The following is an 88,690-nucleotide window of genomic DNA, read 5'->3' on the forward strand; positions in this document are numbered from 1 at the left end:
TTTTCACAAAAATCGACACAAGATTGATACCACGGGTGATCTTTTAAGTAATCACGCTCATTCCTATCGCCACCTAAATGATGTGCATAATAGAAATTTTGAAACAAACCATGCTGATTAATTACCCAGGTAACTTCAGGTCGCACGTAAGGACGTAAAATAGCAGCTGCAAATTGAGAATGATTATGCGGCGCCAAATCGTCGCCTAAGTCGTGCACAAGCGCAGCTAAAATCATCTCATCATCCGCGCCATCTTCTTCTGCCCGCGTCGCCGATTGTAACGAGTGCTCTAAACGCGAAACCTGATAGCCAGAGAGTGTATTTTCTAATTGCTTTAACGCATTTAAAATTCTATCTGGCAGCCCTTTCGCAAATTCTGCTTCGTGCTTATCAAGAAATTGGAACTCTTCTTTTGTTCCTTCTTTCATTTGTTTAAATGCTACGGTTTCCATAGTGCCCCCTTTATTGCCCACGCATTTTTTGCTTTAACAACTTATAACGGCCTTTTGGTGCGTCGTAGTCGATATAAGCGCCGTGCAAATGACGTAATCCTTTATTCGGATCGAAACCCGTTCTTCCATGCAATACACGGGTGTTATGAAACATTTGCAGCTGCCCTGGCTGTAAACAAAACTTCCATTCATATTCTGGTGCGCTAAGTAGCTGACCTAGCCGTTTACGGGCATTGTGAAACGTAATTAAATCTTCATCGTTTAATAACGGCAAATTATCTAAACGGGGGCTATAAGCAATGCCAGTAACTTTACCCGTGGCGTCAGACTCGATAATGGTACGTCGTTCTACTAAGTCTACTTCACTATCAAAATGGCGAAAACGTACGGGTACTTCGCTAAGCATTTTGTAGCCTTCTGGCTGTTCTTTTTTTAGCTGTTCTAACACAGATAAACTGTCTACTAGCGTAGATAAACCTTCACCCGCTTGGTTTTGTAAGCAATGCAATAATTGAATGCCGGGCATGGGGTCGCGATACGGGTTATCTGTGTGCGGCCCTAGCGGCACTGAACGATAAGCAAGGTCGCTTGAGTTGGGTCGAGAATATACTTCAAAAGACTTACCAAAGTTGGTTTCTCTTACATGACCAAAAATTTCAGCTACCTCGATAGTGGCTTCAAGGTTTTGCGGTACGTTATCAACAATAATTACGCCATAGGTAAGAAACTTTTCAATACCCGCGATAAGCCCCTTGTCTGTATGCAGTGAATGATAGTCCACATGAAAAACAGACTTATCAATATCGCTTTTCCACGGACGCGGTGCAGGAGCACCATCAAGGTGATCAAAATCCGCATTAAATTCGCTAAGGTCGTATTCACCACTATAGCCATCGCTAAAGGTTAAATTAGCACGCATTGCACTCTTTTTTTCTACCCGAGTAAGCGCTAAATCTGTGTCTAGCTGATGCGGGTCGAACAGGCGATGTTTGGTTGTCTTATCTACATTTTCTGTATCTTGACAACGCTCCCTTAGCCATAGCGCAGGCAATGTAATTTCTTTGCCATCTATGGATGCAAGTACGCGAGCTTGTTGTTCATCTATGCGGTAATTGAGTGATTGCACCTGTTGCACTTTTTGATTTTTCCTCTGTGAAATGTCAGGCTGCGAGTATCAAGCAAAACCACATAGCACAACAGTAGCTATGACTTATGAGAAACATGCAAATTCATTATGAAGCAGCGCAACGAATCACCAACATTGAATAGTCTTCTTGCTTTTGATGCCACCGTTAAACTCGGCTCAATGACCCTTGCTGCCGAAGAATTAGGCATAAGTCAGCCCCTTGTATCTCAGCGAATACGCGCACTAGAAGAGGTGCTTGGCGGGGTATTAATTAATCGAGAGCATAAACCCACCTCACCTACCATGGCCGGCATGAAATACTATAATGAAATAGAAAAAGCACTGGCCACAATTCAGCGTGCCACAGACAGTGCAAAAAACGATTTTAACGATTTTCGAACACGTATTTCTATTAGCGCATACTTTGGGTTTGCGTTTCACTGGTTGATGCCGCGACTACAGCGCCTACAGCAAGCCTTTCCCGATTATTTATTCGAAATTCAGCCCACAAATAGCTTATCTGATCTTCTCGCATCACAAGCCGATATTGTGTTTCACTACTCGAATTTAGCGGGAAGATACGAATACGAGCACATGATGATTGAAGAAGAAGTGTTTCCCGTTTGCTCGCCTGAATTAGCAAAAAAGTTAGGCCTTAAAGCGGGGCAAGCGCTCACCGATTTAAACGACGTTCCGTTGCTTCACAAAGACGTAGACGACCCACGCTGGCCTAATTGGAAAAGCTGGTCGAAAGGCGTAAAAATAAAGCCATCAGAAAACCCTATTTTATTTCGCTACAACAACTTTCCGTTAATTGTAGAGGCAGCAGTGGCAGGGCAAGGCCTATGCCTTGGCTGGAAAGGCTTAATCACATCCTTCATTGATGAAGGCAAGCTTATTCCACTGGGCCCTAGCCTAAAGTCACCCGGTAGAGGCTATACCATTTGCTCTAACTACCATTCCACCTTCGCCATCGGCAATGTAATTAAATGGTTGGTTAATGAGGCGTAGTATGTAAGTAAAACGCATCGCTACTGGCTTATAAGCTTTAATCGCTGATTATTTAGTGTAGTTTTAAAACTCGGCTGTAGTTTCTGTGAATCCGCCTGCTGTATATCTCGATACCTTTAGCGTACCCCGGGAGTATTGACTGTCCAATTTCGCAGCGGTCATCGTTTGGGGATGATTTAAAGTTCATAAACACGCAGATTCGAACCGATGAAAAAGTCTACTTTAATAAGCATGTCAAAGCCGTTGAGTTCAGCGAGGCTATATTCGATGACTTATACGAAGAGGCTATTTTCTACTAGGTGTGTGCTTATATGATTCACGCCACCGTGATACGTTTACCCCAAAAGTACGTTTAAAAAGACGATTAAAATGGCCTGGGTCTTGATACCCTACGGCCCACGCTATCTCTTCAGCACTTTTATCGCTGTGCTTTAAGTATTCTTTCCCCTGTTCAATTCTCAATTGCTGAATGTAGCTAAGAGGCGTTTCGCCTGTCGCCTCTTTAAACCGACGTTTAAAAGTACGCTCTGTCATATTAATGCGCGCCGCCATTTCCCCAATAGTGATTTTTTCTGCAAAATGTATCTCTAGCCACTGCTGAATATTCAAAATATCGTCGTCTTGATGGTAAGTCTGGTGATTCAATGATGTGGTTTCTGCTGTTACACCTCTTCGAAAGTCCACAAGAAACGCTTGCTCTATCGCTGCTCCCACGGCTTTACACGATAAGCGGGATATTAGGAAAACTATAATTTCTAACGCTGCGTTTAGCCCGGCAGAACAATACAACTCTCCAGTAGCAGTAATAAATCTATCGGCCCTTAGGTTTACTTTCGGAAAAGCCCGCGCGAAGTGCCCTTGCTTATGCCAGTGCGTTGTTCCCATTCTGTCATTAAGTAAACCCGCCTGTGCTAAAAAGAAAGCACCAGTAGCCGCTGCCATAATAGGGACCCCCTTACTATGCCACTGTCTTAGCTTTGGGTATAAAGCAGCTTGCTGAGTAAGCAGTGGCTCCATGTCTCCCCAAACACTATGTAGAATAACGAGATCTGTTTCTTCGATATCAGCCAACGCACAATCTGGCGTAATAGCTAAACCACTAAACGTAGACGTGGGATTACCGTCTATGGTTACCAGCTTCACAGTTATTGGTCTTCCTAATATCCTATTTTGTAGGTCTGAAGCGAACTTAAGCACATCATGCGTTAACCCCATACTAAGCCCCATGGCGCTTTCACTCGCATACAATGTAACGTGGTTTAGCATTCCCTCTCCCTGTTTAATCTCGACACTTTGGCCCAAATGGCCAATCAAATGTCCCAACTCACACTGTTAACATTATTTTCACAAAATTACTATTGGATCAGTTGAAAATGTGTGGAGACAAAAATGCAATTTACCGAAGAGCACGATGCACTTAGAAAAACGGTTCACAATTTTGTTAATCAAGAAATGGACCCGTTTATTGACGAATGGGAGAGTGAGGGCATTGCGCCTCTGCATACGTTGTTTAAGAAAATGGGAAACTTGGGTTTACTGGGAATTCAAAAACCTGAAAAGCACGGTGGCGCAGGTTTAGACTATAGCTACAACCTTGTATTTGCCGAAGAAATAGGTAGAGCGTATGGAGGCTCTATCCCCATGGCTATTGGGGTACAAACCGATATGGCTACCCCTGCCCTGGCACGCTTTGGAAGTGAGGACTTAAAGCGCGAATTCTTAGCGCCGGCAATAGCGGGAGATATGGTTGCATGTATTGGTGTAAGTGAGCCTGGCGCCGGTTCAGATGTGGCTGGCCTTAAAACGACGGCCCGTTCAGATGGCGACGACTACGTTATAAACGGCACTAAAATGTGGATTACCAATGCGACCCAAGCTGACTGGGTGTGTTTGCTGGCAAACACCAGTGATGGACAAGTGCATGCCAACAAATCGCTAATTGTAGTTCCGCTTAATACTTCTGGGATCACTATTTCCAAGCCGCTTAATAAATTAGGCATGCGCGCCAGCGACACAGGCCAAATATTTTTTGATGATGTGCGCGTGCCAAAACGGTTTTTAATTGGTGAGGAAAATAAAGGTTTCAGCATGCAAATGATGCAGTTTCAAGAAGAGCGCATGTATGCTGCCGCGAGTGCATTAAAAGGCATGGAACGCATTATTAACGACACAATTGAGTGGGCAAAAGACCGCAACACCTTCGGCCAACCGGTAATTTCTAATCAAGCTGTTCACTTTAAGTTGGCTGAACTTCAAAGCGAAATTGAAGCACTTCGTGCCCTAACCTGGCAAGCCTGCCAAGACCATATTTCAGGTAAAGATGCCACCTATTTAGCGTCTATCGCAAAGCTTAAAAGCGGTCGTTTATGGCGGCAAGTCACCGACGGGTGTTTACAGTATTGGGGCGGAATGGGATTTATGTGGGACAACCCTGTTGCACGGGCTTACCGCGACACGCGCATACTGTCTATTGCTGGAGGTAGCGATGAAATGATGTTGGGTATTATCGCTAAATACATGGACATTTTCCCTAAACGAAGATAGCGCTGTAGCCACATTATGAAAAAAGTTGAAGAGTTACTTAATGAAAATATGAGGCTGCCCATTATTTGCGCCCCCATGTTTTTAGTCTCGAGCCCTAATTTAGTTATTAGCGCCTGTAAAAGTGGAATTGTGGGAAGCTTTCCAGCGTTTAACACACGTACTCAAGCTGCCTTAAATGAATGGTTAACAACTATTGCCAGCGCCCTTGAAGCTGAAAAGCGGGAAAACCCTGCAACCAAAGTTGCCCCCTTTGCTGTGAATATGGTTGTTCACTCATCGAATAAACGTCTCGCGGCAGACTTTGATGTAGTGAAAAAACACAAAGTGCCTTTTGTAATAACCAGTCAGGGCAATCCACAACCCATTGTTGATGAGGTACATCAGTGGGGAGGCATCGTGTTTCACGATGTTATTACGGTTGCGCATGCACGAAAAGCAATTGAAGCGGGTGTAGACGGGCTCATCTTGGTCGCCGCAGGTGCGGGGGGGCATGCTGGGGAAGTAAACCCGGTTGCTCTCGTTCGCGAAGTACGTGAGTTCTGGAAAGGCCCACTGGTATTGGCAGGTGCAATTAATGATGGCTATGGCGTAAGAGCCACGGAAGTACTCGGGGCAAATTATAGCTACATGGGCACCCGCTTTATCGCCACAAAGGAAGCAGAGGTAGACCCTGATTATAAATCAATGCTACTTGAATCTGATCTTCGCGACCTTGTACTTACCGATACCTTCACCGGGGTTAAGTGCAATTTTTTAAAACCATCGATAGCGAGAGCAGGCATAGATCTCGCCATGATTGACGGTAAAGAAAGCGTGGACCTAGATCTAGGGGGCAGTAATGCCTGGAAAGACATGTGGAGTGCGGGCCACGGCGTTAGTGGTATTCATTCTGTAGAGCCAATAAGCCACTTAATCGATCGACTTATTAACGAGTACAACCAAGCCGCGCAAACGCCCATTTTCACCCACGCGTCACCTATCAACTCAACGCGAACCGGAGGCTAAGTTATGGCAAGACTTCACTCTAGTATTGATCTCAAAAGTACATCCTTCATTGAAAATTCATCGGCGATGGAGCGTGCAGTTTCTGAGTTTCGTTCTATAGAGGAAAACGTTGTTCTTAAAGCCCAGGAAAAAGCCCCACGGTATGAAGAAAAAGGGCTACTTTCACCGAGAAATCGGCTTGCTTTGCTATTAGATACCAATACCCCTTTTCTTCCCTTATCTACGCTATGTGGTTATAAGCAAGAGGGAGACAAAGATGGGAGCGCTGCAGGTGGTGGAGTAATCGCTGGTATCGGTTATGTAGCCAATACGCGGTGCATAGTTATGGTAGATGATTACCTTACAAAAGGTGGCAGTATCACCGAACTTGGTAGTAAGAAGCGTCTTCGTTTATATCAAATAGCGCTTAAACAAAAGCTCCCCGTAATTGCATTATCGCAAAGTGGTGGCGGCGATCTTACCTCGTTAGGCGATTGGTTTGGATTCTCCGCAGCCGGTTTTGCCATGCAAGCTCGCTTATCTGCAGCAGGCATTCCGCAAATTACAGTGGTACACGGTAGTGCAACGGCAGGCGGTGCCTATCAACCGGGGTTATCTGACTACGTGATTATGATACGTAACCAATCTACTGTTTATCTAGCAGGCCCACCTTTACTAAAAGCGGCAACAGGTGAAATAGCCACCGATGAGGAAATTGGCGGTGCGGAGATGCACAGCGGGGTATCTGGCGTTGCCGATTTCTTAGCAGAAAACGACGCAGATAGTATTCGTATTGCCCGCGAAGTTACCCAAATGTTGAACTGGAATAAAGAGCAAGAAATAACTAAGCCGGTGCGGGCAGATTTACCGGCGTATTCTGCCGCTGAACTTCTAGGTGTAGTACCAAAAGACGCCAAAACCCCTTACGACGTACGTGAAGTTATCGCTCGCATTGCTGATAAGTCGGACTTTGTGGAGGTTAAGCCTGAGTTTGATGTTGGCACTGTGTGTGGATTCATATCTATTGAAGGCGCTTCATGCGGTGTAATAGGAAACAATGCCCCTATTACGGCAAACGGAGCGGCAAAAGCAGCGCAGTTTATACAAATGTGCGAGCAAGCTGGCACACCGCTTATATTTTTACACAACACCACCGGATTTTTGGTAGGAACCGATTCGGAGCGCGCAGGCATAATTAAGCACGGCGCTAAATTGATTCAGGCGGTTACCAATACGACTGTGCCTAAAATAAGCATAGTGCTCAGTGGCTCGTTTGGCGCAGGGAATTACGCCATGGCCGGTAGAGGTATTGAGCCCGACTTCATGTTTGCTTGGCCTCGGTCGGTGGTAGCGGTAATGGGCCCCGCGCAAGCAGGAAGCGTACTTCGCACCGTAGCGCAGGCAAAAATGGAGCGAAGCGGAGAGGTGGATGAGACAAAACTTAATGCGCTAGAGAAACATACCGTAGGTGTTATGGAAGCTAAGTCTCGCGCATTGGCCAACTCGGCTCGGCTGTGGGACGACGGCATCATAGACCCCCGAGACACCCGCCCTATCCTCGCATTTGTACTATCTATTTGTAAGGTCGCAAAAGTTAAAAAATTAAACCCTACTAGCTTTGGCGTTGGCCGTTTGTAGTGCATCTAACAGCTAATGGAGTACACCATGAATAACATAAACTCGACGGCCTTTAATGAAATTACCGTTCGCCATGAAAACGGCGTTCTATACATTCATTTTAATCGGCCGCAGAAAAAAAATGCGATGAACCTAAAGCTTGTTGAAGAGGTGATGCAATGCTTTCAACACACTGAAGAAATCACAGATTTGCGTGCGGTGGTTATTGCTGGAAGCGAAGGCAACTTCTGCTCGGGGGGCGATATTTCTGATATGCATTTATCCTCGTTAAGTGAGTCTGAAAAAGAGCAGGCCATTTGGCACTTCAACAGAAGCTTTGGCCATATGATAACCCAAGTTAAACATTCACCTACTCCGGTTATAGCGGTAGTTCAGGGCGCAGTGCTTGGCGGCGGGTTTGGCTTAGCATGTGTAGCCGATATTGCTATTGCATGTGAAACCGCGTTTTTTTCATTGCCAGAAACAGGGCTCGGCATCATTCCTGCGCAAATTGCCCCCTTTGTGGCAAGCCGTATTGGTGTAGATCAAACCAAACGCTTAGCGCTAACCGGGGAAAAAATAGACGCCCAACAAGCGCTTCAATTGGGCTTAGTTCATCGGGTTTGCCCGCCCAGCCAGCTAACGCAGCAACTAACCAGTGAAATTAAGCGCATTAAACGGTGTGCGCCCACTGCGAACAAAAACACCAAGCGTTTGCTACTAGGGCTAAACGAGACCCCACTTGAACAATTATTAGATAACGCGGCCGATGCGTTTGTTAATTCGCTTACCTGTGATGAAGGCGTGGAAGGTACCAAAGCTTTCATACAAAAGCGCAGCCCCTCTTGGTGCGAGTAAATATACTATGACGCAATCTATCCAAAAAATCCTAATCGCTAATCGCGGCGAAATCGCATGTCGTATAATTCGAACAGCCCACAAGTTAGGCTTCTTTACCGTGGCTATTTACAGCGACGCCGACCGTAATGCACTACACGTACAACAAGCGGATGAAGCCGTGTATGTGGGCGCTGCCGAAGCCACTGCCTCGTATCTTAATATTGAAAACGTTATTGAAGCTGCATTGCGCACCAACGCACACGCCATACACCCAGGGTATGGTTTCTTATCTGAAAATTCAGACTTTGCGAAAGCGTGTGAACAAGCGGGTGTAACTTTTATTGGCCCCAGCGCGCATGCTATTTCGCTAATGGGCAGTAAGCGCCTTTCAAAAGTTGCCATGCTTCAAGCCAACGTTCCCTGTATACCCGGTTACGAAGGCAGCGATCAAAGCGACGCTACGTTAATCGCCAAAGCAGAAGAGATAGGCTTCCCCATAATGGTGAAAGCCAGTGCCGGTGGTGGCGGAAAAGGTATGCGTTTAGTTGAAACAATAAAAGACCTACCTGCACAAATATCAACAGCGCGCTCAGAGGCCCGTAATGCGTTTGGCAGTGATGAGCTTATTTTAGAACGCGCCTTAATAGCCCCGCGACACATCGAAATCCAAATTTTTGCAGACCAATTCGGGAATACACTTTATCTAGGAGAGAGAGACTGCTCTATTCAACGCCGGCATCAAAAAGTGATTGAGGAAGCCCCTTCTCCTTTTGTGGATGATGCATTACGTCAGCATATGGGAGAAGCTGCCGTAGCGGCTGCAAAAGCATGTAACTATAGCGGTGCAGGTACGGTTGAGTTTTTGGTGGATAGCGACAAGCACTTCTACTTTTTAGAAATGAACACACGTTTACAGGTAGAGCACCCTGTAACCGAACTCGTGACCGGGCTAGATTTAGTGGAATGGCAGTTGCGAATTGCATGTGGTGAAGCGCTGCCTTTAACACAAAAAGACATTCACATTACCGGCCACGCCATTGAAGTACGCCTGTATGCGGAAGATCCCAGACACTATTTTATGCCGCAAACGGGGGAAATAAAGGTTTGGCACCCCCCTACTAATGCCAGAACCGACCATGGTATTCAACACAACATGGCCGTAAGCAGCCACTATGATCCTATGCTCGCGAAAATTATTGTAGGGGCGGAAAACCGAACTTCGGCGATACGCAAAATGGCGCGGGCACTGGGTGAAACCCAGCTATTAGGGGTAAATACCAACAAACAATTTCTACAGAATATTATTCAAAGCCCAGCATTTTCGTCAAACGATGTTACTACTGCGTTTATCTCTTTACACGCCGACAATGAAGCCGTGCTAGGTAGCGCTCGGCCCTCATTTTCTCAATTTGCAAAAGCCGCGCTGCTTTTTTCAATATTGAAGAATAAAGCGTGGCTAGCAAAAGAAGCTACTGAGACAAGATGGCAGCAGTCCACCCACTTCGCCTACCCAGTAATACTGGTTTGCGGCGAGATTAAAGCGTCACTTACCGTTACTGCGCAAAACGGCCAATATCGTATTTTCAATACCGCCACAAAAGAACAAACGTCTTTGAAATTAGTCTCGTTCGGCGGGCATATACTGGAAGTTGAAGAAAACCACCATCGAAAGAAAGTGGCATTTTCGGCGGCCGATGACACGCTATATATAGATGAAGGAGCAGGACATTTTACATTCACCTGTGTTACGCACACCAAAACGGCTGGCCAAAATAAACAACACTCAACTGAGATAAATACCGTTATGGATGGGGTTATCGTTGCCGTATTGGTAGAAGACGGCGCTACTGTTAACGCCGGCGATACGGTGGCCATTATGGAAGCGATGAAAATGGAGCATCCGTTAAAAGCAGCACTAACGGGAACCGTACAGCTTAACAGCATAGTTGCCGGCGATCAGGTTAAGTCGAAACAAACCATTGCCACTATATTGCCGGCTAGCGAGGTGACTCATGAGCAAGCGTAACATTCGTATTGGTGGCGCGTCAGCGTTTTATGGCGACAGTCAGCTTTCAGCCAGACAGCTGGTGGATAAAGGGAACCTAGACTACCTTATTTTTGATTACTTAGCCGAAGTAACAATGGCCATTCTTTCGCAAGCTAAAAATAAGAATGACAACCTGGGCTATGCCGCCGATTTTGTTACCGTTGCCATGAAAGACGTATTGCAAGATTGTGCACAGCAAGGAATAAAGATCGTTGCCAACGCAGGCGGAGTTAATGTTCCCGCCTGTATAGCTGCGTTAAAACAGCTGTGTTCTGAACTCGAAATCGATTTGAATGTAGTGGGAGTATTTGGCGACAACTTGCTCACCGATGCGCAAGAAAAGTTACGCGCCAATAGCAATACTAACGATATAGATACAGACAACAGCTTACCTGACACGCTCGCCTCGATGAATGCATATTTAGGTGCTAAACCTATTGCTGATGCATTAGACGCCGGGGCTGACATAGTGGTAACCGGAAGAGTAGTAGACAGCGCGCTTGTACTCGGCCCTTTAATGCATGAGTTTTCATGGGCAAATGACGATTACAACACCCTTGCGCAAGGCGCACTAGCAGGGCACCTCCTTGAATGCGGGGCACAATGCTGTGGGGGCAATTTCACCGACTGGGAACACGTGCCCGATTTTGCAAATATGAGCTACCCCATTGCAGAGGTAGAATCAACAGGTGCGTTCACTATTGAAATACCCCCTGATACCGGTGGTTTAGTCACCCCACATACCGTTGCCGAACAACTACTTTATGAAATAGGCGACCCTGCCAAATATCAGCTACCGGATGTATGTTGCGATTTTACGAGTGTTTCATTAACACAAACGCAAACTAACGTAGTAAAGGTAACAGGGGCAAAAGGTGCTGCGCCTGGCAACCACTATAAAGTGTGTGCCACATACATAGACGGCTACAAGCTCACAGGTACTTTTTTTATTGCTGGTTTCCATGCCAAGCAAAAAGCACTTACCAATATTGAAGCGTTAATCGCTCGAACCGAGCTAGCCCTTAGGAAAAAGGATATTGCGCCGTTTCGTAACACATGCATTGAAATTCTAGGCAGTGAAGCAACCTTTGGCCCGCACGCCAAAGCAGGAGGGGCACGGGAAGTCATCGCCAAATTTACGCTTCATCATAACAATATTAAAGCGCTCTACTTTTGTGCAAGTGAAATGGCATATTTAGCCACATCTGCCGCCCCTGGTATGGCCGCTTTTGGGGCAGGACGCCCTAAGCCGCAGCCGCTTATACGGGTTCATTCGTTTTTGATCGACAAGGCTAATGTGGTTGTTAGCGTGCAAAAGAATGACACGTTAGTAAAACGCGCGACCTACGAAACACAAGCACCACATTGCTTATCTACAGGCGCGATCTACACAAATATTGACGCTGGAAGCGCCTTTGAAAATGAAAACAAGATAACGCTTCCGCTAATAGAGTTAGCGTGTGCCCGAAGCGGTGACAAGGGAGATAATTTGAATATAGGCGTCGTTTCCCGTCACCCACAGTTAACGTCTTTTCTATACCACACCTTAACCGCTGAAGCGGTGAAAAACTTTTTTAATTACGCAGTAAAAGGCGACGTCTACCGATACGATTTACCGGGCATTGGCGGGTTCAATTTTTTGCTAAAACGGGCGTTAGGGGGCGGTGGAACTGCGTCGCTTCGTACCGATAGTCAAGGCAAATCGGCGGCACAAACGCTGTTAACTATGCCAATTGAGGTACCCGCATCTCTCATTTTGTTCACAAAACACAAAGGTGAGTAAATGCCTTATCAATCTACGCTAGCTCCGCATAGCTTTTCGGAACAAACCATAGTGGTTACCGGAGGAGGAAGCGGCATAGGACGTTGTACAGCACACGAACTAGCCGCGCTTGGCGCAAACGTTGTGTTAATAGGCAGAAGCGAAGAAAAGCTTATTAACACCGTAAACGAAATTAACAGCGATGGCGGTACCGCTAACTACCAATGCCTTGATATTCGTAATGAAGCCGACGTTTTAAAAACCATAGACGCTATTCTTCAGTTACATACGCGGGTACATGGTTTAGTTAACATGGCCGGCGGGCAATTTCGCGCCCCGCTAAGCCATATATCTCAAAACGGCTTTGAGCGTGTAGTACAAACTAACCTTATTGGCGGTTTCCTCATGGCCAAAACGTTGTTTAATAAACACTTTAAAGAGTTTGGCGGCAATATCGTTAACATTACCGCAGACAACAAAAACGGCATGCCAGGTATGGGCCATTCAGGCGCAGCAAGAGCCGGGGTTGAAAACTTAACAAAAACAGCCGCATGGGAATGGGGGCCTTTTGGTGTAAGAGTTAACGCTATCGCACCTGGCTGGGTTGCATCATCGGGCTTAGACGCCTACCCAGATGACATGAAACATGCCATTCGAAATTTAAAGCACGCTGTTCCCTTAGGAAGGATTGCCAGTGAAGCAGAAATAGCGTCTACCGTGTGCTTCTTACTAAGCAAAGGCGCAAACTTTGTAACGGGACAAACCCTATTTGTAGACGGAGGAGCAAGTATGGGCTCAGCCCCCGCACTCTACCCACTTAAACATACTCACCACCCAGCCACCGATACGTGGGATGGCTTCCACAGAAGCATCACCCCAAACGTTTTGCGTTAACCACAAGGATATAAGCATGAATACACAGCATTTAGAAAAAAACTTGGTAGAGCGCGTAGCCATTGGTGACTTGTTGAGACGGCGCGCCAGGGACAGCGGCGAGTTGCCAGCCTTGGTTGACTTTCACAACAATAGTCGCCGTGAAGTGACTTACCGTGAACTCAATCGCAAAGTGAATAAGCTAGCCAACGCGCTGATAAAAGAAGGCCTTGTTCAAGGCGACAAACTGGCGGTACTGGCCACAAACCAAATTGATGTAGTGGTTACCTATTTTGCTTGCTACAAACTAGGCGTAATTGTTGTGCCTATTAACTTTATGCAAAGCGTGGACGATGTTAAGTTTAATATTGAACACAGTGGTTCAAAAGTTATCGTGTACGACCCCCTGCTCTGCGACTTAGTACATGCAAGCGCTTCTAATAACCAGGCTATCAAATTTACTATTCAACTTGGCGAAGAGAAAGGCAAAGCTAACTACGCGTTTGAATCGTTCATTGAACAAGATGCCGTTACCGAAATTGAAGACCGAATTATATGCGACAGAGACACCGCGCATATGATTTACACCTCTGGAACCACATCTAAACCTAAGGCTGTAGAAACCTCCCACCTTTCACTTACCATAGCCGCACTTACTGCAGCAATAGAACTTGAACTAAGTGCACAGTGTAAAATGCTGCTCGTTTTGCCATTGTTTCATTGCACTGCGCTTTCTATTTTATATCCAACCCTATTACGTAGTGGCTGCTGCACGCTTCACGCGACATTCGACCCTATGCAAATAGCAGATAGCTTTGAAAAAGAAAAAATAGAAACCTCAGTGCTATTGCCAATGATGTGGAACGCCCTTATGGCTACCCCCAATTTTGATAAACGTGATTTAAGTCATTTCAAATTAGCTATATATGGCATGGCCCCTATGAGTGAACAAAACCGACAACACATTCGCGATACCTTTGGGTGCAAAATTCATTTAGGCAGTGGGCAGACAGAATTCAGCCCTGTGTCGAGTTTGTTTAAAGATGGCTGTGACACTGAGTTTGAAGAAGGAAATTATTGGGGAGTGCCACTTTGTTTTAACGAACAAGCCGTGATTAACGAGCAAGGACAAGAAGTAGCCCAGGGGGAAACCGGAGAAATAGTATGGCGGGGCCCACAAGTGATGAACGGCTATTACAAAAATGAACAAGCAAGCCAAGCAGCCTATAAATACGGGTGGCATCATACGGGTGATTTAGGCTTTATTGATAGTAAAGGCCAATTAATGTTCATAGATAGGGTAAAAGACACCATCAAATCTGGCGGTGAAAATGTGTCGTCTCAAAAAGTAGAGCAGACGCTTTGCATGATGAAAGAAGTGGACGCCGCTGCAGCCATAGGTGTTCCCCACCCTCACTGGGGTGAAGCGGTCTGCGTATGCATAGTAGGTGAGAATTTAAGTGAGGAAACATTACCGGCTATACAAACGTTTTGTAAACAAAGGTTGGGTAAATTTGAAGTTCCTAAGCACGTATTTATCTGCGATACCCTGCCGATGACCAGTACGGGAAAAATTCGAAAGGTTGAACTGCGCGAGCGATATAAAGACTTTTTTACGCAATAAAGTGCTGATTTAATAAAAATAACAGCGCCCCCGTAATGGGCTGTGAAGCAGTAAGATTAAAGCAGGCTGATGCAAAGAGTAATAGCAACATCGTAATGCCGCGTTATTAGCCTTTCAAGTTGTTATTGAAGGCGATGGTGCTACTACAGGTGTAGATCTTTACGTTGTGAAAGAATAGTTAACTGGCTATCCTCTTTCAACGAACATAAAAAGAGAATAGAAGAGAAAAAGATGCTTCGTATGATTAGAAAAATTGTAGCACTTATACTGATTCTCAACCCCAACCTTGTTTTCGCAGAAACTAAGGTTCTGTTTATAGGAAACAGCTTTACATTCGGCTATGGTTCGCCAGTTAAATACTATCGGGCGAAGTCAGTTACTGACCTAAATAATGAAGGAATCGGTGGCGTTCCTGCTCTTTTTAAATCTTTTACTGTGCAAGCGGGTCTAAATTACGATGTATATCTAGAAACGCATGGCGGTAGCGATTTTAATTACCACTTAAATAACGAATTGGATGTCATTGGCTCACAGTCTTGGGATCAAGTGCTCATGCACAGTTATAGTACGCTGGATAAAGAAAATCCTGGTGACCCTGAGTCATTAATTAAATCAACGGCGAACCTGTCAGAATTTTTGCATGGTTTAAATCCAGATATAGAAGTCTATATTACCGCAACTTGGTCTCGACCAGATTTAATCTATAAAGCTGACCGCCGATGGTCTGGTACGCCAATAGAAAAAATGGCACTCGACGTTAGAGCAGGCTATAACCTAGCAGCGCAGTCTCCTTATGTTACAGCAGTAAATGCTGTAGGCGAGGCTTGGACTCAAGCAATGAAATTAGGAATTGCCGATACGAACCCCTACGATGGCATTGAATTTGGTAAAGTTAGTTTGTGGACGTGGGACTATTACCATGCAAGTGCATACGGATATTATTTGCATGCTTTAATGGCGTTCGGAAACCTAACGGGTTTAGACCCACGCTCTCTAGGTGAAAATGAATGTTCAGGTTTTGAACTTGGCATGTCTCAACATCAAATTAAGATGTTGCAACAAGCCGCTTTCGAACAACTTATTAAAGACAAAAGACTAACGCCCTCCTCGCTTTCTAAACCTAAATTCTCACAACAGCCAAAACGTTGTTCAGCTATGTAAATACTGAGCGGAGCAATACTCTCTTCTATTTATTACCATTTTTTACTCAAAGGAATGTAGATTTAGAACAAAAGCTTTGAATATTCCTCAATCACTGGGCTATGAGTGGGTACAGCATCTCATCCAATCAAAAAGCTATAGCCCCCACTTAACGTATCTTAAATAGATACAAGAAGCTCTCGCAAATAAACAACTTCGAAAAACCTTCTGTTGTAATACTTAGCTGCCAACTCACGAATACCGGATTATCCGCCTTTACACATGAATAAAACCAATAATAAACTGCTTAAATACGCAATATTGTTGTTAAAAAGTAAATTAAATGCTTAAATTGAGTTAAATCTTTAATAGATACAGTGAGTGAGCTATGCAATTATTACGTGGGCTAGTTGTTGGCGTATTTTGTCTATCTGTTATTCAGTCGGTATTCGCAGGTGTAACAATAGAAGAAGTAGCAGGAGTCGATTCAAGTAATCAGGCAGGTTGGTGGATCCCTTTAGCGATACATGATGGCGATTCATATTTTTCTTTTAATTCTCCTGGCTCATCAAATAGCAAACATAAAGTAAAAGTAGCTAAACGAAATTCGTCAGGGGTTTGGGTATCGGGGTTCTTAAAAAATGCTGACGGTAGTATTTGGGAGCACAGTGATGACAACGGGCATGATCAACCTACGATAGCGGTAGATGGGGATGGGGACATCCACGTTTTTGCCGACCACCACAATGACAGTTGGCGATATTTTCGCTCATCAAGCCCTACTGATATTAATAATTTGCTAAGGCGCAATGACATAATTAATGTCGGTGGAATTTACACCTACCCTATTGCAGCTACATCTCCAAATGGCGATATATATATGATAGTGAGGGACACGAATGGGTCAGATGTAGGTAAAGGCCAGCTACTTTATTGGAATAACAATACTAATGAATGGAGTTTCATAGGAACGTTCGCTAGCCAAACTAATACTCGAGTTTACCCAGATGATTTGGTGGTTGATAGCAACGGGGATGTGCACATTATCTGGGAATGGGCTTACGGCCATCCTCGAGCAGATAGGCACTACGGAAGTTACCTAAAGTACGAGCCAAACACGGGTTTATTCAAAACGGTTGATGGCAACACAGTAAGTACTCCAGTAAGCCTATCAACACCCAATATTTTCTATCAAGGTTTAGAAAGTGGAGAGTCTTTCACTTCAGCAGACACAGGTAAGGGTATTCAGACCGCCAAATTAGCGTTGGGCAGCACTGGCCGCCCTAGTATCGTATATCGCTTCCGTACCGATGAAATTAGCAGTGGAGGGCGAGATTACGAGGTTTTTCGTATTCGCTGGAACGGTACAGGTTGGGTCGATAAAACAAGTATATACAGCGCGCAAGATACTATAGCTGCGTTGGGTCATACGATTGTTGGGGATCGCGTAAGAGCCTACTTTGTAAGCAACGACAAGCAATTGCATGTAGCAGAGAAAACTGGCGGTAGCGCTTGGGCGTCTTATATTTTGTCCCCAAACAAATCTATTGAACGGGTAAATGTTAAGGTAAAAGATACTAATGAAGATGTTGTTTACGCGTCAGCGCCTACTTCGGTGAATTCAAATTCGGGGAAGTTATATGCGTTGTTCGTTGATAGCGATCTAACTGATATCCCAGAGCCTGTTGTTCCTACTGTTTACGAAGCTGAGGACTTGTACTTTACTAACACGGCGACGGTGAGCATTCTTTCCGATGTAAGTGCTAGTGAGGGTAAGTACGTCATGTTGCAAGATAATACGGTAAATGACTGGGTCGAATTTACCTTGCCCAATGTCGAGGTTGGAACTTACACCGTCAAGTATAGTTATAAAACTCATAGCATTCGAGGCATAGCAAAATCTGGGTATGAGGGGACAGATTTTGCTACATCAGTGGATCAATACAACGCTGCAGTAAGCTGGCCTATGACGATACTAGGAACTATTAATGTCGCCACGGCGGGCGATAAATTATTAAGATTTACAGTGGAAGGTAAAAACCCCAGTAGTTCAGGGTATAAAATCTCCATAGATAAAATTGTGCTTGAATAGCATGCCTCTCGAAAACTTGGAAGTACCATCATCGCAGAATTAATAACCTACGATAAGTACGACAATAGTTCATTGAATATACGCTACAGTCGGCATATTTACGGCAATAAGTTGAAATGAGATGCCAAAAGAAACAAGTGAAAACATCCCCCTTTATTCTCGCTCAATTCCCGGTGCGAGAGAAGCTATTGATCAAGAGTCTATCGAATCGCAAGATGTTACCGGACGCTTTGTAATAAACGTCAGTCAACCACAATTAACTGCTTATTGGCCTAGTTCAAAAGTGCACAATGGCGGCGCGATAGTAATTTGTCCGGGTGGTGGTTATCGAGGCCTATCTGTAGACTTAGAAGGCCATGCTATTGCTGTGGAGTTGGTTAAATTGGGTATTAGTGCATTTGTTCTTAAATACCGAACGCCCTCCACTATTACTATGGACAACCCCAAGATGGGGCCTTTGCAAGATATACAACAGGCCCTGCACATTATTAATACCCAAGCGACTAATTGGCAAATTAATGCCGAGAAAATTGGAGTAATGGGGTTTTCTGCGGGCGGGCATTTAGCCTCAAGCGCTGCGGTACACTATAACCGACCAGTACCACGAAACACTGTCCCCAAGCTACTTAAGCCAGCATTTCAAATTTTGATATACCCCGTGATCAGCATGGATCCAGCTATTACGCATATACAATCTAAGACATTACTATTAGGCGAACAGGTTAGTGCGGCAGATATTCGGTATTTCTCAAACGACATGCAGGTAACCGAGGATTCTCCTCCAGCCTTCATTTTACATGCTAATGATGATAGCCACGTACCTGTTGAGAATTCTATAAGGTATTATCAAGCGCTAAGGAAATCACAGGTGCCTGTACAACTTTTGACACTCCCCCATGGAGGGCATGGCTTCGGTATGTACCACCAGTATACTTGGTTTGAGACATTAAAAATGTGGCTGAAGCTTTATGATTTTATACGTTAAGAATTGACGTAGTATTATTCAATTTCTTTGGCTTTATTTTTTAATAACGTAACTAATTCTTCTGTAGCTTCTTCTGGGATCCAACCAGAAAGCGCAATAGAACTGTGCATATTGCCTTTCACATTAACTGCTATAGTAACTGAATGATGTGGTAAGTGGGTTTTATAATGTGTTTGCATCTTCACATAACCTTGCTCGCGGAATTGTCTCAGTGAACTCAATAAACTTTCAATACCTTCTGGAAACCCCGGAATATCGCGATCTTGATATAAACCTCGCACTTCCTCTTCTTCGAGCTCTGACAATAAAGAGATACCCGTCCCGCATTCTGTTGCGGGGAAATACCCCAGGCGACCCAACGGACTTTCTTCCCCCATATCAGGTAGAGAGTGATAAAGATAAGTCACTTTATCGTGCCATAGCACGCCCATGGCCACTACTAACCCATATTTCTTTAGCTCTTCTAATGGCTTAATAGCTTTTGTGGTTACACCTGAAGCGCATAAACCTTGCGCAGCCAAAACCAACATCGCTGGGCCTGTGACATACTTACGGTCATTATTTTTTTGCACTAAGCCAATATAGTCTAACGTTCGCAGCAAGCGGTTTACTCGTGTTGTGTCCAGCTCCAAAAAGCGCGCTAATTCACGACATCCCACTGGACGTTCAAATGAAGCTAAGCCTTGTAAAACATTTATTCCCTCAATAAGACTATGGTTTAACTGGCTACCGTGTTTTTTGAGACTTGAACATGATCGACTTTTTACGTTTATTTTTGTTAAGGCCATTTTACATAAAAGAAAGCGAGACCGTACTAAAAATACGGTCACACTTTCATAGGATGGAAGCGGCTCTCTTCTGTTACATTAGTAGTTAACTGAAACAGACAATTTATATGTAGTTCCGAACTCAACATTACGTTGTATCGCTTCTTCATAAGCAGCATATTGCTTTTGTCTGGTATCCAGCAGATTAACAGCTTGAAAGTTTAGGCTAACATTGTCGTTAATTTTATAGTTCGCGGTAGCCGCTAAATCTTGATAACTCTTGTAAAATACGCCGTTATCTCCTGCCCCTAAATGACTTAAGTACTCATCTCGCCAGTTGTAAGCCAACCTCACACCAAAGGATTCAATTTCATAATAGAGCACCATATTGATGTTATTTTCTGACAAACCAGGGATAGGCAAACTATTCCCACGACCATCTTCAAATGGCGTCTCACTGTCTATATATGAGTAAGTTGCCATAATACCTGTGTTTTCAAAAAAACCTGGTAGTGAAGTAAACGCTTGCTGGTACAACACTTCTAAACCTTGGATGGTCCCGCTTTCACCATTGATTGGTTGTTCAACAAATACTTGCTGACTATAGTTGGGCAAGTCTCGGGGTTGAATTGTATTAACAATGAAAGACTCTACATCTTTATAAAATACACCGGTGGATAAAATACTACTTTCACCGAAATACCATTCAGCAGAAAAGTCTAGCTGATTGATAACAAAGGGATCTAACTCGGGGTTACCGCCGCTAGCTGTATAATCTCCCCTTACAAAAATACCGCTACTTAAATCGGACGTATTGGGAAAGGTTAGCGTACGCGCAGCCCCAAACCGTAATACAACATCATCAGTCAAATCCATTTTGAGCACCGCAGAAGGTAAAAGCTCTGAGTGTGAAACGTCGGTTGTAAATGGTGTTGCAGCGCCGGTAGCCACATCTTCAGAATGACCTTTAGATGTTAAATCTCTCTGCACATAGCGCACACCAAAATTACCAGTGATGTCATAGCCACCCCATTCACTTGAAAAGTTTGCTTGGGTATAAAAGGCCAATAGATCTTCAGCGATATCATAAGAAGGTGAAAGGTCATGTGTGGTTGCACATTCTGCAGTTTGTGCGGCGTCATAAAACTCGCTTAGTGTGGTACATCCCTGCCACTTACTTTTGTCCACTACCAAATATTGCTCGTTAACAGCCGGACCATCACCAGAGAAAAAGTTACTGTTGCTGTACATGGTGTAAATTTGGGGAAGCGCAGTTATCGCAAAATTGGGAGTCATTGCTCTGGCGACATAATCATGATCGGTTTCTAGCGAATTTGCCCGGGCACCAAACTCTACTGACGTGAAGAAATCACTATCGAAATATCGAGTGAAGTCTAACCTCACTGCTGTATCGGTGGTTTCATCATGAGCCGTATTATCATAAATAATGGCTAGATTAAGCCCTTCTGGCGAGGTTAAATCTGCCCCTCCAAAAATAATATCTGGCGCATCATCACCGGCTAACAGATTGAAATCCACTTCTGCTGCTTCTGCAGTTTGGAAACGCATGAAATCTTGTTGCGAATTAGACGTTGAATCTGTGTAAGCAAGCTCTCCATTAACCTCCCAATCGTCGCTATACCACTTAAAACCAATTGCGGTACTCGTAAACTCCGTAAAGGCGGGAGCAAATTCGGTATTAGTCTGTACCGGTCTATTTACACTGGCTGACGTTAGCACGCCATTATCGGAAATTTCGGTATTATCATAGCCACAACATGTCCAAAATCCTGTCCAGAATCGGTCACGATCTGAATCTACTTTGCTATAGAAGCTATCGATATATAAGTCTAATGTATCAGTGGGTTGCCATTGTATCATGGCATTCAAACCGGTCCTTTCTCGTTTATCATTGATTTCCCAATATCGAATATCATTAAAAACCAATGTTTCGTCATTCGGGTCGGCAGTTACCGAGGTATCATAACTATAACCAGAGAACGTATTAAGCCCTTCTTCTTGAAATACCAAACTGGCTTTTGAGGCAGCCACCTGTATACCTAAAGTATTTTCTAAAAAACTATTTGAATAATATATAGATGCTTCGGTACCGTTGTCCGAGGACAAATCATTATAGGAACCAGTAACGCTGGCAACGATTTTCTGGCCATCGTTGTCTAATGGGCGGCGAGTCTTAATATTGACAATCCCCCCCAACGCGCCTTCAATTTCTTTTGCGCCGGGTAGCTTAGATACCTCTAAGCTAGAAACTAAACTAGAGGGTATAAGGGATAACATACTGTATGACGAAGACTCCAACGTATCTGGCCCTTTATCGCCGCGCCCCCCTGCTGTAGTCACTTGGCGACCATTAACCAAAATTACATTTTGACTTAAGCCTCGAATGGAGATTGTGCTGCCTTCTCCAATTCCTCGCTCCAATTGTACGCCTGAAACCCTTTGTAGTGACTCAGCGACATTAGTATCTGGAAGTTTTCCCATATCATCTGCAGAAATTGCATCTACAAACTGGACGCTGTCTCGTTTAGTGGCGACGGCTTGAGTCAGCTGACTTCTTATGCCTGTTACCTGGATAAGCTCTACATCTTCATCGTTCTTTTCATCTTGTTGAGCGTGTGCGTAGCTCGACAATGTCAAAGCTACAGTACCCATAGTGATTATTGCTGTAGCTATGCTATTTCGCTTTAAATTGTGTCTTTTAAAATTGTTCATTGTGCCCCCTTGATTAATAAGACATCACACTTGCAAGAATAATCTTGGTCATTACGTGTGCCCGTATACCTAAAACACTTATAAATCTATTATAGACACATTACAAGACCTTTTGATTTTATTTATTTACATTTTAAACATTTTGTTAACGCTAGAGGGTTGTAATGAATAATATCCATATTGTCCGAGCGATTGTAATAACCAAGTGCAAAACAACAGGTTATTAAATAATACAAATTAACAACAAGTTCACATTGACATGTTTCTATTAGTGATACATTATTCATCCTAATTGAGTGGTATCAATACAATTATGATTAACCACAATATATCGTTATGCCGCGAAGGTTAAACTGTTAACTCTCTGATCGCAGCGTATTGTCGTTATTATTGGGGTCTTCGACTTCAATCGTTTAAAAGAATCGTTATGAACCAATTTGATTATTATGTTGCTATTGCATTTTCGTTAATTATTTTATTCCTCGGATTAATGTTCTCGCGCAGTGGTAAAAGCATGGCGTCTTTTTTTGCTGCTGGCGGCGCGGTGCCTTGGTGGATAAGCGGCCTTTCTCTTTTTATGAGCTTTTTTTCCGTAGGCACCTTTGTAGTGTGGGGCTCTATCGCTTATAGCGACGGTGTGGTGGCAGTTATTATTCAGTCGACCATGGCGGTGGCGGGTATCATTATTGGTTGCATCATCGCCCCAGCGTGGAACAAAACGCGGGCCTTGACCGTTGCTGATTTCCTCACGCGACGTGCCGGTAAATCGGTACAAAAAGTTTATTCTTGTGCTTTTTTGTTTATCAATTTGTTTACTGCGGGTGCATTTCTTTATCCAGTAGGCAAGATTATAGAGGTGTCTACCGGCATTCCTTTAAATCAGGCTATCTTGGTTTTAGGGTTGTTCGTTATTGCTTACACCACGGTAGGTGGTCTTTGGGCTGTATTAGTGACCGACGTCTTACAATTTGTCGTGCTTAGTGCAGCCGTGCTCATCATGATCCCTTTGGCGTTTGGTGAAGTGGGTGGGGTAAATACCTTCCTCAATAAACTACCGCAAGGCTTTCTTGCACTGCAGAATGAAAACTACAGTTGGCTATTTCTCGTAGCATTTTTAATCTACAACACTGTTTTCATTGGTGGTAACTGGGCGTACGTGCAACGTTATACCAGTGTGGCCAACCCACGAGAAGCCCGCAAAGTAGGTTTACTTTTTGGCTGCTTATATTTAATAGCGCCAATCATTTGGATGCTCCCTCCTATGATATATCGAGTCATTAATCCCGATTTATCTGGTACCGAATCCGAAGAAGCGTATTTGCTTATGAGCAAATTAGTGCTACCTGAAGGTTTGCTAGGGCTGATACTTGCGGCCATGGTTTTTGCGACCGCAAGCTCTGTGAATACAGCAATTAACATCGCAGCAGGTGTGTTTACTAATGACCTATTGAAGTCGTTCAAACCTAACTATCCCTCTCAGCATTTAATGAGGGCTGCAAGAATATCAACCTTTGTTTTCGGTTTTTTGGCAATAGCTGTAGCGGTTGCAGTACAAAGCATGGGAGGCATTGTTGAAGTCGTTCTTAGCGTTGCAGCTCTTACCGGCGCATCGCTTTACTTACCCCCTATATGGGCAATTTTTTCTAAACGCCAAACTGGTAAAAGTTTGCTCTTAACCACTTTTTTTAGCTTGCTACTGAACGCTTTCTTCAAGTTTTTGGCCCCCACTTTAATTGGGCTATCGCTAAGTAGAGAGTGGGAAATGATGTTAGGTGTTGTTATCCCAGTAGTACTGCTCACTGGGTTTGAAATTTACTACGCTAGACATCGAAATGTAAACCCAGATTACGATAACTATCGCACCTATCAATTGAGCAACAGCGGGGAACAGCAAGAAAATAGTGAAGTACAAACCACTGACAATGATTACAGCAAAAAGGTTCTTATGATTGGGGTGCTAGCTATAGGCATTCTACTGATCATTTTAAGCGCTGTATCCCAATCAGCTAATACAGAAACGTTTATTGTTGGAATTAGCATTGCCCTGCCTTCGCTGTGGCTGTTGTTTAAAAGATAAAATAATTTAGGAGTACGCAATCATGTATCACGAATTGAGCGAACCAGCGGGCAGATCTTCTACCGTGGAAACAATAAAGTCCGACCTAGTCGTTGTTGGAGGAGGAGTGGCGGGTGTTTGCTGTGCCATATCGGCAGCTCGCGCTGGCGTGAAGGTAACATTAGTGCAGGACCGTCCTGTGCTAGGTGGAAACGCGTCTAGCGAAGTTCGTCTTTGGGTATTAGGCGCAACCTCCCACATGGGAAACAACAATCGCTGGTCTCGTGAAGGGGGGATAATTGGTGAGTTGTTATTAGAAAACTTATTTCGAAATAAAGAAGGCAATGCATTAATTTTCGATACAATTCTACTTGAAAAGGTGGTGGAAGAAAAAAACATTACCTTATTGCTCAATACTTCAATACATGCCACCAACAAGAATGCCGAAAATAACATCTCCTCTGTAGAAGGTTTTTGCTCACAAAATAGTAAGTTTTATAACCTGTTGGGCAGTTACTTTTGTGATGCCTCAGGCGATGGAATAGTCGCATTTCAGGCAGGCGCAGAGTTTCGTATGGGCGCAGAAGCAAAAAACGAGTTTTCAGAAAAAATGGCGCCAGAAGAACCAGAAAAAGAGCTACTAGGGCACTCGATATATTTCTACAGTAAAGATGCAGGTAAGCCCGTTAAATACGTAGCACCTTCATTTGCATCAATCGATGGCATGACCGAAGATAGAATGAAGCGTATACGAAGTCAGGATGTCGGGCCGCGCTTATGGTGGCTTGAGTATGGGGGGAATAGTGAAACCATTGACGAGTCAGAGGAAATTAAATGGCAATTGTGGAAAGTGGTTTACGGTATATGGGACTACATTAAAAACAGTGGCAACTTTGAAAACGTCGATAACCTCACGTTAGAGTGGGTGGGTACCATTCCCGGTAAACGCGAAAGTCGTCGGTTTGTTGGTCATTCATTTATTACCCAACAGGATATCGTAGAACAGCGTAATGTAGACGATGCTGTTTCCTACGGTGGGTGGGCAATTGATCACCATCCTGGCGATGGCGTTTACAGTGATAAACCGCCCTGCAGGCAATATCACAGTAAAGGGGTTTACCAAATCCCATTAGGCGCATTTATCAGTAAAGATATTGATAACCTTTTTTTTGCAGGCCGTATTATCAGTTCATCTCATATTGCGTTTGGCTCTACTCGCGTTATGGCAACGTGCGGGCACGGCGGGCATGCGGTAGGTGAAGCTGTTGCATATTGTCTGCACCACAACTGCTCTACCGCTGATTTACTACAAGCCTCTCATATAACGCAATTGCAGCAAAATCTTAATGAGAAGGGGCACTTTATACCGAATGTGCCATTGCGACCCGAGTTTAATCTGGCAAGTAAGGCGAACATAAGTGCATCAAGCCAACTGCTCCTAAGTGAACTTCCATGCGATGGCCCATGGCGACCACTGGTAATTTCGACGGGTCAATGGTTGCCCTTGAGCCAGAACACAGCGTACCACTTCACGGTTACCGTACGAGCCGCAAAGTCCACCACACTTTGCGCCCAATTACGTCACAGTGAAAAAGTCACCAACTATACCCCTGAAGTTATTCTCGAACAGCAACACTATCAATTAGATGCAGGCGAGCATCGGCTGGATATTAAGTTCACTGAAACCTTAGCAGAAGACCAGTATGCGCTGTTGTGCTTTTTGGCGAACCCTGACATCGAGATTGCCTGTACAACTCGCCGTGTTTCATCCCTAGTTTCTGTATTTAATGGGGTAAACAAGGCAGTGTCTAATAATGGGAAGCAAACGGTAGACGGTGACAAAGGCGTTGATGAATTTGAATTTTGGACTCCAGAAAGGCGACCAGGCGGTCACAATATCGCTTTATCAATCACGCCTTCACTAGATTGCTTTAATCTATCTAACCTTACAAATGGCTATACACGCCCCTATCAGCGCAGCAACGTTTGGTGTGCGGATACAGAACATAAAGAAGCAGAATTAACACTTCAATGGCAGCAGCCTCAGCGTGTTAACAAAGTTATTTTGCATTTTGATGCAGACTTTGATCATGCGCTTGAATCCTCTCTTTATGGCCACCCTGAAGACCGGGTGCCGTTTTGTGTTGAGCGCTTTGAGGTTTTAGATGATAAGGGCAATGTCGTATACGAAAAGCATGATAACCATCAGGCAGTAGTTGAGTGTAGGTTTTCCGCGCCTATTACTACCGATGCCCTGAGGATTAAACTTTGGCAAGCACATAAAGATTGCCCAATTGCAATTTATGAAATCATCGTCAAATAAACGTTTTACAGCGCAGGCGAGCTTATATTTTACATTAAATATTCTCGCCTTTATTGCTGTATTGCCCGTTAAAGCCACCGTTACTCTCTTACCACAGTATGCAGATGACATGGTCTTGCAACGTGATAAGCCTAATAACGTACAGGGTTATTCTGACAAACCTGAAACCATAGAGATTTATATGGACGGGGTAAAATTGCATGCTGCTGAAGTACAAGAAGGCCCTTGGAGTCTTACTTTACCAGCACAGACAGCGGGCGGCCCTCACAAATTAGGCATACGTACCTCCAGCCAATGGATTGAGCTAAACAATGTACTTTTCGGCGATATATGGCTCGCCTCAGGTCAATCTAATATGGAGTATACGCTCGGTACTCTGGGCAGTGACTATGAGGCAGAGATACGCTCAGTTGACTTTGACCAAATTCGTCAGTTTAGGGTAGAGCGTAATGCGGCTTATAGTGGCCCTTTAGCGGCTATCGCCAATGGACATTGGACAATTGCAAAGGGAAAAGACCTACAGGAATTTTCTGCTGTTGGGTACTTTTTTGCGAAACATGTGTATGCTCACACGGGTATACCTATTGCCATTATCAACAATGCATTTGCTGGCGCGCGCATTCAAGCGTGGATGAGCGAAAGCGCGCTAACCGCCTACCCAAACGAAGTTCGTTTACTTAAACGCAATAAAGAGCCATATAACATTGAGCAATTACGCCAACTCGATGAAACACGCTACCAGCAGTGGCAAGAAAAGCTGGCTTTCGAAGATTTGGGATTTCAGCATAACTGGTTCACAGAAAATTTTGATGATAGCCAATGGGCCCAACTTACCGTACCTGGATTTTGGACCAGCCAAGGACAAGAAGCCTTTAGCGGCAGTATGTGGTTTAGGCGAACATTTTGGGTTACCGCCGAGCAAGCTAATAAGGCAGCTAACCTCGTTCTTGGTCGCATCGTAGATCAAGATGAAGTATATGTAAATGGGGCCCAGGTGGGTAGCACTCGCTATCAATACCCCCAGCGTATTTATTCGTTAACTCCAGGTTTGCTCAAAACCGGATTAAATCAAATTACGGTACGAGTTGTGTCACATCGCTCCGATGGACAAGCCGGTTTTGTGCCGTCGAAACCCTACCACTTGAGGTTTAATAATTCATTGATTCCATTAGGTGGCCTTTGGCGCTATCGGGTGGGCCACCGAATGAACACACCTATACCAAGCCCGGCGTTCAAAATAAACGAACAGCCCTCAGGCCTTTATAATGCTATGCTGGCCCCACTGGCAAACACGCAGCTTAAAGGAGTAATTTGGTACCAAGGGGAAAGTAATGCCGAAGCCCCCATGGTATACCGACGTTTATTTCCTGCCATGATTACGCAATGGCGCGCATTATTTTCTCAGCCAACATTGCCTTTTCTATATGTGCAATTAGCTAATTATATGGCAGCGCAGACAGATCCTAGTATTGCAGGCTGGGCAAACATTCGAGCCGCACAAGCGAACGGGTTAACATTGGATAATACGGCAATGATAACGGCAATAGATTTAGGAGAGTGGAATGACATCCATCCTAAAAATAAAGCCGCTGTGGGTCAGCGCTTGGCATTTGCAGCTTTAAAAGAAGTCTACAACAAACCTGGTTTTTCATATCAGGGGCCAGTATTAACGTGTGCAGAAAGAGTGAGCGATTTTGAAATAAGAGTACACAGTGAATCTTCTCAACTCGAATTATCTAATCCAGATGATAAAGTGCAGGGTTTTGCAATTAGTGAAAATGACATTGACTATCAATGGGTAGAGGGAGAGCTAGAACCAACTTCTATAATTTTACACGTAAAAGATGCTAACAAGATAAAAACTATTACCTACGCATGGCAAAGTAATCCAAACCGCGCAAATTTAACGAACAATAATCGCTTACCAGCGTACCCAGCCAAGTTGCCAGTAAAACATCGATGTAATACTGGGGTCGAGTAATATCGATGATTTCAAAGGCAGGCTCCTAGCAAAGAAGGGGTGGCGGTTGGTGATGCGAATTGGATTACAGTTGAAGTGGTGAAAGGATAGTGACAACCTCAAATTGCTTAACTGAAGTAGACTCGACTTAATCTAATACAGGGTGGGTTAAGCAATATTATTGCCTTAGTAAACATTCATACGATATTGTAAAGAGAAGTTAAAAACGGATTTTTAAACGTGACATCAACAATTAAGCATTATAGCGACCACGCGCAGCACTACTTTTCGCTTTACAACTCGGTAGACGCAGAAAGTGTGCATGCACAATGGCACACCTTTCTAGAAAACTGCACACCTACCAATGCATTAGATGTAGGCGCAGGCAGCGGCCGTGATGCTAGATGGCTTGCATCTAAAGGGTGGCAGGTTGTTGCTGCAGAGCCTGCATCTCATTTACTAGAACTTGCAAAAAAAGATACTTCACCCAACATAACTTGGTGTAATGCCAGCTTACCAAACCTCTCGTCTTTACCCTGCACAAGCGATAACTTCGACCTTATCTTACTTTCAGCCGTTTGGATGCATCTTCCAGAAGGGGAACGACCGCAGGCCATAAAACGCTTAGCAGAGTTACTTTCTGCGACTGGCAGAATATATATTAGCCTACGTTTCGGTCCAAATGACGAAGCACGCCCCATGTACCCTGTAAGCTATGCGGAACTGGAGAAGTTAGCCAGTGAGAATGGCTTGGATGCACGTAACCTAGACCCTGTTCCCAGTAAAGATGGGTTGAAGCGAGCCAATGTTGAGTGGGTAACGGTAGAGTTAATGCCAAAGGGTAGAGAATGACCTCGTTCGAAGTATTCTATGCTGGAAATAGTGAATAATGTTGTTTAACTACCTTAAGAAGAATGGTTTCACGCTCGTCGATTCGCAATTCACCTCCTACTTATTTAGTGATAGCGAACAGCAAGTTGCCGTTATAGTCGATACGCAACTGTACGGTAGTAACAAACCCATGTATGACTATAAAGAGTATACCGGCTGGCAAAATATGCTTATGCATAAATTTGAGCGTCTATATAGGTTCATGGATAACGAGGAACAAAAAGACATAGAACTAGCTGACGCTATTTTAAATGACGTGGGTGATGAATACGACTTTCGGCAATTTGGTGCAGATAGACAGGTTACCGAAACCGACCCGACGCGGCCAGAATATAACTTCGAAAGCTTATTTGAGCAGGTATACGGTTCGAAGTTCCTTCACGCGCTGGAGCGAGAATACCAGTACGTAGACTTATTGGGGAAAAGTAGATACGTAGACTACATACTAAAAACAACGAAGGGAGAAATAGCCATTGAATTAAATGGCGAGACTTACCACCACCCTTTGCTCATAGGTAAAAATCGCTACCAATCACAACTGTTAAAACAAAACTCCCTCATGAAGGATGGGATAAAAGTATATCGTTGGTCAAACGCAGGAATGGCAGATGAGAAAAAGTTTGCTGACCAAATACGGCTTTATTTTGGGCCAGAAAACAATTTTTGTGCTCAACCTCCAGCAAACCAGTTTAGAGATGTTAGCTTTTCACTCTATAAGCATCAGAAAGAAGCGCTTGCTGATATGGAAAAAGGACGTGAAGAAGGTAAAAGTACGTTTTTATTAGTACTTCCCACGGGCACCGGAAAAACCGAAGTATTTATCGCTGATCACTGTGTTCAAAAACAATTGGGCTATGCGAGTAGAGCGTTGGTTATCGTACCCTTTAAAGATTTGCGAGAACAAACGAAGGCACGCTTTTTAGAGCGAAACCCATCTTTAAAAGTGGCAACCGATATATTCGATTTTAACGCGGACGTAATTGTGCAAACGACACAAGCGATACAGCGTAAATTTGCATCACTTCCCAAAAACCACTTCGATTACATAGTAGTAGATGAAGCGCACCATGCACCTGCACAAGGCCTTAGGCGAGTACTGGAACACTTCGCGCCCCGTACATTACTCGGCTGCACGGCAACCGACAGACGCTTGGATAAAAAGGATCTCGCGGAAATATTTGGGCGCTATAAACTAAACATGACACTTGAAGAGGCAATAAAACAGAAGCTATTGCCTCCCATCCGAGCCTTTCGCCTTGAAAGTAATATAGATTTTTCTCAAGTTAGATTTAACGGAAAAGAGTTTGTAAAAAGCGACCTAAACAAAAATGTAATCCTCCCTTCTCGTGATCAGCTAATTGTGGATATGATTTCAAAGTACTTCTCTCAACGAGATATCAAAACGGGGCGATCATTAGCTGACTTACAAGGTGTTATCTTCTGCGTAGACGTAAAACATGCGACTCGGCTGGCCAACCTACTTAATAAGCATGCAATAAGTGCTGAAGCCGTTTCCGCTAGTAGCAGAGAAGGCTTAAAGAGTTACAAGTCAGGTAAAGTACGATTTCTATGCGCCTGTGATCTATTAAATGAGGGGTGGGATGCACCCAACACTTCAATTGTCGTGATGGCAAGACCGACCATGTCCAAAGTGCTGTACATGCAACAACTAGGCAGAGGCACACGTAATCATCCGGGTAAAGAAGCGCTATACGCCATAGACGTAGTGGATAGCTATGGTCCAGCACTACAACCATGGAGCCTACACAGCATGTTCAGGGTTAATAACTACAAACCCTTTGCTGACATATTTAATCCAAATGAAGCAGTGATAGGTGAAGAAGTCATACTTGACCACCTTTATGAGCAGGAGCGGAAGCTGCAACCCATAAAGCTGTTTAATTTTGAAGATGAACTTGGTGATTATTTGAACGATGAACAACTGGCTCGAGAGCTTTTTGTATCAACCGGGACTGTGAAAAGCTGGGTAAAAAAACAAAGCGTGATACCCGATAAGCAGTTACCTTTCGGGACTCATATGCTCAACTATTATAAGCAAAATAGAGTAGATGAAATACGTAGTGAGAAGAACCTAAAACGACGAAGCGAAGCAACACGCAGAGATGACTTCTTTGAATTCTTAGAACAACGTGATTATACATTTTCATTCAAAATAGTATTTTTACTGCTAATGCTCAAACACGTAGATAAAACTGGAGAGGTTAGCTTATCTTTATTGCGTAGGGACTATCAGGCCTTTTATAAGCGACTACTCAACAATTACGGCCAAGCAGAAAAACCGAAAAGCCCTCTCAACAACGAAACATTTTTAGATGATATTCCTGCAATAACCAAAAGCATTTTACAAAACCCTTTCGAGAAGTTCGAACGTAAATGTTTTATGTATCATGCCAAAGACTTAGACAAAATTGCCTTCGACGCTGTGCTGTGGGATAAATTCAAAAGCGGTGATATAAACGCAATTAAGAAGCAAATGCGAACAGATGGTAAAGACTATTTCAATAAACATATCAAAGCCGGAGAGTTCACGGAGGCTACATTCGATGACATTTGAGTAGTGTTTTCGTTTAAACCCAAATACCCATTGCGCTACAGTTGTTCGAACTGATTCAGTTAAGCCGCTAAGAAAATCTACTGTAGAGTCGCAAGTGCTTTGCCGTTGTTACATTATTATGCCTAACCTGATCGGTCTATTTCGGTTATTACCCAAATATAATAGCGGCTTTAACTAAAATCACTAGTTCAAATTCACCAGTCTATTCTTCTTCAATTTGAATATTAAACTCTGGCATTGCCTGTACCACTTTTTTTACTGTACAACTGTTGGCGGCAGCTAAAACGGCTTTTTTGTATTTTTCGGGAAAGTCTTTAGGCAAGCTGACTTTAATTGAAAAAGCTTTACGAAACTTATCTTCACCAATAGTGCTGTGCTCTTGGCTAAGGGTGATCCCCTCGGTGCTGATGTCTCTGGCTTCACAAAATTTGCGAATATAAAAAGCGGCGCATAACGGCATGCTGGCCAAAAAGTAATCGAATGGCTCAGGATAAGACTCATCGCCGCCTGCAGATACGCTTTGATCACTGATTATCTGGTGCTTGCCAAAGCTCGCTTGTAGTTTTTGCCCTTCTAAAAGCGCGATATCTATTTTCATCGGCCTGCCCTCGCCTTCACTTAACTTTATAAACGTTATATCAATCGTGAAAGGAATACTCAGCGGCGTCAAGTTTATTTATGACAGTATTACGTTGTTTGCTACCTAATAGGTGATGCGGTTTGTATAGGGCTATGTTCTAAAAATGGCGCACCCGATAGGATTCGAACCTATGACCTTTGCCTCCGGAGCCAAGTTTTTGAGTGTTTTTCAGTGAACCATAATGAACCGAAAAACACTAAATTAAAACATTAAGCCATTGATTTATAATGTATATATAAATTCATAGTTTGTTCATACTGGTTCATGTAAACTCACCCAATATCACTCACTCTGCTACATATTTGCTACATATTTTGGTTATGGCTATCAGAAAGAAGATTACTAACAGCAGCATTAATGCCCTAAAACCTGACGATAAAAGACTAAATGATAGTGAGTTATCGGGCTTTCATGCGCGCATTACACCGAAAGGTAGAATTACCTACTTTCTGTTTTATCGCCATAATGGAAAACAGCAAAATGTTAAGCTAGGTACTCACCCTGAAATTACTCCAGCGCAAGCGCGTGATGCTGCAAAAATGGCAAGTGCGTCTATTGTTCAAGGGGTTGACCCTCATGAAAACAAAAAAGAGTTAAAAGCGAAAGAAAAACTCGCAAGGCTTACCACCCTTCAAGCCTTCATCGATTTAGAGTTTGAAAAGTGGTACATAGCCAAATACCCAAAGTCTGGTGAACGTGAGCTTAAAAACTTAAAAGTAAACTTTCCCAACCTACTCCCCATGCAATTACGCGACATTAACGCTTCGTTACTTGAAAAACTGCGTACTGAAATGCTTACTCAGAAGAAAAGTAACGCCACTATCAACAGACGGTTTACCACATTGAAATCGGTAATGAGTAGAGCCGTTGATTGGGAAGTAATATCCAGCCACGACTTACGAAAGATCAAACCATTAAGTGAAGATAATAGTCGTATTCGCTACTTGAGCTTTGATGAAGAAGAACGGTTGAAAAAAGCACTCTCAGCGCGAGATTTCAGAATTAAGCGAGAAAGGGAAAGCGGTAATAAGCATAGAGAAGAACGCGGCTACCCCCCTTTACCTGATTTGAGCGAACGAACCTTTGCAGACTACTTAGAACCGCTGGTCATTTTGGCGATGAATACAGGCATGCGAAAAGGTGAACTGCTCTCACTAACATGGCAAAACGTAAACCTAGAGCGAGAGTTCCTATCAGTAATTGCCGCGAATGCAAAAAGCGGTAAAACGAGACATATTCCACTCAACCAAAAAGCTAAGTCAGCGCTGACAAACTGGAAAAGCGACTGTAGAAGCCTGCATTGGGTTTTTGAAGGCGAGGAAGGGCAACCACTAAAAGATTTCAAAAAAGCGTGGTCAGCGATCTTAGAGGCCGCAAAAATTAAAGATTTCCGCTTTCATGACCTACGCCACCACTTCGCTAGCAAATTAGTAATGGCTGGTGTAGACCTAAACACTACACGAGAATTGTTAGGGCATGGTTCGCTAGATATGACACTCAGGTACTCTCATTTGGCACCTGAGCATAAAGCTAGGGCTGTAAACTTACTATAACTAGAGACAACTAATTATAATAACTCCTAAACCTCCGAAAAAAGTTGCAAAGACGTACTTAGGCGAAGACTTGTCTCGAACTGTAATGAATAGCTTTGCGGTTGTGGACGCAAGTATAGAGGAAACAAACACCGTCAAAAATAGAAAAATAACAACTACGATCGACAACAAAGCAAGCTCTATAAGATTAATTCCGTCGTTTTCAAAGAGATTAATTATTGCTTTGTTTGTTTTCTCGTGAACTTCACCGATTTTTGAGAAGAAAAGGCCAATCAAAGCCATATCTCCGAAAAAAGAAGATACTGTAGGATACCTCAATGGCTCTCCTTTATGGTTTTGCAAGCCAGTTAAAAATTCCTCGACGTCCTCGTTCTTTACCTTCTCCATAGCGCGATAAAAGGTAAATCCGGGTCCAGCAACAACAACTAATAATAAAGCTATAGATATCCATTGGTAAGCTACTGCCAATCCAGTATCGTGATAATAGTCCGTAGCTATCAGAATTGTAACTATCGCAAAGGCAATAATAGCAAGCCCTATCCCAAAACACCTTGCAATCTCACTAATTTTAATATCTTGATTTTCGTTGGTCATTTTTCTATCCCGTTAATTTTTAGAACCATTTCTTCATTAATTTTTTTTGCGTTTTTTGAATAATGCGCCGCTCTGTGACAATTAGGGCAAAGCGCAATTACATTTCTTGGATGGTCTGGTCCACCGTCCGCCAGGCGGTGTAGGTGATGACACTCTAAATAAGGTCCTTTTGAAGTACGAAATGGCGCAGGTTTTTCACATCCTTCACATATTCCATTTGCTCTCGCTAACACGTATTTTTTGATAGCTTCTGCACGTTGGTAGGCATTTCTTTGCTTTTCTTTTCTATCTTTTGTTTCGGGCACTGCCAATGCAGCTCGCCTCAGCTCATCAAGTCGTTTTGTGTTTTTATTTTTGGTTTTCTTTCGCTCTTCGACTGTCAAAGCAGGGCCATTGGGAGCCGTATACTCAACATTTATGGAAGAATTTATATCAAGCTGAAAGACGAATGCATTTCTATGATTCCCATTAGAGTCGGGGCGAATTTGGGTTTCGTACCCTAAACATTCAGCTTCGCCTACATATCTGACATGTGCTTTTCGCGTATATTCGAATAAGTGGATAGTTTTACGCTCTTCAGAATGATTAAGAATGGCTTTGTTACCTTTAATCATCTGCATGTCACCAACTTGCCCTTCTCCTGTGTACCAAAAGAGGCCATCTATATATTCGTCTCGGTATCCGTGCTGCGCACCGCTATCAGATGTGAAGATAAAAATGAAAGGGTGGTTTTTGGGAGTAGAGATTCCACCTTGGGCTTGGCCCCCATATACATCGTGAATCTCTGATCTGCGGTTATATTCCTTGCCTACTACAAACATCAAGCATCCTTACTTGTTTCACTATTTCTTTTGAGAAATTATGCACTTAAGGCTACCACTCGTCGTGACAGTACGTAAATAAAAATTTATATATTAATTTCTATAACCACGTATGAAAGCTCAATGCTTTCGATAAATCTATTCCGGCTATCCTGTGAAAACCAAACAAATCAAGGATGAATTGTGTACAAGTTTCTAATAACCATTTCGTTGCACTTCAGTTCAATACCTTCTCATGCAAGCTATGAATTCGAACCGTCAAAATACAAGTGCCAAAGCATTGAGAAACGTATCGACATTATTAAAAGTAAAATGAGAGCTGGTTATACCAATCAAGAAGGCGAGCGTTTAAAGCGAGAGCTACGTCAGCTCAAAAAGCAACGTAATAGCTCTAAGAACAAGGGGCTCTCCGTACAGTAAGTAAGACAAATGGAGGTTACTTAAATACTATGCAAAAGCGCTACTACAGGATGCCAGAGCTAGCTACTAAGTTCAGCTTTGATAAATACGACTTTCAATATCTATGTGAGAACACCAACGTTCCATTAAACATATTCAGTTATGCCAACTACTTTATTCTTGCCGAGAGAATTCCTAAAAGTCTGAAAAAAATTATACGCGGTGTTGTGAGTTATAACGGCGTTGTTGAATTGTCTTTACGTGACAAAAGTATTCTTTTGAAAGGTAAGTCAGTTGTCGTTCATACAGCAACTCTGAACAGTATCAAGGGTATTCAATTATTAGAGTCATGCTCTAGAGAGTTACTTAAACAATTACTCAATGAAAGATTCGAAATTGACTATGTTTCCCGAATAGCTGATTTAGACCTTTCAAAGTGCGATGCCATTCTTATAAATGAAACCAATAGAGATATGATACACGAACCAAATACGCCGCTACCGAATGGAGTGACTATCGAGTTCGATGATTTAGTACTGAAGAATGAGCTCGTTGAATGGTGCAAGTTACAACTAGGCATCAACACTGGAAAGGCAGATAGCCGAGAACACTTGATGAAGGAGCAAATAAAATTAATACAGAAAGAACACCCTGAACTAGGCGGTTCAAAACTATACCGCCTCATACTGGATAACTTCCGAATGGACAATGACGCTACTGACCCACTCAGTATCCTGATAGAAATGAATAGGGACGAGATCATCTGGGGAAAAGCAGGTCAACAAGAGTACCGAATGTCTAAAAAGCGTTTCCTTAATATTTTCGCAGAAGTAAAAAAGTAAATTAATTGTTCCCGGCTAACTTCCCGGGAAAAGTGGGAAGATTAGTTTTGCCTTGTATCTGTAAGTAAAACAAGGAAAAGCCATGAACAATCAAACCCAAAGTAGGGCGCTAACAGAAAAAGAAGCGTCACAATACATCTGCATGAGCCGTTCTTTCCTGCGCCAAGCGCGCATGGATGGGAACCGTGAAAACCGCACTCCCGCCCCACCCTTCATAAAAATTGGTCGCGCCGTTCGTTATCTTCGAGAAGATCTTGATGCTTGGCTAGAAAGCTTTGTTCGTCGCACACACCTTTATCAAGATAAGGGGGTGATGTAATGAATCCATATGCATGGGAAGAAGCAAAAATCGCATCTCTGCTTTATTTAAACGATAACCATAGCATTTTTGAGTGTATTGCCCCGAACGACGAACAAGGTGAGTTAAAGTTTTCAGATTATAAACCATGGGCTTGCAATAAAAAGGTACTTAACCACTTTTGCAATCACGGCTACGTTGTTAAGTCACGCTTCGTAGTTGCTAATAAAAAGTATATTAAATATACGATTTCTGCTCACGGTCGTTACGTATTCCATTCGGGGCAAGATCTATGAGCAAATTAAGCCCTTCTCAAACCGAAATGCTTAAATTTTTCGTTAATGGCGGTACTGTTGAACTGTGTACGTCTATTGGTAACCAATTAGGTAAAACGGCTTTCCCAAAAGGGAAGCCTACCAAATTCAATAAACTCGTTATGAATTCCTTGCTCAAGTACGGGTTTTTAAAACCTTCTCGAGAGGAATATGTTTATGGCTTGCGATGGTCGAAAGTGGAAGTTACTAAACGGGGTTTAGAATTAGTTGCGAATATGGAGAGCTCAAATGAAACGTTTTAAAGAGTCCCCTATCGCAAACGCACTAAATCATATAAGTAGTGATTCAGATAGCTTCTATCATTCACTAGATGTTGAAAATCGTTTGTTCGTTAAACAGACAATTTCGCATTTGCCAACAGAAATACAGCGTATTCTTATTAAGCGATACAAAACATTCGACAAGCCTTTTAATGCAAATACCTATTTACGAAATACTGTAAATAAAATAGATGATTTGCTTCCAGAGAAGTTAGTTTCTTATTTCAGTGCTGGAGAGGATGAACTTCGAGAGTTGGCCGAAAATAATTCACAACGCTGCAAGCGATTTGAATACTATTCACTTGAAAACAGTGATACCCGTAACGTAACGGGGAGTAATCCCGTTAACGGGAATTTGGCGCTTTATGATCTTAGTGCTGAACTCGTTAACGGGTTTGGTATCACCCCACCAGAGGTTTCAAAATCCGTTACGTTAACGGGCGCATTGAAGCGAATGCAGGATAAATACTGGTGGCTTAGAAAGCTACGAAAAGTAATAGCCCGTAAACGAGAAGCAGTATTGATTCACTTAGGGCAAGTTAACAGTCGTAAGGGGAAATACTGTAGTGATTACACTGTTGAATATCGACTAATCCAAAAAGACCTTCAACGAAAAATGCTAGAGAATCTCGTTATCGTTAACGAGAACAACGAGTCATTTTCACTTGCTGAATTATCGGATAAAAACGTATCAAACCCCGTTAATCGAAAAAATGAGCTTATGACGCGAATGGCAGGCTATGAAAAAATAGCTAAAGGGAATAACCATAAATCGCTCTTCGTAACGATTACCTGCCCTTCCCGTTTTCATAACACCTATGGAAAAACAGGCGACCCAAACCCGAAATGGGATGGCTCAACACCATACGACGCACAGCAATACTTGAATGAAATGTGGGCGCTAGTACGTGCAGAACTGAACCGAAAAGAAATTAAAGTATACGGCTTTCGTATTGCTGAACCACAACATGATGGAACACCTCATTGGCACATGCTTATATTTGTCCAGCAAGAGCAGGCACAACAGTTCAAAGCAATTATCGAGCACTATGCGTTGCGTGAAGATGGTGACGAAGCAGGCGCGGCAGAATACCGTTGTGACTTTAAAGATATTGACTACTCAAGAGGCAGCGCAACAGGCTACATAGCAAAGTATGTGAGTAAGAACGTTAACGGTGCGAACTTAGACAGTGATATTGACGGCGGCAACGCTATAGAAGCATCGCAACGTGTAGAGGCTTGGGCTAGCTGTTGGGGTATACGCCAGTTTCAGCAAATAGGCGCAGGCTCAGTGACCGTATGGCGTGAGCTAAGAAGACTAAAAGAGTTATTAGGTGACAACGAAAGCTTCTCAAAAATACATGACGCCGCAGATAAAGGTGCGTGGGCTGAATTCGTAACCTTGATGGGTGGGGTATTCTGTAAGCGCGATGACCAACCCATACGGCCACTGTATAAAGAAAAAGTGGATACAGAAACCGGAGAACTCAAACAAACTTACTTCGATGAAGCCGTCTCGATTTCTTTGCGAGGGGTAAAGCTAGGGGAAAAAGAAGTAATTACTCGCATTCATGAATGGCGTATTGAAAACCGTGGAACTAGAGCCGCATAGCGGCTCAGATGCTTTTACTTGGAGTTCTGTAAATAAGTGTACTGACCATTATTCAAAATATTGAAGAAATAATATAAAATGCTGTATATGCATACACAAAAAATAAAGAACAATGTCATCGTAGATGAATCAATGATGAAAGCATACTTGCTGGATTATTGGCGTTCATCTGGCTACATTTCAAGTTCAACACTCGTAATAAACGAGTTAACTTTCGTTGGCTTATCAAGAAGAATAGATTTAGCTCTTGTAAAAGATGGGGAGTTGATAGGTATTGAAATCAAAAGCGAGCTAGACACTTTGAAGCGCTTAGATGGACAGTTGGAAGAATATGCAGCGTATTTTGATAAAATATACGTATTCACGACTGAAAAACATTATGAAAGAAGTAGAGAAATAGCCACAAGAAGTGAGGGAATTCTCGTTCTTAAAAATAACAGCATTAAAACGATGCGACGTGGTCGAAAACAACCGATAAGAGACCGTCGTAGCTTTATAAAAATGATGCGAGCTACAGACCTGTATCACCTCGTCAGAAAAAACGGAGTAAAGCCTAGTTCAATGGAGAGAAAGAGCTTAGAAAATTTTGCTTCAAAGCTGCCTTTATATTCCCTCAGGGAAGCTGCTATAGAGCAATTGAAAAAAAGATTTACTAAGCATTCAGATCGCTTTTGGGCTAATGTTGACAGTAATATTTATCCACTAGATATCATGGAGCTTAAGAAATCCGAATGTAAAAAGCTAACTGCTTCAAGAGATGACAGTGTATCTAGCATGATAAAAAATGGAAATTTTCACAAAATACTAAATACTCAGTAATTATATTAATCGACCCAGTCTTCATCCGTGTCAAAAACGTCATTAACGTCAGAAAAGTGTAATTGTTGATATAAGTGTAAGTTTATTCGAACAGCCGTAGCATCTTGAGCATTAGTTATGCCAAAATCGTCGCCTCGAGCTGCTAACTCTATCATTTGAGTGCCCCATAAACTCAACTCTTCAATCCAATAGTCTTGGTCCATCATCTCTTTTGCAATTTGCGAATAAAGCTCAGCCTTTTCTCCTTCACCTATATCAGAACTATCATCAAACTCCTCCCTGATAAATCGCCATTCGGTCTTGCAAGCATAGTCTATTCTTGGAGGAGGAGTACCACTTCCTCCTGCTAATTTTCCTGCCCTTGCGCTACCTCGATCCGAATAAACGATTTCATCAGAGCCTAATAAATCAGATATTTTTTGATAAAGTTGGCGTTCGTAGATCGAGGCTTCTCCATTATTTTGCCCAGAAAAACCATAAGGAAAGGACGTAGCGGACACTGCCAAATAGCACTGAGGAAATTTTGCATGAATCATTTCCACAATATGTGCGTAGCCTTGAACCGAAGCTTCGTAAGAATGAGTAATATCTCCGAAGTCTATTACAAAAAGTGCATCTCCCAAGTCCGTCTTTTCTAGTTCATCTAATTGACTCACGAGTTGCTTTGTATTGACCTCATTCAACTTCAGATATACGCAGATCCTTCTACCTAAAGATTTCAACTTTTTTACCTGAGATTTGACTTGGGACAAATCATTTAATTGGACACATGGATGAATATGCTCAAATTGTTTGATGAACTGATACCAATTGTCGTATCCATCATCGGAATTAGCTAACTCTATAATTTCTTTAAATACTTCGCGAGGCTCGTCTTTTACAGCCACTTCGCTGTATGCCCTTACTAGAAAATCAGAGTCAATATCAGCAATAAAACGCCTATTACCGAACGAAGTTTTAATCCTAGCTAGCGCTTTATCAAGTGTTTTAGCAGAAGCCCAACCCTTTAGAGGAAACAAAGGCAGTAGATTATCTTTGTCTTTTTCTGGTAACTCTTCTAGAGCTTTCATTTCAGCACGACTAATTGATAGTACCGGTATATATTGATAATCCTTATCAATCAAAAACATATTAGAGTTTCCCTAACCTTATTTTTAACGCTGTTGTAGATACTTCAAGGTCTCTTGCTACAGATTCGTATTTTCTTTCTTCATCCACAATATCTTCATACTCGTGAAGCTTTTCCATTGTTAAATGATATGGCATCAATATATCAGCAGCTAATCTATTCGCTTGAGCCTCTAAAGTATCTGACAACGATGATCTGTAAAGAATATCATCAACAATGCCATCACCTATTCTATCGCGATGCAAAAGCATATGGCCGATTTCGTGAGCAAGAGTAAAACGTTGTCTAGGCTTACTATCATGACGATTTATCCTGATCAATATCTGCCCATCTGTCTCCTTTATCTCCCCACTAATTCCTGCTTTAAGTGTCGCACTCTTAACAGAAGCTCCCAGTTCCTTTGCAATTTTACCCACTTGAATTGGCGCAGTTTGATGGTATTTACTTATGACTGAGCGTTCCGTGTTATTAAGGGATGCCCATTCTGGGGAAAAGTTTCCTGATTTCATTCTTCATTGCCCGTATCTGATTCGTGATCAGAAGTATCGAATTGAATGTCGCGATAGATAACTTTTGCTACAGCTTCCAGTAAAAACTTTCTCACAGGTGCTAGGTTTTTATACTCTGCCGAATTTTTATCAAACAGCGCCTTGTTGCTAAAGAGAGCTTGAAGTTCTGCTCTTGTAGAATCATGAATTTTCGCTGCAACTTGCTCGTTTGCAACTTCGTTAGCAGTATCTTTAGCAGAATCTAATACTTTCTTATATCCTACGAAAGAAAATAAGGCCACTACCACACCTAATACTGTCACTATAACAGCTACGCAAGCTAAAAGAATTCCACTCCATTCAGCAAAACTTAACTTATTTGAATGCTCTGCATTTTTATCGGCAAGCGCATCTAAACTGGATTCCAAATCGCCCAATTTTTTGATGAGCAGCTCATTTTCAGATTTAAGTTCAGTGATTCTTTGCTTATATGATTCGTTAAGGAGTGACAGAGCTGGTGAGTTTTTGTTTTGCAACAAAACGTCATTGGGCTTTGTTGGATTTTCATTTCCACTGTTTGCGAAAGATGTATTGCTTAATATTATTAAACATATAAAAAATAATACTCTAACAACCAACATATTGCTTCCCTTCATGTTAATTGTACTAACGACTTTCATCCATTTCTCCTTGAAGTACATCTTACACTGAATTTATATTAATTAGATTTTTAAAGCTAGTTCAGATAATCACCGCCTGCTACACATTTGCTACATATTTCAAAAAGGGGGTTTTTAGAAAAAAGAGGTTAGGCTGCAGCCCTTTAAAAATGGCGCACCCGATAGGATTCGAACCTATGACCTTTGCCTCCGGAGGGCAACGCTCTATCCAGCTGAGCTACGGGTGCGTGGGAGGATGGTTTAAGTAGGATTTCGTTAATCCCTACCCTCAAACGCGGCGTAATGATACTGATGCAGGGCCCTTGCATCAACTGGTTTATGCAAAACTCTTTCTAGTTGTTGGTTTTAATGTATTAAAAATCCTTACTTTTTATAGGTAAATGGCAGCAAACAGTTGTTCGACCATGAATTACCGTTATAATCTGGCCAGATTACTTTAAATGTAAAGTTCATGATTGCCTGGAGACAGATGTGAAATTGAAAACCTGGTTTACCGTTGCAGCTACAGCACTAACTGTGTTTGCTGCGCAAGCACAAGAAATGAGTGACGAAGAAATTGCCAATCGTATTAAGCCTACGGGTCAAGTACATGTGGCGGGCGCTGAAGCGGCTGGAAATACCGCAGCAGCAGGCGGCGCTAAGTCAGGCGAAGATGTTTACAACTCTGCCTGTGTGGCTTGTCACGCATCGGGCGTATTGGGCGCACCTAAAGTACACGTTGCCGCCGACTGGCAGCCTCGTTTAGACGAACGTGGCCTAGACGGTGTATGGCAAAACGCACTAAATGGTATTAACGCTATGCCTCCGCGTGGTACGTGTGCAAGCTGTTCAGATGATGAAATTAAAGCGGCAATTGAATACATGGTGGAAGGCATTTAAGCCTGCAATTTGCATTGCAATTCGCCGAAAAAAGTAGCGCTTTCTGGTCGGATCGGTTAGTTTAAATAGAATTAAAATAACGAATTCTTATACTAACCGGCGATCGGAATGTCATCAGAATCATACAAGCATGAGTTAACTGAAGAAGAGTTACGGGAACTGATTCCCCAACTTCAACAGCTCACTGATAAATATAAGCGCGCTGAACGAGTTCAGAAGGCGCTTTTTGACATTTCTGAACTGGCCAGTTCTGTTAGTCACCTTTCCCACCTTTATTCTGCTATTCATGAAATTATTGGCGATTTTATGAATGCCGACAATTTCTTTGTTGCCTTTTACGAAGAAGATAACAGCCTTATTGATTTTGCTTACTTTGTTGATGAATTCGACGAGCAAGCCGTGTCGCAAATGCCTGCCGAAGATTTGATGGACGGCATGACAGGGTTTATCTTACGTACCGGTGAACACCTATTTTATAAGCGTAGCGAAGAACAAAAGTTTGCGAAAGAACACGGTATTAAGCTTGTGGGTTCGCAGCCTTACGAGCTATTAGGCGTACCGTTAAAGCGTGGCAGCCAGGTAATTGGTGCCATGGTAATACAAACCTACGACGACACAGTTAACTATCGCCAAGAAGACTTAGAGGTGTTGTTGTTTGTGTCGCAGCACATTGTTACCACGGTGGATAGGGTAAAAAACCGTGAGCTTACCGAGCGTACTATTCGTGAACGTACCCGTCAGCTGCGTAAAATTAATGATGACTTACAAGAAGAAATTCTTGAGCGCCAGAAGGTAGAAGCGTTACAGCAAGCGTTGTTTGAAATATCGGAGCTTGCAGCTAACCTTGAAGGCGACATGACAGACTTTTATTCTAGTCTGCATGGTATTTTAGCGCGCCTAATTAGTGCGCCTAACTGCTTTATTTGTATTTTAAGTGAAGATCGCCAGCATTTAGAATTTCCTTACTTTAGCGACAAAGTGGATGACAAGGTTAAGTCGCGCCCGTTGGGGCTGGGGCTTACCGAATTTGTACTACGCACGGGTCAGGCTGAACTGATTAACCCACCACGGGTGCTAGAGTTGGCTGAGGCCGGCGAAATTGACGTAACCGTGGCGCAAAACATGTTAAATAGCGCGAACTCGTGGTTGGGTTCACCGCTTATTGTAGATGGCGAGATATCTGGGGTTATTGCGGTACAAACCTATGGTAAACACGCCAAATACAACTCTCGAGACTTAGAGCTGTTACGCTTTGTATCCCATCACATTGCGGTAACCATGGAGCGTAAACGTAGCACTGAGGCTATTCAGCGTTACAACAGTGAATTGGAAGCGCGGGTAAAAGAGCGTACCGCCGAATTAGACCGCACTAACTCATATCTCAAACAACAAATAGAAGAACGTAAAGAGATTGAGTTAAAGCTTATTCACGATGCGCACCACGACTCGCTTACCGACCTTCCAAACCGCGCTATGTTTACCAGCCGCTTAGAGCTGGCTATTGCCAGCAAGCAGCGCTACCAAGACAATTATTTTGCGGTGCTGTTTATCGATTTAGACCGCTTTAAAGTTATTAACGATACCCTAGGTCATCATGCGGGAGACGAGTTCTTAGTTGAAGTTGCCCGCCGTATTGGCATTTGTATTCGCGGTCATGACTTGCTTGCACGCTTAGGCGGCGACGAATTTGTGGTACTGCTCGATAATTTTGATGATATCTCTGATGTTGAAGAAGTGGCCTCGCGTATTATCAAATCTATCTCCGACCCTTTCATTTTAGAAGGCCGAGAAATGTACTCAGGCGCCAGTGTAGGCATTGCTCACCTTGAGCCTTATTACAATAGCGCCGATGAAGTACTGCGTGACGCCGATGCTGCTATGTATCAGGCTAAAACCTTAGGCCGTGGGCGTTATGTCATGTTTGATAAAAGCATGCGCGATAGGCTTATAGAAGAGCTTGAGCTTGAAAATGAATTTCGTCGTGCCATGCGGGGTGAAGGCTTCAACTATTTCTTGCAGCCGGTGATAGATTTACGCGACGACTCTGTGCTGTACCATGAAATGTATGTGAAATGGACACACCCAGAATACGGTAGAATTAACCGCGCCCAATTACGTGAAGTGTGTGAGCAGGCAGGGTTAACCCTTGAGTTAGATTTACTGCAATTACGTAAAGCCTGTGAGTTGCTACAACATTGGCGCGAGCCGGGCCAAGTATCTGGCCGTGTAGCGGTAAACATTTCAATTAACCATCTTTTGCAGGCCTCTATGGTAAATAAGATGGTGGCGTTGGTAGAAGAGTTTAAGGTGTCGCCTCACGAATTGGTATTTGAGTTTGATGAGCACGACCTAAACCGCCGCTCTCAGTTTATTTTACCGGCTATCAAGAAGCTAAAACGGGCGGGAATTACCCTGGTGCTAGATAACTTTGGTAGTGGCTTGGCAAGTTTAAGTTACTTATTTGCTTACCCCTTCGACTTTATAAAGGTTGATCACCGATTTGTGAAATCGCTGCCCCGTTCACAGCGTAATTTAAAACTTATTCAGTCGGTAATGCTTATTTCAGAGCACCTTAAATTTAGTGTAATTGCCGAGGGCGTAGATGCCAGCGCGCAACTTACCGCACTTACTGAAATTGGCTGTACGTACGGCCAAGGCAAGGTGCTACGACGGGCATCGCAAGTAGACGTAAAAGAACTTGTCGCAAAATAACTTACTCGTCTTTACTACCTAATCTTTATTACCCAAAATACCCCGTAAATTAGCAATTCCCACCTGCGCTTTTTGTTGGCGCTCTTCTTTGGTTACTTTCGGTTTATTGCTTTCCCATTGAATGTCATCGGGGGGTAGTTCGAATAAGAACCGACTGGGTTCTGGCTGTAGAACCTCTCCAAACTGCCTGCGCTCTTTGGCCAAGCTAAAGATAAGCTCGCGCTGAGCGCGGGTAATGCCCACATAGGCTAAGCGGCGCTCTTCTTCTACGTTATCTTCATCAATACTGCTTTGGTGAGGCAATAGGCCTTCTTCCATCCCCACTAAAAACACAATAGGAAACTCTAGGCCTTTACTGGCGTGAAGGGTCATTAGTTGCACTTGATCGCCTTCGCCGTCGTCTTCACCACGCTCCATCATGTCGCGAAGAATAAGCCGGTTAACAACTTCGGTAAGGTTCATGGGGCTATCTAGTTCGTTACCTTCTAGCATGTCGGTAACCCAGCCAAATAGCGTACTTACGTTGGCCATGGCCATTTCTGCCGCTTTTGGGCTAGCGCTATGCTCGTATAGCCACTCTTCATAGCCCATGGTGCGTATCATACTGCGTACGGCGTCTGCGGTATCGCCGCGCTGCGCATTATCAGCCAGTTCAACTATCCAGCGGGAAAACCCCGATACGGCATCAAAGGCTTTACCCGTTAATACGCTGTTTAGGTTGGGATGGGTAGCTGCCTCAAACATGGGTACACCTAGGCTGTTAGCAAAATTACCCAGTTTTTCTAAGGTGGCTCGCCCTATTCCGCGCCCTGGGGTATTAATTACCCTAAGTAGGGCATTATCGTCGTCTTGGTTTACCAGTAAACGCAAGTACGCCATGATGTCTTTTACTTCAGCGCGCCCAAAGAACGACATTCCGCCACTAATTTTATACGGGATGCGGTTGCTCATAAGCAGCTTTTCAAACAAGCGGCTTTGATGGTTGCCTCGATACAAAATAGCGTAGTCTTTAAACTTTGTGCCGTTCATAAACTTGTGGGCCAGCAATTCTGCTACCACCCGCTCAGCCTCATGCTCTTCATTTTTCGCTTCAATAACGCGTAGCGCTTCACCGTATTGCAGTTCACTGAACAGGGTTTTATCAAACAAGTGAGGGTTATTTTGAATAAGGATGTTAGCGCAGTGCAATATACGCCCCGAAGAGCGATAGTTTTGTTGTAGTTTCACTACGTTTAAGCGAGGAAAGTCTTGTTGTAGCAAATGCAAATTTTGTGGCTTTGCGCCGCGCCATGAGTAAATAGACTGATCGTCGTCGCCTACCACTGTAAAGCGAGCACGCTCACCCACGAGTAGCTTTACCAATTCGTACTGGCTGGTGTTGGTATCCTGATACTCATCTACTAGTAGGTAACGAATTTTACTTTGCCATTTACTGCGCACTGTTTCGTTAGTTTTAAGCAATAAGGTAGGCAGCAAAATAAGGTCGTCGAAATCCAGTGCGTTATACGCTTTTAAGTTATCTTGATAGCGTCGATAGGCCTGTGCAAACTCTTGCTCGCCACTGCTTTGTGCTTGTTTTAGCAAGGCGTCGGGTAACACAAGGTCGTTTTTCCAGTTTGAAATGCAGCTTTGTAGCAGCGATAACTGATCTTTATCGCCGTCTATGGTGTCTTTAGTTAAGTCGTTTAACAGCGCCAGTGAATCTTTGTCATCAAACAATGAAAAGCCGGGCTTTAAGCCAAGGTCTTTAACATGGGCTTTAATAATATTTAGGCCAAGGGTATGGAAGGTAGACACCTTTAAACCTCGGGCTTCAGGCTTACCCAGGGTTTGCGCCACCCGCTCTTTCATTTCACGCGCCGCTTTATTGGTGAAGGTAACGGCGGCGATATAGCGTGCAGGCATGTCGCAATTTCTTACTAAATGCGCAATTTTATTGGTAATTACTCTGGTTTTACCACTGCCTGCCCCCGCCAGCACCAAACAAGGGCCAGATACAAAAGTGACTGCGGATTCTTGCGCTTCGTTTAGTTTCATTGCCTTCCTAACATTAAGTCGGTGTGTGGTATCACGGTTTTCATTGCAAGATATGGCGATGCCGATAGAATAGATGCCATACTTTTACGCTGCGCATTATAAGGGAATTCCATGTTGGATCCGAAAAAACTCGAAGATTTAGCCAAACAGATTGCAGATGCTGTTCCACCGGGCGTTCGTAATATGGCAGAAGGAGCAGAAGGTAAGATTAAGCAGGTGCTACAAACACAGCTTTCTAAGCTTGATCTTGTTACCCGCGAAGAATTTGATATTCAAAGCCAAGTGCTTATACGTACACGTGAAAAGCTTGATGCAATGGAAACCCGCATTGCCGAGCTTGAAAGTAAGCACAGCGATTAAGCTTAGCCTAAAAAGGCCAGTTAAAAACACTGGCCCTTGCTTTGCTCGGCTGGTGCATATAGGGCAATAGCGGTTAACTTACCCAGAAGTTCACTAGCATACCTACCGCAATAGTTAAGCCTACATAGTGGTTTTCAAGAAATGCAGTAAAGCACCCTTCTTTTTGTCTACGTTTAATAAACTGATACTGCCTAACAAACAGCAATGCCGTAAACATTAGCGCCACATAGTAGGGCCAATGGGCTGCTATTGTCTGCCCTATGCCATACAGTATTACAAGGGTAGCTAGTTGAAGGCCTATAACAATGGCTACGTCATAGCGCCCAAAACGTATAGCGGTAGATTTAATGCCTATTTTAATATCATCGTCTCTATCTACCATAGCGTACATAGTGTCGTAGGCCACAGTCCAAAGCAGGTTTGCAATAAACAACCACCAGCCGTAGGTGGGTACTGTTTCTAATACCGCCATAAAGCCCATAGGTATTGCCCAACCAAACGCCGCCCCAAGTACTACTTGCGGAAAATGGGTGTAGCGCTTCATAAAGGGGTAGCTGGCGGCCAAAAGTAGCGCCACCAGCGATAATGCAATTGTTTGCCAATTCAGCATTATCACCAAAAGAAAAGCCACTAGTATATGTAGCGAAAATAAGCTTAACGCTTCACTCGGTGTTACTTCACCACTAGGTAACGGGCGGTTTTCGGTGCGCGCTACGCTTCCATCTAGGTTTCTATCGGCATAGTCGTTAATAACGCAGCCCGCCGAGCGCATAACGACTACTCCGGCAACAAAGATAAGCGTAACACCTAATGCAGGAAGGCCTTCAGAAGCCAGAATTAATGCCCACAAAGTAGGCCATAACAATAGATAAATGCCGATAGGTTTATCAATACGCATTAAGCGTATGTAAGCCGGCAGGTGCGCTCGGGTTAAGTTAAATTTCATCCTGATACCTTGTATCGTACACGGGGGCGTGAGGTAGAAACACTTCCGCCACTATCATTTTGTTCTGCTCTAGGGTAAACATAGAACGCCTTCCCCACAGTTGTCGTGACTGAGTATAGCCTAATGCGGGCGCGGAAAGCGTGGTTAACTGAAATGCAGAGCGCGCAAAACGGGCATCGTTAAATAGCCGCTTGCCTAATGGCTGGCCCCCTAAATTTGCCAACTCAGAATCTATAAGGGTTTGCGGTATAATTGAACGAGCAAAAACCCAAGGAACGCCATCGGCGCACAGCAGTACTTCACGTACCTGAAAAGGCGTTTGCGGCGCGGCGTTTAGTAAGGCAAGTTCACTTTGCTCTGGTACTAGCGTTTGCTGGCCTAATAACGTAAGTGAAAACTGATGGCACAAAGATTGTACCCGCTCGGTAAGTGAGCCTGTATCAAGTAGCCAGTTTTTTAAGTAAGCATCGGTAATCTTTACCTCGCTCGCTTCTTTCCAATTCACCGGCAACCCCACAGGGAAACAACCTGCAAAACTCACGTATTCACGCCTAAGATAACATTGTGTAAATCAATCGCCATTGTACCCCTCGTTTGCCAACCTGTATTTTTCGCCCTGCCTATAGGCGTATGATATTGAATTTACATACTTCCTGCTACTTTTGCAGTAGTGCGTTTATTTGATGATTTGTTACACTACAGATAATCCTCATTTTTTGTTTCCAGTGAACGCCATGTTGAAGTCTTCTGTTGTTATGCTTGTTGCAGCAAGTATATTTTTATCCAGTGGGCTCGCGCCTGTCCGTGCGCAGCAAAACGCTAACTATGCTTATTTAGGTTTAGAGCCTGACATTGTAACCAATTACCTTGGGCACAATGCACGTAAACTAGGCTATGTGTCTGTTACCATAGAATTAATGATTAGTGATGTAGAGCAGCTAGAAATAGCCGAGCATCATATGCCGCTATTGCGGGCTACCGCTATTGAAATTTTTGGTCGCCAACCCGCAGAAAAGGTGAAGTCACTTAAAGGAAGAGAAGAAATACGCATAACGTTGCTACGCACCTTGCAGCAACATATGAAAGAAGAAACCGGCGGTGAAGTGGTGAAAAACGTTATTTTCACCAAATACCTATATCAAGGCTAGCTCGTAACGCTGGCTAGCCTTTACGTTTGTTGGCAATAAGGGCTAACGCGCCTGCCATTAAACACCCGGTAATAAGCCCAGCGGTATGCGCGGCGTTTGCCATATTTACCCACAATATGTCGGCATAGCCTAGTACCAACCATACCAGCATAAAGCCTACAATAGAGTTTGGTAGCGATAAGCCCCAATTAGGTTTTAACCACCCTAGCCACCACACAAAGCCCAATACTGCGTACACTACCCCAGATAACCCGCCAAAGAGTAAGAAATTACCTTGTACTGGGTCGGTAAAAAACGCTTGTGCAATATTAGATGTTACCGCTGACACCGCAAACACCAAAAACAATAAGCTGCTGCCAAAGGTACGCTCTATTTTAGCGCCAAGCATGCTCCACCATAATAAGTTAAACACAATGTGTAACACACTAAAGTGAATAAACGCAGGCCCTAATAGCCGCCACCATTGGTGGTTGTCGGCCAATACAGATAGCGGTTGCATCAATAAATGCTCGGCTATAGGGCTAAATAGCCCCACTAACGACAGGCCGTATACCAACGCACAAATAATAAAAATGAGTGACGTTAACGGCGCAGCAAGCGCGTTTTTAAAAATATGCTTAGTATTAACCCCACCACTAGGCGCAAGTTTTACCTTGTCGCCAAACTGCCAAGCAGCTTGTTGGTATTTGGGGTTATTAGGGTCGCGTAAAAACTGCTCGGTTAGCTCGCGCGCTTTAAGTGCATCTTCTTCGCGGCTAAGCTGCACGAAAAACTCGTCTTTTGCCTCACTAGGCGTTACTACGCAATCTATCTGTTGGCTTTTAAGGTAATTCGCCAGCAAAAGGGCAATGCCTTGCTGGCGAAATGCGATAAGCGGCTGGCTCACGATAGCCCAGATTCAACAGGCTGTGCCAATCGCCACGCTTCAAAACCACCGTCCATGCTATATACGGTATTAAACCCTTGCTCGGCGATAACACGTGCAGCCTGTTGGCTGCTAATGCCGTGATAACAAACCACTACAACAGGGGTATCTTTGGGCGTGTGCTCAATGAAGGTAGCGAAATTATCGTTATTGAGCGGCGCCGCATTAGGCATGTGCCCATTGGCGTACGACTGCGGATCGCGAATATCTACAATGGCCACATCGCCATTAAAATTCGCGACATCTTCAACGCTAATGTGAGAAAAAGTAGTCATTATTGCCAGTCCAGAATAACTTTGCCTGAATGTCCTGAGCCCATGGTATCAAACCCCTTCTGAAAGTCATCCACTGAAAAGCGGTGGGTAATAATAGGGCTTAAATCAAGGCCACTTTGTAGCAAGCTGGCCATCTTATACCAGGTTTCAAACATTTCACGCCCGTAAATACCTTTGATAACAAGCCCTTTAAAGATAACTTGGTTCCAGTCTACCGCTACATCTTGGGGCGGAATACCTAGCATAGCTACCTTGCCACCATGGTTCATTTTGGCCAACATATCGCGAAATGCTACCGGCACACCCGACATTTCAAGGCCCACATCGAAACCTTCCGACATACCAAGCTCGTTCATTACATCTTGTAGGTTTTCTTTACTCACATCTACTGCACGGGTTGCCCCCATCTTTTTCGCTAATTCAAGGCGATAAGGGTTTATGTCGGTAATAACTACGTGGCGTGCGCCAACGTGCCGAGCAACCGCAGCGGCCATAACGCCGATGGGGCCGGCGCCGGTAATAAGAACATCTTCGCCCACTAGGTCGAAGCTAAGGGCAGTATGTACCGCATTCCCGAAGGGGTCGAAGATAGACGCCAAATCGTCACTGATATTGTCAGGTATTTTAAACGCGTTAAATGCTGGAATTACCAAATATTCCGCAAAGGCACCAGGACGATTAACCCCAACACCTTCGGTGTTGCGGCATAAATGACGACGGCCAGCACGGCAGTTACGGCAATGACCACAGGTAATATGGCCCTCCCCCGACACTCTATCGCCTACACTAAAGCCACGCACTTCTTGGCCAATGCCCACCACTTCGCCTACATATTCATGCCCCACCACCATAGGTACAGGGATGGTTTTTTGCGACCACTCATCCCAGTTATAAATATGCATGTCGGTACCACATATGGCGGTTTTGCGAATTTTTATAAGTAGGTCGTTGTGGCCTAATTCGGGTTCTGGGGTGTCTTGCAACCAAATGCCTTTTTCGGCTTTTGCTTTTACCAATGATTTCATGCAATCACTCCCATTTCACGGCCAACGTCAATAAACGCATCTACGGCTTTATCTACATGTTCAATCGTATGGCCGGCAGACATCTGCGTTCGTATACGCGCCTGCCCTTTTGGCACTACTGGGTACGAGAAGCCAATAACATAAATGCCTTTGGTTAATAGCTTATCGGCCATTTCACTGGCAATTTTGGCATCACCTAGCATAACGGGAATAATTGCATGGTCTTTACCTGCTAAGGTAAAACCCGCGTCTTCCATACGGCGGCGAAAATGGGCTGCGTTCTTCCATAGCTGCGCACGCAAGTCGGCTCCATCTTTCATCATTTCAAACACTTTTAGCGACGCCGATACAATAGGTGGCGCTACAGAGTTAGAAAACAGATAGGGGCGCGAACGCTGTCTTAGCCATTCAACCACTTCTTTCTTCCCTGAGGTATAACCGCCTGAGGCTCCCCCTAGCGCTTTGCCTAACGTGCCGGTGATAATATCGATGCGATCGAGTACACCGCAATATTCATGGCTACCACGGCCATGTTCACCTAAAAAGCCGGTAGCATGGCAATCGTCTACCATTACCAAGGCATCATATTTATCGGCTAGGTCGCAAATACTGGCTAAGTCGGCAATAACGCCGTCCATAGAAAACACACCATCGGTAGCAATAACTTTAAAGCGTGCGCCGTCGGCGTCGGCTTGCTTAAGCTGGTCTTCTAGCGCTTCCATATTGTTATTGGCATAGCGATAGCGCTTAGCTTTACATAAGCGCACACCATCAATAATACTGGCGTGGTTTAGCGCATCTGAAATTATTGCGTCTTCTGGCCCTAACAAGGTTTCAAATAACCCGCCGTTAGCGTCAAAACACGAGGGGTATAAGATAGTGTCTTGCGTGCCAAGGAAGTCGCTAATTTCTGCTTCCAGTTGTTTATGGATGTCTTGGGTACCACAAATAAAGCGTACCGACGCCATACCGAAACCGTGTGACTCTAGGCCCTCTTTCGCCGCTTCGATTAATGAAGGGTGGTTGGCAAGGCCTAAATAGTTGTTTGCGCAAAAGTTGATGACATGATCGCCATTCGCCACATCAATGTCGGCTTGCTGCTGAGACGTGATAACACGTTCTTTTTTATATAAACCTTCGTTTTTGGTGGCTGCAATTTGTGATTGCAGGTGCGAGATAAATGCCCCGGACATGCCCGTCTCCCGTTGTGGTAAAAGAGGTAGTGTAAAGAAAGCTAATTTCAGGGTACACCATTGGTAGGTGCATTTTAGTGCGAATATAAAGCTAGGTGTCAACTATTTCGCACATTTGGGTTGGTTTTGCAATAGCTAGCGTTTAATTTGGGGTTTGCCAGTAGCCTGCGTGCACTTTTTCTTCTAGCGTACTCCATATTTGCGCTTCAGGAATGGGACGGCTAATAAAGTATCCTTGCACTAGCTCGGCGCCAAACTCATTAAGCATGTCGTATTGCTCTATGGTTTCAACACCTTCAGCAACTACTTGCAAGTTTAAGTTTTTCACCATGCCTATGGTGGAATGAACTATGTTTCTATCGTCGGCGTTCTCGGTAATATTAGATACAAACGAGCGGTCTATTTTAATGTAGTCGGCAGGTAACGACTTAAGGTAACTTAACGATGAATAACCCGTACCAAAATCGTCAATAGCTAATAAACAGCCCATTTCTCTTACTTTAAGCATAACTGCAGTGGCGCGGGTAATATCAGATACCAACACGTTTTCTGTTAGCTCTAAACAGAGTTGCGATGGGCCAACAGCGTGGGCATCCATTTGCTTTTTAAGAAAGTCGGGAAGACCGGGGTCAAGAAACTGACCGGCCGATAAGTTAATGGCCACCTTCATATTGGGGTAACCATTGGCGTTAAGCTCTTGTACTAAGTACATGGCTTTATTAATTACCCAATAATCTAGCTCCAACATAAAAGACGTACTTTCAAGCAAAGGAATAAAGTCTGCGGGTGATACGTGCCCCCTAACCGGATGATACCAACGCAGCAAGGCTTCAAACCCAATCAGCTTATTTGAACCAAATTCTACCTGGGGTTGCAACGCTAAGCTAAATTGGTTTTCTCGCAATGCCACACGTGCTTCGGCCTCAAGCTCAACCTTTTGCATTACTTTTAGGTTCATGGTGGCATCGTATACGCGATACCCTGTGCCCTTTTTCGCCTTCGCCTCATACATGGCAATATCAGCATGGCGTAGCAGTTCAACGGGGGTAGCGCGAACATGGCGGGTTATGGCTACACCTACGCTTATCGACACATAAAATTGTATGTTGTCCACTTCAATAGGTTGGTCAAATTCAGCGATAATTTTGCGCGCTATAATGTCTACTTGGGCTTTACTATCAATTTCCGATAGCAAAATAACAAATTCATCGCCCCCAAAACGAGAAGCAATATCGGTTTCGCGGATGGGCTTAGAAATACGCATGGCTGCCGCCTTTAGTAACTTGTCGCCGACATCGTGGCCGTGGCTGTCGTTCACTTTTTTAAAGTCGTCAAGATCCATGAACATCAACGCCACATAACTGTCATCTCGCGCTGAACGCGCTAATTGCTGTTCTATTTGAAAGGTCAGCATATTGCGGTTAGGCAAACCAGTAAGCACATCGAACATGGCCATTTTTTCAAGCTTGGCCGTGTTTATTGCCATTTGGCCGTCGAAGTCTTCTAGCTGTTTAGCTAGGTCGTTGGTAGCTTGCTCTACTACATCTAGCTCGTCTAGCAAGCGAAAGCGCGTACTCTCGGTGCGGCGTGCCGAAAGGGCATAAAACTCTTTAAATTTATGTTCGGCTAAAATAGGCAAACGTTCACTAACGGCAACCAGCCTATTTTTGTATTGGTTTAGAAATAGCGAAAGTAACAACGCGAAAATGATAAAAAGCGCAAATGCACTCGTTACCACAAGTAGCTCGTACTCTTGCTTCTGTGACACTAGATCGCTAATATTTCTAACAACTAATACATATGGGTCGTCGCCTTGTCCGTGTGGAAAAGGTAGCAAACTTACCAATAAACTTTCGCCATCCATCGTTACCCGCTGCCCCTGCCTTACTAAATCATCGGCGCTCCACTGCTTTGGAAGCTGATCGATAAGATTAGTAACGTACACTCTATTTTCGGGGGATAAACGGCTTGCAAGGCTTAGCATAGGCCTGCCTTGCATACTAATTTCATAACGCACCATGGCAACTTTAAAGATGCCCGTAGAGCGATTAAAAAGGGAAAGTACTTCCTGCATCGAGGTAGACATAACCACAACAGGTACAATCTCATCGGTGGTCATTAACGGCACCGATACATACACCCTACACTGCAGTTCACAAGAAACGTAGGTTTTGCTTTCTAACGTATTTTGCGTGGTTTGCACCAAGCTTTTAATAAAGGGGGCAACATGATGAAATTCGCGCCCCACTACGCCTTCATTATCAAACAGGTATAAATCGTCTACCTGAAAGTTGAGCATTAAATATTCGTAGGTTTCGTAAAGTGCTGTACCAAGCTGCTCAAGGTTTGTGTCGTTTTTCAGTTCGGCTTGGGTGAAGGTGTCCACCCACATCACCATTCTATTTTGCAGAATTTCGGAAAACAGTTGCAAGCGTTGCTGGTTTTTCAGCTGCTCTTCTTGTTGCTGATACACAATATTAGAGTCTGACTGACGTATAAGTACCGCCGAGATAACCACAGTTACTGTTAGCACCATAGCTAACAGTATAAAAATGGTTTTCGTGGTTACCGACATTTGTACTTGCATTTACTACTACCTAGAACCAGTACATCAATTGTACAGACCACATCCGCCAGTGTTTATCAGTATTAGTGCCAATGCTAGGGTCTAACAAACTTACTACGCGGTTAGCGCCTTCTACCCAGTGGTGCTCAGCTTGTAAACGCCAACGGGGAGCAATATCCCACCGCAAACCTACTGTGGTGGTGTCCATGTAAGCAAAATACGCAGGAATTTGGCCAAAGGTTTGCGCTTCTAATCCTTTACCGTTGCGGTCATCAACATCGTTAACATAGGTATCGTAACCCACCAGCCCACTAAACTCGTTAGAGAACAAATAACGAAATTGAACAAACCCGCCTTCACCAATACGTTTATCATAGTAATTTGGTGCAAAAGCGCCGCGAATATCCTGTATTTCTCGAAGCAACTCAGAACTAAACTCCCAGTTTTCGCTGAAATACTGCATAGAAAGCATAAATCGACGAATGTTTGATTCACCAGCAATACGCACATCCTCTTCAGATGGGGTATAACTAAAATCAGACTCTAGCAGGCTTACACCTAGCTTCCAGTTCATCGAACTTGGCTGCCAGTACACACTAAACTGGTGTACAAAATCTTGCTCTATTTCGCCTTTTGCATCGCTGCCTAAGAAGAAGTCTCGTTGATCGTCTCCCAGTTCAGAGCGTCCATAGCCCCAATTCACTTGCCAAATACTGCTGTCGGTATACTTGGTGAAGCTAGTTTGCACGCCATTACTGCCCAAGGCCACGTCACGGAAGCTATCGAAATACACAGATTGAGGAAGCACTGCGGTATCGCGGGTTTGCGGTACGTCTCGGGTAACTGAGTAAAGCCAATGGCGGTTTTTAAAACGGCCTAAATGAATTTGCGCTTGCCACCCAGCTAAGTCTGGGATGGTCCAGTCGATAAACAGGTAGTCAAGACGGGAACCTTGTTTAAAGCGGTTTCCCCCATCAAGGTAAACCACTTGCCCCGCTACCGATACATTACTTGAAATTTGATAAAGGCCGTTTAGCCCTATTTCTGTAAGTTCGCCCGTTATTTGGTTATCGGAGGTGATAAAATCGCCGTCTATAGACTGGGTAAGGCCCTGAGAAATATAACCGTGCCAGTTTAAACGTGACGTGTCTTGCGCGTTAACATGCCCAGCGGCTAACGTTAACATTGCCATTATTGCTAAGGTACTCAACCGATTCATTGCGTCACCACCTTTATCATCCGTGCATCCGTTGCTCGTCCTTCCTTCATATATCCTATTGCTCCAGGTGTATCTTCTAACAATTTAATCAGCGCCTCAGTGGAGGGCACCCTTGTTGGGGTAACACCTTGGCCCGAATACGTTAATTGATCCCACAAGCGCGATAGCTGATAGGGAAACATTTTCAGTGTTTCGCGGCAAAATGATTTATGCAAAGGGGCGTGATCGTCTAGCACAAAAACATGAATTTTTGTGCCATTATCCCAAAACTGACGGTGGCCGGTAAATATCTGGCGTAATTCGGTTTGAGTAAGTACTTGTTGTGATACGCTACTGTTGACTATTACGGTGGTCTCGGCGGCCAATGTAAACGTAGACCATACCACCAAGCTACAGGCAAAAAGCGCCTTTAGATGAGGGAGACAACGTCGGTATTTGCGTAAGTTCCGTAACAGTTCGGACGTCCTCTTCAAAAGCACATCTCCCTGCTCGTTAATGTTTAATTTCACTGTCAATTATAGTGTAGATAATGGTGCGGTATTTTCCACTAAATGAAAATACTTCCTTAGTTTAACGTTTCGTCTACTTTTTGCGCTACTGCTTGAAAAGAAATCTTTTCCATCAAGTGCTTACCTTTTGCTCTTGCCCCCCAAGGAAGCGCTTCCCACGGCTTTCCTTTTTGCTCACGTATACAGCTATCGTAAACCGACACAGTTTGTTCAATATTGTTGTACGGGCCCGTACGACGGGGGTTAGAGTGTGCATACAAGCCAATTACTGGGGTACCTACTGTGGTTGCCATATGCGCAGGCCCAGTATCAGGGGCAATAACTAGCTGGGCGTGCTTCAGTAGCATAAGCAGCTGATGCAATGAGGTTTGCCCGGTAAAATCTGCAAATATCTCTGCGCTTTGGGTAATAATAGCCTGAGATGTTTTTTTATCCAACTCTCCCGGGCCTCCGCATAATACAACCTTTTTCCCTTTAGCGTGTATATGATTAGCAATACTGGCGTATCGTTCTGGTAACCAATTTCGCTCAGCCTTACTGGCTGCTGGCGCGATAACCACGTAGTCACCTAATTCTGCCGCTTTGGTGTTCCCCCAGTTTTCATCTTCCTGCGATACCGGTATATGCCAACTAGGTGCTTCTACTTGCGGTACACCCAGCGCATCGGCAAAGTCCATAAAACCGTCTAACACATGGGCATGTTTATGAGCTTCAATACGTTTATTTGCAAAAAGCCAATGCAGTTCTTTACTACGGCCCCAATCAAAACCAATACGCTTGCGCGCTTTAATAACCCGCGAGGCTAGGTTTGCGCGTAAGGCCACCTGCATCATAAGCAAGGCATCGAATACCTCGCCTTTCACTGCCTGTTGCAAGGTTTCTACAGCAACTTTCCCCTGCGATTTGTCGAAGATTATAAAACGCACATTAGGGATTAATTTAACCAGTTGGTATTCTACTTTCCCAATAACCCAGGTTATTTCAGCGTCAGGCCAGTGACGCTGAATTCGGTTTACCATCGCGGCGGCGTGACACACATCGCCAATTGCAGATAACCGCATTAAACAAATCTTTTTTCCCACAGAAGCGCTCTCGTTGCTGAAATACCAGAATAATTCGTTAGAATGGTAAATTTACCATAAGTTGTGAATAGCATGGCGATAAAACGACGAGACTTGGGTGCTGGGCATCATTTTCTTTATAACGATATTTTGATGAATGAACCTACTGTCGAAATGTTTAGCCGTGAGTTTTGGCAAATTCACAATAAAATTACCGGCATGGCAAAAGGCAGAGGCACCACTGTCTTCATTGAACATGAGCAGCAGAACTGGGTATTGCGGCATTTTATGCGTGGTGGGCTTGTGGGCAAGCTATTAAGCGATCAGTACTTTTTTTTAGGCGTGAAACGTTCACGCCCGTTCGAAGAATTTCAGCTGCTGCGTTATATGCTGGCGCATAAATTGAACGTACCTACTCCTATTGGCGCGTATATTCACCGCCATGGGTTTATTTATCGCGGCGATCTTATTACTCAAAACATTCCAAATAGCCACGACCTTCATCATATTCTTACCCGCCGGGCGTTAAACCCCGAGCAATGGCGTAAAGTAGGCCAAGCCATGGCCGACATGCATAGGTGCCAGGTGTACCACCATGATGCCAATATCCGCAATATTTTGATGGACGACGCTGAGAAAGTTTGGATTATCGATTTTGACCGCTGCCATAAACGCCGTGGCCATCATTGGAAAAAAGATAATCTGGCGCGCTTATTGCGCTCACTTAGAAAAGAGCAGGCCAATAACCCAAGGTTTTTTTGGCAAAATGCCGATTGGCAACATTGTATGGACGGTTACCACGGTAACTAAATTGCAACTGTGCGCAATTATCGCTACTGTTGCGCTTCAACTACAAAGATATGAACGTTATGCATACAAGAGCACTGTACCCAGGCACCTTTGACCCTATTACCAATGGCCACGCCGACCTTATTGAAAGAGCGTCACAACTATTCTCACGGGTTATTGTTGCTATTGCGTCTAACCCTAGTAAAAAGCCGTTATTCAGCTTAGAAGAACGGGTTGAGATGATTAAAAAAGTGACCCAAGACTTACCCAATGTTGAGGTCGTTGGATTTACCGGGCTGTTGGCCGATTTCGCGGATGAACAAAACGCCACTATCTTAATTCGCGGTCTGCGCGCCGTATCAGATTTTGAATACGAGTTTCAGCTGGCAAACATGAACCGTCGCTTGAACCCGAAATTAGAAAGCGTTTTCTTAACCCCAGCAGAAGAGAATTCGTTTATATCATCAACCCTTGTAAAAGAAGTGGCATTGCACCGCGGCAGGGTAGATGGATTTTGTCACCCTGTGGTTCAAAAAGCGTTAACAGACCGCTTAGGCAAACATGAAAAGTAACCTTAAGCTGGTACCCGCAGCATTAAGTATTGGGTATCACCAATTGGGTAATAAGTAAGCGCCAACTAACGCTGGCAGCGTTTGCAATAAAAGGTATTTCGCTGCCCTATTACTTTACTTTCAATGGCCTGTCCACACCGCTCGCAAGGCTCGCCTTTTCTGCCATACACATTTAACTGTTGAGCAAAATACCCTGGGTTGCCGTCTGTTTGGGCGAAATCTTTTAATGTGGTGCCGCCTTGTTCTATTGCTTTGGCCAGCACCTGCTTAATAGTGCGAGTAAGCACCTTATAGCGCGCCAAGCTTATGTTTCCTGCTTGCCTGGTAGGGCTAATGCCGGCTAAAAACAACGCCTCGTTTGCGTATATATTTCCTACACCAACCACCACTGCGTTATCCATGATAAAAGTTTTCACTGGGCTTTTTTTACCCCGCGACAGGGTAAATAAACGCATGTCGTCAAACGCATCGGTTAACGGCTCTGGGCCTAAATGCGCAAGTAGCTTAATGTGCTCATTAGGGGCTTGAAATAAAAAGGCGCCAAACCGACGTGGATCGTTAAAGCGTAGGCACTTGCCTGTGGCCAGAACAATATCAACATGATCATGTTTTACGACAGGCACATTCGCATCTATAACCCGCAGTTTACCCGACATACCTAAATGTAAAATAAGCGTGCCCACTTGGGTTTCGATTAGCAGGTATTTTGCGCGGCGCTTCACCGCCGTGATTTTATGCCCTTCAACCAATGCAACTTCATTAGGTATGGGCCAGCGCATGCGCCGCTCTCTTACTACCACCTTGCTAATAACAGTGTCTTGTAAGTAGGGCAATACGCCTAAACGGCTTACTTCAACTTCAGGTAATTCAGGCATAGGTTGCTCCGCTAACTAATAACGTTTATGGGTGTGCGAGCCAAGGCAATAAGGCGTGTAGCTGTACATTTTCTAGCTGGTACCAGTCATCTTCTATTTGCACTAAAGGGGGCTGAGTTTGCGGGTAGAAAGCGTATACCTGACCTTGCGGCTGACCCGCTAACCACACCACCACAACAATTGGCGATACGGCTGAGGTATTTTCCACAAACGGGGCCGCGGTTAATTGCGCCTGTTGCCACGCGGTATATTGCTGATTCGCACTGATACCCATAGAAGCCACAGAAGAGACTTGTCGCCAACTTTGTCCTACCCGCTCTAGCTTATGGTCATCTTGCTCTATTTTAAGCACATAGGCGTTTTCAGGAAGCAGGGGACGCTGTTTGGCAGGTTTCGGGGGAGGTAAGAAACTATCTAAATTAAACAACCCAATCATTACTAGCATAGTAATAATTACCACGTTGTTCATTGCGCGCTTTGAAAGTCGTAACACTGACTGCCCTACCCTAAAAAGTTCAGCTTATGGTAATGGTAACGGCTACGACTTTCCACTTTAGCTTACGCAAAAAACCCGGCAGGCGCCGGGTTTTCGTGGAGACAAAAGCAAGTTTGTTTACTTGATTTTTGCCTCTTTGAACATAACGTGCTTACGTACAACGGGATCAAACTTTTTGATTTCCATTTTACCAGGCATGTTACGCTTGTTTTTATCAGTGGTGTAGAAGAAACCTGTACCTGCTGAAGAAACTAGTTTAATTTTATCACGCATTGTTGGCTTCCTTAGATTTTCTCACCACGGGCACGCATATCAGTTAGTACTGAATCGATACCTTTTTTGTCGATAATACGCATGCCTTTTGCAGACAAACGTAGCTTAACGAAACGGCTTTCACTCTCAACCCAAAAACGGTGAGTTTGAAGGTTTGGCAAAAAGCGACGACGTGTCGCATTTCTTGCGTGCGAACGGTTATTACCAACCGTAGGACGCTTACCTGTTACTTGACATACTCTTGACATTGTATTTGTCTCCAGAACAACGATAACTGTCGCGCCAGTCAATCCCACGGCTCAAACAGACGTTGGGTCAAATGACGTATTACTATAAATTAGAGGGCGCATTTTATACAGCAAAGCCCAGCCCATTTCAATAAGAAAGTAAAAAAAGCGCGATATTTGTTCAGTAAAGCGGCTAATTTAATACTTTAGGAGAGTTTCACCATAAAACGCTGTACTTTTTTTTCAAATTCTTGATTGTAATAACTTGATACAAATTTGTGTGTGCGAACGTATACTAAACCACAACTGACGCATTCACTACCATTAGAATTATTTAGTAACGGCATGGCATTTGCTTTACTAGTGTAAAAATGATTGGAGCCTCTACATGGTGGGCAAAGTACTTTTTGACGTTCAACATCTATATTATATTCCGCAGTACCTACCCGTGGTGCATTCGCTGCAGGAAAGCGGGGTTTCCTGTTTGTTGGTTTTGCACAATGAACCCGACTTTGATGATATAAAAGTGGCGGCATAAAATCGATAAGAGCATGTATATAATCGCTAAAAGCCCAAGTCATGCGAATGCATTACTTACTCGATGCGCACAAACGCCTAGCGAAAAACAAGCGCAACGTCAGTCAATTACAAAGACAATGATTGGGGGAAACCGTCGGTCAGTGTAGCCAACGTATTGCCGCCTATTTAACTGAACCCACCTAGGAGAAAATTTGCGACGAATTATTACATTTGGCACCTTTGATGTATTGCATATTGGGCATATTCGTATTTTAAAGCGGGCACGAGAGTATGGTGACTATTTAATCGTTGGCGTATCGTCCGACGCGCTCAATTTTAGCAAAAAGGGCCGAAATCCCATTTATCCTTATTCTAGTAGAAAAGAATTACTGGCCTCTATGCGCTTCGTCGATGAAGTATTTATGGAAGAGTCGTTAGAAAAAAAACGCGAGTACATTGTTAAAAGCCAAGCCGATGTGCTGGTTATGGGTGACGACTGGAAAGGCAAATTTGATGAATTTAAAGATGTATGTGAGGTAGTTTATCTTCCACGTACACCTTCTATTTCAACCACGGAAATTATAGAGATCATCAAGGACTCTAACGGATGAAGTTCCTGCTTTACCTTTCGCAAAATTACTCTTTCGAAATTTTACGCCCCCTAGCCAATGTCATGTTGGATGAAGGTCATCAGGTAAAGTGGTTTGTGGAAGGCAATGAGGTCAATCGTACATTATTTCAGCCTACAGAAGCCGTACTTCCTACTGTCGATGATGCCGTGGCGTTTCATCCCGATGCGGTTTTTCTGCCCGGGAATGTTGTTCCCCCTTTCATCCCAGGGTTAAAAGTACAGCTATTTCATGGGTTTGAGTGGAAGAAAAAAGGCCACTTTAAAATTAGAGAGTGTTTCGACCTTTATTGTACGCAAGGCCCTTTTTTTACAGAGAAATTTCTCGAATTACGCCAGCCACATCCGCATTTCACCGTAAAAGAAACGGGCTGGCCTAAACTTGATGCACTCTTTAATATGCATGCCAGTAACCAGCGGGAAAAAGATGCTGTAGAAATTCTTTACGCGCCTACATTTTCTCCTAGCCTTACCTCTACCAGTGCCTTGTTCGACGAAATTGTAAAGCTTAGCCAACAGAAGCCGTGGGTATGGAAGGTGAAGTTCCACCCAAAGATGGAACAAAGCGTTATCGATAGGTATAAGGCAGCGCAGCACGATAAGCTAGTAGTTGTAGAAGATGCCTCTATTCTGCCTTTGCTTAGTACCTGTGATGTAATGCTCTCAGATACCTCTTCGGCTATTACCGAGTTTTTGTTGTTAAATAAACCTGTGGTGACCTTTAATAACGCGCAGCCTGAGCCGGTATTAATTGATATTACAGCGTCAAGCGACTTAGAAGCTGGCATTAGCCAAGCCTTAGCGTGCGACGACACGCTTATGTCTGCCATAAAAGCTTACCGCAACCAGATGCACCCATACGATGATGGCGCCTCTGCACAGCGTGTTTTAGCCGCCACAATAGAAGAAATACGTGAGTTTCCGCGGTCTGAAAATGTGGCAAAACCGAAAAATTGGTTTAGAAACTTTAAGCTAAGAAAGCGGCTTAATTACTGGCGCAGATAACGCGGGTTGTGGGCATATAAAAGGAATACAAAAAAGGGAGCTGAGCTCCCTTTTTTATTGATACTAAGTAATGGTACGCGTTATTGCTATGCACCATGCATGCTCAGCTATGCACCATACATGCTCAGCAATGCCCGCAGCTACTGCTGCTACTTAATCATAAAATGGCGAACGAACTTCCGTTGTATCAATTAAGCGTATAGGCCGCCTTAGCATTTGTCCGCCGTCACGTGAGATAGGTACCCACGGAAAATTACCGCGCCCTGTAGAAGGCTGTAATAGGAAGAGGTCGGAAGGGATCGAAATGTAGAACCCCTTGGTAAAACTACCCTCACCATATTCTTCTGACGAAACATCAGTGAAAGCGGCATAGGCACCTACAATAATGCCGCTATCAAAGCGCTTCGCAAAATCGATGTTGACCCCTTTATCTTTGGCAAGGAACTGGCCCACACTGGCGGTAATTTGCGTATCATCTAAAAACTCAGGACGATAATAAACACTAGCATGGCCGGTTATTGCTTCATAATCTATGGTGTCTAGCTTGCTGTATGGATCACGTTGTTTTACGTAGTTAATATCAATACCATAAGCAAGCCGGCTATCTACCGGACGATAGAGTAACTCGCCGCCTACCCCAGCAAACATACTTTCTAAATAGCCCCCGTAGACTTGCCCAAACACATCGTCACTTACTCTATCTTTGTAGTGAACAAACGCTGTGTCTAAGCCGATGGGGTTTTCCGAGATATATTCTCTTACTCGCGTTCTTACTCTCGGAAGCGCGACCTCTTCGTTATCAACCAGGTAATTAAACTTATCGAAGTTATCTAACAAACTTACCCTTGCACTAGTGATAAAAGATAGTTTGTTGTTAACCGCATACCCACCCCCTAAGATGAGCCCCGTTTGGTACAAATAGAAATCTTCTGGATTACCAAATGACTGGGTAAAGAAGAAATCTGCATTATAGAATAAGCCCTGTATGTTTGAGCCATCATAACTTTCTCTTGTGCGCTGCGAAGGCGCTTGGCGGGTATAGGTGCTGCTTAGGTCATTTTCTAAAGACTCGTAGCGAGCCGCTGAAATAAAGGCGCTCGCGTCTATTTCGGTATCAACCATAGGCAGACCACCACTGTTATCCACAATATGGTAAGTTTTCACTGAGTCTGGTAATTCAGACGCCACTATTCTTCCCACCCGCTCTATCGCTTCATGCTGATCGCGATAGGCGTACTGGGTACCAAAAAAGGTTGCTTCATTTTCAGTAATTTTGGCGCTGGTAAGGGCCAGACCACCTGAACGATAGAGGCTATTGTATAACCTTGATTTATCAACATCTTCTACCGTTTCTGGCGCGTTACGGGCCAATAATGAACGAGGGGGCTTATCGAATTTCACCTGGCTAATAGTATTCATATTAAACCTATAGGTGAAACCAAAGCCCACGGTATTTCCACGCTGATAGTTTAGGCTAACGTCTAGGTTTTCTAGGCGGTAAACTGCGCCTACATTCCAGCGGGTATCTTGTTGCAGTTCTCCCGCTCGATCACGTGAATAGTCGTTGCCTTCAAACTCTAGCTTTAAGGTGAGAGGCGCCCAAGGTGTTTGGTATTCAATACCGCCAAAGAATGCCACGTCCCCTTTGAAAAATTGCTGGTAATCAACTTTACCGCCTCGTCCCGAGAAACCGGTAGGACGTTCGCAAAAGCTCTCTCTTAATTCGCAGAATGGGTTGGTAATGTCGCTAGCCGTACCTAAATACCCCCAACCAAGACCTAAATGTACATCTACGGGGCCAAATGATTTACTGGCATTAATATATTCGCTTTCAAAAAAGCCCGTACCACCAAAGTCGCGAAAGCCCACCGAGATATCAGGCAAGTAATAGCTTTCTTTCCAAAGCCTAAACTTAACATCTAACCCTTTATCTTTTAGCGTTTGATCGCCACTAAACGACTCGACATCACTATAAAGACGAGTTCTCACGTCGGTATAGCGGGCGGTTGCTTCCATCCAATCGAAAAGCTGAAGGTTCACCGAAAAAAAGCGATATTCACCGTTGTCGGTGTAGTTCGCCGCAAAGCCACCTTCTTCACGCATTCTTGCGGTGGGTGTTTGAATAAGCCCATTACCCCCTTGCACCATCTGAGAGGGTTTTACCGTTACCGTGTGTGAATCACTGTCTGTCTCGGCAGAAGCAGAAAACGCACATATGCTACTAATGATGAGAGCTAAAGATGTTTTCTTTACAGGAGGGTTTGCACTCATTGAGGAAGGATCCTATGTACTGCTAATTTTGCGATTCGCTGATTCAAGTCATCCAGCGCGTGACCAATAATTTGGCCCTGTATGGGAACATATACTTGGCTACCCGGTATAAGCTGCCCGTAATCAATATTCCAGTATGCAATTCCGCGCTCACTCACTTTACCATTAGGTGCAATAACATAAACCGTACTGCGATCAGCCTCTGGATGATTTTTTACTTTGTCACTCACCGTGTAAATTGCGTTATTGCTGTGTCTGTACGCGCCGGGCTTGGCCACCGCGCCAGAAAAATGAACCACTGATGGTCGGCCCGTCAAGCGAAGTAAGTATTTACCAGCAGGAAACATAGGGTTTTCTTCAAAGAACACCCGAGCCCGTATATAAGAAACAGGCATAGTTACACGGGTTGCTACAGTCCATGATGCTACCTGGGTGTACATATTCTTTAGCAGTTTATAGGTAGATGAATCGGCGTCATACTCAGTAAGCAACTCTCTTATACGCGATAATACTGCTTCTTTTTCTCGTTCTGCTGTGGCGTCGTTTAGATCGAAAACCCCTGACGCGGGCCAATACCAGTCTCCCCCATTTGCAGCAATAGAAAGTACGCTAGATAATCTTACCGGATGGGCAAATTCATAAGGCTGCTTATTAATTAAAATAGTAACTTGTGCCCATGCTGCAGACGAAGCCATCCAAAGCGCAGCACCCACCATCATTAATTTCGCCAGTCTCATTGAGGTACTACTCCCCTACGCTTTAGTAAACGAACCACCCGGCTTAGATAAACCATGTCGTAGACATCTCCCTTGGGGCTGAATTTTTGTGATGACGCCAGCAACTCTTTGCTTTTTGCATCAAGAAAATACGTGTTTTCCCATATTAAACCGGTATCAATAAAGGGTGTAGTATCAGGAAAGTGAACAGTTTCAGTTATTTTCAATACGTTCATAGGGTAACCCATGTATTGCTGGGTAACTTCCCCTTGTATACGCCATGAAGAGGAAACAGGTAAGCCATAACCTACGCCCTCAATATCCACTTTGCGTAGCCATTCGTAGGCGAGTTTATTATCGCCAGCTAATGGGTTGTTCATAAGCTTGCTAGTGTAATACAAATCATTACCTAGCCCTTCTGTTTGCACAATAACGCCATGGTGCATGGTAAAGACAACTTTATCACCCGATACCCAGCGATACTTATCGCCTTCAATATAGGCGAGCGCAAGAGAAGCGGTGTCGCGTTCCCCTGCTTTGATCTGAATGAGATCGGCTTTACTGGTAGAAACTTCTTCGATTGTATAAGACGCAGATCTGTCTTCAAAGGCTAACTGAATAGTTCTTACATAAGATCGCGTGGTGTTCGAGCACCCCACCATCAAAATAGAAACTAAACCTATAGTGCATAGGGTATGGATAATTTTCATTGAAATGCTTCAGTGATAGATCGGAAAAAAGGCCTGTTCTAGCAATAAAAAAGCCGCTAATAAAAGCGGCTTTTTTCAAAAATAGGGTTTACTAAATAGATGGCGCGTAAGTAAACGTTACAGGCACAGTGATAGTTTGTGTAACTGAGCCACTTACCGTAGTTGTTAGCGTATTAGTAGTACCAACACACACATCACCTACTAGAGGATCTGAACCTTCACACGAAAGCGTAGGATCAACATCATCATCAGGAGTGTCAGCGTTAGCGTTTGCAATAATGCCTGCGGCTACGCCACCAACAACAGCAACAGTTGCAATGGTAGTTCCAGCAACGCCACCAATACCTACACCACCAGCACCTGGGCCAGCAGTACCTTCTTCTTGAGCGTTCACGCCTGCAACCATAGTTGCGGCAGCGAATAATGCAATAATTGACTTCTTCATATTCGTCCTTTCCTGAAATTTACCCGTTAGTATCCCATACTAAAGCATTTTAAATTAATTGACTAGATTATAGTCTAAATTAAACCAAATAATTGGCGGTATCTAGGATAGCAAACCTCGCTGTGCAAAAGACACTGTTTCTACGTCTCCCACAACAAAATGATCTAACACAGACACATCGATCATCGCCATAGCAGAACGGATCTCGCTAGTTAGGTTGATATCTGCCTGACTAGGATCTGCTACGCCTGAGGGATGATTATGGACCAATATAACAGCTGCCGCGTTATCTTTCATTACTTGCTTAACCAATTCCCTTGGGTATACAGCAGCGCTATTAATCGTGCCGCTAAACAAAATGCGAAAGGCAATGAGTTGATGTTGGCTATCTAGCATTAGCAGCCCAAACTTTTCATGCTGGCAGTCGCGAAGCACAGCTTGTAAGTATTTTTTTGTATCATTCACATTATTGAATACATCTTGCTTTTTTAAGGGAATTTCTAAGTTACGTCGGTAAATTTCAAACGCAGCTTGAAACTGAGCATACTTACAAGGGCCTACGCCAGTTACAGCCGTAAACTCTTTTTCGCTGCAGTTAACAATTTCACGTAACGAACCCAAGGTGGTTAATAGTTCGCGAGCCAGAACAACTGCGGTCTTTCCCGCCATGCCGGCGCCTAATATTACTGCTAATAGCTCTGTATCGGTTAGCAATTGCGCCCCCTTATGCAGGAGTTTTTCTCGCGGACGTTCTTGTTCGGGCCACCCTTTTATGGACATATGTATCCCCTGTATAAAAACCTAAACTAGTTATACCTCGACACCGCGTGAACAACGACTGGTCAAAGGAATAGAAGTGACGCTGGCGTCTGTCGTTCGGCTACCGTAAAAATTACCTTCATGGTAGGCTTACACCATACAAAATAGAGTGTTGTTAGTATGTCTTTAACAGATAAAAATGTGTTACTTGGGGTAAGCGGTGGTATTGCCGCTTATAAAGCGCCTGATCTTGTGCGCAAGTTTACTGCGCTGGGGGCAAATGTACGGGTAGTACTCACTACATCAGCGGCAGAATTTGTTAGCCCCATGTCGCTACAAGCCGTATCTGGTAACCCGGTGCACCAACAACTACTCGACCCCGCTGCCGAAGCGGCTATGGGGCATATTGAACTAGCAAAGTGGGCGGATGTACTGCTAGTAGCGCCCGCCACGGCGAATACATTGGCCAAACTTGCACATGGCATGGCTGATGACTTATTAACCACCCTTTATTTGGCTACTAAGGCGCAAATTTTTATAGCCCCTGCCATGAACCAACAGATGTGGAAGGCCCCTGCGACTAAGCGAAATATAGAAACCCTTACCCTTGATGGCGTAAATTTTATTGGGCCTGCAAGCGGTGAACAGGCATGTGGGGATATCGGCGCTGGGCGAATGGTGGAACCTTTAGACATTGCAAGTTATATCAGTAATACATTAGCCACCAAAAAGGCTAAAGCGAAACATGCCACTGACACACCTTCTTCCAAAGTATTGCAGGGCCGCCATATTATGATTACCGCCGGCCCTACTAGGGAGCCGTTAGATCCGGTGCGTTATATATCTAACCACAGTTCTGGCAAAATGGGATTTGCTATCGCTAGTGCAGCTATTGAACTAGGCGCACAGGTAACCTTAATAGCAGGGCCGGTAAACCTTGCTACTCCTTGCGGGTGTAAGCGAATTGATGTGGTAAGTGCAGATGATATGCTTGAAGCATGTAATTCTGTGATATCGTCTACTGATATATTTATTGCTACTGCTGCGGTAGCCGATTATAAAGCCGCCAATGTCGCTGACAATAAAATTAAGAAAACCGGCGATGAGTTAACACTTACTTTTATTAAAAACCCTGATATTCTAGCCACAATGGCAAACCGAAAAGCCAAGCCGTTTTGTGTGGGGTTTGCCGCCGAAAGCCAAAACGTAGAAGCCTATGCACGGGGTAAGTTGAATAATAAAAACCTCGATATGATTGCGGCCAATGATATTACTAGCGAAGGTTTAGGCTTTAATAGCGATAACAATGCACTTCACGTAATCTGGCAAAATGGAGATGTACACTTACCTGCCACCAGCAAAGCGGAATTGGCAAAAGGGCTGCTACAATTAGTGGCTCAGCAATATAATAAAAACCAAGCATCGGGCTCATAGTTTTAGCTATTGAGCCGATAATAATAAAAATATCAATAACCTATTGGCTTACGCCAACTTAACATGGAACACGAGCTCAACTAAGCTCGTTTGCGGAGGATTACTCTCATCATGCCTGCTGTCAAAAAAACAAATCGTAGAGCGCAAATCTTACAGGCCTTAGCGGGAATGTTAGAAACGAACGCCGGTCAGCGTATTACCACCGCGAAACTTGCACAAAGAGTAGGCGTATCTGAGGCTGCCCTATATCGCCACTTTCCCAGCAAAGCGAGAATGTTTGAAGGGCTTATCGAATTTATTGAAGAAACCCTGTTTACGCGTATCAATAAAATTATTAATGAAGAAAAAGATTCTGCAGCCCGCTGCCAGCTTATACTTCACCTTATTTTAGGTTTTGCGGAAAAGAACCCAGGCATTACACGTATACTCAATGGTGATGCACTTATGGGCGAGCAAGACAGGTTACGCGCGCGTATTGCCAAACTATTTGAGCGTTTAGAAACGCAAATGAAACAGGTATTACGTGAACGTAAATTGCGTGAGGGAAAAACCTTATCTGCGGAAGAAGACGTTATTGCCAATCTAATGATTTGCTATGTTGACGGGCGTATTAACCTTTATATTCGAAGTGGCTTTACTCGTAAGCCTACTGAACAATTCAGTGAGCAGTGGCAGATATTTAAACAGCTGTTTATTTAACACGTTTCGCCTGTGCCGTTGCTGCACAGGCTAACACGATAAAGCGCTTCGCCTTGCCTTAGCGCTACTCTCGCCCGAAGGCGAGTGTCTTCAGTATGCTTCTAAGTAATCCACGATACGTACTGAGCTTTTGCCATCGGTAGGGCCAGTATGATCTCGTGTATATTTTTCCCGTTCCTTGGCGTACAAAGAGGGCTGGGCCAATTGCTTCTCTACCGCTTCTCTTAATTCACTAAAACTATTGATGTGTAGCCCTATGTTTTCATAAATAACATTGTCTTTGCCAAATCGTTTTTCGAAACGGTATTTAAAGATACCGCGATAAGACCACTTCAATTTGAAGAAATTGCATACAATCACCGGCTTAGACAGTGCGACAAATTCAAATAACGTACTAGAGGCCTCACTTAATAAGATGTCAGCGTCTTTCATAAACGGCAGTAGTGACAATTCGTATTCGCTAGCCACATACGCATTTTCAAATGCCGCCCACTTTTTTAGCTTCTTGCGTTGATTCTTATAAGCTTCTCGGGTGTAGGTGAAGGTGTGAGGCTTAATAAGAATATTGAAATCTTCAAAGTAGCGAGGCCAATCATCAGGAAAGCGTTCTAATGAACTTGGGTTAAAGGTAGGGGCAAACAGCAGCGTCTTTTTGCTTTTGTCTAAACCTAGCTTGGCATAATCGAGCCCGGCCTCTGTGTTGTTGTAAAGCGGATCGAGTTTGGAGAAGCCCACCTGCACAAAGTTGTCGTTGGGATAGAGCTCTCTTATTTTTTTAAGCCTAAACTCCCCCTCAATAAAACGCACGGTCATTGGGGTGACCGACTTATGATAATAGCTGGGTTTTGGACCTACACCATGCCCTAACTGAGCGGTTTTGCTGGCTTGATGGATTTCATCTAAGTACGCAAAAGCGTTTCCAAAAAAGATCCAGTCTGGCTTATGTTCTACGTAATAGTCCCGGGCAGACTTGTCGTCTTCTACCCAGTGATAGTGGTAGGCAAGCGCGGTGAGTACTTGCGTAAATTTATCTTCACTATTCTTATTTTTATAGCAAACAAACGTTATCTGATGCCCTCGTCGAGTGAGTTCTTCACAAATAGGAAGAAATTGGGGCAAGTAGTAGACATTCACGGTGTCAAAAACGATATTCATACAGATAATTAGACTCTTTTTACAATAAGAAAAGTAACTTTATAAATTTGCTAACTAGCCTAACTCTTTGTTTATATTATAATGAGATGTCAATTTATAAACTAATCGTTGAGAGCCATGCTAAACGCCACATTATCAAAGTTCGGATACCCAGAAAGCCTTATTAAGACTTACGATTACTGGCATGTACTCTTAAGACCAGGCCAAGTCACTATTGGTTCTTTGGTACTTATTTGCAAAGAAGATGCCTATCAATATGCCGATATCTCTGAAGAGGCTGCTAGAGAGCAAAAACAGGTTATTGCTGATATCGAGAGGATACTGAAAAAGCGCTTCAACTTCAGCAAAATTAATTACCTTATGCTGATGATGGTCGATCCCGCCGTGCATTTTCATGTTATTCCACGTTACGATAGCCCTGTCACATTTTGTGAGAAGCAATTTGAAGACACCAGCTGGCCTAGCCCACCTAACTTAAAATCTGTCTTGCCTTTAGATGACATTTATCGTGATGAGTTGTTATCTACCCTTAAGGCCGACTTTGCATTGCTTTCTGTTCCGCAAATCAGTTCAGGTAAGAAGTACGGTCGTATGTATACCTCAGGGTGCTTTGATATTTTCCATCAAGGCCATCTCAATATCCTGAAAAAAACCAAGCAATTATGTGACTACTTAATTGTAGGCGTGTCTACCGATGAGTTAATTATTCAGTCGAAAGGTCGCCCGCCCCTCATTCCATTTGAAGAGCGAATTTCTATATTAGAGTCAAACCGCTATGTGGACGAAGTTATCCCACAAGTCGATAAGAATAAGCAAAAAGTGGTGGATGAATATCGTATTGATGCTATCTCGGTGGGGTCGGATTGGAAAGGTAAATACCCAAGCGTCACTTGTGAAATGGTGTATTTTGACTATACGCCAAATGTGAGCTCTACCGTATTAAAGCGCAAGCTGTAAGCCGTTAGCCGTTAGCCGTTAGCCGTTAGCCGTTAGCCGTTAGCCGTTAGCCGCGAGAATAGCAATAAAGAAAAAAGAGCCAGACTGATGATGTCTGGCTCTTTTTTTACTGTCTTATTGACCGAAGGTGGTACCGAAGAAGTCGCCTTCATTCCAGCTCGGCTTGTCTTCTTGGTTTGCCAGTGTCCAACCAATTTGTGCGTTTACCTTAGTGAAGGTTTCTGCCGCATTCCAGTTAAATGGCTGATGAATATCATCGCTAGGCTTATGGTAGTGGGTTGATAAGAACTGACCAAACACCTTACTACCATCCACACTGGGATCTTTAGATTTAAGACCCGGTACCATAAATACAGAAGGTACACCTTGTTTTACAAACGCATAGTGATCAGAGCGAGTGAATAGCGCTTGCTCTGGCCATGGATCTGGGCTTAGTTCGATATCTGCGTTAGCAGCGGCCTTTTCCACTGAATCTTGTAAGTCGCTGTGGTTTGCACCAAAGGCAATAACATCAGCAAATTCGTACGTTAAAATAGGCATATCAAGGTTAACGTTAGCCACCATAGAGGTTACTGGTACCGTTGGGTTACGGGCAAAATAGTCCGCTCCTAATAAACCTTTCTCTTCACCCGTTACCGATACGAATAAAATAGAACGCTTAGGCTTTTGTTTCATCTCACTAAATAAACGTGCCGTTTCTAACATTACCGATGTGCCAGATGCGTTATCCATGGCGCCATTGTTAATGTTGTCTTTTTTCACTGTTTTGGCAAAACCAATGTGGTCTGAGTGCGCAGTGAAAACTACGTATTCATCTTTTAACTGAGGATCAGAGCCTTCGAGCATACCTACCACGTTAGGGCTAGTTACCACTTCATGGGTGCTTTTCTTGCTTAAACTAACGGTGCCAGGAAGCGCAAAGCCTGTCGGTACTTTATCAGCTTCTAGGTCGGCATATACGTCCTCTAGTGAACGTTCTGCGCCTTCAAATAAGGTTTTTGCTGCACCTTCACTTAAGTAGGCGCCACCTTTAATTTCTGGGAAGCTATTCGCTGGCTCACCCTCTTCATTTAGCCATGCCATACGCGGTGTATGTATATAGCTTAAACGGCTTTGATAAGGGCGTACCTTTTCGTTTTTAGGTGTTGTTACCGTAATCATACCAATAGCACCACGGCTAGCCGCATACTTTTGTTTCTGGTAACCGGAGGCGAAGTGCGCCCCTTCTTCTGAAGGAAAATCGCTTGGCTTACCCGCTAGAGTAACCACTATCTTGCCTTCTACATCCATACCTTCGTAATCGTTGTGATCAAGCTCGTCGGCAACAATGCCGTAACCAACAAACACTAATTCACCTTCTACTTTTGCATCGGTGCTTAGTAGGCTTGGACCCGCTAAATACTGTTTGGGATAATCAAAGCTAATGCTTTCGCCACCGCGGGTTAAAGTAAATTCAGGAGACTCCTGCACTAAATTCGCTTTACGAAACGAAACCTGTTGCACATAGCCATCGGTTCCTGCGGGTTTTAGCCCATACTTGGCAAACTCTGTCGCAATATACAAAGCAGCAATTTCGTGGCCTCGTGAGCCAGTATCGCGCCCTTCTAACAAGTCGTCTGCTAAGAAAAAGAGATGCGATTTGATACGCTGCGTATCTGGGTTAAACGTACTTTCTGTCGTATTGTGGTTATGTGCATAGGATGACAATGACATTGCCGCTATAGCACCACCTAATAGTATTTTTTTTATCATTTTGATTTCCAACCATCTACAAAACTGCCCACATAGTACCCCACCGCCATTGTTTGGCAATGTTTGTGCTCGGCTTTTTCTACCATTGCCCGTATAAATAGACCAATGTAAACTTGCCGTGGTTTTACCCCCTCTATTCTTTTATTGAGTGATGTAAGAAAACACATGAGCAACAGCGATCTTTTATACCGAGTACAATTTGTTAGTAGTGGCGAGCGTTACGAACTCTACGTAAAAACGTTAACTCAAGGGGCTCTATTTGGCTTTGTTGAGGTCGGCGATTTTGTATGGGACACCCATACCAGTGTGGTAGTTGACCCTAGTCACGAGAAACTAAAATCAGAATTTGGTGATGTCACTAAAACCTACATCCCTATGCACAACATTTTGCGTATCGATTCTGTAAATAAAAAAGGCACGGCTAAAATTACTCAATTAGATAACAAATCTGATAAAGTAACAGCCTTTCCAAGCCCTATATATACACCTAAAAAAGAGTAACCCGCAGGGCCTTTCCTGTTCTAGGTTACCGGAGGCCCTAATGAAATATCTTTCTTTGCTCGCACTTTGTGCGTGCCTAATTAGTTCAGTCGCCTTTGCTGCGCCCAATAAAGATAACCAGTTTTATTCACTATTAGATGAAATATGGCAATATGAACTTAGTGTTTCTCCTTTACTTGCCTCCCGCGCAGGGGAACAAGCCTATGCCGATAAATTGCCAGATATTTCGCCTCAGGGCTTAGCCGCAAAACAAAAACAGTGGTTAGAATATCGCGAAGCATTAAATGCCTACTCTGCCGATAACTTGTCGAATGAGGGTTATATTGCGTTGCTTATGCAGCGGTATCGCCTAGACAATTATATCGATGAATATCGTTTTCGCGCGTACCTTGTACCCATTAATTCTGAATATGGTTTTCATGCCTCAATGGCAAGCTTGCCTGATTTAGCTACCTTTAAAAATGTTGCCGACTATCAGGCTTATACTTCTCGACTCAATCAATTACGCCCCTACTTTGAGCAACAAATTAAGTATATGCGTGAGGGGCTAGCAGAAGGCTATACCCAACCGAAAGTTGTGTTACAGGGTTTTGAAAAAGCGGTGGCCGCGTATATTGTAGACACACCGCAAGAAAGTGAGTTCTTTAAGCCTTTTACGTCTTTTCCTGAACATATATCCAACGCTGAACAAAACGCACTAACAGAAGCAGGTGTTGAGGCGATAAAAACCAGTGTATTACCTGCCTATCAAGCGTTTTATAACTTCCTTGTTGATGAATATATTCCGGGCGCCCGCGAGACAATTGCGGCCAATTTATGGCCTGACGGAAAGGCGTATTACGCGAATAGAGCAAAGCATTACACCACCACAGATATGACCCCTGAAGCCATTCATGCACTAGGTCTTAGCGAAGTAAAGCGTATTCGTGGCGAAATGCAGCATATTGTGGAAGACGTTGAGTTTGACGGTACTATCAACGACTTCATACAGTTTCTTCGTGAAGACCCTCAGTTTTATGCTAAGACAGCGCAAGAACTTCTAAAAGAAGCCGCTTTTATAGCTAAAAAAATGGACGCAAAACTGCCTTCGCTGTTTGAATATTTACCGCGTACGCCTTACGGCGTGGCCCCCGTTCCTGACAACATTGCGCCGAAATACACCACTGGCCGCTACATTCACCCTTCACGAGATGATAAACCTGGGTATTATTGGGTTAACACCTATGCCTTAGATAAACGCCCCCTTTATGCGTTACCGGCGTTAACGCTACACGAAGCGGTACCAGGGCATCACTTACAAGTTTCATTAGCGGCAGAACTTGAAGGTTTGCCTATGGTACGTAGGAACACCTATATTTCGGCCTTTGGTGAAGGTTGGGGGCTTTATTCTGAATTTCTGGGGATAGAAGCAGGTATTTATGAAGGTCCCTACGATAACTTTGGTCGCCTAAGTTATGAAATGTGGCGCGCTTGTCGATTGGTGGTGGATACAGGCATGCACACTATGGGGTGGACCCGTGAGCAGGCTGTGGACTTTATGATGGAAAACACTGCCCTCTCAGAGCATAACGTGAATACGGAGATTGACCGCTATATTTCATGGCCTGCACAGGCGTTATCTTACAAAATAGGTGAGATAAAAATTAAAGCTTTACGCAAAAAAGCGGAAGCCGCATTAGGGCAACATTTTGATGTACGTAAATTTCATCGCGCAGTATTAGAAAATGGCTCAGTTCCGCTGTTTATTTTAGAACAACATATTGATGCATTCATCGCACAACAAAAGGCCGCTATAAAATGATAATGATGGTGACATTTTCTGTAATTGGCTTTCTGATCCTTATTGTGGGCTATATGGCCCTGCGTATGCAAAACATGCAAAAGGAAATCACGCTTTCCCGTTCATCCGCTAAACAGAACAATAGCAAAGCAAGCCATGCTTATCGTACGCTTGTTATGGTAACGGAAGCGCTTGGCAAAAACTTAGCCACCCGCATAGATAATGCTTTTAAACGGCATTTGATCACGCAGCAACAACATCTTGTGTTAATGCTATTAATGAGCAACTTTTCCAATATCGTTATGCAGTGCAGCGAAAAAAGTGCAACGGTAGAGGAAGCCCTTTCACGAATACTTAAAACAGAAACATTAAGCTTTGTGGATATTCAGGATGTGATCAAAGAAATGCCAAGTAATATCCGCGTTGCTTGGTCTAAAAATACGGCAGAGGGATTTATTGCAGCGTGCCAGTTAATTACTGTATTTGTTACTGGGGACGCCGCGAAAAAAACCTCTCAAACAGAAAGCCAAGCTTCCTAATAGCATCTTTTATTCTCTAGCTATCATAGCGTTAGCAAATAGTATAAGCAGCTAAGCCGGACTGTTCTTGAAAAGCCCTCGACATACACTATAATACTGTACATCCATACAGTATTATAGTGTTATGAAAGACTCTTTATCCCTTTTTAACAACCACCCCAATATATGGCGGGCCCGCGAACAACCGGCGAATACAAGCCGGTTTGCGTTGGGTATTCACACGCTAGATGAGGCCCTGCACGGAGGTATACCAAGTGCTGGTGTGGTGAGTATTGCCTGTACTACAGGTATCGGGGAAGTGTCGTTATTTCAACAGGTGATTAGCCAGCAAAGAAAGCACAAATTACGGGTTTTTATTAATCCTCCCGCCCATGTGTGTGCCCCGTGGCTCACCACACAAGGAATAGATATTAGCCAAGTACTCATTATTACACCGGACAATGACGCCGATGCATTATGGGCAGCAGAGCAATGTTTAAAAAGCGCAGCGTGTCACTGTGTATTGCTATGGAGCAAGACCATGGCGGCAAAGACTGCCCGCCGGTTGCAAGTGGCAGCAACACATAATGACGCCCTGTGTTTATTGTTTTCTTTAGCGTCGAAAAAGCCCTCTTCTTTGCCGGTTAGCCTTGAGCTTAGTTTGAAGGCACACGAAGCGAACCTCACCGTAGACATATTAAAACAACGTCAAGGTTGGCCTGTACATAACCTATCGGTTCCTTTCTCTTGGACACCTGATAATCATGCCATTCAGTGGGCGATAAAAAATAATAAACGAAAAGTTCACTCACTACATTCTGTGAGCTAATAATGTTGTGGGCCTACTTACACTGCTATCAATTAACGCTAGATACTTACACACCTCTTCAACAAGGTGGTAGCGCAGATGAGCCTACTGTGGTTTATCATGAAAACAGCAATAGCGTGGTTCAGATGAACGCAGCGGCTAAGCAGCATGGTATAGAATTAGGCTTTGGTTTAGCCCAAACCGCCGCCCTGTGCCCTCAGGCTCATATTATTAAGTACGATAAAGATGTTGAAAAACAAGCCTTACTCAGCCTTGCTCATCAACTTTATCCACTGGCTTCTGATATTGTTATTAATACAGAACATAGCTTAGCTATTCGGTTAGATAACTTACTGCAATATTATGGCGGCTATGATGTATTGTGGAACACGCTAACCCACGAAATAAACCAACAAGGCATTCATTACCATTACGCCACAGCCTGGGGTATAGAGGCCGCCCGCGTACTTGCAAAAAGCCAAATTAACCAAATGCTACGCGAGCGAACAGCCATCACTAAATGTCTCGCTCACTGTAAACTGTCATACACAGATTTAGATAGCAAAGCGCTTAATGCACTGGAAAAAGTAGGAATAACCAGCATAGGTCAACTGCTTACTATGCCCGTGCACGAACTAGGCCGAAGGTTCACTAACGATACAATTCGCTACTTAACAGCGTTACGGGGAGAAACCTTCCCTACCCGCACCCTATTTAGACCAAGTAGCACCTTTAAGCAGCACACAGTATTACCTTTTGAGGTAGAAAATAGTCAACATCTTCTTCCTTACATGGGCAAGTTACTTGATACCCTTTCTCATTATTTACGGGCACGCAATCTCACCACCTCTTCTTTATGCTTTGAAATACAACTAAGAGAGGCTGAGCAGCAAGTAATGCCGGTAAGCGCTGCTACCCCCTTTACCTGCGCTACCGCATGGCTCGATTTGGTTAGCTTAAAGGTTGAGCGCCTGGTGCTGCAACAACCCGCTATCGCCCTCACCTTACTGTGCGAAGATTTCGAACCGATAGAAAAAGACACGAACGATTTGTTTTCCGACCGTTTTACTCACCTAGCGCAAAAGCAATTAATTGGACGCTTAAAAGCTAAGTTAGGCGAGCAAAGTACCCAGTTACCCGCCCTCGGCAATAGCCATATATTTGAAAAGATGACGGTTTATCAGGCACAGGGAAATGGGCAAAGCTATGGTTTTGATGCCGCGCCCACGTTCCTGCTTGATCACCCTAAGCCTCTTTCGGTAGCGAGCCGAGTATGCTTTGGGCCCCTGCGATTGCAAACCGGTTGGTGGGAAGAAAACACCCAAAAACAGGATTATTTTATAGCGCAAACCCCACAGGGCGTGCGCTTATTGGTATTTAAAGATACCGAGAGTAAATGGTGGGTACAGGGAGTGTACAGCTAATGTACTGTGAGCTTTTTTGTCAGAGCCACTATAGCTTTTTAACGGGCGCATCATCGCCGGCAGAGCTTGTTACCACCGCGTCTTTCTTAGGCTATAAAGCAGTTGCTATCACCGATGAATGTTCCGTGGCCGGTATAGTTAGAGCCTATGGCGCTATTAAGGAGCAACGCCTACCTATTAAACTTATTGTAGGTAGCTACTTTGTTTTTGATGAAACCTTAGCGTTTATTTTGTTGTGCCCTAATAAAGCGGCTTATGCTGAGCTATGCCGTATTATCACCAATGCAAGACGGCGTTCAGAAAAAGGCGAATATCAACTGGCAGAGTGGGATTTACGAACCCTACGTCACTGCAAACTTATTTGGTTACCCAGTGGCAATGAAGAGCCAGACAATCACTGGGCACAGTGGTTTACTAAGCATTCCAACATTCATACGCATATAGGGGCACAGCGTTTACTCGATGGCCACGACCATACCCGCTTTTCTACCTACAACCGTTTAGCACAGCAGTTTCACTTTCCTTTCGTAGCCTGTACCGGCGTGCTTATGCATCATAGCGATCAACTTCCACTACAACATGTTCTCCACGCCACACGGGTACATCAACCAATAGACAACTTGGGGCGGGAGGCTTTAAGCAATGCCGAGCGCAGTTTAAGACCGTTAAAAAAAATCACTAAGTTGTACCCTGAAAAATGGATAGATAACACACTGGCATTGGCCGAGCAGTGCCATTTTTCTTTAGCCGAGTTACGCTATCAATACCCGGCTGAATTAGTGCCTAAGGGTAAAACCCCTACAGACTACCTTAGAGAATGCGTAGAAGCGGGTATTAAAGTACGTTTCCCAGAGGGCTTGAGCGATAAGGTTCGTGGCTTAATTGAAAAAGAAATGCGGCTGATTGAAGAGCAACAGTACGCGTATTTCTTTCTTACCCTGTACGACATTGTGCAATTTGCCAAACGACAAGGAATTTTATATCAGGGTAGAGGCTCGGCAGCCAACTCTGTGGTGTGTTACTGCTTGGAAATTACGGCTGTAGACCCAAGGCAAATTAACGTGCTTTTCGAGCGTTTCATTTCAAAAGAGCGCGATGAGCCGCCAGATATTGATGTGGACTTTGAGCATCAACGCCGAGAAGAAGTTATACAATATATTTATCAAAAGTATGGCCGAGAGCGTACAGCTATTGCTGCTACAGTAATATGCTATCGGTTCAAATCGGCGTTTAAAGATGCGGGCAAAGCCTTAGGATTTAGTGAAACGCAACTGAGCTTTATTATTAAGCAAATAAACCGTAGAGACAGCGTTATACCATGGCAATCGCAACTAGAGCATTTAGGGCTTAGCAAAGAGGATAAAAAGGTAAATTTGCTAATTGAAATGACCGAGCAGTTGCTCGGTACTCCTCGACACTTGTCTCAACACGTGGGCGGTTTTGTTATTAGCGCAGGCCCCTTGTACGAATTAGTAGCCACAGAGAATGCCGCCATGCCCGAACGTACCATTATTCAATGGGATAAAGACGATATTGAAACCCTAGGACTACTAAAGGTAGATATATTAGCGTTAGGGATGCTAAGTGCCATCCGCCGTGCATTTGACTTGATTAATGCCCAGTTCCCGGTACCGGTAAACATACCTTTTATAACTAAACTTGGGGATGATCCTCAGGTTTTCGATATGATTTCAAAGGCTGATACGGTAGGCGTATTTCAAATAGAGTCGCGAGCACAAATGTCAATGTTGCCCCGCCTTAAACCGCGTTGCTACTACGACTTAGTTGTACAAATTGCCATTGTGCGTCCTGGCCCCATCCAAGGCGACATGGTGCATCCGTATTTACTTAGACGAAATGGCAAAGAAAGCATCAGCTATCCTTCTGAAGAAGTTAAGGAGGTACTTTCTCGCACTATGGGAGTGCCTATTTTTCAAGAGCAGGTTATTCAACTTGCCATGGTGGCTGCTGGCTTTAGTGGGGGGGAAGCTGATCAACTACGCCGCGCCATGGCCAGCTGGAAAAAAGATGGGCGTATTTTTGAGTTTAGAGACAAGCTAATTAAGGGTATGGTAAAGCGAGGATACAATGAACCCTTTGCTAATAATTTATTTGAGCAGATTAAAGGTTTTGCTGGCTATGGATTTCCTGAGTCTCATTCGGCCTCTTTTGCGGTATTAGCCTATGTATCTTGCTGGCTGAAATTCTACTTTCCAGTAGAGTTTTATGTCGCTTTGCTAAATAGTTGGCCTATGGGGTTCTATACGCCATCTCAATTGGTTCAAGATGCCAAGCGCCACAATATTTGTGTGCATCCGCCCTGCATCAACCGCTCAGACTTTGCTCATAAGGTAGTAAACCTTGCAGGCGACAAGCAAATTCAACTGGGCTTAACTATAATTAAAGGGCTGGGAGAAACCGCGGCTCAATATGTATGTTCGCAGCGACCGAAACAAGGCTATGAGAGTATAGAGGCGGTACAGAAGCTAGCTATACGCCGAGATGAGCGAGAAGCTTTAGCCAGTGCTGGAGCCTTTAACCAACTCAGTGGCAATCGTTACGAAGCGAGATGGCGCATGATGGACCAACAAGCGACCCTACCTTTGTTTGACAGTCTGCCTATAGAAAATAGTTTAAATAGAGCCCCTAATGAGGTTGAAGATCTACTAGAGGATTATGCCGCTACCGGCCTTTGTACTAACAATCACCCTATTGCACTATTAAGTAAAAAAAAGAACTTAAACTTTATTACACCTGCCAACCAGCTTAAAACCAAAGCACATAAATCTGTAGTTAAAGTGCTTGGTTGCGTAACAGGTCGGCAAGCGCCAGGTACGGCAGCAGGCGTAACCTTTATAACGTTAGAGGATCATACTGGCAATATGAATATCGTGGTTTGGGTAGCTACCGCGCGAGCACAACAAGCAACTTTTTTAAAATCAACATTGTTGCAGGTCAATGGTATTATTGAGCGCTCTAAAGAGGGAGTCATACATATTATTGCTGGAAAACTCATCGACAGAACACAATGGCTAACGTCACTAAACCTTGCGTCGCGCGACTTCCACTAACAAAAGCATCTCCATTAGTGCTAGCAGTAACCTACTCTATCTGTAAATATAAACGAGGAGTACATTATGTTTATACGCATAGTAAGCCTGCTACTTGCAGTTTATAGCACTTCATTAGCTGCTGAAAAATACATTGTAGGGGCGCAAAATATTCAATACTTACCTCATTACGACTTTTCATCACCGGTTGATAAGGGCGTAGGTTGGGCAATATTAGAAGCGTTTTCAAAACACTCTGGTCATGAATTCATTTATCTGAGTATGCCCATACGCCGCTTGCAGATGGAACTGATGAAAGGGCACGTAGACTTTGTCTACCCAGATAACCCTAATTGGTACAATCAGATTACTAAGGCAGAAGATAAATTTTTCTCGCTGCCCCTGACTCACGCTATTACCGGTACATTGGTGAAGCAAAAAAACAGCGGTAAAGGTATCAACAGCATTAAACGTATTGTAATGCCGCTCGGATTTACGCCTGTGAACTGGCAAACTCGAGTGGATGAAAAGCTTACTGAAATAATCTGGACGTCCGATATCTACGCAGGTTTGTCTATGTTACAAAAAGGACGCGTTGATGCCATGGACCTTGAGGTGCATGTGGGGAAATACTATAGCGAACACACCTTAGGTTTTGATAATTTTGTGCTAGATTTAACCTTGCCTCACAACGAAGCGCCTTTCATGCTTTCAACATTACACCATCAAGCGATACTGGCCGAATTAAACCAATTTATTAAAAGCAACCCGCAGAAAATACGTGAAATAAAGCAAGCATACGGTATTATTAATTACGGCGATTTAAAGCCAACACTTATTAAACAACAAGATGTCGATGAAATCGATATATGGCATACACCAGCAGCGGCAGCGCTGAGGTAATAACATGTTCACCCACAACATCCGTTTATATTTGCTTTTATTAACGCTGGTTAGCTTTCAAAGCATGGCCGAAAAGCTCATTGTGGGAGCCCAAGAACTCGACTATTCCCCCCATTACAATTTCTCATCCCAACGAGATAAAGGCGTAGGTTGGGCAATATTGGAAGCATTTGCTAACCATACAGGTTACGAAATAGTTTACGTAGGCTTACCGGTAAAACGGCTACAAATTGAATTGCAAAAAGGCAGTATCGACTTTGTTTATCCCGATAACCCTCGCTGGCAAGATAGCTTTATCGATAAAAAACCAAAGACCTTCTCACACTCTATTGTAAATACGCTAACCGGGACATTCCTAAAGCCAGAACGATTAGCAAGCCCAATTGAGTCTCTAAAACGAATAGCCCTTCCTCGGGGATTTACACCCGTAAAATGGCAACAACAAATACAAGCTGAGCAAATCAAAATAGTAGAGGTAGACGACGTCTACGAGGGCTTGCGCTTACTCAAGGACGGAAGTGTAGATGGAATAAACCTCGCGTATAACGTAGTAGACTATTTCACCCGCAGATACCCTGAACTAGGCACGTTTACTTTAGATACCAGCTTACCAAACAAGGAAGTGGAATTTCAGCTCTCTACAGTAAAGTATCCAAACATTATCGCCGAGCTTAATGCCTTTCTTATCAGTCATAAATCTATGCTTGATAAGATAAGACAGAACTATGGCATGCAACAACCTGAAACCATACTTACACGTCTAACTCGTCAACAGGCTGTGGATACTACGCCGTAAAATAAACCTTGTAATAGTTTCTGTATGCAAGAAATTTGGTAATAGAACCTGTCATACGCTCCTCCCTTAAAAAAATAAGATATTGATTTATTGGTAATTTTTAGTGGTTCGGTTTTTGCTCCTCATCTAATCTAGATAAGGAGTTTTCATGTTAAAGGTAATTAAATATTCACTTATTGCACTTATATGCTTGCCAACTATCGCTATGGCGAAGCAAACTGTATCGGTTGATTATATGCATGGTTTTGATGACATCGACGGGCTCAGGTTTGGCTATAGACCAGTAGAACAAACCTTGGCTACCGACTGGTTTGGCGACATAAAGTTATATTGGGAAGTCAGCGCTGTAGTATGGGAGTACGGCGAACAGGATACGCACAGTACCAGCTACGGTGTATCACTCACCCCCGTTTTTATGAAGCAAATTGGTACATTGAACGACACATACCCCGTTTACTTTGAAGCGGGTATCGGCGCCAGTTATATTGGCGATCAAAAAGTAGCGGGCAAAGACATAGGGTCAAATTATCAGTTCGAAGATAGGCTGGGGCTATTTGTAGATCTTGATGATAATCAGCATGTTGCTCTGCGTTATATGCATTTTTCAAATGGCGGTTTCAACAATGATAACCCAGGTTTAGATTTCCTAAACTTATCGTATGCATATCACTTTTAAACATGACATGTGCAGGTCGCTGTATGGTTTACTTACCCATTCAGCGCCCTTTTAACGTTACTTAACGCAAATTTCACTAGCCCCTACCGCGGCGCTCTGTCTATTGGTATATAAGTAAGCTATTACTTACGAAAACCAAAAATAACAAAGAGCTCTTAGTGAAAACTAAAATTCACCTATTACTGATGGGTATACTCTGCCACAATCCCTTGTATGCGGACACGGATTTAAAATGTGACGTAAGACTTCCAGCACAAACTCCAGCGGCACTACTGCCTTGTTTTGCATCACCTTCACCCACCATAAGAGATGAATACGCCTTTACTGAATTCAGTCGAATTCTTCGTGGTGGCGAGGTGAGTCAAGCAGCCTTGGTCACTATGGCGAGGGATATTCAGCACCGAGTGCGAAGCGAAAATATTCAAAATTATCACAAAGCTTTTCTCACCTTAGGCTTAGCTGAAATAGCTCGCGCTGATAGAAAAACGCCCTTTTTGAATCCTGCTCAGCGACAAGGGTTAGTGGAAACCGCGCGCTTTCTGTTTGAAACCACCGCAGACTTTACTGGGTTTCATACGGAATATGGGTATATTCACCAAATCCCTCATACTGCTGACCTTGTATTGCAGCTTGCCTTGAATAAATATATATCTCAGCAACAACTCATTGACCTAGCGCTGTCGTTAAAAGAGGTCATCAATCCTCAGCAAACTATCTTCTACCACACTAACGAACCAGATAGATTAGCAAGAGCAAGTATCTATCTGTTTCTGCGAGACGAGCTAAATGCAGATTTTGTAACTCAATGGATAACCGATGTTTCTAAGCCTCCCACCCCAACGTGGGCGGAAGCATACCAGAGTAATCAGGGCCTAGCGGCCATGCACAATGTGAAGCACTTTTTAGGGCGGCTACTACTTGCAAGCTATGGTAAACAAAACGAAAGAATAGCCTTGGTCCATGAAATGACGCTAGCACAGTTAGAAACCGTAAAATAGGGTGAAAAAAGGGGGCCAATACAGCCCCTGTATATACTACTCTACTAAGAAGTAGACTTAGCTTCGACTAGCTTCTCTAATAGTGTCTCAATTCGCCTAACGCTAGAGATAAGTGCAGCCAACTCTTCGTCGTTATCGTGCAGTGTATTACTAGGGTTAGTGTCTCTGTTAACAATAGCTATACTGTCTTTTTGCATTAATATAGTCTCCCTAAAGTTAGCCGCTTCTTCTATTCCGATAAGCGAAACTAACGCGCCAGCAGACGATTGCCCAGCTGTTTCAAAGTTTAGACGGTATAATTTAAACATACGCATCAAAGGCCCCTGAATCATAGCCACATCGGTTATCTTCTCAAGCGGGATTGATTTCTCTTCTTTATGAAAAATCCCCCGCTTAACAACTAATTTTCTCTCAGTGATGGTGGCAGACATAGCCGCTAGTATTTTTGAACTAAAAATAAAGAACAGTGGAATTGTTATTATCAGAAGTGGGATACCTACTACCGTAACCGTAGAAAAAAACAATAAACTTACTAACCAGTATAACTTTACCGCAGGGTCGAATTTAGCGCTGAGAACGGTTCTTTCTTGCATTGGTAACCCTTCCTTAGTGGTGATTTACAAATAGCTGCTTAGTTAGCTACTTTATCTTCTACTATAGTTAACCTTGCTCACTTATAACAATAGGTATCTTGTAAGCTTTTATGTATAGCGAAATTAGCGGCGAGACGAATTAGCTATAAACTGTGGGAAATTAAATACGATAGAAATTGAAGAATAATATTCAGAGAAAGTACTCTGACCCCATTGTTTGTGCTTTTTACACACGCTAGAAAGCAAAAAACCCGCCGTAAGGCGGGTTTTTCTAATAGGGACTTGGCAGTGTCCTACTCTCACATGGGGAAACCCCACACTACCATCGGCGCTAATACGTTTCACTTCTGAGTTCGGAATGGGATCAGGTGGTACCGTATCGCTATGGCTGCCAAGAAATTTGGTAACAATTTGGGAAAGTTTGATATTAATTCAATCAGTGAGTAACTTACTTTTTACTCTGTCTTGCTTTTAGCTTATCAATTTGCTTACAACGCCAACTTCTCACGAAGCCTTTTAGGCGTTGTATGGTTAAGCCTCTCGGGCAATTAGTACAGGTTAGCTTAACGCCTTACAACGCTTCCACACCCTGCCTATCAACGTCATCGTCTATAACAACCCTTCCGGACTTTAA

Annotated in this window: 79 protein-coding genes, 1 tRNA gene and 2 rRNA genes (1 of these 82 only partly in view); 44 read left to right on the plus strand and 38 right to left on the minus strand. The window is 43.7% G+C overall.

All coding sequences use genetic code 11. From position 1 onward, the window contains the following. A protein-coding gene (locus GTH32_RS04585; protein ID WP_163084063.1) for an HD domain-containing protein crosses the window boundary here: on the minus strand, positions 1-452 show its 5' portion. It extends 181 nt beyond the left edge of the window; the window shows 452 of its 633 coding nt (coding positions 1-452); the start codon lies at positions 450-452; its stop codon lies off the left edge, out of view. A gap of 10 nt (positions 453-462) precedes the next feature. Continuing rightward, positions 463-1,578 (minus strand): TauD/TfdA family dioxygenase, encoded by a 1,116-nt coding sequence (locus GTH32_RS04590; protein ID WP_163084064.1) that lies wholly within the window; start codon positions 1,576-1,578, stop codon positions 463-465. 108 nt (positions 1,579-1,686) lie between these two features. Between GTH32_RS04590 and GTH32_RS04595 the strand changes: the two genes are divergently transcribed. Then, on the plus strand, positions 1,687-2,589 hold the full coding sequence (locus GTH32_RS04595) for a LysR substrate-binding domain-containing protein (RefSeq protein ID WP_163084065.1): 903 nt from the start codon (positions 1,687-1,689) through the stop codon (positions 2,587-2,589). A 285-nt stretch (positions 2,590-2,874) separates the two neighbouring features. Here the strand turns inward: GTH32_RS04595 and GTH32_RS04600 are convergent, their stop codons facing one another. After that, the gene (locus GTH32_RS04600; protein ID WP_163084066.1) at positions 2,875-3,855 is read right to left on the minus strand and encodes a GlxA family transcriptional regulator; all 981 of its coding nucleotides are present in this window, start codon (positions 3,853-3,855) and stop codon (positions 2,875-2,877) included. A 123-nt stretch (positions 3,856-3,978) separates the two neighbouring features. On the opposite strand from GTH32_RS04600, the gene GTH32_RS04605 reads away from it, so the two are divergent. The 11 genes from GTH32_RS04605 (at position 3,979) to GTH32_RS04655 (ending at position 19,097) form a co-directional block, all read left to right on the plus strand. Then, positions 3,979-5,133, plus strand: a complete 1,155-nt coding sequence (locus tag GTH32_RS04605; RefSeq protein WP_163084067.1) for an acyl-CoA dehydrogenase family protein — start codon at positions 3,979-3,981, stop codon at positions 5,131-5,133. Between the two features lie 15 nt (positions 5,134-5,148). After that, on the plus strand, positions 5,149-6,138 hold the full coding sequence (locus tag GTH32_RS04610) for an NAD(P)H-dependent flavin oxidoreductase (protein WP_163084068.1): 990 nt from the start codon (positions 5,149-5,151) through the stop codon (positions 6,136-6,138). Positions 6,139-6,141: 3 nt separating this feature from the next. Further along, entirely contained in the window at positions 6,142-7,755 is a 1,614-nt protein-coding gene (locus tag GTH32_RS04615) for an acyl-CoA carboxylase subunit beta (protein ID WP_163084069.1), read from the plus strand. A gap of 27 nt (positions 7,756-7,782) precedes the next feature. Continuing rightward, the gene (locus GTH32_RS04620; protein ID WP_163084070.1) at positions 7,783-8,592 is read left to right on the plus strand and encodes an enoyl-CoA hydratase/isomerase family protein; all 810 of its coding nucleotides are present in this window, start codon (positions 7,783-7,785) and stop codon (positions 8,590-8,592) included. Positions 8,593-8,599: 7 nt separating this feature from the next. Continuing rightward, positions 8,600-10,600, plus strand: coding sequence for an acetyl/propionyl/methylcrotonyl-CoA carboxylase subunit alpha (locus tag GTH32_RS04625; RefSeq protein WP_163084071.1), 2,001 nt, complete (start codon positions 8,600-8,602; stop codon positions 10,598-10,600). Next, complete coding sequence (locus GTH32_RS04630) at positions 10,587-12,404, plus strand: acyclic terpene utilization AtuA family protein (RefSeq protein ID WP_163084072.1); 1,818 nt, start codon at positions 10,587-10,589, stop codon at positions 12,402-12,404. Before GTH32_RS04625 ends, GTH32_RS04630 begins: the two co-directional genes overlap by 14 nt. Beyond that, on the plus strand, positions 12,405-13,277 hold the full coding sequence (locus GTH32_RS04635; RefSeq protein ID WP_163084073.1) for an SDR family oxidoreductase: 873 nt from the start codon (positions 12,405-12,407) through the stop codon (positions 13,275-13,277). A gap of 16 nt (positions 13,278-13,293) precedes the next feature. Continuing rightward, a complete protein-coding gene (locus GTH32_RS04640) occupies positions 13,294-14,880 on the plus strand; it encodes a class I adenylate-forming enzyme family protein (RefSeq protein ID WP_163084074.1) in 1,587 nt (528 codons plus the stop codon). A 240-nt stretch (positions 14,881-15,120) separates the two neighbouring features. Then, positions 15,121-16,041, plus strand: coding sequence for a PEP-CTERM sorting domain-containing protein (locus GTH32_RS04645; protein WP_203565360.1), 921 nt, complete (start codon positions 15,121-15,123; stop codon positions 16,039-16,041). A gap of 367 nt (positions 16,042-16,408) precedes the next feature. Beyond that, on the plus strand, positions 16,409-18,112 hold the full coding sequence (locus tag GTH32_RS04650; RefSeq protein ID WP_163084076.1) for a BNR-4 repeat-containing protein: 1,704 nt from the start codon (positions 16,409-16,411) through the stop codon (positions 18,110-18,112). A 121-nt stretch (positions 18,113-18,233) separates the two neighbouring features. After that, positions 18,234-19,097 carry an alpha/beta hydrolase gene (locus GTH32_RS04655; RefSeq protein ID WP_163084077.1) on the plus strand — a complete coding sequence of 288 codons (864 nt, stop codon included), beginning with the start codon at positions 18,234-18,236 and terminating at the stop codon, positions 19,095-19,097. Between the two features lie 14 nt (positions 19,098-19,111). Here GTH32_RS04655 and GTH32_RS04660 read toward each other — a convergent pair whose 3' ends face one another. Both GTH32_RS04660 and GTH32_RS04665 read right to left on the minus strand, forming a co-directional pair. Next, the gene (locus GTH32_RS04660; protein ID WP_163084078.1) at positions 19,112-19,885 is read right to left on the minus strand and encodes an IclR family transcriptional regulator; all 774 of its coding nucleotides are present in this window, start codon (positions 19,883-19,885) and stop codon (positions 19,112-19,114) included. Positions 19,886-19,963: 78 nt separating this feature from the next. Then, positions 19,964-22,597 (minus strand): TonB-dependent receptor, encoded by a 2,634-nt coding sequence (locus GTH32_RS04665; RefSeq protein ID WP_163084079.1) that lies wholly within the window; start codon positions 22,595-22,597, stop codon positions 19,964-19,966. Positions 22,598-23,024: 427 nt separating this feature from the next. On the opposite strand from GTH32_RS04665, the gene GTH32_RS04670 reads away from it, so the two are divergent. The 5 genes from GTH32_RS04670 (at position 23,025) to GTH32_RS04690 (ending at position 32,402) form a co-directional block, all read left to right on the plus strand. Beyond that, complete coding sequence (locus GTH32_RS04670) at positions 23,025-24,674, plus strand: sodium:solute symporter family protein (protein WP_163084080.1); 1,650 nt, start codon at positions 23,025-23,027, stop codon at positions 24,672-24,674. A 22-nt stretch (positions 24,675-24,696) separates the two neighbouring features. Beyond that, entirely contained in the window at positions 24,697-26,976 is a 2,280-nt protein-coding gene (locus GTH32_RS04675) for an FAD-dependent oxidoreductase (RefSeq protein ID WP_163084081.1), read from the plus strand. Next, a complete protein-coding gene (locus tag GTH32_RS04680; protein ID WP_163084082.1) occupies positions 26,957-28,957 on the plus strand; it encodes a sialate O-acetylesterase in 2,001 nt (666 codons plus the stop codon). The genes GTH32_RS04675 and GTH32_RS04680 overlap by 20 nt, the downstream gene beginning before the upstream one ends. Before the next feature lie 219 nt (positions 28,958-29,176). Further along, complete coding sequence (locus tag GTH32_RS04685) at positions 29,177-29,788, plus strand: methyltransferase domain-containing protein (protein ID WP_163084083.1); 612 nt, start codon at positions 29,177-29,179, stop codon at positions 29,786-29,788. A gap of 37 nt (positions 29,789-29,825) precedes the next feature. Beyond that, a complete protein-coding gene (locus GTH32_RS04690) occupies positions 29,826-32,402 on the plus strand; it encodes a DEAD/DEAH box helicase (RefSeq protein WP_163084084.1) in 2,577 nt (858 codons plus the stop codon). A gap of 202 nt (positions 32,403-32,604) precedes the next feature. On the opposite strand, the gene GTH32_RS04695 is transcribed toward GTH32_RS04690, so the two are convergent. Continuing rightward, positions 32,605-33,000, minus strand: a complete 396-nt coding sequence (locus GTH32_RS04695; RefSeq protein ID WP_163084085.1) for an OsmC family protein — start codon at positions 32,998-33,000, stop codon at positions 32,605-32,607. A gap of 362 nt (positions 33,001-33,362) precedes the next feature. Between GTH32_RS04695 and GTH32_RS04700 the strand changes: the two genes are divergently transcribed. Further along, the gene (locus tag GTH32_RS04700; RefSeq protein ID WP_163084086.1) at positions 33,363-34,595 is read left to right on the plus strand and encodes a tyrosine-type recombinase/integrase; all 1,233 of its coding nucleotides are present in this window, start codon (positions 33,363-33,365) and stop codon (positions 34,593-34,595) included. On the opposite strand, the gene GTH32_RS04705 is transcribed toward GTH32_RS04700, so the two are convergent. Together GTH32_RS04705 and GTH32_RS04710 are read right to left on the minus strand one after the other, a co-directional pair. Then, on the minus strand, positions 34,596-35,189 hold the full coding sequence (locus tag GTH32_RS04705; protein ID WP_163084087.1) for a hypothetical protein: 594 nt from the start codon (positions 35,187-35,189) through the stop codon (positions 34,596-34,598). Further along, the gene (locus GTH32_RS04710; protein WP_163084088.1) at positions 35,186-36,010 is read right to left on the minus strand and encodes an HNH endonuclease; all 825 of its coding nucleotides are present in this window, start codon (positions 36,008-36,010) and stop codon (positions 35,186-35,188) included. Before GTH32_RS04710 ends, GTH32_RS04705 begins: the two co-directional genes overlap by 4 nt. A gap of 449 nt (positions 36,011-36,459) precedes the next feature. Between GTH32_RS04710 and GTH32_RS04715 the strand changes: the two genes are divergently transcribed. The 5 genes from GTH32_RS04715 to GTH32_RS04735 all read left to right on the plus strand — a co-directional run bounded on the left by GTH32_RS04715 (position 36,460) and on the right by GTH32_RS04735 (position 40,575). Next, complete coding sequence (locus tag GTH32_RS04715) at positions 36,460-37,251, plus strand: hypothetical protein (protein WP_163084089.1); 792 nt, start codon at positions 36,460-36,462, stop codon at positions 37,249-37,251. Positions 37,252-37,333: 82 nt separating this feature from the next. Next, complete coding sequence (locus tag GTH32_RS04720; RefSeq protein WP_163084090.1) at positions 37,334-37,570, plus strand: helix-turn-helix transcriptional regulator; 237 nt, start codon at positions 37,334-37,336, stop codon at positions 37,568-37,570. A 271-nt stretch (positions 37,571-37,841) separates the two neighbouring features. After that, entirely contained in the window at positions 37,842-38,126 is a 285-nt protein-coding gene (locus GTH32_RS04725) for a hypothetical protein (RefSeq protein ID WP_163084091.1), read from the plus strand. Beyond that, positions 38,113-39,756: a replication endonuclease gene (locus GTH32_RS04730; protein WP_163084092.1), complete on the plus strand. Its 1,644-nt coding sequence runs from the start codon at positions 38,113-38,115 to the stop codon at positions 39,754-39,756. Before GTH32_RS04725 ends, GTH32_RS04730 begins: the two co-directional genes overlap by 14 nt. A gap of 87 nt (positions 39,757-39,843) precedes the next feature. After that, on the plus strand, positions 39,844-40,575 hold the full coding sequence (locus tag GTH32_RS04735; RefSeq protein WP_163084093.1) for an MmcB family DNA repair protein: 732 nt from the start codon (positions 39,844-39,846) through the stop codon (positions 40,573-40,575). 5 nt (positions 40,576-40,580) lie between these two features. Here GTH32_RS04735 and GTH32_RS04740 read toward each other — a convergent pair whose 3' ends face one another. The 4 genes from GTH32_RS04740 to GTH32_RS04755 all read right to left on the minus strand — a co-directional run bounded on the left by GTH32_RS04740 (position 40,581) and on the right by GTH32_RS04755 (position 43,099). Continuing rightward, complete coding sequence (locus GTH32_RS04740) at positions 40,581-41,705, minus strand: beta family protein (RefSeq protein ID WP_163084094.1); 1,125 nt, start codon at positions 41,703-41,705, stop codon at positions 40,581-40,583. A gap of 1 nt (position 41,706) precedes the next feature. Continuing rightward, complete coding sequence (locus tag GTH32_RS04745) at positions 41,707-42,213, minus strand: ImmA/IrrE family metallo-endopeptidase (protein ID WP_163084095.1); 507 nt, start codon at positions 42,211-42,213, stop codon at positions 41,707-41,709. Continuing rightward, the gene (locus GTH32_RS04750; RefSeq protein WP_163084096.1) at positions 42,210-42,872 is read right to left on the minus strand and encodes a hypothetical protein; all 663 of its coding nucleotides are present in this window, start codon (positions 42,870-42,872) and stop codon (positions 42,210-42,212) included. Before GTH32_RS04750 ends, GTH32_RS04745 begins: the two co-directional genes overlap by 4 nt. A gap of 150 nt (positions 42,873-43,022) precedes the next feature. After that, positions 43,023-43,099: transfer RNA gene (locus tag GTH32_RS04755), tRNA-Arg, on the minus strand. A gap of 244 nt (positions 43,100-43,343) precedes the next feature. Between GTH32_RS04755 and GTH32_RS04760 the strand changes: the two genes are divergently transcribed. After that, positions 43,344-43,751: a c-type cytochrome gene (locus tag GTH32_RS04760; RefSeq protein ID WP_163084097.1), complete on the plus strand. Its 408-nt coding sequence runs from the start codon at positions 43,344-43,346 to the stop codon at positions 43,749-43,751. A 108-nt stretch (positions 43,752-43,859) separates the two neighbouring features. Beyond that, positions 43,860-46,463 carry a sensor domain-containing phosphodiesterase gene (locus GTH32_RS04765; RefSeq protein ID WP_163084098.1) on the plus strand — a complete coding sequence of 868 codons (2,604 nt, stop codon included), beginning with the start codon at positions 43,860-43,862 and terminating at the stop codon, positions 46,461-46,463. 18 nt (positions 46,464-46,481) lie between these two features. Here the strand turns inward: GTH32_RS04765 and rep are convergent, their stop codons facing one another. Further along, positions 46,482-48,500: a DNA helicase Rep gene (gene rep / locus GTH32_RS04770; RefSeq protein ID WP_163084099.1), complete on the minus strand. Its 2,019-nt coding sequence runs from the start codon at positions 48,498-48,500 to the stop codon at positions 46,482-46,484. Positions 48,501-48,611: 111 nt separating this feature from the next. Here rep and ubiK point away from each other — a divergent pair, with 111 nt between their 5' ends. Next, complete coding sequence (gene ubiK, locus GTH32_RS04775) at positions 48,612-48,860, plus strand: ubiquinone biosynthesis accessory factor UbiK (protein ID WP_163084100.1); 249 nt, start codon at positions 48,612-48,614, stop codon at positions 48,858-48,860. A gap of 73 nt (positions 48,861-48,933) precedes the next feature. On the opposite strand, the gene ubiA is transcribed toward ubiK, so the two are convergent. Together ubiA and GTH32_RS04785 are read right to left on the minus strand one after the other, a co-directional pair. Next, entirely contained in the window at positions 48,934-49,806 is an 873-nt protein-coding gene (gene ubiA, locus GTH32_RS04780) for a 4-hydroxybenzoate octaprenyltransferase (RefSeq protein ID WP_163084101.1), read from the minus strand. Continuing rightward, entirely contained in the window at positions 49,796-50,347 is a 552-nt protein-coding gene (locus GTH32_RS04785; RefSeq protein ID WP_163084102.1) for a chorismate lyase, read from the minus strand. Before GTH32_RS04785 ends, ubiA begins: the two co-directional genes overlap by 11 nt. A 193-nt stretch (positions 50,348-50,540) precedes the next feature. Here GTH32_RS04785 and GTH32_RS04790 point away from each other — a divergent pair, with 193 nt between their 5' ends. Beyond that, entirely contained in the window at positions 50,541-50,954 is a 414-nt protein-coding gene (locus tag GTH32_RS04790) for a flagellar basal body-associated protein FliL (RefSeq protein WP_163084103.1), read from the plus strand. A 13-nt stretch (positions 50,955-50,967) separates the two neighbouring features. On the opposite strand, the gene glpG is transcribed toward GTH32_RS04790, so the two are convergent. The 8 genes from glpG to GTH32_RS04830 all read right to left on the minus strand — a co-directional run bounded on the left by glpG (position 50,968) and on the right by GTH32_RS04830 (position 59,727). After that, positions 50,968-51,840: a rhomboid family intramembrane serine protease GlpG gene (gene glpG, locus GTH32_RS04795; protein ID WP_163084104.1), complete on the minus strand. Its 873-nt coding sequence runs from the start codon at positions 51,838-51,840 to the stop codon at positions 50,968-50,970. After that, positions 51,837-52,154: a thiosulfate sulfurtransferase GlpE gene (glpE, locus tag GTH32_RS04800; protein WP_163084105.1), complete on the minus strand. Its 318-nt coding sequence runs from the start codon at positions 52,152-52,154 to the stop codon at positions 51,837-51,839. Before glpE ends, glpG begins: the two co-directional genes overlap by 4 nt. Beyond that, positions 52,154-53,179 carry an L-threonine 3-dehydrogenase gene (tdh, locus tag GTH32_RS04805; RefSeq protein ID WP_163084106.1) on the minus strand — a complete coding sequence of 342 codons (1,026 nt, stop codon included), beginning with the start codon at positions 53,177-53,179 and terminating at the stop codon, positions 52,154-52,156. Before tdh ends, glpE begins: the two co-directional genes overlap by 1 nt. Beyond that, positions 53,176-54,372, minus strand: coding sequence for a glycine C-acetyltransferase (kbl, locus tag GTH32_RS04810; RefSeq protein ID WP_163084107.1), 1,197 nt, complete (start codon positions 54,370-54,372; stop codon positions 53,176-53,178). Before kbl ends, tdh begins: the two co-directional genes overlap by 4 nt. A gap of 142 nt (positions 54,373-54,514) precedes the next feature. After that, on the minus strand, positions 54,515-56,959 hold the full coding sequence (locus tag GTH32_RS04815) for a putative bifunctional diguanylate cyclase/phosphodiesterase (RefSeq protein WP_163084108.1): 2,445 nt from the start codon (positions 56,957-56,959) through the stop codon (positions 54,515-54,517). Between the two features lie 10 nt (positions 56,960-56,969). Then, complete coding sequence (locus tag GTH32_RS04820; RefSeq protein ID WP_163084109.1) at positions 56,970-58,157, minus strand: hypothetical protein; 1,188 nt, start codon at positions 58,155-58,157, stop codon at positions 56,970-56,972. Further along, the gene (locus GTH32_RS04825) at positions 58,154-58,630 is read right to left on the minus strand and encodes a hypothetical protein (RefSeq protein WP_163084110.1); all 477 of its coding nucleotides are present in this window, start codon (positions 58,628-58,630) and stop codon (positions 58,154-58,156) included. The genes GTH32_RS04820 and GTH32_RS04825 overlap by 4 nt, the downstream gene beginning before the upstream one ends. A gap of 92 nt (positions 58,631-58,722) precedes the next feature. Then, a complete protein-coding gene (locus GTH32_RS04830) occupies positions 58,723-59,727 on the minus strand; it encodes a glycosyltransferase family 9 protein (RefSeq protein ID WP_163084111.1) in 1,005 nt (334 codons plus the stop codon). 93 nt (positions 59,728-59,820) lie between these two features. On the opposite strand from GTH32_RS04830, the gene GTH32_RS04835 reads away from it, so the two are divergent. Together GTH32_RS04835 and coaD are read left to right on the plus strand one after the other, a co-directional pair. Beyond that, entirely contained in the window at positions 59,821-60,537 is a 717-nt protein-coding gene (locus GTH32_RS04835; protein WP_203565361.1) for a 3-deoxy-D-manno-octulosonic acid kinase, read from the plus strand. Between the two features lie 59 nt (positions 60,538-60,596). Continuing rightward, positions 60,597-61,088 carry a pantetheine-phosphate adenylyltransferase gene (gene coaD, locus GTH32_RS04840; protein ID WP_163084113.1) on the plus strand — a complete coding sequence of 164 codons (492 nt, stop codon included), beginning with the start codon at positions 60,597-60,599 and terminating at the stop codon, positions 61,086-61,088. A 65-nt stretch (positions 61,089-61,153) separates the two neighbouring features. Here coaD and mutM read toward each other — a convergent pair whose 3' ends face one another. From mutM to GTH32_RS04865, 5 genes are all read right to left on the minus strand, one after another. Continuing rightward, a complete protein-coding gene (gene mutM, locus GTH32_RS04845) occupies positions 61,154-61,963 on the minus strand; it encodes a bifunctional DNA-formamidopyrimidine glycosylase/DNA-(apurinic or apyrimidinic site) lyase (RefSeq protein WP_163084114.1) in 810 nt (269 codons plus the stop codon). 25 nt (positions 61,964-61,988) lie between these two features. Next, positions 61,989-62,432 carry a hypothetical protein gene (locus GTH32_RS04850; protein WP_203565362.1) on the minus strand — a complete coding sequence of 148 codons (444 nt, stop codon included), beginning with the start codon at positions 62,430-62,432 and terminating at the stop codon, positions 61,989-61,991. A gap of 144 nt (positions 62,433-62,576) precedes the next feature. After that, on the minus strand, positions 62,577-62,732 hold the full coding sequence (gene rpmG / locus GTH32_RS04855; RefSeq protein WP_013786148.1) for a 50S ribosomal protein L33: 156 nt from the start codon (positions 62,730-62,732) through the stop codon (positions 62,577-62,579). Positions 62,733-62,743: 11 nt separating this feature from the next. Beyond that, positions 62,744-62,980, minus strand: coding sequence for a 50S ribosomal protein L28 (gene rpmB / locus GTH32_RS04860; protein WP_163084116.1), 237 nt, complete (start codon positions 62,978-62,980; stop codon positions 62,744-62,746). Positions 62,981-63,165: 185 nt separating this feature from the next. Further along, entirely contained in the window at positions 63,166-63,540 is a 375-nt protein-coding gene (locus GTH32_RS04865; RefSeq protein WP_163084117.1) for a hypothetical protein, read from the minus strand. Between the two features lie 150 nt (positions 63,541-63,690). On the opposite strand from GTH32_RS04865, the gene GTH32_RS04870 reads away from it, so the two are divergent. Together GTH32_RS04870 and GTH32_RS04875 are read left to right on the plus strand one after the other, a co-directional pair. Beyond that, the gene (locus GTH32_RS04870) at positions 63,691-64,089 is read left to right on the plus strand and encodes an FAD synthase family protein (protein ID WP_163084118.1); all 399 of its coding nucleotides are present in this window, start codon (positions 63,691-63,693) and stop codon (positions 64,087-64,089) included. Beyond that, a complete protein-coding gene (locus tag GTH32_RS04875) occupies positions 64,086-65,111 on the plus strand; it encodes a CDP-glycerol glycerophosphotransferase family protein (protein ID WP_163084119.1) in 1,026 nt (341 codons plus the stop codon). Before GTH32_RS04870 ends, GTH32_RS04875 begins: the two co-directional genes overlap by 4 nt. A gap of 153 nt (positions 65,112-65,264) precedes the next feature. Here the strand turns inward: GTH32_RS04875 and GTH32_RS04880 are convergent, their stop codons facing one another. From GTH32_RS04880 to radC, 5 genes are all read right to left on the minus strand, one after another. Next, on the minus strand, positions 65,265-67,382 hold the full coding sequence (locus GTH32_RS04880) for a YjbH domain-containing protein (RefSeq protein ID WP_163084120.1): 2,118 nt from the start codon (positions 67,380-67,382) through the stop codon (positions 65,265-65,267). Then, positions 67,379-68,119, minus strand: coding sequence for a capsule biosynthesis GfcC family protein (locus GTH32_RS04885; protein WP_163084121.1), 741 nt, complete (start codon positions 68,117-68,119; stop codon positions 67,379-67,381). Before GTH32_RS04885 ends, GTH32_RS04880 begins: the two co-directional genes overlap by 4 nt. Further along, positions 68,116-68,808, minus strand: coding sequence for a YjbF family lipoprotein (locus tag GTH32_RS04890; RefSeq protein ID WP_163084122.1), 693 nt, complete (start codon positions 68,806-68,808; stop codon positions 68,116-68,118). Before GTH32_RS04890 ends, GTH32_RS04885 begins: the two co-directional genes overlap by 4 nt. 91 nt (positions 68,809-68,899) lie before the next feature. Next, positions 68,900-69,253, minus strand: coding sequence for a hypothetical protein (locus tag GTH32_RS04895; protein WP_163084123.1), 354 nt, complete (start codon positions 69,251-69,253; stop codon positions 68,900-68,902). A gap of 102 nt (positions 69,254-69,355) precedes the next feature. Beyond that, a complete protein-coding gene (radC, locus tag GTH32_RS04900; protein WP_163084124.1) occupies positions 69,356-70,033 on the minus strand; it encodes a RadC family protein in 678 nt (225 codons plus the stop codon). A 159-nt stretch (positions 70,034-70,192) separates the two neighbouring features. Here radC and coaBC point away from each other — a divergent pair, with 159 nt between their 5' ends. After that, entirely contained in the window at positions 70,193-71,446 is a 1,254-nt protein-coding gene (gene coaBC, locus GTH32_RS04905; RefSeq protein WP_163084125.1) for a bifunctional phosphopantothenoylcysteine decarboxylase/phosphopantothenate--cysteine ligase CoaBC, read from the plus strand. Positions 71,447-71,557: 111 nt separating this feature from the next. Continuing rightward, complete coding sequence (gene slmA / locus GTH32_RS04910) at positions 71,558-72,145, plus strand: nucleoid occlusion factor SlmA (protein WP_163084126.1); 588 nt, start codon at positions 71,558-71,560, stop codon at positions 72,143-72,145. A 90-nt stretch (positions 72,146-72,235) separates the two neighbouring features. Here slmA and GTH32_RS04915 read toward each other — a convergent pair whose 3' ends face one another. Then, entirely contained in the window at positions 72,236-73,300 is a 1,065-nt protein-coding gene (locus GTH32_RS04915) for a CDP-glycerol glycerophosphotransferase family protein (RefSeq protein WP_163084127.1), read from the minus strand. A gap of 117 nt (positions 73,301-73,417) precedes the next feature. Between GTH32_RS04915 and GTH32_RS19465 the strand changes: the two genes are divergently transcribed. Further along, positions 73,418-74,257 carry an adenylyltransferase/cytidyltransferase family protein gene (locus tag GTH32_RS19465; protein WP_246223138.1) on the plus strand — a complete coding sequence of 280 codons (840 nt, stop codon included), beginning with the start codon at positions 73,418-73,420 and terminating at the stop codon, positions 74,255-74,257. A gap of 114 nt (positions 74,258-74,371) precedes the next feature. Here the strand turns inward: GTH32_RS19465 and GTH32_RS04925 are convergent, their stop codons facing one another. Beyond that, positions 74,372-76,009 carry a M28 family metallopeptidase gene (locus GTH32_RS04925; protein ID WP_163084128.1) on the minus strand — a complete coding sequence of 546 codons (1,638 nt, stop codon included), beginning with the start codon at positions 76,007-76,009 and terminating at the stop codon, positions 74,372-74,374. Positions 76,010-76,174: 165 nt separating this feature from the next. Here GTH32_RS04925 and GTH32_RS04930 point away from each other — a divergent pair, with 165 nt between their 5' ends. The 10 genes from GTH32_RS04930 (at position 76,175) to GTH32_RS04975 (ending at position 87,463) form a co-directional block, all read left to right on the plus strand. Further along, complete coding sequence (locus GTH32_RS04930) at positions 76,175-76,510, plus strand: DUF1820 family protein (protein WP_163084129.1); 336 nt, start codon at positions 76,175-76,177, stop codon at positions 76,508-76,510. A 40-nt stretch (positions 76,511-76,550) separates the two neighbouring features. After that, entirely contained in the window at positions 76,551-78,311 is a 1,761-nt protein-coding gene (locus GTH32_RS04935; RefSeq protein WP_163084130.1) for a DUF885 domain-containing protein, read from the plus strand. Then, entirely contained in the window at positions 78,308-78,829 is a 522-nt protein-coding gene (locus tag GTH32_RS04940) for a hypothetical protein (RefSeq protein WP_246223139.1), read from the plus strand. Before GTH32_RS04935 ends, GTH32_RS04940 begins: the two co-directional genes overlap by 4 nt. 124 nt (positions 78,830-78,953) lie before the next feature. Continuing rightward, complete coding sequence (imuA, locus tag GTH32_RS04945) at positions 78,954-79,637, plus strand: translesion DNA synthesis-associated protein ImuA (protein WP_163084131.1); 684 nt, start codon at positions 78,954-78,956, stop codon at positions 79,635-79,637. A gap of 2 nt (positions 79,638-79,639) precedes the next feature. Further along, complete coding sequence (locus GTH32_RS04950; RefSeq protein ID WP_203565363.1) at positions 79,640-81,040, plus strand: Y-family DNA polymerase; 1,401 nt, start codon at positions 79,640-79,642, stop codon at positions 81,038-81,040. Continuing rightward, the gene (locus GTH32_RS04955) at positions 81,040-84,111 is read left to right on the plus strand and encodes an error-prone DNA polymerase (protein WP_163084132.1); all 3,072 of its coding nucleotides are present in this window, start codon (positions 81,040-81,042) and stop codon (positions 84,109-84,111) included. The genes GTH32_RS04950 and GTH32_RS04955 overlap by 1 nt, the downstream gene beginning before the upstream one ends. 66 nt (positions 84,112-84,177) lie before the next feature. Continuing rightward, the gene (locus GTH32_RS04960; RefSeq protein WP_163084133.1) at positions 84,178-84,993 is read left to right on the plus strand and encodes a type 2 periplasmic-binding domain-containing protein; all 816 of its coding nucleotides are present in this window, start codon (positions 84,178-84,180) and stop codon (positions 84,991-84,993) included. Positions 84,994-84,997: 4 nt separating this feature from the next. Beyond that, positions 84,998-85,789 carry a substrate-binding periplasmic protein gene (locus tag GTH32_RS04965; RefSeq protein ID WP_163084134.1) on the plus strand — a complete coding sequence of 264 codons (792 nt, stop codon included), beginning with the start codon at positions 84,998-85,000 and terminating at the stop codon, positions 85,787-85,789. A 148-nt stretch (positions 85,790-85,937) separates the two neighbouring features. Further along, on the plus strand, positions 85,938-86,465 hold the full coding sequence (locus GTH32_RS04970; RefSeq protein ID WP_163084135.1) for an acyloxyacyl hydrolase: 528 nt from the start codon (positions 85,938-85,940) through the stop codon (positions 86,463-86,465). Between the two features lie 158 nt (positions 86,466-86,623). After that, positions 86,624-87,463 (plus strand): DUF2785 domain-containing protein, encoded by an 840-nt coding sequence (locus GTH32_RS04975; RefSeq protein WP_163084136.1) that lies wholly within the window; start codon positions 86,624-86,626, stop codon positions 87,461-87,463. Between the two features lie 44 nt (positions 87,464-87,507). Here GTH32_RS04975 and GTH32_RS04980 read toward each other — a convergent pair whose 3' ends face one another. The 3 genes from GTH32_RS04980 to GTH32_RS04990 form a co-directional block, all read right to left on the minus strand. Beyond that, positions 87,508-88,056, minus strand: coding sequence for a PH domain-containing protein (locus GTH32_RS04980; RefSeq protein ID WP_163084137.1), 549 nt, complete (start codon positions 88,054-88,056; stop codon positions 87,508-87,510). A gap of 280 nt (positions 88,057-88,336) precedes the next feature. Beyond that, a 5S ribosomal RNA gene (gene rrf / locus GTH32_RS04985) occupies positions 88,337-88,452 on the minus strand. Positions 88,453-88,583: 131 nt separating this feature from the next. Beyond that, a 23S ribosomal RNA gene (locus tag GTH32_RS04990) occupies positions 88,584-88,690 on the minus strand; the annotation flags it as partial.

The sequence above is a fragment of the Alteromonas profundi genome, assembly GCF_010500865.1.
Classification (GTDB): domain Bacteria; phylum Pseudomonadota; class Gammaproteobacteria; order Enterobacterales; family Alteromonadaceae; genus Alteromonas; species Alteromonas profundi.

Bases quoted from the DNA above. Each gene is read 5' to 3' on its own strand.
- GTH32_RS04730 (WP_163084092.1), top strand. From the start codon at position 38,113: ATGAAACGTTTTAAAGAGTCCCCTATCGCAAACGCACTAAATCATATA.
- tdh (WP_163084106.1), bottom strand. From the start codon at position 53,179: ATGAAATCATTGGTAAAAGCAAAAGCCGAAAAAGGCATTTGGTTGCAA.
- GTH32_RS04620 (WP_163084070.1), top strand. From the start codon at position 7,783: ATGAATAACATAAACTCGACGGCCTTTAATGAAATTACCGTTCGCCAT.
- GTH32_RS04895 (WP_163084123.1), bottom strand. From the start codon at position 69,253: ATGAAGAAGTCAATTATTGCATTATTCGCTGCCGCAACTATGGTTGCA.
- GTH32_RS04675 (WP_163084081.1), top strand. From the start codon at position 24,697: ATGTATCACGAATTGAGCGAACCAGCGGGCAGATCTTCTACCGTGGAA.
- GTH32_RS04660 (WP_163084078.1), bottom strand. From the start codon at position 19,885: ATGGCCTTAACAAAAATAAACGTAAAAAGTCGATCATGTTCAAGTCTC.
- GTH32_RS04880 (WP_163084120.1), bottom strand. From the start codon at position 67,382: ATGAGTGCAAACCCTCCTGTAAAGAAAACATCTTTAGCTCTCATCATT.
- GTH32_RS04695 (WP_163084085.1), bottom strand. From the start codon at position 33,000: ATGAAAATAGATATCGCGCTTTTAGAAGGGCAAAAACTACAAGCGAGC.
- ubiA (WP_163084101.1), bottom strand. From the start codon at position 49,806: ATGAAATTTAACTTAACCCGAGCGCACCTGCCGGCTTACATACGCTTA.
- slmA (WP_163084126.1), top strand. From the start codon at position 71,558: ATGCCTGCTGTCAAAAAAACAAATCGTAGAGCGCAAATCTTACAGGCC.
- GTH32_RS04765 (WP_163084098.1), top strand. From the start codon at position 43,860: ATGTCATCAGAATCATACAAGCATGAGTTAACTGAAGAAGAGTTACGG.
- GTH32_RS04735 (WP_163084093.1), top strand. From the start codon at position 39,844: ATGCATACACAAAAAATAAAGAACAATGTCATCGTAGATGAATCAATG.
- GTH32_RS04980 (WP_163084137.1), bottom strand. From the start codon at position 88,056: ATGCAAGAAAGAACCGTTCTCAGCGCTAAATTCGACCCTGCGGTAAAG.
- GTH32_RS04890 (WP_163084122.1), bottom strand. From the start codon at position 68,808: ATGAAAATTATCCATACCCTATGCACTATAGGTTTAGTTTCTATTTTG.
- GTH32_RS04740 (WP_163084094.1), bottom strand. From the start codon at position 41,705: ATGTTTTTGATTGATAAGGATTATCAATATATACCGGTACTATCAATT.
- GTH32_RS04745 (WP_163084095.1), bottom strand. From the start codon at position 42,213: ATGAAATCAGGAAACTTTTCCCCAGAATGGGCATCCCTTAATAACACG.
- GTH32_RS04820 (WP_163084109.1), bottom strand. From the start codon at position 58,157: ATGAATCGGTTGAGTACCTTAGCAATAATGGCAATGTTAACGTTAGCC.
- GTH32_RS04605 (WP_163084067.1), top strand. From the start codon at position 3,979: ATGCAATTTACCGAAGAGCACGATGCACTTAGAAAAACGGTTCACAAT.
- GTH32_RS04940 (WP_246223139.1), top strand. From the start codon at position 78,308: ATGATAATGATGGTGACATTTTCTGTAATTGGCTTTCTGATCCTTATT.
- GTH32_RS04875 (WP_163084119.1), top strand. From the start codon at position 64,086: ATGAAGTTCCTGCTTTACCTTTCGCAAAATTACTCTTTCGAAATTTTA.
- GTH32_RS04925 (WP_163084128.1), bottom strand. From the start codon at position 76,009: ATGATAAAAAAAATACTATTAGGTGGTGCTATAGCGGCAATGTCATTG.
- coaD (WP_163084113.1), top strand. From the start codon at position 60,597: ATGCATACAAGAGCACTGTACCCAGGCACCTTTGACCCTATTACCAAT.
- GTH32_RS04655 (WP_163084077.1), top strand. From the start codon at position 18,234: ATGCCAAAAGAAACAAGTGAAAACATCCCCCTTTATTCTCGCTCAATT.
- GTH32_RS04700 (WP_163084086.1), top strand. From the start codon at position 33,363: ATGGCTATCAGAAAGAAGATTACTAACAGCAGCATTAATGCCCTAAAA.
- coaBC (WP_163084125.1), top strand. From the start codon at position 70,193: ATGTCTTTAACAGATAAAAATGTGTTACTTGGGGTAAGCGGTGGTATT.
- GTH32_RS04650 (WP_163084076.1), top strand. From the start codon at position 16,409: ATGCAATTATTACGTGGGCTAGTTGTTGGCGTATTTTGTCTATCTGTT.
- GTH32_RS04665 (WP_163084079.1), bottom strand. From the start codon at position 22,597: ATGAACAATTTTAAAAGACACAATTTAAAGCGAAATAGCATAGCTACA.
- GTH32_RS04600 (WP_163084066.1), bottom strand. From the start codon at position 3,855: ATGCTAAACCACGTTACATTGTATGCGAGTGAAAGCGCCATGGGGCTT.
- rep (WP_163084099.1), bottom strand. From the start codon at position 48,500: ATGAAACTAAACGAAGCGCAAGAATCCGCAGTCACTTTTGTATCTGGC.
- GTH32_RS04960 (WP_163084133.1), top strand. From the start codon at position 84,178: ATGTTTATACGCATAGTAAGCCTGCTACTTGCAGTTTATAGCACTTCA.
- GTH32_RS04830 (WP_163084111.1), bottom strand. From the start codon at position 59,727: ATGCGGTTATCTGCAATTGGCGATGTGTGTCACGCCGCCGCGATGGTA.
- GTH32_RS04615 (WP_163084069.1), top strand. From the start codon at position 6,142: ATGGCAAGACTTCACTCTAGTATTGATCTCAAAAGTACATCCTTCATT.
- GTH32_RS04935 (WP_163084130.1), top strand. From the start codon at position 76,551: ATGAAATATCTTTCTTTGCTCGCACTTTGTGCGTGCCTAATTAGTTCA.
- GTH32_RS04630 (WP_163084072.1), top strand. From the start codon at position 10,587: ATGAGCAAGCGTAACATTCGTATTGGTGGCGCGTCAGCGTTTTATGGC.
- GTH32_RS04710 (WP_163084088.1), bottom strand. From the start codon at position 36,010: ATGTTTGTAGTAGGCAAGGAATATAACCGCAGATCAGAGATTCACGAT.
- GTH32_RS04610 (WP_163084068.1), top strand. From the start codon at position 5,149: ATGAAAAAAGTTGAAGAGTTACTTAATGAAAATATGAGGCTGCCCATT.
- GTH32_RS04725 (WP_163084091.1), top strand. From the start codon at position 37,842: ATGAGCAAATTAAGCCCTTCTCAAACCGAAATGCTTAAATTTTTCGTT.
- GTH32_RS04970 (WP_163084135.1), top strand. From the start codon at position 85,938: ATGTTAAAGGTAATTAAATATTCACTTATTGCACTTATATGCTTGCCA.
- radC (WP_163084124.1), bottom strand. From the start codon at position 70,033: ATGTCCATAAAAGGGTGGCCCGAACAAGAACGTCCGCGAGAAAAACTC.
- GTH32_RS19465 (WP_246223138.1), top strand. From the start codon at position 73,418: ATGCTAAACGCCACATTATCAAAGTTCGGATACCCAGAAAGCCTTATT.
- GTH32_RS04955 (WP_163084132.1), top strand. From the start codon at position 81,040: ATGTACTGTGAGCTTTTTTGTCAGAGCCACTATAGCTTTTTAACGGGC.
- rpmG (WP_013786148.1), bottom strand. From the start codon at position 62,732: ATGCGTGATAAAATTAAACTAGTTTCTTCAGCAGGTACAGGTTTCTTC.
- GTH32_RS04950 (WP_203565363.1), top strand. From the start codon at position 79,640: ATGTTGTGGGCCTACTTACACTGCTATCAATTAACGCTAGATACTTAC.
- ubiK (WP_163084100.1), top strand. From the start codon at position 48,612: ATGTTGGATCCGAAAAAACTCGAAGATTTAGCCAAACAGATTGCAGAT.
- GTH32_RS04965 (WP_163084134.1), top strand. From the start codon at position 84,998: ATGTTCACCCACAACATCCGTTTATATTTGCTTTTATTAACGCTGGTT.
- GTH32_RS04595 (WP_163084065.1), top strand. From the start codon at position 1,687: ATGAAGCAGCGCAACGAATCACCAACATTGAATAGTCTTCTTGCTTTT.
- GTH32_RS04790 (WP_163084103.1), top strand. From the start codon at position 50,541: ATGTTGAAGTCTTCTGTTGTTATGCTTGTTGCAGCAAGTATATTTTTA.
- kbl (WP_163084107.1), bottom strand. From the start codon at position 54,372: ATGTCCGGGGCATTTATCTCGCACCTGCAATCACAAATTGCAGCCACC.
- GTH32_RS04835 (WP_203565361.1), top strand. From the start codon at position 59,821: ATGGCGATAAAACGACGAGACTTGGGTGCTGGGCATCATTTTCTTTAT.
- GTH32_RS04850 (WP_203565362.1), bottom strand. From the start codon at position 62,432: ATGAACAACGTGGTAATTATTACTATGCTAGTAATGATTGGGTTGTTT.
- GTH32_RS04645 (WP_203565360.1), top strand. From the start codon at position 15,121: ATGATTAGAAAAATTGTAGCACTTATACTGATTCTCAACCCCAACCTT.
- GTH32_RS04885 (WP_163084121.1), bottom strand. From the start codon at position 68,119: ATGAGACTGGCGAAATTAATGATGGTGGGTGCTGCGCTTTGGATGGCT.
- GTH32_RS04865 (WP_163084117.1), bottom strand. From the start codon at position 63,540: ATGACTTGGGCTTTTAGCGATTATATACATGCTCTTATCGATTTTATG.
- GTH32_RS04640 (WP_163084074.1), top strand. From the start codon at position 13,294: ATGAATACACAGCATTTAGAAAAAAACTTGGTAGAGCGCGTAGCCATT.
- GTH32_RS04715 (WP_163084089.1), top strand. From the start codon at position 36,460: ATGCAAAAGCGCTACTACAGGATGCCAGAGCTAGCTACTAAGTTCAGC.
- GTH32_RS04705 (WP_163084087.1), bottom strand. From the start codon at position 35,189: ATGACCAACGAAAATCAAGATATTAAAATTAGTGAGATTGCAAGGTGT.
- GTH32_RS04915 (WP_163084127.1), bottom strand. From the start codon at position 73,300: ATGAATATCGTTTTTGACACCGTGAATGTCTACTACTTGCCCCAATTT.
- GTH32_RS04625 (WP_163084071.1), top strand. From the start codon at position 8,600: ATGACGCAATCTATCCAAAAAATCCTAATCGCTAATCGCGGCGAAATC.
- rpmB (WP_163084116.1), bottom strand. From the start codon at position 62,980: ATGTCAAGAGTATGTCAAGTAACAGGTAAGCGTCCTACGGTTGGTAAT.
- GTH32_RS04815 (WP_163084108.1), bottom strand. From the start codon at position 56,959: ATGCAAGTACAAATGTCGGTAACCACGAAAACCATTTTTATACTGTTA.
- GTH32_RS04690 (WP_163084084.1), top strand. From the start codon at position 29,826: ATGTTGTTTAACTACCTTAAGAAGAATGGTTTCACGCTCGTCGATTCG.
- GTH32_RS04680 (WP_163084082.1), top strand. From the start codon at position 26,957: ATGAAATCATCGTCAAATAAACGTTTTACAGCGCAGGCGAGCTTATAT.
- GTH32_RS04750 (WP_163084096.1), bottom strand. From the start codon at position 42,872: ATGAAAGTCGTTAGTACAATTAACATGAAGGGAAGCAATATGTTGGTT.
- GTH32_RS04930 (WP_163084129.1), top strand. From the start codon at position 76,175: ATGAGCAACAGCGATCTTTTATACCGAGTACAATTTGTTAGTAGTGGC.
- mutM (WP_163084114.1), bottom strand. From the start codon at position 61,963: ATGCCTGAATTACCTGAAGTTGAAGTAAGCCGTTTAGGCGTATTGCCC.
- imuA (WP_163084131.1), top strand. From the start codon at position 78,954: ATGAAAGACTCTTTATCCCTTTTTAACAACCACCCCAATATATGGCGG.
- glpE (WP_163084105.1), bottom strand. From the start codon at position 52,154: ATGACTACTTTTTCTCACATTAGCGTTGAAGATGTCGCGAATTTTAAT.
- GTH32_RS04635 (WP_163084073.1), top strand. From the start codon at position 12,405: ATGCCTTATCAATCTACGCTAGCTCCGCATAGCTTTTCGGAACAAACC.
- GTH32_RS04670 (WP_163084080.1), top strand. From the start codon at position 23,025: ATGAACCAATTTGATTATTATGTTGCTATTGCATTTTCGTTAATTATT.
- GTH32_RS04720 (WP_163084090.1), top strand. From the start codon at position 37,334: ATGAACAATCAAACCCAAAGTAGGGCGCTAACAGAAAAAGAAGCGTCA.